Annotated in this window: 140 protein-coding genes and 1 pseudogene (1 of these 141 running past the window's edge); 30 read left to right on the plus strand and 111 right to left on the minus strand. The window is 36.4% G+C overall.

Going from position 1 to position 113,450, the window contains the following annotated elements; all coding sequences use genetic code 11:
* On the minus strand, positions 1-1,803 hold the 5' portion of the coding sequence (locus ABFY81_RS04550; protein WP_347913146.1) for an ExeM/NucH family extracellular endonuclease. The gene continues 636 nt to the left of window position 1, outside the view; 1,803 of the gene's 2,439 nt are visible here — the first part of the coding sequence; its start codon is at positions 1,801-1,803; its stop codon lies off the left edge, out of view.
* 145 nt (positions 1,804-1,948) lie between these two features.
* On the opposite strand from ABFY81_RS04550, the gene trmB reads away from it, so the two are divergent.
* A complete protein-coding gene (gene trmB, locus ABFY81_RS04555) occupies positions 1,949-2,665 on the plus strand; it encodes a tRNA (guanosine(46)-N7)-methyltransferase TrmB (RefSeq protein WP_100191880.1) in 717 nt (238 codons plus the stop codon).
* A 295-nt stretch (positions 2,666-2,960) separates the two neighbouring features.
* Here the strand turns inward: trmB and ABFY81_RS04560 are convergent, their stop codons facing one another.
* The 34 genes from ABFY81_RS04560 to ABFY81_RS04725 form a co-directional block, all read right to left on the minus strand.
* Entirely contained in the window at positions 2,961-3,326 is a 366-nt protein-coding gene (locus ABFY81_RS04560; protein ID WP_347913147.1) for a hypothetical protein, read from the minus strand.
* A gap of 359 nt (positions 3,327-3,685) precedes the next feature.
* Positions 3,686-4,024 (minus strand): hypothetical protein, encoded by a 339-nt coding sequence (locus ABFY81_RS04565; protein ID WP_347913148.1) that lies wholly within the window; start codon positions 4,022-4,024, stop codon positions 3,686-3,688.
* Between the two features lie 188 nt (positions 4,025-4,212).
* On the minus strand, positions 4,213-4,389 hold the full coding sequence (locus ABFY81_RS04570) for a hypothetical protein (RefSeq protein WP_347913149.1): 177 nt from the start codon (positions 4,387-4,389) through the stop codon (positions 4,213-4,215).
* A 454-nt stretch (positions 4,390-4,843) separates the two neighbouring features.
* Positions 4,844-5,248: a hypothetical protein gene (locus ABFY81_RS04575; RefSeq protein ID WP_017389079.1), complete on the minus strand. Its 405-nt coding sequence runs from the start codon at positions 5,246-5,248 to the stop codon at positions 4,844-4,846.
* 72 nt (positions 5,249-5,320) lie between these two features.
* Positions 5,321-5,617, minus strand: a complete 297-nt coding sequence (locus ABFY81_RS04580; protein ID WP_347913150.1) for a hypothetical protein — start codon at positions 5,615-5,617, stop codon at positions 5,321-5,323.
* 46 nt (positions 5,618-5,663) lie between these two features.
* Complete coding sequence (locus ABFY81_RS04585; RefSeq protein WP_347913151.1) at positions 5,664-5,978, minus strand: hypothetical protein; 315 nt, start codon at positions 5,976-5,978, stop codon at positions 5,664-5,666.
* Positions 5,979-6,074: 96 nt separating this feature from the next.
* Positions 6,075-6,389, minus strand: coding sequence for a hypothetical protein (locus ABFY81_RS04590; RefSeq protein ID WP_347913152.1), 315 nt, complete (start codon positions 6,387-6,389; stop codon positions 6,075-6,077).
* A 93-nt stretch (positions 6,390-6,482) separates the two neighbouring features.
* Positions 6,483-6,797, minus strand: coding sequence for a hypothetical protein (locus tag ABFY81_RS04595; protein WP_347913153.1), 315 nt, complete (start codon positions 6,795-6,797; stop codon positions 6,483-6,485).
* Between the two features lie 96 nt (positions 6,798-6,893).
* Positions 6,894-7,208 (minus strand): hypothetical protein, encoded by a 315-nt coding sequence (locus ABFY81_RS04600; protein WP_174742411.1) that lies wholly within the window; start codon positions 7,206-7,208, stop codon positions 6,894-6,896.
* A gap of 108 nt (positions 7,209-7,316) precedes the next feature.
* Positions 7,317-7,631 (minus strand): hypothetical protein, encoded by a 315-nt coding sequence (locus ABFY81_RS04605; RefSeq protein ID WP_347913154.1) that lies wholly within the window; start codon positions 7,629-7,631, stop codon positions 7,317-7,319.
* A 105-nt stretch (positions 7,632-7,736) separates the two neighbouring features.
* Positions 7,737-8,051 (minus strand): hypothetical protein, encoded by a 315-nt coding sequence (locus ABFY81_RS04610; RefSeq protein WP_174742615.1) that lies wholly within the window; start codon positions 8,049-8,051, stop codon positions 7,737-7,739.
* 386 nt (positions 8,052-8,437) lie between these two features.
* Complete coding sequence (locus tag ABFY81_RS04615) at positions 8,438-8,704, minus strand: hypothetical protein (RefSeq protein ID WP_347913155.1); 267 nt, start codon at positions 8,702-8,704, stop codon at positions 8,438-8,440.
* 94 nt (positions 8,705-8,798) lie between these two features.
* Positions 8,799-9,224 (minus strand): hypothetical protein, encoded by a 426-nt coding sequence (locus ABFY81_RS04620; RefSeq protein ID WP_347913156.1) that lies wholly within the window; start codon positions 9,222-9,224, stop codon positions 8,799-8,801.
* Between the two features lie 120 nt (positions 9,225-9,344).
* Entirely contained in the window at positions 9,345-9,779 is a 435-nt protein-coding gene (locus tag ABFY81_RS04625; RefSeq protein ID WP_347913157.1) for an SMI1/KNR4 family protein, read from the minus strand.
* Between the two features lie 38 nt (positions 9,780-9,817).
* Positions 9,818-10,348 (minus strand): SMI1/KNR4 family protein, encoded by a 531-nt coding sequence (locus tag ABFY81_RS04630; protein WP_347913158.1) that lies wholly within the window; start codon positions 10,346-10,348, stop codon positions 9,818-9,820.
* Positions 10,349-10,485: 137 nt separating this feature from the next.
* A complete protein-coding gene (locus ABFY81_RS04635; protein WP_347913159.1) occupies positions 10,486-10,890 on the minus strand; it encodes a hypothetical protein in 405 nt (134 codons plus the stop codon).
* A 128-nt stretch (positions 10,891-11,018) separates the two neighbouring features.
* The gene (locus ABFY81_RS04640) at positions 11,019-11,543 is read right to left on the minus strand and encodes an ankyrin repeat domain-containing protein (RefSeq protein WP_347913160.1); all 525 of its coding nucleotides are present in this window, start codon (positions 11,541-11,543) and stop codon (positions 11,019-11,021) included.
* A 69-nt stretch (positions 11,544-11,612) separates the two neighbouring features.
* On the minus strand, positions 11,613-12,050 hold the full coding sequence (locus ABFY81_RS04645; protein WP_347913161.1) for a hypothetical protein: 438 nt from the start codon (positions 12,048-12,050) through the stop codon (positions 11,613-11,615).
* Positions 12,051-12,184: 134 nt separating this feature from the next.
* Positions 12,185-12,559 carry an immunity 22 family protein gene (locus ABFY81_RS04650; protein ID WP_347913162.1) on the minus strand — a complete coding sequence of 125 codons (375 nt, stop codon included), beginning with the start codon at positions 12,557-12,559 and terminating at the stop codon, positions 12,185-12,187.
* Positions 12,560-12,599: 40 nt separating this feature from the next.
* Positions 12,600-13,034, minus strand: coding sequence for a hypothetical protein (locus tag ABFY81_RS04655; protein ID WP_347913163.1), 435 nt, complete (start codon positions 13,032-13,034; stop codon positions 12,600-12,602).
* A gap of 69 nt (positions 13,035-13,103) precedes the next feature.
* Positions 13,104-13,262, minus strand: coding sequence for a hypothetical protein (locus ABFY81_RS04660; RefSeq protein ID WP_347913164.1), 159 nt, complete (start codon positions 13,260-13,262; stop codon positions 13,104-13,106).
* Positions 13,262-13,621 carry an ankyrin repeat domain-containing protein gene (locus ABFY81_RS04665; protein WP_212749429.1) on the minus strand — a complete coding sequence of 120 codons (360 nt, stop codon included), beginning with the start codon at positions 13,619-13,621 and terminating at the stop codon, positions 13,262-13,264. Before ABFY81_RS04665 ends, ABFY81_RS04660 begins: the two co-directional genes overlap by 1 nt.
* Before the next feature lie 106 nt (positions 13,622-13,727).
* Positions 13,728-14,183 carry a hypothetical protein gene (locus ABFY81_RS04670; protein ID WP_347913165.1) on the minus strand — a complete coding sequence of 152 codons (456 nt, stop codon included), beginning with the start codon at positions 14,181-14,183 and terminating at the stop codon, positions 13,728-13,730.
* An 88-nt stretch (positions 14,184-14,271) separates the two neighbouring features.
* On the minus strand, positions 14,272-14,724 hold the full coding sequence (locus ABFY81_RS04675; RefSeq protein ID WP_347913166.1) for a hypothetical protein: 453 nt from the start codon (positions 14,722-14,724) through the stop codon (positions 14,272-14,274).
* A gap of 366 nt (positions 14,725-15,090) precedes the next feature.
* Complete coding sequence (locus ABFY81_RS04680; protein WP_347913167.1) at positions 15,091-15,465, minus strand: hypothetical protein; 375 nt, start codon at positions 15,463-15,465, stop codon at positions 15,091-15,093.
* 103 nt (positions 15,466-15,568) lie between these two features.
* Positions 15,569-16,027, minus strand: a complete 459-nt coding sequence (locus ABFY81_RS04685) for an immunity 22 family protein (protein ID WP_228142568.1) — start codon at positions 16,025-16,027, stop codon at positions 15,569-15,571.
* Between the two features lie 312 nt (positions 16,028-16,339).
* The gene (locus ABFY81_RS04690; protein ID WP_317809952.1) at positions 16,340-16,864 is read right to left on the minus strand and encodes a DUF4303 domain-containing protein; all 525 of its coding nucleotides are present in this window, start codon (positions 16,862-16,864) and stop codon (positions 16,340-16,342) included.
* A gap of 322 nt (positions 16,865-17,186) precedes the next feature.
* The gene (locus tag ABFY81_RS04695; protein WP_068611486.1) at positions 17,187-17,585 is read right to left on the minus strand and encodes a hypothetical protein; all 399 of its coding nucleotides are present in this window, start codon (positions 17,583-17,585) and stop codon (positions 17,187-17,189) included.
* A 256-nt stretch (positions 17,586-17,841) separates the two neighbouring features.
* Positions 17,842-18,681 carry an ADP-ribosylglycohydrolase family protein gene (locus tag ABFY81_RS04700; protein ID WP_068611487.1) on the minus strand — a complete coding sequence of 280 codons (840 nt, stop codon included), beginning with the start codon at positions 18,679-18,681 and terminating at the stop codon, positions 17,842-17,844.
* Positions 18,682-19,097: 416 nt separating this feature from the next.
* Entirely contained in the window at positions 19,098-19,463 is a 366-nt protein-coding gene (locus tag ABFY81_RS04705; protein WP_347913168.1) for a hypothetical protein, read from the minus strand.
* A 188-nt stretch (positions 19,464-19,651) separates the two neighbouring features.
* The gene (locus tag ABFY81_RS04710) at positions 19,652-20,203 is read right to left on the minus strand and encodes a DUF1629 domain-containing protein (RefSeq protein WP_347913169.1); all 552 of its coding nucleotides are present in this window, start codon (positions 20,201-20,203) and stop codon (positions 19,652-19,654) included.
* Positions 20,204-20,222: 19 nt separating this feature from the next.
* Positions 20,223-20,648, minus strand: a complete 426-nt coding sequence (locus ABFY81_RS04715; protein WP_227602354.1) for a tetratricopeptide repeat protein — start codon at positions 20,646-20,648, stop codon at positions 20,223-20,225.
* 240 nt (positions 20,649-20,888) lie between these two features.
* Positions 20,889-21,398 (minus strand): ankyrin repeat domain-containing protein, encoded by a 510-nt coding sequence (locus tag ABFY81_RS04720; protein WP_347913170.1) that lies wholly within the window; start codon positions 21,396-21,398, stop codon positions 20,889-20,891.
* An 82-nt stretch (positions 21,399-21,480) separates the two neighbouring features.
* Positions 21,481-22,089 carry a hypothetical protein gene (locus tag ABFY81_RS04725; RefSeq protein WP_347913171.1) on the minus strand — a complete coding sequence of 203 codons (609 nt, stop codon included), beginning with the start codon at positions 22,087-22,089 and terminating at the stop codon, positions 21,481-21,483.
* 278 nt (positions 22,090-22,367) lie between these two features.
* Between ABFY81_RS04725 and ABFY81_RS04730 the strand changes: the two genes are divergently transcribed.
* On the plus strand, positions 22,368-22,994 hold the full coding sequence (locus tag ABFY81_RS04730; RefSeq protein ID WP_347913172.1) for a glutathione S-transferase: 627 nt from the start codon (positions 22,368-22,370) through the stop codon (positions 22,992-22,994).
* Between the two features lie 13 nt (positions 22,995-23,007).
* Here the strand turns inward: ABFY81_RS04730 and ABFY81_RS04735 are convergent, their stop codons facing one another.
* The 5 genes from ABFY81_RS04735 to ABFY81_RS04755 form a co-directional block, all read right to left on the minus strand.
* Complete coding sequence (locus ABFY81_RS04735; RefSeq protein ID WP_347913173.1) at positions 23,008-23,787, minus strand: F420-dependent NADP oxidoreductase; 780 nt, start codon at positions 23,785-23,787, stop codon at positions 23,008-23,010.
* Between the two features lie 102 nt (positions 23,788-23,889).
* Entirely contained in the window at positions 23,890-25,308 is a 1,419-nt protein-coding gene (locus ABFY81_RS04740) for an OmpA family protein (RefSeq protein ID WP_347913174.1), read from the minus strand.
* A 213-nt stretch (positions 25,309-25,521) separates the two neighbouring features.
* A complete protein-coding gene (locus ABFY81_RS04745) occupies positions 25,522-26,757 on the minus strand; it encodes a dihydroorotase (protein WP_347913175.1) in 1,236 nt (411 codons plus the stop codon).
* 12 nt (positions 26,758-26,769) lie between these two features.
* The gene (locus tag ABFY81_RS04750) at positions 26,770-27,786 is read right to left on the minus strand and encodes an aspartate carbamoyltransferase catalytic subunit (protein WP_004702756.1); all 1,017 of its coding nucleotides are present in this window, start codon (positions 27,784-27,786) and stop codon (positions 26,770-26,772) included.
* 123 nt (positions 27,787-27,909) lie between these two features.
* Entirely contained in the window at positions 27,910-28,254 is a 345-nt protein-coding gene (locus ABFY81_RS04755) for a hypothetical protein (RefSeq protein WP_049066570.1), read from the minus strand.
* A gap of 228 nt (positions 28,255-28,482) precedes the next feature.
* Here ABFY81_RS04755 and rlmKL point away from each other — a divergent pair, with 228 nt between their 5' ends.
* Positions 28,483-30,687 (plus strand): bifunctional 23S rRNA (guanine(2069)-N(7))-methyltransferase RlmK/23S rRNA (guanine(2445)-N(2))-methyltransferase RlmL, encoded by a 2,205-nt coding sequence (gene rlmKL, locus ABFY81_RS04760; RefSeq protein ID WP_019458144.1) that lies wholly within the window; start codon positions 28,483-28,485, stop codon positions 30,685-30,687.
* Between the two features lie 24 nt (positions 30,688-30,711).
* On the opposite strand, the gene ABFY81_RS04765 is transcribed toward rlmKL, so the two are convergent.
* A complete protein-coding gene (locus ABFY81_RS04765; RefSeq protein ID WP_004702759.1) occupies positions 30,712-31,128 on the minus strand; it encodes a hypothetical protein in 417 nt (138 codons plus the stop codon).
* Positions 31,129-31,394: 266 nt separating this feature from the next.
* On the opposite strand from ABFY81_RS04765, the gene ABFY81_RS04770 reads away from it, so the two are divergent.
* Positions 31,395-31,883 carry a CinA family protein gene (locus tag ABFY81_RS04770; protein WP_198071399.1) on the plus strand — a complete coding sequence of 163 codons (489 nt, stop codon included), beginning with the start codon at positions 31,395-31,397 and terminating at the stop codon, positions 31,881-31,883.
* Positions 31,884-31,939: 56 nt separating this feature from the next.
* Here the strand turns inward: ABFY81_RS04770 and clpB are convergent, their stop codons facing one another.
* A complete protein-coding gene (gene clpB, locus ABFY81_RS04775) occupies positions 31,940-34,519 on the minus strand; it encodes an ATP-dependent chaperone ClpB (protein WP_347913176.1) in 2,580 nt (859 codons plus the stop codon).
* A gap of 322 nt (positions 34,520-34,841) precedes the next feature.
* Positions 34,842-38,750, minus strand: coding sequence for a Dyp-type peroxidase (locus ABFY81_RS04780; RefSeq protein WP_347913177.1), 3,909 nt, complete (start codon positions 38,748-38,750; stop codon positions 34,842-34,844).
* A 345-nt stretch (positions 38,751-39,095) separates the two neighbouring features.
* Here ABFY81_RS04780 and ABFY81_RS04785 point away from each other — a divergent pair, with 345 nt between their 5' ends.
* Positions 39,096-39,905: a peptidoglycan DD-metalloendopeptidase family protein gene (locus tag ABFY81_RS04785; RefSeq protein WP_077162588.1), complete on the plus strand. Its 810-nt coding sequence runs from the start codon at positions 39,096-39,098 to the stop codon at positions 39,903-39,905.
* Here ABFY81_RS04785 and ABFY81_RS04790 read toward each other — a convergent pair.
* Together ABFY81_RS04790 and ABFY81_RS04795 are read right to left on the minus strand one after the other, a co-directional pair.
* Positions 39,902-40,327 carry a GNAT family N-acetyltransferase gene (locus ABFY81_RS04790; protein ID WP_347913178.1) on the minus strand — a complete coding sequence of 142 codons (426 nt, stop codon included), beginning with the start codon at positions 40,325-40,327 and terminating at the stop codon, positions 39,902-39,904. The genes ABFY81_RS04785 and ABFY81_RS04790 overlap by 4 nt on opposite strands.
* A gap of 92 nt (positions 40,328-40,419) precedes the next feature.
* Positions 40,420-40,842, minus strand: a complete 423-nt coding sequence (locus tag ABFY81_RS04795; protein ID WP_347913179.1) for an OsmC family protein — start codon at positions 40,840-40,842, stop codon at positions 40,420-40,422.
* Positions 40,843-41,281: 439 nt separating this feature from the next.
* Between ABFY81_RS04795 and crp the strand changes: the two genes are divergently transcribed.
* Together crp and ABFY81_RS04805 are read left to right on the plus strand one after the other, a co-directional pair.
* Positions 41,282-41,989, plus strand: coding sequence for a cAMP-activated global transcriptional regulator CRP (crp, locus tag ABFY81_RS04800; RefSeq protein ID WP_004702771.1), 708 nt, complete (start codon positions 41,282-41,284; stop codon positions 41,987-41,989).
* 159 nt (positions 41,990-42,148) lie between these two features.
* Positions 42,149-43,198, plus strand: a complete 1,050-nt coding sequence (locus ABFY81_RS04805; RefSeq protein WP_347913180.1) for an NADP(H)-dependent aldo-keto reductase — start codon at positions 42,149-42,151, stop codon at positions 43,196-43,198.
* A gap of 55 nt (positions 43,199-43,253) precedes the next feature.
* On the opposite strand, the gene ABFY81_RS04810 is transcribed toward ABFY81_RS04805, so the two are convergent.
* From ABFY81_RS04810 to ABFY81_RS04835, 6 genes are all read right to left on the minus strand, one after another.
* The gene (locus ABFY81_RS04810; protein ID WP_031944517.1) at positions 43,254-44,033 is read right to left on the minus strand and encodes a M48 family metallopeptidase; all 780 of its coding nucleotides are present in this window, start codon (positions 44,031-44,033) and stop codon (positions 43,254-43,256) included.
* Between the two features lie 117 nt (positions 44,034-44,150).
* The gene (locus tag ABFY81_RS04815; RefSeq protein WP_004702777.1) at positions 44,151-44,468 is read right to left on the minus strand and encodes a hypothetical protein; all 318 of its coding nucleotides are present in this window, start codon (positions 44,466-44,468) and stop codon (positions 44,151-44,153) included.
* 126 nt (positions 44,469-44,594) lie between these two features.
* A complete protein-coding gene (locus ABFY81_RS04820) occupies positions 44,595-45,914 on the minus strand; it encodes an adenylosuccinate synthase (RefSeq protein WP_004702779.1) in 1,320 nt (439 codons plus the stop codon).
* Between the two features lie 60 nt (positions 45,915-45,974).
* Positions 45,975-47,141 carry an ATP phosphoribosyltransferase regulatory subunit gene (locus ABFY81_RS04825; protein ID WP_019458153.1) on the minus strand — a complete coding sequence of 389 codons (1,167 nt, stop codon included), beginning with the start codon at positions 47,139-47,141 and terminating at the stop codon, positions 45,975-45,977.
* A gap of 183 nt (positions 47,142-47,324) precedes the next feature.
* On the minus strand, positions 47,325-48,413 hold the full coding sequence (locus ABFY81_RS04830) for a hypothetical protein (protein ID WP_347913181.1): 1,089 nt from the start codon (positions 48,411-48,413) through the stop codon (positions 47,325-47,327).
* 172 nt (positions 48,414-48,585) lie between these two features.
* Positions 48,586-49,605: a type I glyceraldehyde-3-phosphate dehydrogenase gene (locus tag ABFY81_RS04835; protein WP_004702784.1), complete on the minus strand. Its 1,020-nt coding sequence runs from the start codon at positions 49,603-49,605 to the stop codon at positions 48,586-48,588.
* 269 nt (positions 49,606-49,874) lie between these two features.
* Here ABFY81_RS04835 and alaS point away from each other — a divergent pair, with 269 nt between their 5' ends.
* The 5 genes from alaS (at position 49,875) to ABFY81_RS04860 (ending at position 56,565) form a co-directional block, all read left to right on the plus strand.
* Positions 49,875-52,511 (plus strand): alanine--tRNA ligase, encoded by a 2,637-nt coding sequence (gene alaS / locus ABFY81_RS04840; RefSeq protein ID WP_025465194.1) that lies wholly within the window; start codon positions 49,875-49,877, stop codon positions 52,509-52,511.
* 286 nt (positions 52,512-52,797) lie between these two features.
* Entirely contained in the window at positions 52,798-54,000 is a 1,203-nt protein-coding gene (locus ABFY81_RS04845; protein ID WP_347913182.1) for a site-specific integrase, read from the plus strand.
* 248 nt (positions 54,001-54,248) lie between these two features.
* Positions 54,249-54,998, plus strand: a complete 750-nt coding sequence (locus tag ABFY81_RS04850) for a hypothetical protein (protein ID WP_347913183.1) — start codon at positions 54,249-54,251, stop codon at positions 54,996-54,998.
* Between the two features lie 27 nt (positions 54,999-55,025).
* Positions 55,026-55,883 carry a hypothetical protein gene (locus ABFY81_RS04855; RefSeq protein WP_347913184.1) on the plus strand — a complete coding sequence of 286 codons (858 nt, stop codon included), beginning with the start codon at positions 55,026-55,028 and terminating at the stop codon, positions 55,881-55,883.
* Between the two features lie 61 nt (positions 55,884-55,944).
* Positions 55,945-56,565, plus strand: a complete 621-nt coding sequence (locus tag ABFY81_RS04860) for an SOS response-associated peptidase family protein (RefSeq protein ID WP_347913185.1) — start codon at positions 55,945-55,947, stop codon at positions 56,563-56,565.
* A gap of 23 nt (positions 56,566-56,588) precedes the next feature.
* On the opposite strand, the gene ABFY81_RS04865 is transcribed toward ABFY81_RS04860, so the two are convergent.
* Both ABFY81_RS04865 and ABFY81_RS04870 read right to left on the minus strand, forming a co-directional pair.
* Positions 56,589-57,023, minus strand: a complete 435-nt coding sequence (locus ABFY81_RS04865) for a hypothetical protein (RefSeq protein ID WP_347913186.1) — start codon at positions 57,021-57,023, stop codon at positions 56,589-56,591.
* Positions 57,024-57,037: 14 nt separating this feature from the next.
* Entirely contained in the window at positions 57,038-57,364 is a 327-nt protein-coding gene (locus ABFY81_RS04870; RefSeq protein WP_347913187.1) for a hypothetical protein, read from the minus strand.
* Between the two features lie 230 nt (positions 57,365-57,594).
* Between ABFY81_RS04870 and umuD the strand changes: the two genes are divergently transcribed.
* The 5 genes from umuD to ABFY81_RS04895 all read left to right on the plus strand — a co-directional run bounded on the left by umuD (position 57,595) and on the right by ABFY81_RS04895 (position 61,261).
* A complete protein-coding gene (gene umuD, locus ABFY81_RS04875) occupies positions 57,595-58,095 on the plus strand; it encodes a translesion error-prone DNA polymerase V autoproteolytic subunit (protein WP_347913188.1) in 501 nt (166 codons plus the stop codon).
* On the plus strand, positions 58,092-59,390 hold the full coding sequence (locus ABFY81_RS04880) for a Y-family DNA polymerase (RefSeq protein WP_347913189.1): 1,299 nt from the start codon (positions 58,092-58,094) through the stop codon (positions 59,388-59,390). Before umuD ends, ABFY81_RS04880 begins: the two co-directional genes overlap by 4 nt.
* A gap of 117 nt (positions 59,391-59,507) precedes the next feature.
* Positions 59,508-60,035 carry a hypothetical protein gene (locus tag ABFY81_RS04885; protein ID WP_347913190.1) on the plus strand — a complete coding sequence of 176 codons (528 nt, stop codon included), beginning with the start codon at positions 59,508-59,510 and terminating at the stop codon, positions 60,033-60,035.
* 95 nt (positions 60,036-60,130) lie between these two features.
* The gene (locus ABFY81_RS04890; RefSeq protein WP_002027353.1) at positions 60,131-60,304 is read left to right on the plus strand and encodes a hypothetical protein; all 174 of its coding nucleotides are present in this window, start codon (positions 60,131-60,133) and stop codon (positions 60,302-60,304) included.
* A 54-nt stretch (positions 60,305-60,358) separates the two neighbouring features.
* A complete protein-coding gene (locus ABFY81_RS04895) occupies positions 60,359-61,261 on the plus strand; it encodes a tyrosine-type recombinase/integrase (protein WP_347913191.1) in 903 nt (300 codons plus the stop codon).
* 217 nt (positions 61,262-61,478) lie between these two features.
* Here ABFY81_RS04895 and ABFY81_RS04900 read toward each other — a convergent pair whose 3' ends face one another.
* From ABFY81_RS04900 to ABFY81_RS05150, 51 genes are all read right to left on the minus strand, one after another.
* On the minus strand, positions 61,479-62,024 hold the full coding sequence (locus tag ABFY81_RS04900) for a glycosyl hydrolase 108 family protein (RefSeq protein ID WP_347913192.1): 546 nt from the start codon (positions 62,022-62,024) through the stop codon (positions 61,479-61,481).
* Positions 62,025-62,080: 56 nt separating this feature from the next.
* On the minus strand, positions 62,081-62,302 hold the full coding sequence (locus tag ABFY81_RS04905; RefSeq protein WP_111849279.1) for a hypothetical protein: 222 nt from the start codon (positions 62,300-62,302) through the stop codon (positions 62,081-62,083).
* On the minus strand, positions 62,295-62,576 hold the full coding sequence (locus ABFY81_RS04910) for a phage holin (RefSeq protein WP_347913193.1): 282 nt from the start codon (positions 62,574-62,576) through the stop codon (positions 62,295-62,297). Before ABFY81_RS04910 ends, ABFY81_RS04905 begins: the two co-directional genes overlap by 8 nt.
* Before the next feature lie 71 nt (positions 62,577-62,647).
* A complete protein-coding gene (locus ABFY81_RS04915; protein ID WP_347913194.1) occupies positions 62,648-66,070 on the minus strand; it encodes a host specificity factor TipJ family phage tail protein in 3,423 nt (1,140 codons plus the stop codon).
* Positions 66,063-66,425 carry a hypothetical protein gene (locus ABFY81_RS04920; RefSeq protein ID WP_347913195.1) on the minus strand — a complete coding sequence of 121 codons (363 nt, stop codon included), beginning with the start codon at positions 66,423-66,425 and terminating at the stop codon, positions 66,063-66,065. Before ABFY81_RS04920 ends, ABFY81_RS04915 begins: the two co-directional genes overlap by 8 nt.
* A complete protein-coding gene (locus ABFY81_RS04925) occupies positions 66,422-66,928 on the minus strand; it encodes a DUF1833 family protein (RefSeq protein ID WP_347913196.1) in 507 nt (168 codons plus the stop codon). The genes ABFY81_RS04920 and ABFY81_RS04925 overlap by 4 nt, the downstream gene beginning before the upstream one ends.
* Entirely contained in the window at positions 66,928-67,326 is a 399-nt protein-coding gene (locus tag ABFY81_RS04930) for a hypothetical protein (RefSeq protein ID WP_347913197.1), read from the minus strand. The genes ABFY81_RS04925 and ABFY81_RS04930 overlap by 1 nt, the downstream gene beginning before the upstream one ends.
* Before the next feature lie 500 nt (positions 67,327-67,826).
* Positions 67,827-72,683: a tape measure protein gene (locus tag ABFY81_RS04935; RefSeq protein ID WP_347913198.1), complete on the minus strand. Its 4,857-nt coding sequence runs from the start codon at positions 72,681-72,683 to the stop codon at positions 67,827-67,829.
* Positions 72,684-72,857: 174 nt separating this feature from the next.
* Positions 72,858-73,217, minus strand: coding sequence for a hypothetical protein (locus ABFY81_RS04940; RefSeq protein ID WP_347913199.1), 360 nt, complete (start codon positions 73,215-73,217; stop codon positions 72,858-72,860).
* A gap of 31 nt (positions 73,218-73,248) precedes the next feature.
* Positions 73,249-73,572, minus strand: coding sequence for a DUF4236 domain-containing protein (locus tag ABFY81_RS04945; RefSeq protein WP_347913200.1), 324 nt, complete (start codon positions 73,570-73,572; stop codon positions 73,249-73,251).
* An 8-nt stretch (positions 73,573-73,580) separates the two neighbouring features.
* Positions 73,581-73,757 (minus strand): hypothetical protein, encoded by a 177-nt coding sequence (locus ABFY81_RS04950; protein ID WP_347913201.1) that lies wholly within the window; start codon positions 73,755-73,757, stop codon positions 73,581-73,583.
* Positions 73,758-73,866: 109 nt separating this feature from the next.
* On the minus strand, positions 73,867-74,310 hold the full coding sequence (locus tag ABFY81_RS04955; protein WP_347913202.1) for a surface-adhesin E family protein: 444 nt from the start codon (positions 74,308-74,310) through the stop codon (positions 73,867-73,869).
* A gap of 87 nt (positions 74,311-74,397) precedes the next feature.
* On the minus strand, positions 74,398-74,736 hold the full coding sequence (locus ABFY81_RS04960; RefSeq protein ID WP_347913203.1) for a hypothetical protein: 339 nt from the start codon (positions 74,734-74,736) through the stop codon (positions 74,398-74,400).
* A gap of 64 nt (positions 74,737-74,800) precedes the next feature.
* The gene (locus tag ABFY81_RS04965; protein ID WP_347913204.1) at positions 74,801-75,334 is read right to left on the minus strand and encodes a DUF4411 family protein; all 534 of its coding nucleotides are present in this window, start codon (positions 75,332-75,334) and stop codon (positions 74,801-74,803) included.
* Positions 75,335-75,337: 3 nt separating this feature from the next.
* Complete coding sequence (locus tag ABFY81_RS04970; RefSeq protein ID WP_347913205.1) at positions 75,338-76,468, minus strand: XRE family transcriptional regulator; 1,131 nt, start codon at positions 76,466-76,468, stop codon at positions 75,338-75,340.
* A gap of 176 nt (positions 76,469-76,644) precedes the next feature.
* A complete protein-coding gene (locus ABFY81_RS04975) occupies positions 76,645-76,932 on the minus strand; it encodes a hypothetical protein (protein ID WP_347913419.1) in 288 nt (95 codons plus the stop codon).
* Positions 76,911-77,420 (minus strand): hypothetical protein, encoded by a 510-nt coding sequence (locus ABFY81_RS04980; RefSeq protein WP_347913206.1) that lies wholly within the window; start codon positions 77,418-77,420, stop codon positions 76,911-76,913. The genes ABFY81_RS04975 and ABFY81_RS04980 overlap by 22 nt, the downstream gene beginning before the upstream one ends.
* Before the next feature lie 69 nt (positions 77,421-77,489).
* Positions 77,490-78,407, minus strand: coding sequence for a phage tail tube protein (locus ABFY81_RS04985; protein WP_347913207.1), 918 nt, complete (start codon positions 78,405-78,407; stop codon positions 77,490-77,492).
* A 96-nt stretch (positions 78,408-78,503) separates the two neighbouring features.
* Positions 78,504-79,646, minus strand: coding sequence for a phage tail protein (locus ABFY81_RS04990; protein ID WP_347913208.1), 1,143 nt, complete (start codon positions 79,644-79,646; stop codon positions 78,504-78,506).
* Positions 79,646-79,999: a hypothetical protein gene (locus ABFY81_RS04995; RefSeq protein WP_347913209.1), complete on the minus strand. Its 354-nt coding sequence runs from the start codon at positions 79,997-79,999 to the stop codon at positions 79,646-79,648. Before ABFY81_RS04995 ends, ABFY81_RS04990 begins: the two co-directional genes overlap by 1 nt.
* Positions 80,000-80,068: 69 nt before the next feature.
* Positions 80,069-80,467, minus strand: coding sequence for a hypothetical protein (locus ABFY81_RS05000; RefSeq protein WP_347913210.1), 399 nt, complete (start codon positions 80,465-80,467; stop codon positions 80,069-80,071).
* A gap of 1 nt (position 80,468) precedes the next feature.
* Positions 80,469-80,837 (minus strand): HK97 gp10 family phage protein, encoded by a 369-nt coding sequence (locus tag ABFY81_RS05005; protein ID WP_347913420.1) that lies wholly within the window; start codon positions 80,835-80,837, stop codon positions 80,469-80,471.
* Positions 80,809-81,213: a hypothetical protein gene (locus ABFY81_RS05010; protein ID WP_347913211.1), complete on the minus strand. Its 405-nt coding sequence runs from the start codon at positions 81,211-81,213 to the stop codon at positions 80,809-80,811. Before ABFY81_RS05010 ends, ABFY81_RS05005 begins: the two co-directional genes overlap by 29 nt.
* 51 nt (positions 81,214-81,264) lie before the next feature.
* Positions 81,265-81,558: a hypothetical protein gene (locus tag ABFY81_RS05015; RefSeq protein WP_347913212.1), complete on the minus strand. Its 294-nt coding sequence runs from the start codon at positions 81,556-81,558 to the stop codon at positions 81,265-81,267.
* A gap of 7 nt (positions 81,559-81,565) precedes the next feature.
* Complete coding sequence (locus ABFY81_RS05020) at positions 81,566-81,763, minus strand: hypothetical protein (protein WP_347913213.1); 198 nt, start codon at positions 81,761-81,763, stop codon at positions 81,566-81,568.
* Positions 81,764-81,831: 68 nt separating this feature from the next.
* Positions 81,832-82,200 (minus strand): glutamate 5-kinase, encoded by a 369-nt coding sequence (locus tag ABFY81_RS05025; protein WP_347913214.1) that lies wholly within the window; start codon positions 82,198-82,200, stop codon positions 81,832-81,834.
* A 3-nt stretch (positions 82,201-82,203) separates the two neighbouring features.
* A complete protein-coding gene (locus ABFY81_RS05030; RefSeq protein WP_312824969.1) occupies positions 82,204-82,593 on the minus strand; it encodes a hypothetical protein in 390 nt (129 codons plus the stop codon).
* 4 nt (positions 82,594-82,597) lie between these two features.
* A complete protein-coding gene (locus ABFY81_RS05035) occupies positions 82,598-83,263 on the minus strand; it encodes a stress-responsive nuclear envelope protein (protein ID WP_347913215.1) in 666 nt (221 codons plus the stop codon).
* 66 nt (positions 83,264-83,329) lie between these two features.
* Positions 83,330-84,283, minus strand: coding sequence for a major capsid protein (locus ABFY81_RS05040; protein WP_347913216.1), 954 nt, complete (start codon positions 84,281-84,283; stop codon positions 83,330-83,332).
* 27 nt (positions 84,284-84,310) lie between these two features.
* Complete coding sequence (locus tag ABFY81_RS05045; protein ID WP_347913217.1) at positions 84,311-85,078, minus strand: DUF6651 domain-containing protein; 768 nt, start codon at positions 85,076-85,078, stop codon at positions 84,311-84,313.
* Positions 85,079-85,193: 115 nt separating this feature from the next.
* Positions 85,194-85,517 carry a Gp49 family protein gene (locus ABFY81_RS05050; protein WP_347913421.1) on the minus strand — a complete coding sequence of 108 codons (324 nt, stop codon included), beginning with the start codon at positions 85,515-85,517 and terminating at the stop codon, positions 85,194-85,196.
* A gap of 236 nt (positions 85,518-85,753) precedes the next feature.
* On the minus strand, positions 85,754-86,857 hold the full coding sequence (locus ABFY81_RS05055) for a minor capsid protein (RefSeq protein WP_347913218.1): 1,104 nt from the start codon (positions 86,855-86,857) through the stop codon (positions 85,754-85,756).
* Positions 86,858-86,867: 10 nt separating this feature from the next.
* Entirely contained in the window at positions 86,868-88,310 is a 1,443-nt protein-coding gene (locus ABFY81_RS05060; RefSeq protein WP_347913219.1) for a DUF4055 domain-containing protein, read from the minus strand.
* A complete protein-coding gene (gene terL / locus ABFY81_RS05065) occupies positions 88,307-89,734 on the minus strand; it encodes a phage terminase large subunit (RefSeq protein ID WP_347913220.1) in 1,428 nt (475 codons plus the stop codon). The genes ABFY81_RS05060 and terL overlap by 4 nt, the downstream gene beginning before the upstream one ends.
* Positions 89,724-90,197: a DUF2280 domain-containing protein gene (locus ABFY81_RS05070; RefSeq protein WP_347913221.1), complete on the minus strand. Its 474-nt coding sequence runs from the start codon at positions 90,195-90,197 to the stop codon at positions 89,724-89,726. The genes terL and ABFY81_RS05070 overlap by 11 nt, the downstream gene beginning before the upstream one ends.
* A gap of 46 nt (positions 90,198-90,243) precedes the next feature.
* Positions 90,244-90,891 (minus strand): putative metallopeptidase, encoded by a 648-nt coding sequence (locus tag ABFY81_RS05075; protein ID WP_347913222.1) that lies wholly within the window; start codon positions 90,889-90,891, stop codon positions 90,244-90,246.
* A 57-nt stretch (positions 90,892-90,948) separates the two neighbouring features.
* Positions 90,949-91,308, minus strand: a complete 360-nt coding sequence (locus tag ABFY81_RS05080) for a hypothetical protein (RefSeq protein ID WP_347913223.1) — start codon at positions 91,306-91,308, stop codon at positions 90,949-90,951.
* 151 nt (positions 91,309-91,459) lie between these two features.
* Entirely contained in the window at positions 91,460-91,657 is a 198-nt protein-coding gene (locus ABFY81_RS05085) for a hypothetical protein (RefSeq protein ID WP_347913224.1), read from the minus strand.
* A 108-nt stretch (positions 91,658-91,765) separates the two neighbouring features.
* Positions 91,766-92,044, minus strand: a complete 279-nt coding sequence (locus ABFY81_RS05090) for a hypothetical protein (RefSeq protein ID WP_347913225.1) — start codon at positions 92,042-92,044, stop codon at positions 91,766-91,768.
* Between the two features lie 486 nt (positions 92,045-92,530).
* The gene (locus ABFY81_RS05095) at positions 92,531-93,241 is read right to left on the minus strand and encodes a hypothetical protein (protein ID WP_347913226.1); all 711 of its coding nucleotides are present in this window, start codon (positions 93,239-93,241) and stop codon (positions 92,531-92,533) included.
* A gap of 140 nt (positions 93,242-93,381) precedes the next feature.
* Positions 93,382-93,600, minus strand: a complete 219-nt coding sequence (locus ABFY81_RS05100) for a hypothetical protein (protein WP_347913227.1) — start codon at positions 93,598-93,600, stop codon at positions 93,382-93,384.
* A 77-nt stretch (positions 93,601-93,677) separates the two neighbouring features.
* Positions 93,678-93,932, minus strand: coding sequence for a hypothetical protein (locus ABFY81_RS05105; protein WP_347913228.1), 255 nt, complete (start codon positions 93,930-93,932; stop codon positions 93,678-93,680).
* 218 nt (positions 93,933-94,150) lie between these two features.
* Entirely contained in the window at positions 94,151-94,672 is a 522-nt protein-coding gene (locus tag ABFY81_RS05110) for a hypothetical protein (RefSeq protein WP_347913229.1), read from the minus strand.
* On the minus strand, positions 94,669-95,067 hold the full coding sequence (locus ABFY81_RS05115) for a DUF559 domain-containing protein (protein WP_347913230.1): 399 nt from the start codon (positions 95,065-95,067) through the stop codon (positions 94,669-94,671). The genes ABFY81_RS05110 and ABFY81_RS05115 overlap by 4 nt, the downstream gene beginning before the upstream one ends.
* Entirely contained in the window at positions 95,064-95,177 is a 114-nt protein-coding gene (locus ABFY81_RS05120; RefSeq protein ID WP_347913231.1) for a putative phage replication protein, read from the minus strand. The genes ABFY81_RS05115 and ABFY81_RS05120 overlap by 4 nt, the downstream gene beginning before the upstream one ends.
* Positions 95,174-95,923 (minus strand): hypothetical protein, encoded by a 750-nt coding sequence (locus ABFY81_RS05125; RefSeq protein ID WP_347913232.1) that lies wholly within the window; start codon positions 95,921-95,923, stop codon positions 95,174-95,176. The genes ABFY81_RS05120 and ABFY81_RS05125 overlap by 4 nt, the downstream gene beginning before the upstream one ends.
* Complete coding sequence (locus ABFY81_RS05130; RefSeq protein ID WP_347913233.1) at positions 95,916-96,866, minus strand: YdaU family protein; 951 nt, start codon at positions 96,864-96,866, stop codon at positions 95,916-95,918. The genes ABFY81_RS05125 and ABFY81_RS05130 overlap by 8 nt, the downstream gene beginning before the upstream one ends.
* Positions 96,863-97,555 (minus strand): DUF2786 domain-containing protein, encoded by a 693-nt coding sequence (locus ABFY81_RS05135; RefSeq protein ID WP_347913234.1) that lies wholly within the window; start codon positions 97,553-97,555, stop codon positions 96,863-96,865. Before ABFY81_RS05135 ends, ABFY81_RS05130 begins: the two co-directional genes overlap by 4 nt.
* Complete coding sequence (locus ABFY81_RS05140; protein ID WP_347913235.1) at positions 97,552-97,842, minus strand: hypothetical protein; 291 nt, start codon at positions 97,840-97,842, stop codon at positions 97,552-97,554. Before ABFY81_RS05140 ends, ABFY81_RS05135 begins: the two co-directional genes overlap by 4 nt.
* A gap of 60 nt (positions 97,843-97,902) precedes the next feature.
* Positions 97,903-98,259, minus strand: coding sequence for a transcriptional regulator (locus tag ABFY81_RS05145; RefSeq protein ID WP_083008319.1), 357 nt, complete (start codon positions 98,257-98,259; stop codon positions 97,903-97,905).
* 8 nt (positions 98,260-98,267) lie between these two features.
* A complete protein-coding gene (locus ABFY81_RS05150) occupies positions 98,268-98,489 on the minus strand; it encodes a hypothetical protein (RefSeq protein ID WP_017897202.1) in 222 nt (73 codons plus the stop codon).
* Positions 98,490-98,618: 129 nt separating this feature from the next.
* Here ABFY81_RS05150 and ABFY81_RS05155 point away from each other — a divergent pair, with 129 nt between their 5' ends.
* The 12 genes and pseudogenes from ABFY81_RS05155 to csrA all read left to right on the plus strand — a co-directional run bounded on the left by ABFY81_RS05155 (position 98,619) and on the right by csrA (position 105,763).
* The gene (locus ABFY81_RS05155; RefSeq protein ID WP_240060770.1) at positions 98,619-99,407 is read left to right on the plus strand and encodes a LexA family transcriptional regulator; all 789 of its coding nucleotides are present in this window, start codon (positions 98,619-98,621) and stop codon (positions 99,405-99,407) included.
* Between the two features lie 212 nt (positions 99,408-99,619).
* The gene (locus tag ABFY81_RS05160; protein ID WP_347913236.1) at positions 99,620-100,069 is read left to right on the plus strand and encodes a hypothetical protein; all 450 of its coding nucleotides are present in this window, start codon (positions 99,620-99,622) and stop codon (positions 100,067-100,069) included.
* Entirely contained in the window at positions 100,062-100,331 is a 270-nt protein-coding gene (locus ABFY81_RS05165) for a hypothetical protein (protein WP_347913237.1), read from the plus strand. Before ABFY81_RS05160 ends, ABFY81_RS05165 begins: the two co-directional genes overlap by 8 nt.
* On the plus strand, positions 100,324-100,650 hold the full coding sequence (locus ABFY81_RS05170; protein ID WP_347913238.1) for a hypothetical protein: 327 nt from the start codon (positions 100,324-100,326) through the stop codon (positions 100,648-100,650). The genes ABFY81_RS05165 and ABFY81_RS05170 overlap by 8 nt, the downstream gene beginning before the upstream one ends.
* An 11-nt stretch (positions 100,651-100,661) precedes the next feature.
* Positions 100,662-101,780 (plus strand): annotated as a pseudogene (locus tag ABFY81_RS05175) (ATP-binding protein); the annotation flags it as partial.
* A 263-nt stretch (positions 101,781-102,043) separates the two neighbouring features.
* Positions 102,044-102,340 (plus strand): hypothetical protein, encoded by a 297-nt coding sequence (locus ABFY81_RS05180; RefSeq protein WP_347913239.1) that lies wholly within the window; start codon positions 102,044-102,046, stop codon positions 102,338-102,340.
* Positions 102,341-102,736, plus strand: coding sequence for a hypothetical protein (locus ABFY81_RS05185; RefSeq protein WP_347913240.1), 396 nt, complete (start codon positions 102,341-102,343; stop codon positions 102,734-102,736).
* Positions 102,733-103,215: a hypothetical protein gene (locus tag ABFY81_RS05190; RefSeq protein WP_347913241.1), complete on the plus strand. Its 483-nt coding sequence runs from the start codon at positions 102,733-102,735 to the stop codon at positions 103,213-103,215. Before ABFY81_RS05185 ends, ABFY81_RS05190 begins: the two co-directional genes overlap by 4 nt.
* Entirely contained in the window at positions 103,212-103,565 is a 354-nt protein-coding gene (locus tag ABFY81_RS05195) for a hypothetical protein (RefSeq protein WP_347913242.1), read from the plus strand. The genes ABFY81_RS05190 and ABFY81_RS05195 overlap by 4 nt, the downstream gene beginning before the upstream one ends.
* Positions 103,558-103,773, plus strand: a complete 216-nt coding sequence (locus ABFY81_RS05200) for a hypothetical protein (RefSeq protein WP_240285971.1) — start codon at positions 103,558-103,560, stop codon at positions 103,771-103,773. Before ABFY81_RS05195 ends, ABFY81_RS05200 begins: the two co-directional genes overlap by 8 nt.
* Positions 103,774-103,982: 209 nt before the next feature.
* Positions 103,983-105,263, plus strand: coding sequence for an aspartate kinase (locus ABFY81_RS05205; protein WP_004702788.1), 1,281 nt, complete (start codon positions 103,983-103,985; stop codon positions 105,261-105,263).
* Positions 105,264-105,508: 245 nt separating this feature from the next.
* Positions 105,509-105,763, plus strand: coding sequence for a carbon storage regulator CsrA (gene csrA / locus ABFY81_RS05210; RefSeq protein WP_000906487.1), 255 nt, complete (start codon positions 105,509-105,511; stop codon positions 105,761-105,763).
* Between the two features lie 70 nt (positions 105,764-105,833).
* Here csrA and rnhB read toward each other — a convergent pair whose 3' ends face one another.
* Together rnhB and ABFY81_RS05220 are read right to left on the minus strand one after the other, a co-directional pair.
* Positions 105,834-106,400, minus strand: a complete 567-nt coding sequence (gene rnhB, locus ABFY81_RS05215) for a ribonuclease HII (RefSeq protein WP_004702791.1) — start codon at positions 106,398-106,400, stop codon at positions 105,834-105,836.
* A gap of 67 nt (positions 106,401-106,467) precedes the next feature.
* On the minus strand, positions 106,468-106,845 hold the full coding sequence (locus ABFY81_RS05220; protein ID WP_346790451.1) for a hypothetical protein: 378 nt from the start codon (positions 106,843-106,845) through the stop codon (positions 106,468-106,470).
* A gap of 238 nt (positions 106,846-107,083) precedes the next feature.
* Between ABFY81_RS05220 and ABFY81_RS05225 the strand changes: the two genes are divergently transcribed.
* Complete coding sequence (locus ABFY81_RS05225; protein ID WP_086496971.1) at positions 107,084-107,641, plus strand: cytochrome b; 558 nt, start codon at positions 107,084-107,086, stop codon at positions 107,639-107,641.
* Positions 107,642-107,685: 44 nt separating this feature from the next.
* Here ABFY81_RS05225 and ABFY81_RS05230 read toward each other — a convergent pair whose 3' ends face one another.
* The 5 genes from ABFY81_RS05230 to ABFY81_RS05250 all read right to left on the minus strand — a co-directional run bounded on the left by ABFY81_RS05230 (position 107,686) and on the right by ABFY81_RS05250 (position 113,439).
* On the minus strand, positions 107,686-108,684 hold the full coding sequence (locus ABFY81_RS05230; protein ID WP_077166137.1) for an adenosine deaminase: 999 nt from the start codon (positions 108,682-108,684) through the stop codon (positions 107,686-107,688).
* A gap of 112 nt (positions 108,685-108,796) precedes the next feature.
* Positions 108,797-110,116: an NCS2 family permease gene (locus tag ABFY81_RS05235; protein WP_347913243.1), complete on the minus strand. Its 1,320-nt coding sequence runs from the start codon at positions 110,114-110,116 to the stop codon at positions 108,797-108,799.
* Positions 110,117-110,439: 323 nt separating this feature from the next.
* Positions 110,440-110,667 carry a hypothetical protein gene (locus ABFY81_RS05240; RefSeq protein WP_004702801.1) on the minus strand — a complete coding sequence of 76 codons (228 nt, stop codon included), beginning with the start codon at positions 110,665-110,667 and terminating at the stop codon, positions 110,440-110,442.
* Positions 110,668-111,035: 368 nt separating this feature from the next.
* Complete coding sequence (locus ABFY81_RS05245; RefSeq protein WP_347913244.1) at positions 111,036-112,586, minus strand: NAD(P)/FAD-dependent oxidoreductase; 1,551 nt, start codon at positions 112,584-112,586, stop codon at positions 111,036-111,038.
* A 22-nt stretch (positions 112,587-112,608) separates the two neighbouring features.
* Positions 112,609-113,439 (minus strand): SDR family NAD(P)-dependent oxidoreductase, encoded by an 831-nt coding sequence (locus ABFY81_RS05250; RefSeq protein WP_004702805.1) that lies wholly within the window; start codon positions 113,437-113,439, stop codon positions 112,609-112,611.
* Positions 113,440-113,450: the final 11 nt, after the last annotated feature.

The raw sequence follows: 113,450 nt of genomic DNA on the forward strand, positions 1-113,450 counted from the left end.
AATAACAGTAAACGTCTTATTGCCACGAACAGCTTGGAAAGTTTGTGCTAAGGTCGTTCGGTTTTTATCGCCCAAATCCAGCACAACAGGTTTGTTTAAAGGTTTAACACGCTTACTGTTATAAATAATCGCAACAGCAATAACATCACCACCTAAACGATCTAAATTTTCAGGAACCACATATTTCCAGTCTGGACCTAATGCACTTGTTAAATGAGCAATTGCGCTGTTTGGACCATAACCATTGTTGGCAATTTCCATTAAACCGTATACGTCAGCATCAATCGCTTTTAATGCACTTAAAATTTTACGGTGTTGTTTATCAAACTCTGCTTGTGTGTTTGCACCACGCTCTGTTGGAAAACCTGTTGCGCCATTGTCATAGTTCAAAACGTTAAATGAAGCTACACGAATGTGATTAGCATTTTTTGTAAGGACACTTTGACGCGGGTTTGTTTGAGTAACAACTTCTGGTTGTGTCCGTCCAAGTACTGGCTGTACGCGCCAGCCATTAAAACGATACTCTAAAATTCCTCCAACGTTTTTAAGCTGATAACCTGAACGTAATGTATTGGCAGCACTAAAATTTGTTGGTAACCACGGAGTACGATTTTGGTTGTTATATCCATCATCAAAAATAATTTTCGATAATAAATTTTTCTGAGCTAAAGCTTTCGCTTCTGGCGACAAGGCAGGATATAAATTGGTTGGAATATATAAGCGGCCTAAACTTAAAGATAGTTCACCATAACGGCCATAGTTATAGTTTTCACTTATCGTCAAAGCTTGAGGTAATTTGACCAACATCCCTTGATAACGCTGAGGAGAATTTGTTGAACCGCCTGTTAAGTTAGTAAATGGTAACTCCAAGCTAATTGGCTGAACTTGATTTGCCATATTGCTATTACAGCTTTGAATATCTTGCTGTAATTGGTCTATTTGTAGCTGGTTTTGATAACTTGTTAAACGGCCTCGTAAAATAACTTCATCACCAACTTGGCCACCTTTTACCGTGCTGCTATTTGGAATATAAACAAAAATGGCATTACTTACATTTGCACGTGCTTTGGTGTCAGGTGTTTGAACATAAAAGCCTGAAAAACCATTGGCATAGCGATAGTCAGCAGTAATCACGCCACGTACTGTATAAGTCTGGTTTTGTGGTGATGTTGCTAAATCGGCAATTGGTGTATCTGAGCTTGAACAACTGACCGTTTGCACTGGCGGCTGAGTCGTAGAACCCGATAGATTTGAAAAATCATTTCGGTTTGCCCATGCTGTCCACGAGTGGTCCAAATCAAATGTTGCGGTTGGATCGATACTTAAAGCTGGGTTTTCTGTTTCAATACGCTTAAAACTATTTCCTAAACTTGAAACGGCTGTTCCCCAACCTGCCTCTGGCCGTTCACCAATACGCCCAAAACGATCGACAGGTGTGCCTTTATAAACGAGTACAACTGCATCATCACCATTAAAAGACAAAGCAGCTACTTGATTTACTTTACTACCAAGTTCAGTTTGTAGCTCTGAGCGGCCCACTAAAAACTTCTGCTTACTTGGAAGTGTACCCTGTAAACGGATAGTCACCGTTTTTGCAGTCCCACCATTATTAAACTGTTGAATCTCATAATCGGCTAAGTTAACTGTAGTTCCATCTGGGTTATAAATCTCTAACCCTTTTTTATTGCTACTACCATCAACATACTGGCTAAACATAAGCTGCGCTTGAGCAACTGAGCTATATGAAAATGCACCAAATGCACTTAAAAAAACTGAAAGTGTTCTTAATTGAAAAGTTTTCATGATTAAAAATGTTCATGTGAGTTTTAATTAGTCTCTTAGATTAAATATTGATCATGACATCTACATGAAGAAAAACACCGAAATATTTGACTTGACCACCTGAAGACTTAAAATACCGCATTTGAATTTCAATATTGCCAAGGTTATGTCGATCGATCAGTTAGAAACGCAAATTGCAGAATTAGACAATTTGCCTGAACACCGTGAAATTGTGACGTTTATGCGTCGTTCAGCACCACTTAATACGTCTCAACGTACGGCATTAGAACAACATCGCGATTTAATTTTGGAATATCCTGTTGGTGACTTACGTCAACACTTCGAACATCCAGAACGTCCTTTAACTGTTGAAATTGGTTTTGGTATGGGCCGTTCGTTAGTGCTTATGGCTAAAGCAAACCCTGAACGTAATTATGTGGGTATTGAAGTACACGTACCTGGTATTGCTCAATGTCTATATGAAGCAGGTATAGCGGAACTTAAAAACTTACGTGTACTCGATGCAGACGCGATTCAAGTTTTACGTGAAATGCCAGACAACAGTATTAACTGTGTACAACTTTACTTCCCAGACCCTTGGCAAAAGAAACGTCATTTCAAACGCCGTTTTGTTATTCATGAGCGTATGCAACTGGTTGAACAGAAACTTGAGCTTGGTGGTACTTTCCACGCAGCAACAGATTGGGAACCGTATGCAGAATGGATGCTTGATGTACTAGACAATCGTCCAGATCTTGAAAATTTGGCTGGTAAAGGCAACAGTTACCCTCGACCAGAATGGCGCCCAGTGACTAAGTTTGAACGCCGTGGTATTGAGTCAGGTCATAAGATTAATGACTTTATCTTTAAAAAGATTAAGTAAAACTTTTATTGTTTTTATTTAAAAATATGGCATTAAGTTTTAATGACTTAGTGCCATGTTTTTTTAAATAGAAATAGTTAATGAATTGAGTTAATGAGAAGTAAAATTTTATAGAACATTAAAATATTATTTATTTAAAAATACTTATTTTTTGCATATAAAAAAGCCTAAAATCTTTAAAAAAGATATTTAAACTAAATTTAATTAACTAAGATTTAAATCGCTCTTTCTTTTATCTAGCACCTCTGCACAATCATTAATAAAAAGAGGTATACTTTTACAGTAAAATAGAAAATTAAATCATTTCAGCTAAAGTATCCAATCTTGCTCTATATTCCTCATCTTTATTATCTAAAAGTGGTGTATCTTCATAATAAAAATGAGTTATATATTTACCATTTTGATTAATAACTACGCCAAAACCACTCCATATTTCTTTATTTTTTTCGGAGTCAATAAATAATTCATCTATCGCATCATCTAACTCAACAGATATACTTAAAGCTGGACCATTAGAAGCATCATAAAGTTTTTCATCCTGTCCTACCCAACATTTACTAATTGAAGCATCACGCAAGCCAATTTCTATATCACGTAATCGCTCTGTATAATATACAATCTTTGACCAATTGGCTGGAGCTACATAAATAATTTCATTCACAATGATATTAACCAACTCACCTTTTTTTAAAAAAATCCATTTTATCCCCCTGCTCTATTTTCAAATTGAACTCTAATCCACCTATCATCTGCTTTCTGATATTTAGTTACAAAACCTTCTGGACGAATTGGATTATTATCATAAATTACTTCAATCTTAACAGGATTTTTGGGCGCTTACTTAGATACTATTGATGAAGATAATGAACTTCATTAATTATGACGAATCATTAAAGAAAGAAGTCATTTTACTTCTTTCTTTAATTTAGAATTACATCGACCACTCGATTAATCTCAATATTTTGATATTTTTGAGATCAAATCCACTACCTCGGTAGAAATGATATTCCGAATGGCAGGTTAAGAGGCTGATTCAATCCCAACCAACAAAGCAGACATAAAAGCACGCTTATCAATCACCTCATTATCAAATGCCAGTTCAATTCGATCAAAAAGCATACTAAAATCCTCACTGGAATCCAAAATTGTCACACTGAGTAAAGCTATTAGTCGTTGTCGTGAGCCCTGAGGATATGTATTAAACTCTGGCAAAAGCAAAGTTCTAACAGCTTTAACTACATCTTCAGGCTGATTCACATTCAAACCATGCAGTTTCAAACAATCCTCATGGCTTACATAATTGACATCAAACACTTTAAGCACACTAAGTAAATCGAATATTTCCTGTTTTGCTTTCATTATTCACCCCAAATAGGAAAAGCCATGTTTATTTGGCCATTCTAGAACTAAACCAGTACAGAATATGACTTCCCGTAGGTTTGAGTAGCAAAATACTATTTATTTTCATAAAATAATTAAATTATGGAATATAAAGCAGCCTAAATATCTAAAAATTTTAAAAAGATATTTAGGCTAAATTTAATTAATTAAGATTTTAAATCATTAATTCTTTTATCTAATTCCTTTTCATTACCATCAAGAAGAGGTGTACCTTCATAATAAAACTTAGAGGAATATTTTCCTGTATTATTTATTTTTAGTAAAAATCCGGTCCAAATATCATTATCTTTTTCGCACACCAAATAAAGTTTATTAATTTCCATTAATAACTCACCACTTGTATCTAATGCATAATCCTTAGTATATAAAACTGGTTTTTCTCCGATCCAACATTCAACAGTTGTTTTTTTCTTAGACCAATTTCTTTATCTCTTAAACTTTCAGTATAAAAATAAATATAATTCCAATTGGCAGGAATTATAGTCTCAACTACTTCTTTAACTATTACATTAATAAGTTGAGATTTTTCAATAAAATTCATTCTATCCCCCAGCTTTATTTTCATATAAAGTTGTTAACTAATAGACATCTTTTTGGTATTCGACTTCAAAACACTATCAACCTACCATCAAAGCTATATATTAATTTCATTTAAAGTTGAAGATTTATCAATACACCTTCCTAAACATAGATATATCTCAACGATATCCTCATTAAATTAAATGTAAAAATTATTACTTAAATAAATATATAACTTAAAATAAATTAGACAAAAAATTAATTTTTCTTAAAAAAGAATTCACTAATCAACTTAAAATTACCATCTTTAAATTCATACCTTCTTGAATAGTTTAAAGCTTCAACCTCTGATCGATATAATAAAAAAACATTAGATTTAGCTTCATTTAACAATTTATTAAATATATTATCTATTTCACATATTCCATCTACCTCCAAAATCCATTCAACATGCTTATGATCTGGATAGTTCCACTCATCTTCACACGGATTAAAATTTTGAAAAAGCCTACATTCTGCCTTACCATCAATTTTTGCTAAAAAATAATCCCCCCAGAAAGAACTATCATGAGGTATAAATACAACTCCCAAAATTTCACTCAACTTTAAAATCATATTTTCTTCGTTATCATAACTCACGCCATAATAATCATATTTTTCCATAATGAAATCTTATCCCAAAATATAAATTTTCTGTACAACCATGAATATTAAATACCCTCTTATAAGAATTAATCATTTCAATTCAGTAATGCTATACATATGAGCTATTTCCCAAGCTATTTTTTTTGCTTTTAAGATGTCATCTTGATGAAATACATCAATCATTTCAATAGTTTTTCTTTCAATTTGTAATGCCTTTACAGTGTCTTTTTGAACTTCAAAAACTATTTCTTCCCACAATCTTTTTATTTCAACAAAAATACCTTCCCACTCATTCTTTTCACTTTCAGATAACTGATTATCTTGGGTATTGTTTGAGATTAAGGATAATTTATTTTCTATCCATTTTAATTTATCTTGTAATAACATTTACATATATCTCTCATTAAGTGAATTTACTTAGTAACTCTAAAACTTATTTCAATTTAGTAATATCATATAAATCGGCCAACTCTCTAGCAATTTTTTGCCCTTCGCTCTTATCGCCCTTATCAAAGGCATCCATCATTTCTTGAAGTTTAACTCCAACATAGTCAGCTTTCACTAGGTCTTTTTTAATTTTTAGTCTAATTTCAGACCATAGCTCTCTTACATCTTTAATTCGTTCTTCGTGAATAGCTTCTTGAGTAGGAAAGTATTTAAGAAGCCAATCATCATAATCATCTGGAGCACAATGTGCTACAGTAACAAGAGAATCTGTTAATTCACCTAATTTTTCTCTTAAAGACATTTTACTAACTATCTAGATTCATAAATATTGTACATATCATCTTTTTAGTGCTTTTAAAATATTATCTTCATTAAATACATCGAGCATCTTAAAATATTATTTCAATTTAGTAATATCGTATAAATCGGCAAGCTCTCCAGCAATTTTTTTTCCATCGTCCTTATCCCCCCTATTAAAAGCGTCCATCATTTCTTGAAGTTTAACTCCAACATAATCGGCTTTCACAAGATCTTTTTTTATTTTCGGTCTAATTTCAGACCATAACTGTCTTAAATCTTTCATCCGTTCTTCATGAATGGCTTCTTGAGTAGGAAAGTATTTAAGAAGCCATTCATCATAGTCATCTGGAGCACAGTACTCTACTGTGACTAATGAATCTTCTAATTCACCTAATTTTTCTTTTAAAGACATCTTATTAATTACCTTAATTCAGTAATACTATACATATGAGTTTTTTCTTTTTAAAATATCATCACGGTGGAATACATCAAATATCTAAAAAAATTATTTTAACTTGGTAATATCATATAAATCAGCAAGCTCTCCAGCAATTTTTTTTCCTTCAACCTTATCTCCCTTATCAAAAGCATCAAACATTTCTTGAAGTTTAACTCCAACATAATCGGCTTTCACTAGGTCTTTTTTAATTTTTGGTCTTATTTCAGTCCATAACGCTCTTAAATCTTTCATTTGTTCTTCATGAATGGCTTCTTGGGTTGGAAAGTACTCAAGAAGCCATTCATTATAGTTATCTGGAGCACAGTACTCTACTGTGACTAATGAGTCTTCTAATTCACCTAATTTTTCTTTTAAAGACATTTTACTAACTACCTAGATTCATAAATATTGTACATATCATCTTCTTTGTGCTTTTAAAATATTATCTTCATTAAATACATCGAGCATCTTAAAATATTATTTCAATTTAGTAATATCGTATAAATCGGCCAACTCTCTAGCAATTTTTTGCCCTTCGCTCTTATCGCCATTATCAAAAGCGTCCATCATTTCTTGAAGTTTGACTCCAACATAGTCAGCTTTCACTAGGTCTTTTTTAATTTTTGGTCTAATTTCCGACCATAGCTCTCTTAAATCTTTAATTCGTTCTTCATGAATGGCTTCTTGAGTAGGAAAGAATTCGAGATACCACTCATCATAATCATCTGGAGCACAATGTGCTACAGTAACAAGAGAATCTGTTAATTCACCTAATTTTTCTCTTAAAGACATCTTATTAATTACCTTAATTCAGTAATACTATACATATGAGCTATTTCCCAAGCTATTTTTGTGCTTTTAAAATGTTATCTTTATTAAATACATCGAGCATCTATAATATTATCTCAATTTATTAATATCATATAAATCTGCAAGCTCCCAAGCTATTTTTTTTCCTTCCACCTTATCTCCTTTATCATAAGCATCAAACATTTCTTGAAGTTTAACTCCAACATATTCGGCTTTAGCTAAATCTCTTTTAATTTGTGATCTAATCTCATTCCATAGCTCTTTTAAATCACTCATAGTATCTTCATGAATTGCAGCTTGAGTAGGAAAGTATTCAAGCTGCCACTCAGCATAGTCATCTGGAGCATGTAGTGCGACTGCTACTATCGCGTCATCAAATTCACTTAATTTTTCTTTTAAAGACATCTTATTAATTACCTTAATTAAATAATGGTATATATAATCTATTTCCCAAGCTACTTTCGATTGTAAAATATCATCTTAATAAAATGCATAGAGCATCTTAAAATATTATTTCAATTTAGTGAGATCGTACAAATCAGCCAGCTCTCTAGCAATTTTTCTCCCTTCAATCTTCTCACCCTTATCAAAAGCATCAATCATTTCTTGAAGTTTAATTTCAACATAATTGGCTTTCACTGGGTCTTTTTTAATTTTTGATCTAATTTCAGACCACAATTCTCTTAAGTCCTTTATTTCTTCTTCATGAATGGATTCTTGGGTAGGAAAGTACTCAAGTCGCCATTCGTTATAGTCATCTGGAGCACAATGCGCTAGTGTCATAAGGGAATCTTCTAATTCACCTAATTTTTCTTTTAACGTCATTTTTGTAATCCCCTAAGAATCTTTACTTAATTTATAAATTGAATTTACAATCATGAGATTAGTATAGTCTAAAATATTAGTAGGTATGCTAGAAGATTATTTAAATCCTACCGATGAAAATAATACACCTCTTTGTTAAAGAGGACGAGTTAGTATCATCAAGAATGAAGTGCGAATTACTATAATTCACTCCTAGTAATATTATCAATTTAAGTTATTATTATTCGATATGAGTAATAATCATATTATTTTATAAATGCGCGTTATAATTCAAAAAATTACCTACTACATGTTCTGGACCCATTGTACAAAAGCAATTACATCCATGAATAATTACATCAAAATTTCTATTTTTTCTAAATCAATAAGATCACCATTGATGATATTTAACTTAAATTCTGCCTTACTGCATGATTCCATATCTCATCAAACTCAGCTTTTGATATAGAAATTGCACTCTCATCAGCCTCTCCAAACTCTGGCTGATCTGTAAAATCATATTGTTCATGAAAATATTCTTTAGGAGTTGCCCAATAAAAAATTCCTTCAAAAACACTAACATGACGGATTATCAATCCTTTTTCCACTTCACAATAGAACGTTCCTTCTATTCCATCATGCGATTCTGTGTACGTCTTAAAATATTCATTCATGGTAATACTTTCCCACACCTAACAATACGTTAAAAAATAGCTAAAAAATCAAAAGAGCCCAGTACAAATGAAATATATTATAATTATCCCAAGCTTATAATATTTCGTTTGGTGGTAAAATTTTATATCCCGAATTAATTACTTCACTACCCCAGATCTCAAACATCAAACCATAAATACTCTTAAAAAAATCTCTAGGTTTTTCAATTTTCCAATTATAAGGAAAATAAAAGCATGTTTCATCATCAGAATCTAATAATTCAGCGAAGTTATAATTCTCAGTCAGTAAAGCTTTCTCTAATGAGAGCATAACTACTGCTTTATGATGAACATTATACTTTTTATTTTTTACTTTAAAAAAATACTCATTAAATAAGGGTTTCATTTGAGTAAAGTCATTTGGATCATATTCGGATAAGTAATTTTCCCATTCATCCCGATCATACACCTGAAAGGGAGTCAAAGCATGTGCTGGACTTGCTGAAAAATTAACAGTGCTATTCGGATACTTTAATGACATACTAAATATTTCTCTATTTTCTCGAAATTAAAGTTTTAATTACATCTACAACAATTTCAAATTTTATATTTATCTTAATATCAATCACAAAGGTAATTAAAACATTTATGAATATATCAATCACTCATGTAAAAGCTCCAAAAAATCTTTAAAATTATTTGAAATTGGATATATTTCCGACAAGAAGCTATCAAGTAAAATTATTTTAGGCGATGTTTTTGTTTCTCGATAATCAAAACAAATCAAGAAATCTCCAGCATCTCTTGCAAATGGTAAAATACCTTTAGGAATTATAGAATTATCAATTGCATACCATAAGAATGAACCATACTCATGTGATTGAGTTAGAGGAAAAAAATCACTTATACATGTTTCATCATCACCGTAATAAAAAGAACCAACCTCTATATATGCAGGGTTTGCATATTCAACTAAACTTTTATACAAGAAGGGAAATTCAATATTCAAAATAGATTCAATCTTTAAAATTTCATCTAAATTTAAATTTTTAGGTCCTCTTAAACCAAAATCAGACCAACTTTTAGATAAAGTCATAGTTTATTCTCCATCAATATATCGACTTATTATTTAGGTTAAATATCAACCAATCTACTTTTAAGATCATTAACCTCTTCAACATTATAATCAATCATTGCTAAAAAAAATTCATTAAAATTTTTAAAAATTTCAATTTCCTCTCCAGCATACCAAATTACTTCCCCAGCTATTGATGAATTAGGTTTACCTATTAAAAAAATATCTTTATCAATTAAAGTAGCTGCTATTGGCATCAAATCAGTTCTACGAATACCTTTTTTAGAAAGATATGTAATATCGATTATATTTAATAAATCCAATGCATATTGCTTTTTTTCTCCTTCCATTAAATCTGTCAGACCAAATAAATCCACATATTGATAAAAGCCTTTCCATCCATTTGCATATAAAAGAAAGCTCTTATAAAATTTATCAATTTCCTCACCCAATATAATTTCAGTTTTTATAATATCATCTATTGTTGCAGCTAATTCAGGTAAATAATAAGGCCAAATTTTACTAGTATCTGCCTCATACAAAGAATTTTTCACAAGAGCCAATCTTGCTATTTTCTGAGTCCAATCCATTACATTTCTCAACCAATTAAAATATAAAATTATTTCATTTAGAATATTAAAGTTAAGCTAGCAATAAAATATGAATAATAGAAAAAATCATAAAAATTATTTAGAGCTGATGTTTTTTTCAAATCAAAATAATAAAATTATTTTTTCTTATAAAAAACCTCATTGACCAACTTAAAATCACCATCTTTAAATTCATACTCTTTTATATAACTTAAAGCTTCTACCTCTGATCGATATAATAAAAAAATATTAGATTCAGCTTCATTTAACAATTTATTAAATATATTATCCATTTCAGGTATTCCATTTATTTCCATAATCCACTCAACATGCTTATGATCCGGGTAGTTCCAATCATCTTCACATGGATTAAAATTTTGAAAAAGCCTACACTTACCATTACCACCAATTTTTGCTAAAAAATAATCTCCCCAAAAGGAACTATCATGAGGTATAAATACAATTCCCAAAATTTTACTTAATTTTGAAACCATATCGTTTTCATTATCATAACTCACACCATAGTAATCAAATTTTTTCATAATAAAATTTTATCTAAAAATATAAAAACCATATATATTAAATATTATTATAAAGTAAGATACAATTAGATATTTTATTTTTATTCAAAACAAGTAAATTTAAAAAAATATAGAAAATTTACACTACATTATAATAGATGATCTTGTTTCTTCAAAGAGTGCAAATAGTTAGCTATTTCTCTTTCAGCTAGCTCTAAAGCAAATGCTTCAGCATCAAGGTTCTCTGCATAATCTCCAGTATATGCCACTCTATAATTTACACCATGCTTAATCAAAATTTTAACAATATCAAGATTTCCACGATAAATTGCAGTAAACAAAGGATTTTTTCTAGAATCTGATGTTATTATCTCCATATTTAAATTCAAAAAATATTGAATAATTTCAATATTTTCCTTATTAACTGCTTGACTTAGAGCATTACCACGGAGGGGTCCACCTTGTTCATTAATATCAACTCCTGCTGACACCAAGTATACAATAATATCTTTACGATTATGTAAAGCAGCGTCATGCAGCCAAGTACCGAAAGGAGTTTTAAAATTTAAAATTCCTAAATGCCTATGATCTTTTAATAACTTTATAGCTAACTCATTATTACCATCTCTAATTGCACTATGGATATTCTTAGCAATTATCTTTAATTCATCCATTTCTTAACTCTTTTATTAGCTGTCACATCTACTATTTTACATTTTAACTCTATTGCTTCCCAAATTATATTAAAGCACTATATCTTGCACTCCTACCTCAACAATTTTCTCATTTATAACTAAGACACCTATACCAAGCTCTGGATCAAATATAGAATCAAAAATAAATCCTAATTTTCTATCCTCCCCTATTTCAGTATGTATAATTTTCAAACCTTTTAAAATAACTATTTTTTTAATACTTTCCAATTCAGCAATCTGAAAGTTTTCATAACAATACTTTTTGATCTCTTTTTCAACATTATCCAAAATATTTTTTTTGTTTAACTCAAAATGAATAAAAGTATCTCTTTGATTTTGAGTGATATCACTACCATCATCTTCATATGTATAAACATTTAATTCAATTGGATATAATGTATGAAATATTTCTATTTCATATGGACGCAACCAAAGTAGCTCCTTATTATACAACTCTCCAAAAACTTTATCATTTAAAGTTCCCACTTTAAAACTCCATTTATATCCATTAACTAATATCTCAGCGCAAATACAAAAGTAACTTTTAATTACCACGCTATATCTATTTTTATTTTGAATTAATAAAACTTCAAAATATAGCATCTATATTAAATAAAAAATTACGGTTTTTTATAAGGCAATGTACCTAAAAATTGAACCTTCCCTACACTTTTTTGATTTAATTTATATGCAAAATTATAAATTAGAATTATACAATTAATGGGAAACAATAATTTTATATCTTTTAATTTTAGTTCTTCCAAAATTTGTTCATCGTAGGAAAACCCATTGAAAGCTAATTCTAAATTATTAGTAAAATCAAAGAAACTTTTCTCAACAAAATCCTCATCAATAAAATCAATCTGGAATTCATCTGTAAATAAAGATCCTACAAAATCACCATCTAATGAATATCGATTTAAGACATAGTTATCTAAGTCACAAGAAGAATCTAAATTCCCCACCCAAATAGATATATAATTATCTTGCTGCATTTAACAAATCCTGTCTAATTTAAATAGCATATAGAAAAAGTTAAAAATCATTTAAACAAGGCATATCAAAACCAGCTTCTTTAAGGTCATTTCCCCAATATTTATACGCCAACTGATAAACTTCTTCAAAATAGAATCTAGGTCGCTTGAATTCCCAAGTATATGGAAGAGAAAATGTATCATAAGGATCTTCATCATTTACTAATAATGCACCAAAGTTAAAGTTTTTATCATTTAAAGCATTAACAAGAACTTTTATCATTTCAATTTTATGATCAACTGTAAACCTCAAAACTCTACCGTCATTAAAAAAGTATTTCTCTAGCAAATCATCAAGTTCTTTTGGATTATTCGGATCAAATTGGTCTAAATAGGCCCCCCATGTTTCTTCACGATCATATATATCAAAGACACCTAAAAATGCTGCAGGTGTTACTACGAAATCTATATCAGTATCAAGATGCTTCAAATTCATATAAGTTATTTAACTCCCAAAGTTACACATAAGCTATCGAATACCATACTTATTAAAGTTATCAGACTTTCATTTCAAGGAATTTAAATAGTTTGCTATTTCTATTTCTCCACGCTCTAAAGAAAATGCTTCAGCATCCATATTATTCATATAATTGCCAGTATAAGACATTTTATAGTCAATACCGTGACAAATTAATTTTTCAGCGATCGGTAAACTTCCTTTCATTATGGCACCAAATAAAGGATTTTTTCTGGTTCTGTAGTATCCATTTCAACATTTAATGACAATAAGTATTCTACTATATCAATATGTCCACTTGATGCTGCTGTATTTAAACTATTTCCCCCAAAAGTTCCCCCTTTTTTATTAGGATCCAGCCCTTCAGAAATTAGATATTGAACTATTTCTAATGCTCCACTACTAACAGCTACATGAAGCCAGCTACCAAATGGTGTATCTATAAATATTAAACTAGGAAATTCGTTAAATATCTTTTTTAAATTAATTAAATTATGATTTTTAATAGCATTTCTAATTAAAATATTATTTTCTTGATTTTGTCGAATGATATTGGACTTATGCATATAACTTCACTTACGAATCATTGAAAAAGTGTTATGTAATTGAGAAAAACTGACTCATCTCAGCCGGTGCTTTTGCATTACAGATAAGACGCCAGAACCTCATCATTCAAATAAAATATTCTTGTACATTAATAGTTTTAACACATTTATCAACTATCAAGACGCCTATCCCCAGCTCTGGTTCGAAAGTTGCTTCAAACATAAAAACTATTTCACCATTAGGTAAAAAGTATAATTGATCCCAATCAAAGACTTTCCTCAAATCAGAAACCATTTGGATGTAAGGCACCATTCCATCATCAGGTAAATCTTGATATATTTTAGCTCTATTTAATTTATAATAATTAAATAGAGCTTCCTCTATTAACGTCATATAGACTAAAGAATTATCAATAAATTCATTGTAAGCTCGCTCTTGAGCATTTGTAATATCATTAGCTTCGTAACCAGCAAGAGTAAAAGTAATTTCTTTTGACTCTCTAAAAATTATATATTTTTTATGCTCGATTAAATTCAGATTAGAATCCATAAAACCAAATGGCTCTATACTTTGTAAACCCATTTTCTACACCCGCAATTATTTCAGTTTTTTAATCATACTTAAACCATAATATCGGCAAATAATTTTAGTAACTAGACCTGATTCAAAATTAAGGAAAATCAATCTCAATTTTAATACCAAGTAAATTTTCTTTTCCATGTTTAATTATTATATTTTCAAACTCTTCTACAACATTACATACTGTATTAAACTGCTCGAAATTAAAATATTGGGGTAATCCATCATCAATGGAATACTCTTGAATATTCTCATTTGATATACAAATCTCACTTTTATTTGCCAATGGTGGTCTCACCCAAATAAATTTATCATTAATTGACATATCCGGTAACTCTTGATCAACCGGCTGATATTTCCCCAAAATAAAACTACTTATTAGCTCTTTTAACTCCAAAAGAGGTCTACCACGCAATTCCCATATAGCATCACAAAGTGTCACGGTTATGGCCTCATTTTCACGTCCCGTTTCATCAATACAATAGACTCTTGGATATATAGATTTATTACTTAATAAAATTAATTCTGCTACTATTTTCTTCACTGTTATACTCTGAATAAACTTGATACAAAGTCATAGCTTCATGATTTAGTTTAAAAATTTGTCTGATAGTTTACTAGTCTCGCCTCCATAGATGTGATACCAGCTCTAAAACTTCCATTCACTTCTATCAGACTCATTGCACGTTAAGTATGAGCCTAGTGCCATGTAAAAGGGATTTTAAAAATATAAACAATTATTCACCTTTCGGAAAAATTAATATTAGCCAATGTGCTAAATCAATTTATTAAAGAGCTTGCTGATGAGTTTTTCTCAAACTTCACACAATAAAATGGAAACCAACATCGTCCGAAGCACCACCCTAACCAATTTCTTCTAGTTGATGCTAAAGGTAATATTTTTGCACAACTATATAATGCCTTCAGGTACTCCAGTCCCACCTGCTAATTTACTAATTTTCCAACGATTCATATCTTGGTATTCAAAATTAATTTCATAGTCAAATTTTGCATCTATCACCAGTAGAAATACTCCTTTAATTTTACCTAAGGCTGCTAGTAATTCTTGACCTTGCATATTCATAGGATGAAAGAAATCTTTATACTTCAAGACATCTATTATTTCTACGCCAGTTTCAGACACGAATGATGCTTTAAGTTCTGCGACTGAATTATTACAGGAAAATCTTAAGTATGCTTTTTCCCACTGTGGTTCAACACCCATCATGAGCGTTATAAATTTTTTTGCAATCTCAACAACTAGTGAACTTGCAACATTATTCATCATCATTTCATTCTTCTAATATAAATTTGCTGAGGAGCATTATTAAAGAGCCGGCTAAATGAATCACCACACCTTGTGTATATCTGATAGTAAAATTAACCAATCAACTCTCTACTGAATATTTAAAGCTACCTATAAAAATAGGATCTTTTGCAATACTTCTCCTAACTTTAGAAGGTTTATAAGAAAAATCATATTGTGCAATAACCCACCTACAATCTACTATCCCTTTTTCAAAAGCAGCACTGACTACCTCATTAATAAAAGATTTTGAATAAGATAAATCTTCAAGTAATTTATTTAAACTCACCATCTCAAAATTAAAATTATTAGTTTCCTGATCGTCAAGACGATAATACCCGACCCCGCATAAATCTTGCAAGATATCTAAATCTGTATCTACACCTTCACCAAATATTCCTGCCCAAATTGATACAGTTCCCTCTTTTTCAAATTCTTGACTGTAGTAATCATTTTCATCAGAATAATCATTTATACTCACTAAAATATCCCCTAAATAATAATGAAAGAAAGACTCAAAAAGCAGATGAATATCTATCATAATTGTATTTAATTATAATAAAATTTCCTACAATCAAATCTGTTATCATTTGAAACTTGACAATATAAAGTCTAAAAAATTCAGAGGTGCCTCATCAAAGTAACTCAGTTAATTCTAAAACAGGAATGATAGACCCTGCCGTTGAATTCCTAATTCGCTTTTCAATTTAGCATGTAATGGTTTTAGTGAATTGGGATACAGCCACTACACTAAGCTGTACAGAGTGTTCTTCTCAGCAATTGTAAAACTAACCTATTGTTCTGATAAAAAACACTATATTATTGGACAGTAGAATCGACGAAATAGATGTTGTTATTGTAACGTCTTTATCCACTCATTAAATTGCTGTGAAGCATCATTACTATTTAACAATTCTATCCATTCATGCTCGTTACTATTTATCGCATCAGAAATAGTAAAGACTATGACACCATTCCTATCCATATCACAAAAAAATCCCTCGTCTTTCAAACTCTTAAGTGCCAATATGCAGGATTGATATACATCGAACTTAAACTGATCATATTCATCTGAAGACTTAATTAATTTAGATTTAGCTCTTAAATATGTAGAAATCTCGTTAAAACTCTCACCCCCCTTAGATTCATGGCTCCACTCACTTGGACTCCATCTATAGTATTCTTTATCATCAGGATCATTTTCTATCATTTTATTTAAATGAATACAGCTATTTTGTGCTGGACAGATTGTGATTGCATCTGTATCAGAATATAAGCCATAAGCACAAAAATTTATATCAGGCTGCTCTTGTCTTACAGAGTTAAAAGCCTCTATTGCTGCTTCTTTAATTTTTTCTATAACAAATTTTTTATCCAATATATTCTCCAATATATAAAAGTTAGAATTCGATTGTTATAAAGAATATTAATAATACCACTTTTCAAGTATATTTTACTCTAGAAAAGAGCATCAATTAAATTCCAGCTAGAATCATGATTTATATCTGACTTAGCCAGTAAATAAATATTTAATATTTTAAAAATTCTAGCCTTGTGCTCCAATAAATGAGTTTAAACATCGTGATTTAAATCAGATTATAAAATTAAAGACCTTATCTTTAAAATAATTACTTTAACTCAGTAATACCTTTCAAATGAAATTTTACAGAAGAAAACTACATATTAAATTAGACAATAACTCAACCATAATTTAAAGGATTTAGGATAGCGATCACTGTTACAGGCTCCTCTTCGAAAATTCTACCAACAGACCAAGCACTCTCACGTATTTCCCAACGCAGCTGAGTCTTTTGTAAAGCTTCTAAGATTTCATTCTTTATATTAATCATGTGTAATGGTCGATTTGCCATCCCTCCCATAAGACAATAAATTGAAATCTCTACTGCCTCTATATCTTTAAAAGAAACAAAACCATCAGGCCCTTCTAAATAATTTTCGATAGAGATTGTTAACATTTGCCCCCATCTACCTTTCTCAACCGAAGAATCTTGCTTCCGAACTATATGGACCCAACAATCCAATTCTGCTCTTAGTCTGCATAGCGAAGACCAATATAATTCTGTTTTATCAATTGTCACTTCATTAACCTTTTTTCATTTAGATAAGTTAAGTATTCAACGTTTTGACCATAATTTACATTGGTCTTAACCAACAAACCCTACTTAATGTTTTAAAGAAAAGTCCATACTGGCGCCCTGTGACTAATTTTGAACGCCGCAGTCTGGATCAGATCATAAAATTAAAGATCTTATCTTCAAAAAATTAAGTAAAGAACGTATTTTTTGATTAAAGTTATAGCTTTAAATTTTAAAAATCAACAATATAACCTCATGATTATATTAAATTTTCTACAAAAAAATTTTTCTCTAAATCTTGTAAAAAAGATATTCCGTATTTATCTTCATTTAAATTATTATAAAGCTGAATAGGTAAATCTTTTCTGTATTCTGTAAAACATGTGGCTAAACCAACAGCTATCGCTGCAACGCTATCAGTGTCTCCACCAAGATTAATACATGACTTTAGAAGCCCACTTAAAGAACTATGATTTAATAAACACGTCATCGCTGCACTGACAGTGTCATATGCATTTAAAGATACTCTACCTTTCCAATTATAATCCCAATTTCCATATTGCTCTGACTCTAGAAAATTCCTTAACTCCCTAATAGAACCTTTTTGATGAACTCCAAAATGAGCAGCTAACGCGACAGCACAACTTGATTGAATTCCTATGGGTGAATCATGTGTAACTTGTGCTTGCAATTTTGCTAAGGTGATTACATCTTCTTTATTTTTTAGAAAGCCAATAGGAACTGAACGCATTGCAGCTCCATTTCTTTCACTTGTCGGAATTATTAATTCAAGTAATTCTTTGCTAGACTCCACTTTGCTTAATAAATTGAAGAAACCTTCTGAATACCCTAATCTCACATCTCTTTTAAAGCATTCTATAAATTTTGAAGCTATATTTTCTTTATTCCATTCTTGACCTGATAATATGAACTCTACTATCGCAATCGACATTTGAGTATCATCTGTATACTTGCCTAAAATATCGTATAGCTCATGCTTGCTATATAGTTCTAGATTATTCTGTGAAATAATTTTTTCTTCACTGCAAAACTCAAAGCCTGCACCGTAAGCATCCGCAATAGCAATTTCAGTCAACATAAGAATTAAGTCTCTTTAAATGAAAATAGTCTTTTATTAAATTATCGAAAACTACAGATTCTGGTTCATTTTTTGCACTTTCTTCAAGTATTAAAACTTCCAAGAGTGCTGCTTTGAACTCGTTGTCATGATAGAACGATTCAAATAATTTCTTAGATAGAAATACTTTCACTTATAATAACCTATCTTATGCATTAATCTGAAAATATTTTTAAGATATCGATCTTCATTTAATTCGTATTTATAAAAATTTGTATAAACAATTTCTTTAAGAGCTTAGTCAAAAATAATTAACAAAATAGGATTCCTAACTTAATCCTATTTTCTAAAGTATCAGAAAAATTCAACCAATTAATTTAATCAACCTTAAAAGATTATACGACCTTTACACCTATAATTAAAATCCATTATCATATTTAATTCAGCTCAGATAAAGCATCTAATTTTGCTCTATATTCATCCGTTTTATTATCTAGAAGTGGTGTATCTTTATAGTAGAATTGAGTTATATATTTACCATCCTTATTAACAACCACACTAAAACCAGTCCATATATCTTTATTTTTTTCAGAATCTATGAATAGTTCATCTACTGCATCATCTAACTCAACAGATATACTTAAAGCTGGACCATTAGAAGCATCATAAAGCTTTTCATCCTGTCCTACCCAACATCTACTAATCGAAGCATCACGCAAACCAATTTCCATATCAGGTAATCGTTCTGTATAATATACAATCTTTGACCAATTAGCTGGAGCTGAATAAATAATTTCATTCACAACAATATTGACCAATTCAGCTTTTTTTTAAAAATTCATATTTAGCCTATTATTGTCGAATATCACATCAATTCTACTTAATAAGAAGATATTTAAATTATCTCTTAATTCTAAGCTAACTACTCAATACTTTTTATAAATATGCATAGTAAGTACTGCACAGTTTCACACTGAGAGACTTTTCAATCCTACCATTTCCAATCATCAATCTTAATAAATCTCACCCCTGTACAACCTAAACTTTTTATTAAGTCACTTAATGAATCATGTACTAAGATTATGTTATTAAATGTTTTATCAACTCCAAATAAGACTTCATTTTTAGCCTTATCTACATCAACAACAAGTTTATAAATTTCATCAATATAGCCTTCTTCTTCTATATACTGTGAATGTTCTTTATTAATACAATCAATTTTTTTTAATAAGTTTACAAAAAAGTATTTAGTTTGTATAGGAATACCATTTGGTTTATATAGCTTTATTGGAAAGTATTCTGCACTTACCTGTTTTGTTTCTAAAATATCTTTTAGCTTACTAGAAACTATAAAAAGTGAACCTACATGAAAATAGTCTGCTGGTTCATATTCTTCGATTAAATCAATATTTATCTTGATATTTTTATCAGAGATTGGTTCACCCTTTGTAAGTTTAATTTCCTTTAATACACTAATATCTCTAATGGTTCCACGCGTATAATAAATTTCATTATCAAAATCTGCTTTCCAAACGCTATACATTTTTGACCTTAAGGTTATATTATATAACAATTTTTGTTTCTAAAAAGTCTAAATACTTAGGATCATCTTCCAAAAGTATACCTAACCCTCCTCCCATATAAGCTCGTGTTAATTCATCAGCTGATTCATCAAAGCTACCTTCTTCAAAATAAAGCTGTCCAAGACGAAGATGAATATAAGGATTTCCCAGCCCTTGTGGACACTGAACTGCATTGTAAAAGCACTTAAAGGCTTGTTCATAATTTTTAAGGTGAAAATACATATCTCCCATTGCAACATATATCCACGTTGCTGCTTCCCACTCTCTATGGTCGCTTGGAAGTAATTTTAAAGAATCAATATAATTTTTCTTTGCTTCCTCAACATTTCCGTGCTTAACAAGCTCATCGCCTCGTTTACATAAAAAGGTAATTTCTTCGTGAATTTCATTGGGTAACTGCTTCATAATTACTACTTGCTATCTTAACCACTAGGTTTATTTTAAAGAAAATTTCCTACTTAAGTTCTTCCACTTGCAAACACTGAATCTAAAATATTAACTGGGTTTTAATGAATTTTACTGATATCTATTTCAAAAAATAATAAACACATCTAATTTTATCACTTTAAGCTCAGTTGAAGATATATATACTTTAAATATATTACTATTGAATATGAGATACTTTTTAATTTATTGCATCTAATCTTACTGCTTCAAAAAATTCAAATAACTAGCTATTTCTTTTTCTCCACGTTCCAAGGCGAATGCTTCAGCATCCATATTATTCATATAATCACTCGTATAAGAAATTTTATAATCTATACCCCGAAATATTAAAATCTTAACTATAGTTAAATTTCCCACATAAATTGCCGTAAAGAGCGAATTATGTTCGGACTCATCGATTATCATTTCAACATTTAAGTCTAATAAATAATTAATAAGATCTATATGCTGACTTTTTACTGCTTCATTTAAAGCATTTCCTCCTAAAATCCCTCCTCTTTCATTTATATCAACTCCTTTATTAACCAAATACTCTACTAAAATTTGACGACCATGAGCAGAAGCATCATGCAACCATGTTCCAAAAGGGGTCTTGTAGCTAAGAATGCCTAGTTTTTCATTAACGTTTAATAGCTTTATAGCTAAATCAATATCATTACCTTTAATAGCATAATGTATTTCTCTAGCAATAGATTTCAAATCATTCACTTTTCGCTCTCTATGTTTCCTTTTCTACCCAACCGTCAGTTTACTTATATAAATTTTTTCACTGTAAATATTCGCTAATAATTCATAAAACAACTTCATTTTTTTCATTTATTACTTTTTCAATAGTATTCTTATCCACTAGAACTATAAATTCTGGTGGTAGTATCAGTACAGACATAATTTCAGGTCTTAAGTAAAGTAGTTGAAAAGCATATATTGCTTCATATTCAATGTTTTCGCTATCATCTTCAAGTGTATTAATGAACCATCCAGAATCACCTTTCTCTAAGTCTGGTTCTATACGCTCCATAAATAGTTTTTCTTTATCCAAACATCCTTTTACTAAAATAATTTTATCCTGAAATAACGTAGCTATAGGATCTACCCCGCAACGCTTTGCAAAACTATTTTGTAGTGCCTGAACTTCAAGTGTAAAATCAATACTATTTTTTTCTTCACTAAATGGATTACGTGAAAAATCTGGTTCACACAATATTAACTGATTATCATCAAAATTTCGAAATATCAAAAAAGACCAACCAAACTGTATTTTTACACCATCTTCAATAGATACACCCTTCCGACTCATATCTACAATCAGTTCTGCCAACCATTTTGCTTGCTCACTTAATCGAGAGGAATATCTCATTAGGATATTCCTCTCATTTAATTCAATAACTTTCTCTTCCATTAATAACCTTTTATTAATTAAATTATATAGACCAACTCATTTCCACACTTATTTTGAATAGTTTATCTCTTCAATTCTGGTTAAAAGTATTACTCCTATAATATCAAACAACACTCCTTAAAAATTCAAATATATTCTTATTAATCAAATTTTAGATTTTTATTTAGGATATATGTCCTAATAGATATATTTTTTTAACTATTGATTGCCAATCGAGCCAAATCTAGCTATTTATAGAAACTGGTACTTGCCATACTAAAAATTGCTAAGGACAACACATGTTAAAAATTTTAGGGCGCGATAACTCCATTAATGTTCGCAAAGTCTTATGGTTGTGTGAAGAACTAAATCTTGAATATGAAAGAGAAGACTGGGGACGAGGCTTTCGCTCTGCTCAATCACCTGAATATTTACAATTAAACCCCAATGGTCAAATTCCTGTTGTTTTAGATGGTGATTTAGTCCTTTGGCAGTCCAACAGTATTATCCGTTATTTAGCAAATGCTTACGATAAAGAGCATCAGCTTTATCCTAAGCAAGCGAAAGAAAGATTCTTTGTTGACCAGTGGATTGATTGGCAAGCAATCGAGCTGAATAACAGTTGGACTTATACGATTATGTCTCTCTTGAGAAACTCACCAGATCATCAAGATCCAAAGTTGTTAGAGCAAGGTATTGATGACTGGAATCATCATATGCAGATTCTTGATCAACAACTCGCAAAAACTCAGGCCTATGTTGCAGGCTCACAATTTAGCTTAGCCGATATTCCAATTGGTCTATCTGTACAGCGCTGGAAGGCCACTCCTTTTGACCATCCAACGCTTAAGCATGTCGACCAATATTTTGAACTGTTAAATCAACGTGCTGGCTTCTTAAAATGGGGAAATAACGGCGAACCTTAACTTTAAATCAGTTTTAGCCCGAGTGATGACGTTTCAAGATGCCATCACTTAAAAGTTGATAAACCTGTTTTAAATCATCTTGATTTGCTTGAGCCAATAAGTCTTGATGCATTGCCAAGATATTCTGATCTCCCCTTACCGCAGGCCCAGTTTGCATTTGTTTCGGATCATTTTCAGTCGCTTTTTTAGCTGTTTCCAAAATTAAAGGATAGAGCAAGCTAAAGTCCACTTGCTCTTTGTCTACAACCTGTTTTGCCATATCAAAACAGTAATTACTAAAATTACAAGCGAACACAGCCGCTAAGTGTAAAGTTAAACGTTGTTTGGAGGTGTATTGATATACTCGATTACTTAGGCTATTTGCTAAATTTGAAAGTAGTTCCTGATCGACATTTGTTACTGCTTCAACAAATAATGGCGTTGCAGACCAATCAACATCTCTTTCTAAGCTAAATGTTTGTAATGGATAAAACACCCCTGCTTTTTCATGTATATGACTGATGACTTCAATATCAGTACTACCCGAAGTATGGACAATGAGTGTGTCAGGAAAGAATTCATGAACTTGTTTTACAAGCTTTGCAATTGCACTATCTGAAACCGCTAGAATGATAAGATCAGTCGGTTGAAATTCGCGAAGTGTTTGGCATGCTTTTGCTTGAATTTTCTCTGCAAATTTTTGGGTTTTCTCAAAATCACGCGCGTAGACTTGAGTAATGTGATGCCCCTTAGCCAAAAGTGCCTTTGCCAAATGAAAAGAAACACGCCCACTTCCTAACAAACTGATTTTCATGTCAACTCAACAATATTGATCTCTATAAAAAAGCTTCTCAAAATGAGAAGCTTTTTTCAAATCAGAATTCAGTAAAATCAAGATTTCTTATGAATCTATTGATTATTGGGCTACTGAAAACTCAATACGACGGTTTTTAAAGCGACCTTCTTCAGTCTTGTTGTCAGCAACAGGGTTTTCTGAACCATGACCTTGGGCAACAAGTTTAGAAGCATCTACTCCTTTAGAAACTAAGTAATCTACTACAGCTTGAGCACGGCGTTGAGAAAGTGCTTTATTGGCAGCAGCATTACCTGTTGAGTCAGTATGACCACCTACGTTTAATTTCACGCTAGTCACTTTATTTAACAGTGTTGCAGCTTGATCAAGAATAGCTTTGTTATCTGCTGGAATTTCACTTGAACCACTCGCGAAGTTAATGATTTGCAAGTTAAGAGCTTTAACTAAAGCATTTACGTCTACATTGTTCGGATCAATTGAACCTAACGCTGTTTGCGAAGCCGTTAAACTATTACTCACAGATTGCTCAGCTGTTGTAGGTGCTGTACCAACAACCTCAGTATGTGGTACCAACGCTTTTACCTTGGTAGTTAAAGCTTCTAAAGCTGCGGCATCACCTGCTTTCAATGTAATTTTGTCACCTACCCATTCTAACGATGCATTTGGAACACCTTTCAATGCACCAAGTACACCTGCTAATGCATCCTTATCGGTAAATGCAGCGGCATGAGTTTGGCTAGTATCAACATCACAGTCTTTAGTCGCTGAAAGAACTTTCTTAACATGCATTTGCAAAGTTGCCAAGAAGCCCTGATCACCAATACCTGCCTGACATTGACTCACAGCACCTTTATCATCTGTACTTAAAGTTAAAGTAGCAGGTGCAGCTGCTGCGGTTGCCACACCACTTGCAGGTGAAGTCTCAGGTACAGGTGTAGCTTCTTTATGTTGGCAAGAGCGCCACAACCAAGCGATTAATAAACCAAGAATAATCAGTGCAATAATCGGTAAAATTCCGCGAGATTTCCCTGTTGTTTCGGTTGCCGCGGCAAGCGGTGGTGCAGTTGATGTCGTTACTGATGATAAACCTGCACCCAGACCTAATGGTGCCAATAGTCCAACTGCCCATCCTGGTAAATATGAACGAATCGTTTCTGCATGTTGACGTAAATAGTTCACAATACTTTGTTGATCACTTCCGGCAACTTCAGAAATTGTATTGAGACTAGGTTTGATCGCACTATTGAGTGTACTTTCAATTTCGGCAGATGGCGCAGTACCGCTTAAATGAGTCAGTACAGTATTTTTAATTTGATCATTATGAGAAAAAAGATCGGATAATGAGGGGGCTAAACTATTTTTTAATTGTCCAATAAGATCAGGTTTAGCAGCTAATAATGAAAGTAAAATTGGATAAAACTTAGAAAGCGCGTTAGTTTTTTCGCCTAGGAATCCATCCTGATTATCTAATATTGTTGAAGATACTTTTTCTTTAAGCAGTTCTATAGGGTTTATCGACATTGTTTATTCTCCCGAATCTTATACGTCGTAACCAGCAATTTTTTGGTTATTCAAATACTTCTGTTTGCTGATAGTTTTTTATTCTAATGCGCTCGAAATCTTTTGTTGTTTTTTAAATAATTTATATACAATTTTCCATCTAGTATTTACAAAACAGGCAGATCAAAAAGATCTGCCTGTTTATATTTTGAATAAGTTTTTAGCCGTCGGAAACTACACAGCAAAAGTTTGTAGCACTTTACCAGTAAGGTTTTGACCCAGTAGTGGCGTATTTTTCCCTTGCGATAAAATAGTGTCTTTGCTTAAGGTCCAGCTTAATTCAGGATCGACCAACACCCACCCTGCTTCGGCTTGCCAACGTGTAGTCATATTTGCTACCTGTGCAGGAGCACTTGTCACTTTGGTAACCCATTCAAGCGGCTCAAATAAGCCTTCATTAATGAGTTGGATACCTAAAGCTACATAAGTATCGAATGCTGTAATACCCGGTTGAGTTTCAGCAAATGGTGCCATTTTCGCTGAACTGCTTAATGGTTCGTGATGCGTACAAATTGCATCAATGACACCTTGTTTTAAACCTTGGCGTAAAAGTTCTTTATCTTGCTCAGAACGCAATGGTGGACGAACATGTGCAAGTGAGTTGAAGCCATCAGTTAATTGCTCAGTTAAATGTAACTGATGCATTGCTACATCGGCAGTCACAGGCAAGCCTTTTGCTTTTGCTGCACGAATTAATTCAACCGACGCACCGCAAGACAACAAACCAAAGTGAGCTTTAACACCTGTCGCTTCAATCATAAGCAAATATTTTGCAATCGCTACAGTTTCAGCAATTGCAGGAATCATCGGCAAACCTTGACGCGATGCGATAAAACCTTCATGAGCACATCCGTCTTTAGCAAGTTGCGGTTCTTCAGCATAGAACACGACTGTTAAACCAAGACCAGCCGCATACTCAAGCGTGCGAACAACAACATCATCATTTTCAAAAGCAGCATTCGCATTTGAAACAGCAGTACAACCACCCTTTTTAAGGCCAGCCATATTTGCTGGTTGTTTACCATTTAAGCCTTGAGTCTGCGCACCGATAATATGCATATGGATACCACCATCAAGCCAAGCTTTTTCAACTAAGCCATGAATGAGGGCGCCATTATCTTGAACAATTGGCTTTGAGTCTGGAGGGGTAATGACATGCAAAATACCATTAGCACGTGCAGCCTTCCCTTCAGACTTAAGTGTACCGTGTTGTTGTTGACCTGGTTCACGCAAACGTGCGCACAAATCAACCATAGTCGGCATTAACCATTTGCCTTGCCCATCAATGGTTTGTTCAACTTGGTCAACTGCTGCAACCAACTTACCATCTTGAATATATACAGTTTGTACGCCGTCTGTTTTTTGGATTGGGTCTAACACACGTACATTTTCAATTTTTACAATACTCATGTGATCCATTCCTTACAACGCAATCGCTTCAATTAAACCTTGTTCTTGCAGTTGCCCTTGCATAGACAACGCCAGTACAGCCATACGAACTGCAATACCGTTAGTAACCTGTTTTAAAATCACAGACTGGTCACCATCGGCAATACTCGAATCAATTTCTACACCGCGGTTCATTGGTCCCGGATGCATAACAATACAGTCTGGTTTAGCTAAACTTAAGCGTTCTTTGTTTAAGCCATACATTCTGTAAAATTCAGATTGCGAAGATAATGCTGGTGAATCAATACGTTCATTTTGAATACGTAGCGCAATAATCACATCACAACCAGTAACACCTTCATCCATGTTATTGAACAAACGAACATGGTCACCGTATTCTGAAAAACCAACTGGCAATAATGTATTCGGTGCAATCACACGAATGTCTTTACATCCAAGAGTTTGAAGTGCAGCCACATCTGAACGTGCTACGCGAGAGTGTTTAATGTCACCAATAATAGCAACACTCAACTCTTCAAATGGTTTTTTGGTTTCACGGCGAATGGTCAGCATATCAAGCATCGCTTGCGTTGGATGAGCATGACGTCCATCTCCAGCATTAATAATTGCGACTTTTGGACACACATCTTTAGCAATGAAATGTGCAGCACCCGAAGATGAATGGCGGACTACAAAAATATCGGCAGCCATTGCCTCAAGGTTCCAAAGCGTATCTCGTAAAGTTTCACCTTTAGATGTACTTGAACGAGCAATATCAATGTTCAGCACATTGGCAGACAACCGCTTTGCTGCTGCTTCAAAAGTAGTACGAGTACGGGTGGAGTTTTCAAAGAAAAGATTCATCACCGTCCGTCCTTCTAAAAGCGGGCGGTTGATTAAATTATTATTATCATCTAAAAAGCTTTGCGCGGTATCTAAAATCTTAGTGAGGTTTTCTTTTGAAAGGCCCTCAATCGTTAAAAAATGTTTTAAATTTCCGTCTTGATTGAGCTGAACCTGGCTCGGCTGATGCAACGCTGCAATATGCATAATGGATTCCTATGGGTCGAATCGCGAAAACGTGCATAGTGTAGCTGAATTCCAGCTTTTTCGCAGAAGAACTTTACAGAATAAGACCCTAAATTGACCAGAAAATTTAGGGTCGCGCAAAGATTACCTTAAAGCACCAATATAATGATGTGGAACTTGTGCCCGATAAATATCTTCAGCCGTGATTTCTGTTTCTTCGCTCAACTGAACATTGCTAGCGATTTGTTTTTGAGGAAGCTCGGGTATTGAGTCAGTCAATGAGTTTAATCGCTCAACAAAACGTTTTAATTCATCGTCATCTGTTTCCAAGGCAAGCGCTATTACATACTTTGCATAATCTTTATTTTGGACCACATACAATGCATCTATGACTCGTCCCGTGACTCTACGCATACGTACATATATTTGTGTAGAGATTGAAAAAGCTTCCGCATTGGTTACAAAACCATTCCCCATCATATCTTTCATTTATATTCCCCTATGCTTTCAAATCATAAAATTGGTTAAAAACCATTTAATAAATAAGCGTTACTCATAGAGGTTTAGCAAAATACATACCAGTTTATATATTTTAAGCTTTAAAAATCAGTTTATTGGTTGCCAAGTGATAGGTTGCAATAATTTAAAGACCTTTACACATCAAAATAAGTTAAACTTTGCATCGTTAATATTTATATGTTTTGGTCAATTGAGTTTATGAATACCTCTTTACGTTTAAACCACTATTGGATTACTTGTGCTGATGGTTTAGAAAGCCTCTTACAAGAAGAAATAGAACAGCTTGGCACCAAAGTGACAGAACGTAAAGCTGGACGTTTAATCATTGAAGGAACGCTTGAGCATGCTTATCGTATTTGCATGTGGTCACGTCTCGCTTCTCGTGTTTTACTTCCAATTCATACTTATGAACTTGAACACACACATGATGCACGTGACGTAGCAGAAGAGCTTTACGAAGGTGCAATGAGCTTTGACTGGTCACTTATTTTTGCACCACAAAGTACCTTTGCTATTCGCTTACATGCAGAGCGTGAAATTAAAGTTAATACCCAATTTGCAACGCTTAGAGCAAAAGATGGTGTCGTCGATTCCTTTATGGAAGCTGTAGGTCGTCGCCCAAGTATTGATACTAAACAACCAGAAATTACCTTATATGTGCTTGCTGGTAAGACCGAACATACTTACTGTCTAGATTTATCTGGTGACTCATTGCATAAACGCGGCTACCGTCGTTACATGACAGATGCACCGATTAAAGAGAACCTAGCTGCCGCAATTTTACAAAAAGCTAAGCTTAAAGAACGTAATCCAGAACTTGTACTCGACCCAATGTGTGGTTCAGGTACATTTATCATTGAAGCATTAATGATTTTAACTGACCGCGCACCTGGTCTTGTTCGTCGTTTTGGTTTTAATGGCTGGCATGGTCATGACCGTGAACTTTGGCTTTCGCTCAAAGCTGAAGCAGCAGAACGTCATGAGAAAGCGCTTGAATTACCTCTACCTAAATTTTATGCCTACGATGCTGACTGGGAAGCGGTAAAAGCAACACGTGAAAATATTATTGCAGCGGGCTTTGAAAAACTATTAAGCGAAATTCAAATTGAAGAACGTACTTTAGCTGACTGGCCAGATTTTGCCGCTGAAAAGAAAACAGCTTTTATTGTAACTAACCCGCCATATGGTGAACGTTTAGGTGATAAAGCATCAAACCGTTCTCTTTATTTAGGTCTATCTGCACTTTTACAAAAACATTTCCCAAATCAATATGCCGCTATTATTGCAGCTCAAATTGAACAAGCGGATGTATTAGCTTTTGAAGCGCCTGAAACTTTACGTTTAATGAATGGTAAGTTACCAATTTACATTCGCTTCGGTGCAATCAAACCAGAAAAAGTAACACAGCCATTTTTAGCAACTTGGCAAGCTCAACCCGTGGAAATAGAAGAAGCTCAAGACTTTGCTAACCGTTTGCAAAAAAATATGACTGCCTTGAAAAAATGGGCTACTAAAGAAAATATTTATTGCTTACGCTTATACGATGCCGACTTACCTGACTTTAACGTCGCTGTAGATTTATATGGTGATCGCTTACATGTTCAGGAATATGCTCCACCAAAAACGATCGATCCTGAAAAAGCAAAAAAACGTTTTAACTTAGCGCTTGCTGTAATTCGTGCTGTGACTGGTTTGAACCGCGATGCGATCTTTATTAAGACACGTGCTCGTCAAACAGGAACTAATCAATATACGAAACAAAGTACAGCTTCAAAACGTTTTATCGTTCAAGAAGGTAAAGCTAAAATTTTAGTGAACCTAACCGACTACCTCGATACAGGTTTATTCCTTGACCACCGTCAAATGCGTTTACGTATTGCTCAAGAAGCTCGTGGTAAACATTTCTTGAACTTATATAGTTATACCTCTACAGCAAGCTTACATGCTGCTTTGGGCGGTGCTGCTAGTACCACAAGTGTTGACTTATCGAATACTTACTTAGGCTGGTCAAAAGAAAACTTCGTTTTAAATGGTTTAACTGTAGATCATGCAGACGAACAACACATGTTCTTTGCAAGCGACTGTTTTGAATGGTTAAAAGAAGGTCACGAACAATATGATCTTATCTTTATTGACCCACCTACCTTCTCTAACTCTAAAAAGTTCTACGGTACTTTCGACGTACAACGCGACCACGTTTCTCTTATTAAACGTGCAATGAACCGTTTAACAAGTGAAGGTACACTTTACTTCTCGAATAACTATCGTGGCTTCGAGATGGATGAAGAGATTGAAGCACTATACGACGTTGAAGAAATTACGTCTGAAACGATCGGACTTGATTTTAAACGAAATCAAAAAATCCACCGTGCTTGGAAAATTCAGCATCTAGGTCTGAACTAATATAAATTTGGCGAGAAGTTATTATTACTTTACGGTAATGATAACTTCGCCACGTACATTTTTTGGCTCAAATTCATAACGTGTAAAACGATCTGCCCGATCTGGTAATGCAACCATTTCTAGTTCTTTCTTTTCTTTAATATCTATTACCTGATTTTGTTTTTGTTCCTGATAAGGTGATAAAACACTCGACCTTAATGAATTCCAGCGAACTTCTTGTAAATAGTTATCTCCTAATTCTTTTCGAGCTCGATGCTGTTCTTTTTCAGGCTTCTTGGCATCATCTTGGGCTTTAGCAATAATAACGGGCAAAGATGCGGTTATCGCTCCTGTCTGAGTCGAAAGCGCACTTTCACTCATGGGTTGAGCAGCCCAAGTATTTGATAATAATACAGACATACCGCTTAAAATTATTAGCGCACACCCTTGCTTATTATTCATTACCTACTTCCTAAAATTGTTATTGTTTGTTATATCGAATAAAACTAGCAACTTTTTAACCTTGTCGCAATGTTATAAAGAAACTTCCCGATAATTAGCATTGATCATTTTAAAATCAAAATATATCACAAGTATTTCATCACTATTCAATAGTTTTATAGATTGTTATCTCAGACTTGAAGGGTACCTTTAAATCACTTACTGTAATTTTATAATTCATTTGTATTTGATTTTATTTATAAATACACACCATACGAGGTGAAATAATGCTCCAGCAATGCTGCCAATTATTAGAAGATCTTCAACTTAAAGTTGCATTTATTGAAAGTGCCAGTTCAGGCTACTTAACCAGTCAGTTTTCGATTCATAAAAATAGTGGCGCTGATATTTTACTAGGCGGATTGGTGAGTTATGACCCTAGTATTAAAATTAGTATTTTAAAAGTTGATCCAAATTTAATTAATATGTACACAGCTGAATCGCCACAAGTGACAGAAGAAATGTGTAAGCAGGGTCAAATCTTATTTCAGCAAGCGGATATTATTGTAAGTTGTACGGGTTTACTCAAACATGGTGGAAGTGAAACCGCAGAAAAGCCTGTAGGTACTTTTTTTATCTGTATTTCTTACAAAAAGCGTATTTATCATTATCATTATTTTTTATCTGGCCATGCCGAACAAAAACTAAAAACTCTCACACAAAAAGTAGCAGACTCAATTATTACGCTTATATCATCTAATCAAAATAAAATTTAAATATAAAAAAAGAGAATATGTTTCCATATTCTCTTTTCGGTTTTAGCAGAAAGAGCTTAGCTCAGTTTCATCTTATCAAAAACTAAGTGGCCATGCTCGCCTTTAACTAAAATAGTGTCACCTGCGACAAAATCACCCGATAAGATTTTTTGAGCTAATGTGTTTTCAACCTGTTGTTGAATTGCACGTTTTAATGGACGCGCTCCGTACACAGGATCAAAACCAGCATCAATCAATAAATCAAATGCACTGTCATCAACATTCAAGCTCATATCACGATCAACCAGGCGTGAACGTAAGCGATCTAACTGAATATCCGCAATACCACGAATCTGCGCTTTCTTGAGTGAGTGGAAAACTACAAGCTCATCAATCCGGTTAATAAATTCCGGACGGAAATGCTGACTCACTGCATTCATCACGACTGTACGTACTTCGTCATCAGTTGCACCATCACCTAGCTCACGTACATCTTGTGAACCTAAGTTTGATGTCATCACAATAACCGTGTTTTTAAAGTCCACTACTCGACCTTGTGAGTCGGTTAAGCGACCGTCATCCAATACTTGTAGCAAGATATTGAAAACATCTGGATGCGCTTTTTCAACCTCATCAAACAACACCACACTATATGGTTTACGACGAACAGCTTCAGTTAAAACACCGCCTTCTTCGTAGCCAACATACCCTGGAGGCGCACCAACTAAACGGCTGACAGAATGTTTTTCCATGAATTCACTCATGTCGATACGAATCATGGCATCATCACTATCAAACAAGAAGTTAGCTAAAGCTTTAGTCAACTCAGTTTTACCTACACCCGTTGGCCCCAAGAACAAGAATGATCCGCTAGGACGATTCGGGTCAGATAAACCTGCACGTGAACGACGAACTGCATTCGATACAGCAACGACTGCTTCATCTTGTCCAACAACACGGTCATGTAAAAACTCTTCCATATGAAGAAGTTTTTCACGCTCGCCTTGCATCATTTTAGCAACCGGAATACCCGTTGCAGCACTAACCACTTCAGCAATTTCGTTTTCAGTCACTTTAGTACGAATGAGTTTTGGTTCTTCGTTTTCTTCAGCAACTTCGTCTTGCTCAAGTTGTTTTTGAAGCTCTGGAATTACACCATATTGCAAACGTGCCGCTTCAGCCAAATCACCTTCACGCTGAGCTTTTTCAAAAGCAATACGCGCTTTATCAAGTTCAACTTGAGCCTGTTTGGTACCTTCTACCAAAGTTTTTTCAGATTTCCATACTTCTTCCAGATCGTTGTATTCTTTCTGAACTTCAGCGATCTGTTTTTCAAGATGAGTAACTTCGGCTTTACTGCCTGCATCTTCATCTTTTTTCACCGCTTCCAATTGCATTTTTAACTGGATTAAACGGCGGTCAAGCTTATCAAGTGCTTCAGGTTTAGAGTCAATCTCCATTTTGATACGAGAAGCTGCTTCATCAATCAAATCAATTGCCTTGTCTGGTAATTGACGGTCTGTAATATAACGATGAGACATTTTCGCCGCAGCAATAATCGCTGAGTCTAAAATTTGCACACCATGGTGAGTAGCATATTTCTCTTTTAGACCACGTAAAATCGCAATGGTATCTTCTACACTTGGCTCATCAACCAATACTTTTTGGAAACGGCGCTCTAAAGCTGCATCTTTTTCAATGTATTGGCGGTATTCATCTAAGGTTGTTGCACCTACACAGCGCAATTCACCACGAGCCAACGCAGGTTTTAACATATTCCCTGCATCCATCGCACCATCGCCTTTACCTGCGCCTACAAGCGTATGTAGCTCATCAATAAACAGGATGATTTCGCCTTCGTGTTTTGCCAAATCTTTTAAAACTGCTTTTAAGCGTTCTTCAAACTCACCACGATACTTCGCACCAGCAAGTAATGAACCTAAGTCGAGGGATAAAACACGTTTATTCTTTAAACCCTCTGGCACTTCGCCATTCACAATACGCTGTGCTAAACCTTCAACAATAGCGGTTTTACCAACACCCGGCTCACCAATGAGTACAGGGTTATTTTTTGTACGACGTGACAAGACTTGAATGGTACGGCGAATCTCATCATCACGCCCAATAACCGGATCAAGTTTTCCAGATAAAGCCCGCTCAGTTAAATCAATCGTATATTTATTAAGTGAGTCACGTTGGTCTTCGTGATTATTACTCATGACTTTGTCACTACCTCGAATATGTTCAATTACTTTGCGTAAGCTGTCGGGAGTGACACCTACGGCACTTAAAATATTTTTTGTTTCGCCAGTTTCTGCCAAGCCCAATAAAACCCAGTCAGTTGACAAAAATTCATCACCTGCTTTCTGCGCATATCGATCTGCCAAGTTAAGCGCTTTAACTGCTTCTGGGTTTAAATTGACATCGCCTGTCGGGTTAGCAATAGTCGGAGCATCTTTTATAGCTTGCTCAAGCTTTTGTTTAAGTTCAGGTAATCGCGCACCTGCTTGTTGCAACAAGCTAATATTTGAAGGCTCTTCTAATAAGGTACTCAAAATATGAATACCTGCTATAGCGGTATGGTCTTTACCCATCGCTAAAGATTGAGCATCTGAAAGGGCTTGCTGCAAGCGGTTTGTAAATTTTTCAAAACGCATTCTTGTTATTCCTCACAACAAATTTGTACTTGTCTAATAGATGGGAACACTTTTTCGGATTTCAAATAAATTTTTATATATTTTTCATAATGTTATAAAAATAACAATAAGTAAAACTCCATTATAATATGGGTTTATGAGTGATCTATTTCAAGTATATTTTGTATAATTTTTAAGAGAAAACAAAAACCTGATATTTCATCTGAATTTTTATCATAAATGGTAATTTTAAAGCCGTAATATATTTAATAGTTAGCATAGTTAAATTTAAAAATATGGAAGGCAGTCCCTCACTTGAGAGACTGCCTTATAAAATGGCTAATCAATTATGCCATTGATGGAACGGACACTTAGCTTGCTCTGTTTTTTCTTTTGGAATATCTGGCGTCGAGATTGGACGACGCTGATGCTGTTCCTGAATGATAGGGAATACCGACGTAAAGAAGTTTGACCAACCACCGGTACGTACTCTTAATAAATTATATTGCTCAGGTGATGTTACCGCTTGAGTAAATGTTTCTGGGTTAGCGACCGTGATCGTTAAAATATTAGATGAACCACCTTGGCTGAATTGTCTCAATATCTTGATCAAATCTTTAACGCCAAAGTCTTCACGAATATTAAAGTCTGTAGGTGCACCATCGGCCATTAAATTTGTACCCGTACCGTCAAAACCTTTTAAAGCACGGCTAAATTCAGCCACTTGATGATCAACAACTAAATCTGCTGGACTTGGTGATGGACTTAAATCTGATGCTACTGTTGTACCTAAACGACGACCATCAGCGCTCGCTCCATTCCATGCCCCCATCTCTACATGATTTTCAAAAGTTCCCACACCAGGTTGAATCTGAATACCAAATGGATGCTCTTCTGAACCATAACGTTCAGCTAAACCTTTAAGACTTTGCGCAAATTGTGGCCATGGTTTTCTAAATGTTTCGACTGAAATTTCAGCAATCATTTGAACTATCTGATCGCCTAATTTATCGACTTCAGAGTTTCCTCGTCCATAACGTGGTTGTGCCAAAGCAATCTCTCGTAAACGCTTATAGCGATCAGCTTGTGCAGCAATACGAGCATGCCCAGCTAAATTACTAATAAAAGGCTCAGTCATTTTATAACCCCAGTCACAACACAAGCACTCTAAGAGTTCAGGTAATGTAGTTACCGCAGTTAATGGATCAAAAACCATTGCCTTAATGGCATATAGTGAATTAATGGTATTACTGAGCGAGATATAACACGGTCCATAAATATTATATTTAGCACCACCACTATAAAAATCCTGACCTTTAGCCAAACAGTCATCCATCAAAACATTTAGAATTGGAGATGGACAAATATCTGTATTGGCACCATAACCCAGAATTTGCCCATTAAATGCCTTGCGATTGAGCAATTCAAAATGCTGTTTGTATAGATCTAATAGTTCTTCAAAACTATCAATCTGATCGGCAGGTTTCGTATTTAGTGAAACAGTTTGCCCAAACAGATAGCTTTGCCCAGCACTTGAAATTGTTCTCCCCTGATTTAATGCACATTCCAAAGGCTGTAATGTCGAGAAACCACCTAATGAAAACCAGTTTTCGCCAGGGAACTGAGGTTCATAACAACCATCACAGGCATAATTTTGGGCTGAACGGATATCGACTTTAGAATTCCAATTTGGCAAATTAGAGAGCGCATCTCCCCCTACACCATTACCACTCTGATGAAGACTAGGAATGAGTTTTTCATCATTTAATAAAATTGGATGGGCACCGCCAGATAAAATTGCATGCGCAGCCACTTCTAAAATTTCTTCTGGAATATCTTTGCGAGTTCTTAAAGACAAACACGGTGCATTTAACGGTAAACGGCCTGACGCACAAATGAATAATTTTGTGACCTCATTATAAGCTGGTTTGGTTTTAGAAAAGTCTTCTTCACCATCAGCGACTGTACCACCAACTGTAATCTGTTGAATCCATTGGCCCAAAGATGCACCTTGAGGATAAGGTCCCGAACTACCACCCATTGCAAGATTACCAAAAGGTTGATGGTCTTCCATAAACATACGGTTCTGTTGTACTTTTTCGTCTAGCTTGATATAGAAGGCATCGATAATTTCCTGTGCTTCTTCAGGCGGAATCGCATCTTTGTCAAGGAAAGGTTGCAACAGCTGATCCATACGTCCAAATGCTGTTGGCTCACCATTTAAATGCAAACAACTATGCAATGTGAAAATAAATTGAACTGCTTCAATAAATGTGTCCGGTTTATCTTTCGATAACTTTTCCATTCGATGACCAATCGCAATTAAATTATCTCTTTCGAACTCTTGTCCTTTTTGCATCTGGTCTGCGACTTTAAATGCGAGCTTTGAGTAATTTAAGAAATATTCAGAAATACCAGTTAGTGCTAATCTCGAAGCTTCATAGAAGTCTTTTTTCTCTGGAGTCTGTGCAGTGCTTGCATGTCTAGCAATTTCTTGTTGTAGACCCGCTAAACCTAAATCTAGTGCTTTTTTATAATTTGGAATAACATGCCCAACACCCGATGCTTCACTTAAGTTTCGCAAAAAGCCCTGAAGACGTTCTTCTTCAGACAAATACTTCATGACATAACGACCTTCACCCAAGGTCAGATTCGGCATAGCTCCCACAATAATTTCATCTGGCATAATGCGATAAGTGTCCGATCCATAAATAACTTTACCTTCACATTCACGCCCAGTTGAATATGGAATGACTTCACCATTTTTTAATAAAATTTTCCGTCCGCGGAAACCATAGTTTTCTGATGAGAATAACTGCAAACTTAATCGGATAGCCCAACCTTTGCGCAGCATAATAGATAAACCCATAATATTTTCAGGCTTATCACTGATATCGAACTCATCAATATAATAATCTACCCCTTGTTCAATTTCTTCTTGTTTACGGTTGAAGTACCAGTTGTCTTGCCATAAAGAAAATGTATTTTCAAGTAAACTTAAAATACGATTAGAAGGTGGTTTAAAAAATTCACTATGGGGATTTAGCCCAGTTGCCATATTAAAAAGATAATTACTATGATTATAGTACATCAAACCATTATCTGAACTGTTCGTATAATGGCGATCAAATCGATTCCAATCCATACCTGGGAAAAAATTCCAGTTATCTTTATCTAATCGACTAAAATCATTTAAATATTCTGGTGCATCATCTAATGCTAAATCTTTTAAACTTGGAATATAAAATATTCCTCCCAAGTCTGAATGAAGGCTATTGAATAGACGGTCATTCATAAAGCCTTCTATTGCACCAATCTGACTTGCCATAACTTCTTCTAAAATGGCAGCAGTTTTTGCAAAACCAGCAAAATAAATTCCTGCTTCATCGGCTTTAGTTACCGATTTTGGCACTCTAAAACTTGAATTTGATTCAGCACGGCCAAACGGTAAACCTAGACGCAGAATAGGCGTGGTATTTCCATTTTCATCTTGTACACGAGAAGCTTTAATGTGCGAACGGCTATCACGGTCTGGAATAATTGTGTCGTCAGTTTTACGCCCAATCAAATCTTCAATTTGATCTTCTGACATCATGTTGATTTGATCCCAATTAATTAAAAACCTTTGAGATAAAACGTATGAGCCACCAAAATGATCAATATCTTCTGCACCAATTAAAGTATGTTTTGCCAGTGAAATTGGATCAGATGGATTATTTAAATTTTCAGAAAAACGACACCCTAAAACCTTACCATTGCGACCTGTTTTAGATTGTGAAGCAGTAACTTGACTAAATATTTCTTTAATATCTGAAGCTAAAAGATGCTCAATATATGTCTGTAATACTGTACACGCATCGGCATCATCGCTTTTTACATGCAACCAAATGTCACCATCCGAATTTTTAAAACTCCCATTCGAATCAGAGAAAACTTCTGAGACATTTGGGTTCTTTTCTTCTGGATAATGTAATTGCATTCCCTTTGGTCGTGACAACTTATCTTTTTCACAAATCAGATCCCAATTGTCAAAAGATACACCAATTGCCAAAGTTGTATTTTTACTAGAAAGTGCTGGATTCTTATTAACCTCTTGACGCACAGCTATCATTAATTGTCGTATTTTTTCCCGCGTAATTTCTTTATTTAGCCAAACTGTACTAAAAATGGCATGGGGTGAAGGATAAACCAACCCACGTTGCATATATTTCCATATTTCAGTAAAACGATCTTCATAAGATATATTTAACATTATATTAGTTCCTTTAAAATTTTTATATAATAATTAAAAGTATGATTATAAATTTAATTATAAAAGCATTATTCATAATAAAATTTCAAATAACAAGATATTTAAAATCAAACAAAAATAGTAAGAATTAATAAACACTCCCAATAAAAATTTAAGTTTAGAGAATTTAAAATATAAAACAGAAAAAAGTCACAAAAATAAAGCCAATCATACAAAACAAGTCATCAATTATTAATATAAAATAATAAATAAAATTAAAATAAAATCATTAAAAAAATTAAAACAACTTTTAAGTAAAGCTTACTGATATAATTTCTAGCATTCTTTTAGAAAATTATTGTCGCTATGTTGATAAAAAAACTTATTTCTACTTTGCTTTTTACATCAATACCTTTTTACTGCTTTGCCGAGCTTCCTCAAGACTCAAGAAGACCCGGTGGAATTGCAGTCGTTCCATTAACTGCCGATATTACTCAGGTCACTTTTCAACAGAAACCAGTTTTAATTAGTCAAGAAGGTCATCAACGTTATGCTGTCGTTGGTATTCCGTTGTCCACACCACTTGGCAGTGTTCAACTCAATACCAATAAAGCGCCTATTCCAATAGAAGTTAAGTCTTATCCTTATGCTGAGCAACGGATTAAAGTCAATAACCAAGACTATGTGAACCCTAATCAAAGTCAGTTAGATCGTTATGCTCAAGAAGCGAAAGAACAAAATGAAGTTTATAACTCTTTCACATCAAGTTCATGGCAAAGCTTACCCAAATTTATACGTCCCACTTCAGGGAAATTTACCAATTCTTTTGGAAGAAAACGCTTTTTTAATGGTGAAGAACGTGCACCTCACTCAGGTCTTGATATTCCAGCCCCTGTAGGTCAAAAAGTAATTGCACCAGCAGATGGCGTGGTCGTTCAGACAGGAAACTATTTCTTTAATGGACAAACTGTATTAATTGATCACGGCCAAGGCCTAGTCAGCATGTTTTGCCATTTAAGCTCAATCAAAGTAGAGAAAGGCCAACATATCCGCCAAGGAGAAACATTAGGTTTAGTGGGCAAAACAGGACGCGTGACAGGCCCTCATTTACATTGGGGCATGAGTCTTAATAATGCTCGAGTAGATCCGCAGCTTTTTCTAAATACACCTCGTTAATTTAAAGCCTTACGAAAATACTTTGGTGCTTCAACATAACCTTCTTTTAGATAAAATTGATGTGCCAAAGGTCTTTGTATTCCTGAATGCAATTCCATTCGATCACAACCACGCTGCTTAGCTAGACGCTCTGCTTGTTGCACAAGTAAATGCCCCACTCCTTTACGACGTATATTCTGATCAACACACAAATAGCAGATTTTGGCAAAATCTCCTTTTAAGGCAATTTGCGGAATAAAATAGAGGGACAAAACTCCATACACATGCGAATCATCGGCTGCGACCAATGTAATTGCATTGGGATCTTCACTTAACTTTTGAAATTGTTCCTGAACCAATCCTAAAGGCTGCGAATATCCCATTTGCTCCAGCAAGTGGCATATGGCCTCGGTATCTTGCGACTGTGCTAAACGAATATTCACCCAACATTCTCCTTAATATTTTTTGAATTATTCTTATCACAAAAAAAGCCAACATCACTGTTAGCTTTTCTTTTTCAGGCATTCATATGAAATTATGCAACTTCAATAATCTCAAAATCGTGAGTAATTTCTACACCACCATCAGAAAGCATTTTACTCGCTGAACAATATTTTTCAGCTGATAGCTCTACTGCTTTTGCAACCTGTTTTTCTTTGACAGCTTTACCTGTTACCACAAAGTGCAAATGAATTTTTGTGAAAACCGCTGGAATCGCATCGGCACGCTCAGCTTTAAGCTGACATACGACATTCGTCACATCTTGACGAGATTTCTTTAAAATCGTCACAATATCAAACGAAGCACACCCACCAAGTCCCATTAATAGCAATTCCATAGGACGTGGTCCACGGTTTTCACCACCATACTCAGGTGAGCCATCCATGATGACACTATGTCCACTATCCGATTTCGCTTCAAAAGCAACATTCTCTAGCCAATGTACACTTGTTTGCATTGCAACTACCCAAAAAAAATTATAAATTTAAGCAGGGTCTGTTGACATTTCATCTATGGATTGCGTAATAGCTAAAAATTAATTCAAATAAAAACGCAAAACACAGACAAGGGCAATCCTTTGTCCAGTTTTGTAATAAAATTTGTTAAATTTCAGCCAAAATCTGAGGTGTGATTTAAGCATCTGAGATGCAGCGCAAGACCAGATTTTTTGTGCGTTTCGTTGTTAAGCTCTATTTATTTAGAATGACTAAATTCCATAGTTCTTGCTTCGTAACGTCTAGAAAAATCGTCTTATGTCGCAACCATCTGTGAAATGTCAACAGGCCCTTGTTTTGTACACTAACATAAAATGAGTTGATAAGGAATTTCATCTCTTCTGTGTAATAGCTCATCTCGAGCCTGTGTGAATTGTTTACCCTATTCGGAACATATCAAGCATGACTTCAAATTTTTCACAACTCAGCACAGATGCTTTATCTCCGGGGCAACTACCTGAATCCGTTAAAGCATTGTTAAAGCGTGCTCACATCAACAGATATCCAAAACGAACCACAATTGTTGATGCCGGAACAGAGTCAAAATCTTTATATTTAATTTTAAAAGGCTCAGTTTCAATTATTTTGCGTGAAGACGACGAACGTGAAATTGTTGTGGCATATTTGAATCCTGGTGACTTCTTTGGGGAAATGGGGCTTTTCGAACCGAACCCTCAACGTACAGCTGAAGTCCGTACTCGTGATGTTTGTGAAATTGCAGAAATTTCATATGACAACTTCCACGAACTGAGCAAGCAGTATCCAGATCTTAGCTATGCTGTTTTTGCGCAACTTGTTCGTCGCTTAAAAAATACAACTCGCAAAATGACTGACCTTGCGTTCATTGACGTATCTGGTCGTATTGCTCGTTGCTTAATCGACTTATCTTCACAGCCAGAAGCAATGATCTTGCCGAATGGTCGTCAGATTCGTATCACTCGCCAAGAAATTGGACGTATTGTTGGATGTTCCCGCGAGATGGTTGGTCGTGTATTGAAGACTTTAGAAGATCAAGGCATGATCCAAACTGATGGTAAAGCCATTCTCATTTTTGATGCTTCATTAGAAGAGAATTCAGTCACTGATGAAGACTATGATGATGAAGAATAAGTAATTACAATGATTTAATAAAAAGCAAACTTCGGTTTGCTTTTTTTATATGCAACAATGAGTTAATACACAAAACTTACAAACTATTCTAATTTTATGATTTAAGTTGAATACATATTTGCGATTAGGCTAACTCAAATTTCTCAAGGATTTCGATATATGCAATTTAACTCGCTTGGACACACTGGCATTAACCTTCCAGAAATTTGCTTAGGTACCATGACATTTGGTGAGCAAAACACTCAGCAAGAGGCTTTCGAACAACTCAATTATGCTTTAGAACACGGTCTTTATTTTTGGGATACAGCAGAGATGTATTCTGTACCACCCAAACCAGAAACATATGGCGCTACTGAAACTATATTAGGTCATTGGTTTGCACAGCATGGTCAACGCGATAAAGTATTCCTTGCTTCAAAAATTGCAGGTCCCGGCTTTGGTGGAACTCATATTCGAGAAGGCCATACCAAGTTCAATAGTGACCATATCTCACAAGCTCTTGATGACTCACTCAAACGACTACAAACTGATTATATTGATCTTTATCAACTGCACTGGCCAGAACGTCATACCAACTTCTTTGGAACGCTCGCTTATGGCAATCAACAAGCACAAAATGATTATGACACGACACCCTTAGAAGAAACTTTACTTGCCCTTCAAAAAGAAATTAATCGTGGACGTATCCGTTATATTGGTTTGTCTAACGAAACACCTTGGGGCACCATGAAGTTTTTACAGCTCGCTGAAAATTTAGGAGTAAGTAAATTTGTAAGTGTACAAAATCCGTATAGCCTGCTTAATCGTACTTATGAAATAGGTATGTCTGAGATTGCTAAATATGAAGGTATAGGATTACTTGCTTACTCTCCTCTGGCTTTTGGTTATTTAACTGGAAAGTTTAGAAATGGGGCACGACCTGAGAATGCTCGCGTTACTCTATTTCCACGTTTCAGTCGCTATAGCAATGCACAAAGTGAATGGGCAACTGAACAATATGCACAACTCGCTGAAAAGCATGGTTTAAGTCTGACTCAATTGGCTCTAGCGTTTATTAAGCAGCAGTTCTTTGTGACAAGTACAATTATTGGAGCAACCAACCTAGATCAGCTCAAAGAAAATATTCAGGCTTTTGAAATCGAGCTTTCACCAGAAATTTTACAAGGTATTGAAGCTATTCATATACAACAGCCAAACCCCGCTCCTTAAAATAAAAAACGGATGCTTAAGCATCCGTTTTTATATGAACTGAAAGTTTTAAAACTTACTTACGACCATTGTAAATCGCTAATGCAGCAGGTAAGTTTTTACGCATATCATTAATACGCTGTGAGTTAGATGGGTGAGTCGATAAGAATGATGAACCACCAGCACCTTCAAGCTTGTTCATTTTTTCCCATAATGTAATAGCTGCATTTGGATTATACCCAGCACGGGCCATTAACATTAAGCCACCTTGGTCAGCACGGCTTTCTAAACTACGTGAATATGGTAAGCCTACACCCACTTGCGAGCCTAACTGAGCAGCAGCAGTACCAAGCTGCCCCACATTATTACCTGCATAGCTTAATCCAATGCCTAAAGCTAAATCAGTGAGAGCTTGAGCACCAATTTTACTTTTCGCATGTTCTTCTAAAGCATGCGTCATTTCATGGCCCATAACAGCTGCAATTTCGGCATCGGTCAGGTTCAATTTATTGACAATGCCTGTATAGAACACCACCTTACCACCTGGTGCAACGTAAGCGTTAACCGTATCTGATTTCAGTACAGCCAACTGCCAACTAAATGGCTGACCGGTTTGGTTCATTTGGTTCGCATAAGGTCTCAAACGGTTAAAAACAGCATTAATACGGCTATAGGTACTTGAACTTGTATCTAAAGTCCCTTTACCACGCGCTTCCTGCACCATTTGATTAAAACCTTGTGCAGATTGCGCATTTAGTGTTGCTGTATCTGCACCAGCCATGTCTGCTACTGTTGCACAACCAGAGATTGTTACCACACTCGCAGCACATAAACTTAACAAGAGTTTTTTATTCATCAACATGGATCACCTAAATCGTTAAAAAAACTGTTTATTCTTTTGCACTAATTATAAGAAATAGCACACAAGCTTTGAATGTCTCATTTCTTCACGATCATAGTATTTATGTAAAGATCACGTCGATAAAGTCATCAAATAAATCCAGAAAATTAAACAAATTATGTTTAAGCCCAAATATACATGACTTAAGGTCTTAACTTTTTCCTCAAGAGTAGGACTTTTCCTTTTCCACAGCAAATAGCTATTTTGTATGAGTACGACAGGAATGAGCACACATGCGAACAATACGGACAAGCTCATAAAGGCAGTCATAAAGAAATCTTGATTATAATTTTGCCCATAGATGACTAACATTGCTAATGTAGGCGAACCACCAATAGCAAACAAAAAAGAATAAAACATCGTTTTTGAAATAGCTGGCTGTAATTTCATTTGAGTTCATCATCCATGATATAACCTATGTCTATGTTGTAATCTGAATTAGACAAAACAGAAACTGCACTTTAGTCGGATATAAAAAAAGCCCCCTTTTCAGGAGGCTTTTATCATCTTTGCGAATTAAGCAGAGAACGGATGACGTAAAACAATTGTTTCTGCGCGGTCTGGACCAGTTGAAACGATATCAATCGGACATTCGATTAATTGTTCAATACGTTTCACATAAGCCAAAGCATTTGCAGGTAATTGGTCAATGCTAGTCAAACCAACAGTTGACTCGCTCCAACCTGGCATAGTTTCATAAATTGGTTTCAAGCATTCAAAAGAAACCGCATCAGAAGAGCCTACGCAACCTGAATCAGTATTTTCATAACCTACACAGATTTTTACTTCTTCTAAACCATCTAAAACGTCAAGTTTAGTTAAGCAAATACCTGAAAGTGAGTTAACGTCTACAGAACGACGTAGGATTTCGGCATCAAACCAACCACAACGACGTTGACGACCAGTAGAAGCACCAAATTCATGACCTACAGTACCGAGGTGTTTACCAATTGCATCACCAGAGTCAGTTGCAGCATCGTAAACCAATTCAGTTGGGAATGGTCCAGCACCTACACGTGTTGTATAAGCTTTAGTAATACCCAATACATAATCAAGATGTAAAGGACCCATACCAGAACCCGAGCTTACACCACCAGCCGTTGTATTTGAGCTAGTCACATACGGGTAAGTACCGTGGTCGATGTCTAGAAGTGAACCTTGAGCTCCTTCAAACATCACAGCTTTACCTTCTTTACGGTAGTCATGCAATACTTTAGTCACGTCAATCACTAATGGAGCAAGAACTTCACGCCATTGGTTGCAAAGAGCCAATACATCTTCAAATTTAACAGCTTCTACACCGTAGAACTGAGTTAACTGGAAGTTATGTAACTCAAGCATTTCTTGAAGTTTCTCTTCTAGCGCTGCACCACCACGAACAAGGTCAGCAACACGCACTGCACGGCGAGCTACTTTGTCTTCGTACGCAGGGCCGATACCACGACCTGTAGTACCAATTTTAGCGTTACCACGTTTCTTCTCACGAGCCTGATCAAGAGCAATGTGGTTAGGCAAAATAAGTGGACAGTTTGGAGAAATGCGTAGACGTTCCTTAACTGGAACACCTTCAGCTTCCAAAATTCCCATTTCTTCAATTAGTGCTGCTGGTGAAAGCACCACGCCATTACCAATTAAGCACAATACGTTTTCACGTAAAATGCCTGATGGAATGAGGTGCAATACAGTCTTTTTACCACCTACGACAAGAGTATGACCTGCGTTATGTCCGCCTTGATAACGTACTACCGCAGCCGCTTGATCTGTGAGCAGGTCGACGATTTTACCTTTACCTTCGTCGCCCCATTGGGTACCAAGTACCACAACATTTTTGCCCATAATAGCCTCATTACATCATGCTGTTAAAATTGGAAACCATCAGTAAAATACTGTTGGCGTTTAAATCTTTTCAATATTCCATTGTCCATTTTGCAACACCAATTGATGTGTGGCATATGGAATAGAAGTTAAATCATCATTACCTAACAATTGAACCACACGTAAGCCTTGTGAACGTGCATTTGCAATTGCTTTAAGCAAATCTGTATCTGTACCTTTAGGTGCAACTACTGTTTCAATCTCAGCGAATTGATTTGCACCTAATGCATATAAATCACAACTAAAACCAGTAGCAGGACGCGCACGACCAAAGTGCTCACCAATACCGTCATAGCGACCACCCTGTGCTAAAGGTGCAGCACGGTTTGGTGCATAAACTGCATACATCAAACCAGTGTGATAGTGGTAGCTACGAAGTTCAACGACGTCAATTCCGACGTTCAGTGCTGGCCAACGATTTTTAATTTGGTCAAGTGTTGTTTTAAGTGCGTCTAATGCTGCTTTAAATTCAGCATCTTGTAATATGTTTGCACTTAAATTTGCCTGTAGTGCATCTAAATCACTTGAATAGCGACCAAGCGCATAAAAATCAGAACCCATATTTAGGTTTTGAGTAAATTCTGCTAACTCTGGCAATGCTTTTCTTTGGTATAGATCAGACAGCTCATGTTCTTCATTTTTTGACAGACCAGCGTACTTTACTAGACTACGGAACAAACCTACATGGCCCAAATCTAGATGAGCGCCTTGTAAAGTATAAATGTTCTCAATTAGCCCGAGCATAACATCGACCATTTCGACGTCAGCTTCGATACTATCGTGGCCATATAGCTCTGCACCCAATTGTAAAGGTGCACGAGTCGCATTAAAATTTTGTGGTTTTGTATGTAATACAGTCCCTGCATAACAGTAACGTGCAACACCTTCAACGGGTCTTACATGTGCATCAATACGTGCAACTTGCGGTGTCATGTCAGCACGGATGCCAAGTAAACGGCCTGAAAGCTGGTCAATGACTTTAAAAGTTACTAAATCCAAGTCTTGATTTAATTCTGATAATGAAGACAACGATTCGATGTATTCGATAAATGGTGTATATACCAGTTGATAACCTCTTACTGCGAGGAAATCGATAGCTTCACGGCGAAGTTTTTCAATGACTTGCGCCTGTTCCGGCAATACATCTGCTACCCCGTCAGGCAGCAACCATGTCTCTGAAATGGTCATATTTCAAGCCTAAAATCTGATCAACGTGGAACGACCCCACATAAAAAAATCGGGAACACACCCGATTTCTCTTAGTGTAGCATGATACTTTGTGCCATGCACCTTACAATTTGCATAAATCTTTCTGAATAAACTCTAAAGTCAAAAAGAAGATTTAAACAATTAATAATAACATTCAATATCTTACTTCGCTTTGCTTAAATCATAATCAAAAGTTCTTCGACCAAAGAATGGGCCAATATCTGAACTATCGCCTTGTTTCCAATTAACCAAATTTAGCTTTTGAATAGCTTGAGCTGCTTGAGTATTAAAAGCAAAACAACCTTTTTCAAGACTTGCTATTTTTAACTTTTGTCTAAAAGCAATTAATGAATGCACTTCATTAAGCGGGTTATCATCGACAGAATACAGATGAGACTTCTCATAGGCCAAACTTCTATCAGCATCCCATAAACTGCTTGATACAAAATCCATAGAAGCAGACTGGTCATTATTATTTCCCAGCGCACTTTGAATATCGCCTGTTTCCAAGTTTTCTAAAACAGTTAAGTTATAGCCATACCACTGCGAGTTTAGAAGCCTAAAATACTTTTTATCTGTACCTAAGTTATTATATCTTTCGCCGATTGACTGTTTTGTCTGACTAAAAGAAGGATTTGAATTAAAACTAGATATATAAGAAATATAAGATTGATTCCATTGAGTTTCTTTTAAACGATAGCAATAGCTACCTTTTGGGAAGGTAACATTTTTATAATTTCGATAGAAGTCAATTAAACTTTTATCAAGCTGATTATGAAGTCCTGTATCTAAATTCTTATTTTCTTTATAGCCTGGCAATACTCGATCAAAGATTTTTTCGCCATCTATTTTAACAATTTCAAAATTTAAGTTTTGTTTTAAACTTGGTGTTAGCTCATAAGTCCAACTACTAGGTGTTAACCTTTTTACAATGTTTGTTTGTAGTGTTCCCTTATTTAAAACTTTCTGTTCTGTTAAAAGTTCTTTTTCTAGTGGTTGGTTATGTGACTTTGCAAAAAATATTTCATTATTTTGAATAGGATATTTAGCTATTTCAAAATAATCACTATAAATCTCAGAAGAGATATCCGAAGGTTGATAATACACTTGATAAATCGCGGTATCTTTTTCTAAATTACTGTCAGTTTGACCATTCGTATCTTGATCTGAACCTTCACCAGTACATGCAGTTAAAATAATAGTAGATGTGATAATTAAAAAATCACTTATTCTTTTTGAGTTAAATTTCATATGAACTCTATAGTTAAAATTTTAATGTTTGCGAATCATACAAATAGAAATAGTCACATACAACACCAAAACTAAATTTTTATTTTCGATTATTTCTATTAGAGATTTATATTAACCATTAAAAAAAGGATATTAAGTTAACTTAATATCCTTAAAATATTTAAATATATATTCAAAAAGAATTGCACAAATCTAATAATCGATTTGCATAACCCCATTCGTTATCGTACCAAGCAAATACTTTAGCTTGATGCCCCACAACCATAGTTTGAGTTAAATCAACAATAAGTGAATAAGGTGAATGATTAAAATCGCTTGAAACTAGTGGTTCATCAGTCACTGCCATAATTTCTGCGTAATCTGTTTGAGAAGCTTTAATCAGCAATTCATTAATATGATGAACAGTAATTGGTGATTGTGCGATAAACGTTAAATCAATTGCAGCCACATTAATGGTAGGAACTCGAATTGAGTAGCCATCAATACGGTCTTCCATTTTCGGCATCACGCGTTTTAATGCGCCAAGTGCACTAGACGTAGTGGGAATAATATTTTGCCCAGAAGCTCTAGCACGACGTAAATCACGATGTGCGTGATCAAGTACAGACTGGTCTGCTGTTACTGCATGAATTTCGGTCATGAGCGCAGTTTCAATACCAAATGCATCATCAATAATTTTTACTAATGGCACTAAAGCCTGCGTAGTACATGACACACTAGATATGATTTGATCAGTTGCTTTTACATCTGCATGGTTAACGCCATAGACAATTGCAGCATCGACATGGTCAAAAGGTGCTGCCCCAATAATGACCCGCTTCGCCCCTGCTTCTAGGTGGCGTGTTGCATCAGCATGAGAACGGAACAATCCAGTACATTCGAGTACAACATCAATTTGCAAGCTTGCCCACGGCAAAAGTTCTGGTTGTTTTTGCTGAAGAACTTCAACTTTTAGATTTCGCTGGTTTGATTGAATATTTAAATAAATCTTTTCATTTTCAATAGCTATATCAACTTTGCCATTAAAACGGCCATGGGTTGTATCATATTTGAATAAATGCACTAGTGTTTGTACATCTGCTATATCGTTAATCGCCACGATTTCAAAATGAAATTGTTTCGGGCTTTCAAACCAAGCACGTAAAACATTACGTCCAATCCGGCCAAACCCATTAATGGCGATACGTTGCATGACCTATCCTTATCTACAAAACCAGAAACGAAAGAAGGCATATAGTAAAACACGTGAAGGCTAATTGAATATAGATTTTTAGCCAAATCACAGTTTTGTAAGATATTCCCTCTAAAATCGTTGGTTCGGTGGGGTTTTTCCGTTACAATTTAGCGTTTTTTAAAAATAAGCCCCGTATCACATGCAAGATTTGTGAATAAACAAACTTGTAGTGATGCTTTTAGCCAAATTCGAAAATATGGAGTGACTTGGTTGTGAGTACTCGTTTAATGACATCTGCTGAAATTCGTGAAGCATTTTTGCGCTACTTTGAAACGCAAGGGCATACACGTGTCGCGTCGAGTTCTCTTGTTCCTGCCAACGACCCAACTTTATTATTTACAAATGCTGGGATGAACCAGTTTAAAGACTGTTTTTTAGGTCTTGAGAAACGTGACTATGTACGTGCCACAACATCACAAAAATGTGTACGTGCAGGCGGTAAACATAACGATTTAGATAACGTCGGCTATACAGCTCGTCACCATACATTCTTTGAAATGTTAGGTAACTTCTCATTTGGTGACTATTTCAAACGTGATGCGCTTAATTTTGCTTGGGAGTTTTTAACCAGCGAACAATGGCTTGCTTTACCGAAAGACCGCCTATATGTAACGGTTTATCACACCGATGACGAAGCTTACGACATCTGGAATAAAGAAATTGGTTTAGCGCCAGAGCGTATTATCCGTATTGGTGATAACAAAGGCGAAAAATACGCTTCAGATAACTTCTGGGCAATGGGTGATACTGGTCCATGTGGCCCATGTTCTGAAATTTTCTTTGACCACGGTGACCACATTTGGGGTGGTTTACCTGGTTCTCCTGAAGAAGATGGCGACCGTTTCATTGAAATCTGGAACAACGTTTTCATGCAGTTTAACCGTACTGCTGATGGCGTGCTTCACCCTCTTCCAGCTCCATCTGTTGATACAGGTATGGGCTTAGAGCGTATTTCTGCTGTATTGCAACATGTTAATTCAAACTATGACATTGACCTGTTCCAACACTTATTAAAAGCTGCTGCAAACATTATTGGTATTGAAGACGAAGGTCAGCCTTCTTTACGTGTTGTTGCAGACCATGCACGTTCTTGCTGTTTCTTGATTGCTGATGGTGTAAACCCAAGCAATGAAGGCCGTGGCTATGTACTTCGCCGTATTATCCGTCGTGCTGTTCGTCATGGTAACAAGCTTGGTGCAACTGGTACGTTCTTCTACAAAATGTTGCAACCTTTAATTGAAGTTATGGGTGATGCGTACCCAGAACTTGCAGCGCGCAAAGATGTTATTGAAGCAACTTTAATTCGTGAAGAAGAACAGTTTGCTAAAACACTTGAGCAAGGTTTAAAACTACTTGAAGGTGAACTTGCTCAGTTAAAAGACAAAACTATTCCTGGTGCGACAGTATTTAAACTTTACGACACTTACGGCTTCCCAACAGACTTAACGGCTGATATTGCACGTGAACGTGGCTTTATTATTGATGAAGCTGGTTTTGAAGTTGAAATGGCTGCACAGCGTCAACGTGCACGTGATGCTGGTAAGTTTGCAGTTGACTATAACAACATTGTAAAAGTTGAAGGTGAAACTCAATTTGATGGTTATATCAACACAACTGGTCAAGGTGAAATTGTAGCGATCTATAAAGATGGCGTACAAGTTGATGAAGTTTCTGAAGGTGACGAAGCTCTAATCGTTTTAAACCAAACTCCTTTCTATGCTGAAAGTGGTGGTCAGATTGGTGATACGGGTATCTTCAAAAACGAAACTGGTATTTTTGAAGTTCAAGACACCAAAAAGTCAGGCGGTGCTTTTGTTCATCAAGGTATTGTGACTGTTGGTAACCTCAAAGCAAATCAAAATGTAGAAGCGATTGTTAAAGCAGATATTCGTGAAGCTACTGCGCGCAACCACTCAGCAACTCACTTGTTACATGCTGCCCTTCGTCAAATCTTAGGTTCACATGTACAACAAAAAGGTTCTTTAGTTGCAAGCGACATCTTACGTTTTGACTTTGCAAATGACCAACCTGTTTCATTTGAACAATTACAACAAGTTGAACGTCTCGTAAATGCTGAAGTTATTGCCAACACTCCAGTAACGACTGAACTTCTCGACATTGAAGCCGCGAAAGCAAAAGGCGCAATGATGTTGTTCGGTGAAAAATATGGCGATGAAGTACGTGTACTCTCTATGGGTTCAGTCATTGATGAGAAAAACTTCTCAATCGAACTTTGTGGTGGTATTCACGTAAAACGTACAGGTGATATTGGTTTATTCAAAATCACTTCTGAAGGTGGTGTAGCTGCTGGTGTACGTCGTATTGAAGCAGTGACTGGCACTAAAGCGTTAGAAGTGGTACAAAAAGCTGACAACGATATTCAGCACATTAATAGCTTACTAAAAGCACAGAAAGACCAAACTGTTGAGCGTGTTCAAGCTAATGTGGAATTGGTTTCTGCATTACAAAAGCAGATTGAACAGCTCAACCAGAAATTGGCAAACTTCCAAGCGGCTGACTTGATTGATCAGGTACAAACGATTGCTGATCGTCAAACGCTTATCACTACTGTTCAAGGTGTTGATGCAAAAGCGCTTCGCAACTTGCATGACAGTGTGAAATCAAAATTAGAGAATGCAGTGATTGTGTTAGCAGGTGTAGAGGGTGACAAGGTCAGCCTGCTTGCATCAGTCGCGTCGCAATACACTGCAAATCTAAAAGCAGGTGACATCATCAAACATCTAGCAACTGAGTTAGGTGGTAAAGGTGGTGGTAAACCTGACTTAGCACAAGGTGGCGCGCCACTTAACGAGAAGTTTGGACAAGTTATTGCAGCATTGCCTGCTTGGCTTGAACAAAAATAAGACTTCACTTTTTGTGTAACTGACCCTGAAAAGCCTCTCAGGGTCATGGCTTATATGGAACAACTATGGCATTAATCGTTCAAAAGAATTAATGCCATTTAGCCACTCTAAGACACACTAAGACAAAAACAACAATAAAAGCCATATTTCTCAATATTTCCCTCGTTTTTAATATAGACATACTAAGACATTTTAGGACAGAATAAGTCTCATTAATTATGTACACATTGGTGTACATAATTGTACTTACCTCTCGCTCAACTAAAATTATGTACACAGGTGGACTATGGCTTTAACTGAAGTGTGGCTGAAAGCTAATAACGGCAAGTCACGTGATAAGGTTGAAGAAATAGCAGATCGAGACTCAATGAGTGTTCGAGTCTCACCTAAAGGTAAAATTGTTTTTCAGCTTAGATATCGTTTTGCAGGCAAAGCTGAACGTTTAGACCTTGGCACCTATCCTCATATTTCTCTCAAAGATGCACGTATAAAAGCTAGTGAAATGCGTTCACTATTAGACAAGGGAATGAATCCTAAAGTTGAGGTTCGGGTACAGCAGCAAAAATACATCGATGCAAGCACATTTGAAGATGTCTTTAATGACTGGTATGAAAGTTATTGTCTAAAGAAAAAGACTTCTGCGCAGCAAATTAAAAACACCTTTGAACAACATGTCATCCCTGAAATTGGTGATTTACCGGTTGACCGCATTACTCTGCAACAATGGTTAGCCTTACTTGAAGAATTAGCAGATGATGTACCTTCGATTGCAGATCGCGTATTAACGAATGCAAAACAGGTCCTAAAATGGGCTAAAAAAAGACAATTACTTGAGGTAAATGTTTTATCTGACATTTATGCCAAGGAAGATTTAGGCATTGAGCGAAATAGAGGAACCAGATTTCTTTCTGATGAAGAAATTAAAATGGTTTTGATAGCTATTGAAGAATCAAATATTTTACCCAAAAACAAAATTTTCTTAAAACTATGTTTAATGTTTGGTTGTAGAAATGGCGAACTCAGAAAAGCCAAAAAAACTGATTTCGATTTAAATAGAAAGGTCTGGATTGTTCCTGTAGTAAACAATAAGACCGGCAAGAAAACTGGTCGTGAAATCATTCGCCCTATTTTGCCTGAAATGGAGGCATTAATTGTCGAAGCTTTCGACTATAGCTCATGTGAGTATTTCTTAACGAATGATAGTGAAGAAACACCTATGAGTCATGGATCGTCTAATTCATTGCCTGGTTATTTAATGGAGCGGTTAAGAAGACATCATGACTATTTTATGAAGCATTGGTCCCTTCATGACCTACGAAGAACAGCACGAACTAACTTCAGTGCATTTACATCGCGTGATGTGGCTCAACTCATGATTGGCCATGTAATGTCTGGCGAACAAGGCACATATGATTATTATGAGTACCTACCCCAGCAAACTGAAGCATATGCAAAATGGTTAGAAAAAATTAAATTACTTACTAAATAATTGAGAATTAAGAAATGAAAGATTGGGTTTACTTTTATATCGAGCATACAATTAAGTATGGTGAACCATTCTATAAAGAGATCGGCTGGTCATTGGGTTTAAAGAATAGTTATATAGTAACGAGTGTGATACGAAGCTAAAGCAAAGATAATTCAATTATAGTCAGGCCATATTGATAATTGGTCTAATTTAAACTGAAGAATTAATAATATATTAATAATTTTATTTAACTTTTGGGTGATCAGCTTATGTCTGAAGAACTATTTGTATTCAGCTATGATGATGATAATGATGCTTTAAATACGCTAGCAACTTATTATCAAATCACAACTGAAAAAATTCATAGTAATATGGAGTTCTTACAAGAAAAATATGAAGAGTTTAAAGTTACAGATAATGCGATTATATTTTTATATGTGATACGTGAACTTTTAGATGCTGCTCCTTTAAAATCTGATAATGATAAATTCAAAATTTATTTTTATCATAGAACTGGTTCTGACTGCACAAAAGAGTGGTTTGCAAAAGGTTTATTAAATTCAAGAGAGGGTATTTCTAGCTTTGTTTCAAACGTTGAAAGGGTTTACCCAGATTTAAATATTAGTACCTATGAAGATGCAATGCTAGGTCATGACCTACCGAAACACCGATTTGAAGTAGTAGGTCCCTTTGCCTTTCTTCGTAAAATAGATGCTATAGAGAATACATTTCAAAGATCGTTTTTAAACCTGCCAGAAATATTTTTTGATGTTGCACACAATGATGATATTTATGAGATTCTGTTGGACTTATTACATCCTACATTAGTTAAATTTTGGGTTCATATAGATTCAGACTATTTTGAATCTTACATACTTGATTACTGGTGTTCATTATTAGGTAATTATGAAAAAGGTTTTGATGTTGGTCAGGGAAAAAATATACCTTATGAAAATATTGTTGAAATTATAAAGTTACCAAAATATATAGATACTCATAGTTTAGTACACGAAATCTAGAATCTAATATTTTGCTCATGGAGATTTATGTTTAGTTTAGAACCCAAAAAAAAGAAATCATTTTGGAAGGAGATGGATTTCTATAAAGAACATTGGAGTATCATTATTTTTATACCTGCTATACTAGGTGGTATATTACAAATTTTTAAACTTTATTCCATTGATCCATCTTTTGTACGTTTTTTTGCAGTCGAGCAAGTTATTCCTGATGGATTATTTATTTCTTTTATAGCTTCTTTTAGCTTCTTATTTTGTTTATTTGTTTATAAATTATACAAATTCGACATGAAAATTGAATATGGATGGAATTTTAAAAATATTATAAATAATTTAAGGACTCGCTTTGGAGTTTTATTCATCCTTGCTATTTTCATTATATATGTTTATTTAATAGAACCAATATTTAACGAACCCACTCCGTTTTTATTCACTACAATACAGTTTGTAGCTGAAATTTTCTCTATATATTACTTTTACGAAATAATTTCTATTATCACAATATTATATATATTAAGGAATTTTAGCGACAAGATAAAGCCAACAAAATCCGAGCGTGAAATAGCGATAGATAATTATTTCAAAAACTTAAATACTAATTATTTAGTTATACTCCCCCTTACCCTGCTATCAATTTTATTCATATTTTTTATTTTATTTAAGTCATATATTATTTATTCCAAGATAAATACTATCCCCCAAACAAAAAATGAAGAAATTTTTTTAAGTAAAATTAAAAAAACTTTCCAAATATCTCATGATCTGAAAATTGAGTATTACAATGGTAAATATATTTTTATTAAAATTACTGAAAAAGACCACAAAGAAGATTTCCTAATTTTGAAAGGTGAAAGCTTTGTAAATCTAATAGACAAAGATGAGAAATAATCTTATATATTGATTTAAAGAACTAATAATTTTTTATTTCAAGATTTTATTGAGATTCCTTATGTGCTCAAACTATGAACCGATTGCAAAAGATAGAATTCACTTACTGGATCTGTTTGAGCCAACATTTGAATATAAATCTCATATTTACCCAAACTATGAAGCTCCACTCTTATTCTCAAAAAAAGAGCAGATGGAATGGCGATTAGCTCGTTTTGGTCTAGTAGCCCCTTGGGTTAAAGATCTTAAAAAGGTTCACAATACTTACAATGCAAGAACAGAGACAGTTCACGAAAAGCCAAGCTTTCGCAATGCTTGGAAGAAAAACCAATTCTGCTTAATTCCTGCTGATGTAATATTTGAACCAAAGTACATAAACAATAAGCCGGAATGGTGGGGAATTTATCGAAAAGATGATATGCCTTTCACTATTGCCGGTATTTATGAATATGCAGTAGTGAACGGCGAAGAAATCAGATCCATGAGCATGCTTACCATTAATTCTGACCACCACCCTTTTATGAAGCAATTCCATGCACCTACAGATGAGAAGCGCTCTATTATTGTTATTCCTCCTGAACTAAGAAACGATTGGCTTCACTGTAAACATGAAGAAGCTAAAGATTTTTTCATAGATATGCCTTTGGATGAGTTCACTGCTCAACCTAGATCTGAGCTTTAAAGTGTGATGTACTTATTCTTTATTTAAAAATCGGGCTCACCTTTTGAATAATTATTTGAAAAATATGAAAGTGCCCTAGCAATTTTTTCACTATATCCATCACACATAAAATACACACCAGTTGCAGGCTTTAATTGTTCCCACTTTCCATAATAATTTGATCCATATTGTTTTACACAAGATCCCATATTGCATTGCATCATTGGGATAGATCCTACTCCATTTATACTTCCATTAAACTTCATTTCACTTAAATCAAACTCTTGATATTGTTCTGCCAATCCATATTTAAAATATATTCTAAAATTACTCCCACCCCGCTCAACACTCTCTACATCATTACAAGATTGAAAAGCAGATTCTAGAAATCCTAGGGTTTCCTCTTTTGAAGCGGCAAATAAGTTGCAACAGTTTATTGATAGGGCAAAAAAAACAGATATTTTGATTAATTTTTTCATTTTGAAAAACTCCTTTATCTGGCACCCACTTGCTGACTATTACCTGTACCACCTTCTTTTGATAAATTTAATGTTGGCTCTTTAGGCTCACTTAATTCATTTTGTTTTACTTTATCCCGTCTTTGGTCATTATTTTTTTGTTCATGCCTTAGACAATTATTAAGAGTTTTTGTGCCATCAAAACCACATCCACGTCCACCTCCATTGTCTTGACATACTCTTACAATCCTTTCAGCATTATCACTACACATTGCTAATTGTTCACTACTTAAATCATCATAAGCATATATGGGCATAGCTATAAAATTTATTAAGAAAAAAATACATATATTCTTATTCATTATTAGCCCCTTATTATATTTATTAATAATATACTCCTTTTAAAAGTGTTAATACAATTCAAGGTTGAACATCTCCCAAAAAACCACGTATAAATTCCGACCAAATGCACAATGAAACGCGACAAGTTGTGACTAGTCATTATTTATCCACAACTTTTTAAATTTGAAATTTAACTAAGCACTAGAATATCATTTTGAATATGTTACAAATTCAAGTTAGGGGATATTCTATGAGCGAAATTGCACCATCCATCATCCACATAAAACCATACCTCATACAAGGTATAGTTTTATGTGAAGTCTTATCTATCAAGCAAGTTATCCCTTCAACTCGCATGCTTGTCCCTTATGCTTTAGAGAAGATCAACGCAGGCTTTCCATCCCCTGCCCAAGATTACATAGACAAAGCGCTCGATATGAATGAGCACTTAATTAAGAATGAAACAGCAACATTTATCGTGAAAGTCGCATCCTTATCAATGCTTAACGCTGGCATTGATATTGATGACGAGCTAATTGTTGATCGTAGCTTGGATGCAAAACACGGCGATATTGTTGTTGCGCTAATCGATAATGAATTTACCGTAAAGCGATTAATGATCGATGAAACAGGCCAATGGCTGAAAGCAGAAAATCCAGATTATAAAGATATTCACCTTCTAGATGGTCAAGAGTTACTTATCTGGGGTGTTGTCACTTGCATTATTAAAATGACAAGAAGAACTTCATGAAGCATGAGAACAAGGTCTTTTTTCTTATAGACGTTAATAATATGTACGTCTCATGTGAAAGAGTCTTTGATCCAAGTTTGAATAATAAACCTGTCATTGTCTTATCAAATAACGATGGTTGTGCCGTTGCTCGCAGCAATGAATCCAAAGCATTAAGCATTAAAATGGGCGTTCCCCTATTCCAGATCAAAGACATAGTTCAAAAACATAACGTAATCGTTCTTTCAAGCAATTATGCAATGTATGCAGAAATGTCACGGCGCTTTCATACGATCCTTGCTTCGTATGTTACAGATGAAGAGGTTGAACCGTACTCGATTGATGAATGTTTTGTAGATTTCACAGCTTATGAGAAGAACTTTGATTTAGAAAAAGTTGGCCAGCAAATGCGTCAACAAATTTGGAAGTGGCTCGGTTTACCAGTTTGCGTGGGGATCGGCAGAAGTAAAACAGAAGCAAAGATTGCAAATCATATTGCCAAAAAGAATCATGGCTTTAACAGTGTGTGCGATCTGGTATCAATGGATCCGTGCAACAAAGAATATTATTTCTCATTAATTGAAGTTTCAGAAGTTTGGGGTGTTGGTCGTAAGCACTCCAAGAAGTTGCAAAGTATGGGAATTAATACGGTGCTCGATCTAGGTTGTGCAGAACCTAGAGAGATGCAAAAAAAGTTTTCAATCGTTATGGCTCGCACAATCTACGAGCTGCAAGGCATCTCATGCATTGAGATTGAACACACCCCTCCTTCAAAAAAGCAAATAGTTGCAAGCCGGTCTTTCGGTGGTCGCGTAACTGAACTAACGGATCTAAAAGAAGCTATTTCAATGTATGCTCAGGATGCGTGCAAAAGACTACGTGATGAAGGACTTTTATGCGGATGCATGATCGCTTTTGTTCAGTCAAATCCTTTTGATCCGAATGTTCCTTTTTATAACAAGTCGATTACTGGTTCATTTTCAGAGCCTACTGATTGTGCTGTAGATTTTGTTAAAGCAGCGACAAGGATGTTAAATGATATCTATAAAGAAGGAATTAAATATAAGAAGTGCGGAGTAATATTAACGAGTTTAGAGCCCAAGTCTGGCCATACTTATGACTTGCTTACTGACTTTAAACACATAGAGAAAAAAGAATCTTTAATGCAGGCTATGGATGGTATCCATAGTAAATTTGGAAAGAAAAAAATTGGAGTTGGACCATGTTTTGTTCCCAATCGAAACTGGTCGATGTCACGGGATAAATTGAGTAGAAATCCTTTTAGGTGGGATGAGCTATTAACAATAAAAGATTAAAAAAATAATTCACTTAAATATTGACCAATATATCGTAGTACGATATATTTTAATCATCGAGATAGAGATTGCGGCTCAATGACTCTTGATGAACTTAATCTAAGCGAGGAAATAAATATGAAAACTTTTGAACATAATGATTTCACTTTAGAACTAAAAACCAGCGAAATTGAAACCAATTTTTCAGGAAAAGATCTTGTTTTAAACGAGTCTATAGTGACTACAAAAGCAAGTGATTTTGTATTAAATAAAATTAGTTATGTCTATAAAGATTCAATGAAAAAGTTTGTTGTAGAAGTTGATTATAGAACTTTAAACAAGAATAAAGAGCCTATCACTAAAACTGCAACCTTCGATACTGAGTTAATAAATTTTCAATTCAAAAATGAAAATAATACTCACTGGTTAACCATGCCTTTAGGTACTGTAAAAAATGGAGAGCATAAAGGAGAACAATTTGTTGTTCGTTATGTCCTAATTAATAATCAAAAAGTTGTAATGTTCCATCCAGAAGATATGCTTAAAGCAGTTGAAGCAAATAAGGAAAGTGAACAACAAGCAATGTCACTTATCTTTGCGATACGTGGAGCGATCTACAGTATTTATGAAGAAGACTTAGATGTTTACGGGTTAGATATTAAATAAAATACTTAATAAAAAAGCGAAGCCCCGATTGCGGCGGGGCTTCCCATCTAAGCGATGGTCCATGTAAAAATATTCTCGATTCAAGGTGAAGTCAAGTGGATAACTCAGCAGCTGATAAAGCTAAAAAGAAATATGAAGCTAAACGGAAAAATAAATCTGTACCGTTCTTAATTGATAAGGAAGCTGATTTATTGGCTTTTGCTGATAATGTTGATGACTTTGCTAATTGGGTTAAAAACAAAATTAGAGAAGAACTCTCGAAAAAATAACCTGTGCTCGCCTTCACTATCGCTTAGATAGATTATTTTTTAGCGAGCATTAACATGAAAACCCTTAATGAAGTATTCAAGGATTTCTTTGAATACAATAAACCTCTTTGGAGCAATCGAACTCGTCTTTATAAAAAACAAGCTTATAGAGATCATGTAAAACCATACTTAGGGAAAATGAAAGTCAATGAAATCAAACCAATTGATATTTTGAAAGTTCTTAAGATTTTAGAAGATGAAGGCAAAACCAAAACAACAAAGTTTGTTCTGCAAATGCTAAGAAAGTGCTTTCATTTAGCCGTAGCAAGTGCCTACTGTGACTTTAATCCAGCAACATCACTCACTGATGCCCTAAAGCCTCACCAAACTAAAAACCATCCTTTTATTTCAGAATCAAGAATGCCTTTTCTTTTTAAAGCGTTAAAAGAAGACGGCCGTTTAGATTTGGAATTTAAAGTAGCATTTCTATTAGTTACTTATACAGCTGTAAGGGTGAATGAAGCATGTAAGGCTAGATGGCCAGAATTCAGCTTTAAACAGGAACGTTGGAGTATTCCAGCTTCACGAATGAAACGAAGAAGACCACACGTAGTTCCCCTTCCTAAGCAGGTAATTGAAATTCTACTTATGTGGAAGGATAAATGCCCGTCTAATGTTTTGGTATTTCCTGAGCTCAAAGATATTAATAAACCAATGTACTCAATCCGTCTTATAAATGCGATTAATAAAACATCATACAAGGGCAAACAAACAGTTCATGGATTGCGAGGAAGGTTTTCTACTTCAGCTTATGAGTCAGAATTGTGGCGGGATGATGCAATTGAAATGAGTCTGGCACATGCAGTACGGGGTACTAAAGGTATTTATAATAAGGCTACTTATTTCAGTGAGCGCCAGAAACTCATGCAATGGTATGCCAATAAAGTTGAGAAATGGTCAAAAGATTTTTTGATATAAATTGCCAACCATTTAAATTGTGCATTTTTTGCTCAAAAGTAATTAATTTTATTAAATATGAGCAAATATTTTCTCAATGAAAGCCCTCCTTAGAGGGCTTTTACACAAATAGCCAAATTCACATTACTATTAATCGTATGAGCAGTGCATCCTGACAATAGAATGCACACCAATGTAATTGTGAAAGCTATCTTTGAACGTCTGCAATGAAAGACTTTCATATAACAACCCGGTTGGCTATCCAGCCATAGAAAAACTGTTCCTGCTTTGGATTACGCTCACAGATTTCAATATAGCGTTGACCTTGCATAATATTGAGAACTCGCACGAGCACTTTCTCACCTTCTTTACCGCGTTTGGCCAAATAAGTTTTTAGAGCTCCTAAAGTATTAGATCCATAAACACCATCGACCTTTAAATCTTCATATCCAGCTTTGCCCTGATTATTCAGTAGGTTCAAAGAGCGCTGTAAAAGTGGTTTTGCAAAGTTGATACCACAGTTCACACCAGTATCTAAAAGTTCTTCAGCTACTGCTGAACTGATTGAATTCACTTGGTCAAAGCGCGGCTCTATCCAGTACTGTTTTCGATAAATCGATTTGGCCACATCCAAAAGCAAGTCTTTCATATTGCCTTTGAATCCATTTTCACGAGCAACAGCTTCAGTAATTCCGTACTTTGTAGCACCACCACGATCTGCGGGGTTATTTACATAACCACCTTCACGTTTAATAAGTTCTTCAAGATATTGTTCAATATTCATTTCAGTTTCCTTTAGATGTAAAAAACCGCCCGAAGGCGGCATTTAAAGTTGAATAGTTACTGTTGATTTGAATCTTCAGTTTCTTTCTTTTGTTTATTGGTAGATCCAAAATAGAAGGCAATCACAGCACTCGATAACCCAAGCAACGTGCCTAGAGACACGTTTAATAAATCACGGTTTTTGTCTGGATATTCAATAAAGAACAGGCCAAGAACACACAGGAATGACATAGCAATAACCATGTATGCCAAATATGTCCGGGTGTTTTCACTACTCATCACCACCTCCTTTTAAACGTTTTTTAGTAAGTTCATATTGCTTCGTTTGAAGCGCATGAATCTCGTCCTTACGCTTTTCATCTCGCTTTTTGAAATAGAGATTCGTTAGGTAGGTTGCTATACCGATTAAGATTGAAAAGACAACGGCCCAATCAATTTTACCTATTACACCGATCAAACTGCCTCCTACTACATACCCATACGTAAATTTTGTTGCAGTCGCGGCAGCCGTACTTGCAGCCGCTTCGACTACACTATTTGTTTGACCGTTCATACATGCCTTCCTCCAGATCATAGGCAATAAAAAAGCACCCGAAATAGGTGCTCTAAGTTCTTTCAAAGTTATTAAAGGGTTTGTAAGATTTTTCCTCCATTAATCAATTTAGTTGTAAGTGGAGCAACTCCCACAATTGCGGTACCACCTGCACCTGGTTGACCTTCAGTCGTACCATGATATTGCCAATTCCAAGTGCCGCTATTTGTAGACTTAGTACCACGTTGCCCCCAGCCACCTCCATCGCCAGACAATGGAGATCCATATCGATCATCTTGAAAGCGATAACCTTTACCGGGTGTTGAAGCTTCAGCATCAGTAACTTTAAAGACCAGCAAGTAACCGCCATCTAAATACCAGCGCCAGTCCTGAGTATCATTGTAAATCGGCTGACCAGTCATGACTCTTCCGAATGGTGCACCAGCTCCACCCGGTATTCCCTGAACTCCATACGTTAATCCGGTATAAATACCACTTGGCGTTGCTCCACCACCTGAACCTCCTCGAGCTAAAATCCCACCATCAATAATCAAATTCAGTTTGCTGTGTCGGTTTAATAAACCCGGTGCCCCTTGAAATCCATCACGTCGAGTTTTGGTGAAAGTGTAATTTGGATCAGTGCTCCAACCTCCATACGCAATATGAGGAAGCCCACCATCACCACCACGCCCAACCACCGAACCTTTGATCGTTAGATTGACTGTAAGACCAGAAGGAAATTCCCCTGTATCGATCGCTGGTAGTTCAGGTGCAGCAGGAACAACATACTCTTTAGTTTCTGAGTTATTCGTATGCTTATAAATCATTCGCGTTTCAGTTCTAAGCGAACTTGAACTTGAAACCAAAGCACCAGATTCAACCACAAAACTAATTTCTCCAGTTGTAGGCAATTCACCTCTTTGCATTTGGTATAAACGAGCAAGATTAATATCTAGCTGGTCATATCGAATGTAAATTGGTGAATCATCTACGGGTACATCAATAAAGTCTTTATCGTTGAGGTAATAGCGCACATCGTAATTAACTGCCGTAATCGTATTTGAGAACTTATCAACTGGATCTTTTTTAGCGACGAGGTATGGTAATGAGTCTTTTGTATCGTCATTAACAACCGTATAGATCGTATTAACAAAATCATCGGAACTTAACTTGAGAGCACCGTTAGGTAATCGGCCTAAAACTACCTTGTTCTTGGCAGATCCAGCAGAAATAGGAATAAGGTCCACTGTGCCATCGCCCATTTGCAGATAAATCACATAGCTCTTGCCAGCTATGAAATCGACATCATGACTCAATGTAAGAATTAAGCCCTCTTGCTGAATTACATCACCGCTTTGATGAATGCCATTGCGATAATCAGCAACTGCAATACGGTCACGTAAAACTAAAAGTTCGGATTCTGGAGCTGCATCAAATGTGATGGATTTGCGCTGAAAGCGGAGCTTGTTCCAAAGCCGGTACGCATTAAAGTGAGCTTGCCACTTGTTACGCACACCAACTGATTTAACCTCTTTGGGGTTCTTGGCTCCTTTATCCGGAAGATAAATATTGATACGGCTATCATCGGTCGGATCTGTGTATTCATAGATCAGTCCATCGTAGTCATCTATTACACCGAAAGTCAGATCATGCTTATAACTATCAGGGATGATATTCCTGAAGTTAAACAACAAAACTGAATTATCTGTTGGTCGCTCAAAGTAGATTTTAAGCTTGTTGTTCTGCCGATATGCCGTACAAAAGACTGCATCACAAAGATTAGTAACCAGCTCTTCAAAAGATAGGTTTGTATCATCAATTGTCGTACAGAATTCTGCCGCTAAGTGTGTCCCGAAGTAATCGACAATATCGTTATAAGTACGATAGATGTTTTCGATATCAATTTCGTCGATCGTACGGCGGCCTATCTTGTCATCGAGAGCCATGGATACCAAAGCATCAGCAAAGCTTGACGTTGGAAATAGCTCAGTTGTCATTGCTCCATTTTTATAAGTCGGTAACATTCGCTGAAGATCAAAATTGATCTTTCGGGATTTAACCGATAAAGCTCCAGTCGTTGCATAGGTACGTGCGCGGAAAACCGTTTCATACTCGTATTTCGTACTTTGAAGAGGATATGCACCATACAGGGCTTGCCATTTCACATCATCAACAACCGTTGTTACTCCAGGGGTTGGAGTTAAACGGCGTGCACGGACACTACAACGGCCCTGAAATGTGACCATATCTAACGTTGCGCCAACTGTTTGGCGTGACTTAGCCGAACCCTTGAGAATGATCTGCTTTAGCATTGGATTACCAATAGCTGCACCGGACTCATTTACTGGAGTAACTTCAACTTCAATCGTGACGTTTACAGCAGCCTGATTGCCCCCTGATGAAACGGTATAAAGTCCATTTGTAGCAACGAAGTTGCAAAGTACTCGACTACGTTCAATGTTGTCTAAAATAAATGGACCAATCCACTTTTCCCCTATCGATGAAAGCTTTGGAGAAGCGGCAGCTGTTTGCTGATTTGAAAGTTCTTTAAGCTTTAACCAGTTAGCATTAACAGCAGCTGGATTCGATAACGTCATACGGTCATCAGCAACAGATAGGACGTTGTAAGTACCGTTTAAATCGTATGTTTGCCCGTTATAAGTAAATGAAGCATTAGTGATTTCAATGCGATCATTGCTAACAAACTTAGTCGTTAAATCTGTATTGTTAGCAGCTGCCCGAAGTATTTCATTTGGATATGCAAAAACAAGGTAATTGGTCCCTTCTAAAGTTTGTGTATCAGCTGGTCTTAAGACTTGACCATTAACAGATGTTTGATGTTGAACGGTTAAAGGTGGTGTCGTAATTTCGGTACCAATCGAAAAGTAAGGTTCTCCCGAAACAATATCTACACCTGGTCGAAAGGCTTCTACCGATGCACCAGCAATATCGACAATGTTGGTTTCACCATCATAAGCTCCATTGATTTTATAGTGTCCACGGCCTATGCAGCCGACCATATGCTCAACTTCAATATTATTTTCATAAACCTTGTAAGGTACGGCAATTGAATCAGGCGTATCCCATGCAGCACCATAAATATCTGCAATTCGGCCATTCACCCGGATCTTGTTTTCGCGGTTTGAGAGTTCATTATTTGCGGATGAAGATTGATTAATATTCTGAGTTGTCTGCGCCATCGAAGGCGTAGGCATTAGAAACGCGATCGCAATACTAATTACGATTGAAACGATAGCAGCAACCCATTTGGGATTCTCAATTACAATGAAAGTACCAGGTAAGAAATCGAGCTGCTTTAAGTCAAATGCATTCTTGGGAGTTACTTCATTCGCTAAAGAGATTTCCGCATGGTCCATATTGCTTGTGGTATGAAAGATACGGATGTGCTCAGGCATATGTTCATATTTTGAAGTAAGCCATTGCCCTATGGTATGCGCATGTTCAATTGTCTTTTCTTCAGACAATGCATCTTGTTTATAAATAACCTTAATCATAATAACTGACTCGACTAAACCCCATTCCCATGACGACCTCTTCAGGTAAGTAAGTGACTCCGCTTTCCATCAGATGCAGAATCTTTTGCCCACGAAAAAGCCCCACATGCGGGGGCTTGTTTCTTTGTCTTGGATGGAAGGCGACAATGCATCCCTCCTTAGACATAGGCAGCGGATTTAAGAGTTTTAAACGTGATGTTAGGAAGGTAATTTTTCCTTTTGGTTGCATAAACAATTCAAGTGCCTCACCTCGATCTACTCCATAGAGATCCATTGCTGCTTCGTGAACAAAATGGACACAGTTGTAATGCTCTTCGTCGTATTGCTTATCAAGCAAATGATCATGACTTTTCATACTGCTCCCTTGAGACCGCTAAAACGATCAAGTGAGAAGATATCCCCTGTTTTATTTGTGTTTAGCCGCGGTGATTCAGCCTTAAATGTCACGGCTTTATGATTCATTGCAACACTAGCAAGCTGGAGTCCAAGCAAATGAAACATTGGGGAATTGAGGTTGTCTGAACTATAAAGTCTATAATTTACAGTTGGTTTAACGTTCGGATACTGCCCTTCAATGACTCTCTCAAATTCATCGGGCAATACATCCCCCAAACCTGAAACCGAGACTGTCAAAGTCTGGTCCAGATCCCCCAGCATTCCGGATCTTTGAATAGAAACAGGCAAATATTCATAAAAGACCTGACCAGTTCCAACCTTATGCTGCACATAGACACCTCGATCATCATTACGAACAAGTCGATATGTGTTTAGAAATGATGGATGTGATAGCTCAATACACTCCAATTGATAGATATCAACTTTGCGATTGAGAAAGAACTTGGCGTATTCGTTATCCATTAGACCTCCCAATCTTTAATCAATGCCGCATCCGCTGTAAGGTTTGGCTGGTTTTGCACAACCTCTAGTTGTGCGTTTACACGATATAAGTTGCCGTTCACTTCATTAGACTTGAATGAGTTAGGAATGAAGTTACATAGATATTGCTGGCGTGCTCCCTGATCAATTACCAGATCCGCATAAAATGAAGCTGGCTTGTTTTGGTATACACGCCAGAAAGCCATCATTTTATTGAAATCTGTTTTACTTAAGTTCCAGTTCACATCGACAATGTGGCTATTACGTTTTACATCGATGTAATAGCGCCCACGCCCTCCATCCATCTGCTGACGCTTTACATCATCACCTGGTGTTACGCCATAGCCATTTGTTTGAGGATTTAGCTTTAACTTGTACATAACTTTCCTTCAGGCAATAAAAAAACCGCCCGAGGGCGGTACTAAAAGATAAAACCTATCTATTGATCATCATCTTTATCTTTCCGAATAGCTTTAATTAATTCAGGTGATTTCCATGCAAGAATGCATAGAATTATTGCGAGTAAATAAAATATTGACGACCATACAGATAAACTTGATGTCATTTTGATCAATCCTGTAATTGCTATGATATAATCAGTCATATGTAGTTTCACCTCTTAGCTTTCATCGGTTGAGTTGAACTAAAAACCTCAGTGTTGGCGCACTGGGGTTTTTGCTTTTCTGATCATAGAAAAATTGGTTCGGGGTTTCCTCCGGCCCGGTTTCCATGAATTAAAAAGAGCCGCCCTTGGGCAGCTCATTAATTGTAAGTAGCATCTAAAGTTGAAAAAAGATAAGTAGGTGCTGTGGTGTCAACAGCTCCTCCTCCTAAAAGTGTAAGTTTAAATTTTTCTCTCCTTATACGTACCCTTTTAAAACTATCGGTTACGTCTTGCGGTCGTATTCTCAGTCAAAGATCGACTAATAGTTGAGTTTGGATTACCAATTTGATCACTTACAAGTTTTGGTACCGTTCTTGGAAGTTGCTTATCCATTTCTTCTATAACAATGATCCGGACTGTTTGCTCATCCAGTTGTTCTGCTTCAACAGTTGCCCCACTTACCTGATTTACAACTTCAATTTTGAAATTGATAGTCGGCGAAGATTGCTCAAGAGAAGGCATAAACTCAGCTTGAGGGCGCGGAGAATGACTTGAGGTAAAGTCCTGAATATCTTCAAGATTAGACCGATCCTGAACTAAACCATTTGAAGAGAAGTAGACTTTTCCGTCGTGGAATAGATCAGAACTAGCAGCAGAAGATGCAGTAGCTCGTGAACTTTGATTTGCCCGATTCATGGTATTTTCGAAAGAGGTGTTATTTTGAGCATAGTTAGAAATAAATGAATCAGGACTTGTAGCCTTCCTCAACTGTTCAACTTTCTCAACACCACCCCATTTTTTAATATCATCTTGTGACCAAACTATTTCACCTTTGTGCACAGCTCCGGCTAGATCATATTTCTTACCCTTACCTGTATAACCACCATCAGCAAAACCATTGCCTTTTAAGACAGAAACTTCCTTCAGCAATTCCTTCTGAGCATTCTGAGTAGTACTGTTTGAAACATTACTATTTAAAATTTTCGAATTAGAATAATTAGATAAGTTCGATTTATTGGCAGTAAAGGATTTACTACTTTGAATCGATTTATCAAGAACGTTGCTAAAGCTTGAGTTGTTCCCAGCATACTGGTTAGTAATACTTTGAACATCTCCCGATCTTGAAACTGCATCTTTGCTAGGCTTGAGAGCATTAAAGATAATCTGATTCTCTCGAGTAGGCTGATTAAAGATATTCGAGATCGTTTGATTGTCATTAAAAGCTTTTGAGCTTAGGAATGAACGATTAAAGACATTTTCTGCTGAAGTGTTGTTAATGGCATGGTTATTGATAAATGCTTCAGGGCTTGAGCTCTTACGCATATTTTCAACCAATCCAACACCACCCCAACGGCGAATATCTTCTTGTGACCAGACTACCTCTCCTTTATGGACAATACCCGCAGGTTCGTATTTACCACCAGATCCAGTGTAACCACCATCTGCAAAGCCCTGATCTTTGATTGCACGAATGTTACCGATAATGCTTGCACCCTGTGCTATTGCTGTTGCAATCAGTGGAATATTGGCTGGGAAACCCACCTTTGCTGCCTGTGCAATACTTTGCTGAATCGCAATGCCAGCTGAAGCAATAGCGAAAGCTTTATCTGCTGCAAACATAATTTTGTAGGCTTTGGATTGCTCACCAAACATGGAGCCGAACATTGAAGTTAATGAGCCAGTCATTTGCTGGCCGTACATTAACTGCGTGTTCAAACGATCTTGTTGATATTTGTCTTCAACCTCCTGAACATTCTGTGCATATTGAGCAGAAATTTGTTCTCGCTGTAATTGAGCAGCTTGAATAATCGCAGTTTTCTGATTTTCAAAATCCTGTTGACTTATAAGCTGCTGCTCAAATTGAGCATTTAGTGTATCAAGCGAGCTCTGTTCATTTAAGTCTGTAGCAGTAAGTTGACTATCGAAAAGATTGTAAGCACTACCCAACCGACTGGATCGCTCTTGATCTTGTCTAAAGAACTCACCCGTCCCGTTCATATCTGCTTGAATAGCACCCCAATTCTGAGCAGCATTATTCACTTTGTCACGTGTCTCTTTATTTTGAGATACTTTAGATAATGAAATTCTTGCTTGGCGCTCCTCAGGATCTTTAACAGTTTTTGCTATTTCCTCCCGCTCTAATCTATAGCGCTCCTGCATAGCTTGGGTTTCTGTCAATAGAGCTTGTTTAGCTTGAAATAAACGTTGTTCTTGAGCTAGTTTTAGTAAAGCTAACTCCTGCTGCAATTGCTGTGCTAAAAGATCTACTGCTATTTTTCGCTGATCTTTTGTAAACTCTAAATCATGTGCTGCTTCAAACTGACGTTTAGCGAAACTATCTTTTAAAAGCTGTTCTTCGCTTTTCGTAAAGTCACGAAATGAATCAAGCTTGGTTTTTGTTGCCTGCTCAGCAATTGCTATGTCATTCTCAGCCTGTGCTTGCAATTCCGATTTGATTTGAGCCTTACGTTCAGGGCTGAAATTGGCTTTATCAACGTCCTCAAGTTTTTTTGCTAATTCATTTCGAATCTTAGCTACTTGATCCGCAACATCATTTTCTAACTTAATCCGAAGATTAGCTTGTTCTTCAGCAAGTTTAGCATCGTCTTCAAGGCGTTTATCAAATTCCTTTGATGAGATGTCACCTGCTTTAAAACCATTTGCTCCAGCTGTATACGACTTTACGTTTGCTAGATATTTCTTAGTTTCTTTGTATCCATATGCCTTTCCGTTTTTTACATTATCTGGTCCAGCGTTGTACGCCATAATAGCCTTTTCAACATCTCCACCAAACTGCTTAAGAAGAGCTGAAACATACTTAATCATTCCATTTACACTAGACTCTTCACTTTTAACATCAACACCATATTGTTTGGCTGTGGCTGGCATAAATTGTGCCAAACCTTGAGCACCAGCTGGTGATGTTAATAATTTGCCTTTACGGTAAGTATCTCCTCTGCTTTCTTGCATAATCATGCCTTCAATTAGGCCTTTTGGAATTCCAGCAGCCGCAGCCTTTCCAGAAATATTGTATTTACTAGATAATGCCTGAACTTTTGCATTTACATTTAAAATCTTTTGATGCTTTTCAAGTTCTTGCGTTTGTTTTCTCTTAGCTTCAGTTAATTTATCCTCTCTATCTTGTTGAGCTTCTAGTATTTTCAGATTTCTAAGTGCACCTTCTATTTCATCTTTGGTCAGAATTGCACTCATACCTTTGGCTTTTTGTAACTCTAAAATGGCATTAGCTTGAGCAACTGAATACCCTTTATCTAGCCACCCAGATTTGTAGATTGAATCGATAACGCTATCTTTTTGCTTAGCTTGATAATCTTGTAAAGCCTTCGTTGCCTTTTCAGCTTCAGTAGCGGTATTCCCTAAAGCATTCGCTTGCTGTTGATGCTGTGCTGCTGCATTCTGAGCTTTATTACCAGTTAAAGTTACTTCAATACCGAAGATTTTTAATTTGTCAGCAGATTGACCTGCTTTAACTGAATTTTGATCGTATTGCGCAGCTTGCTTTTTAAGATTTTCATAAAGATCAGTAGGTAATTTAATTTTATTTAAACGCTCAATCGCTTCTGAATAACTGATAGTTCCAGTTCTTGCATCTTGAGAAATCTTTTCAACCTCTCTGTTTCCTCGTGCATAATTCTCGATATCAATTAATGCAGATCCTACGGCACGTGAAGATTTTTCCAAAGTTTCATTCTGAGCATTAAATGCAGCTGTTAGATCATTAACAGCTTTTGCCTTATCATTTCCTGATAATTTTTTTAAAGCTTCATCAGTTTTTTCTGCAACTTTTGCCTGCTCTTCAAGCTTTTGATTTGCTTTTTCTGCCTTATCTTGGAAATACATGTAACCAGCCGCTAAAGCAGTTATTCCAAGTGTAATGGCACCAATTGGCCCACCAACTAAACCTAAAGCTCGACTTCCAAGCGTAGCTACCCTATTCAAATTCCCTTGAGCAACTGTATATGCGGCAGTGGCTGCTGTAGCTTCTTTTAAAGCAATACTATGAGCGATTTCAGCAGTTGTCTTGCGTTGTACTGCTACTGCACGAGCATCTGCTGTAACAGCTGAGTTATATTCTGCTCTTGCTAATCCAATTTCTGTTAGAGCTAATGCCGCAGACTGTCTTGCTCTCATTGCTTCAATACCAAGTAACTGTACTTGTGATTGTGCTTCAGCCAAATTAGCAGCTCTTTGTTGTGCGGAAGCCACAATGCTTGCTTGAATTGCAATAGTTTTTGTTAAAACAGCCTTCGTCATCAAACCAATGCCAAGTACAAAAGCACTATCTACAATTAGATCGAGATTTGTAGCGAGTACTTGAATAGAACCAGCTAAAGACTGCGCAGCACCAGATCCTTGTCCAGTTTCACCAACAAACTTAGTAATGCCATTACTTAACATTTCTAAGGACTGAGCTATTGTTTTATCCGTTTTGCCATAAAGCTGTTCAACACTATCCCCAGCATTTAATAAGGCTTTAGTAATAACATCGCCAGTAAGTTTACCATCTAGCATCATCTGGCGGAGTTCACCACGAGTCACACCTAAACCTTTTGCCATAGCATTCAAGAGGCCACCAGCACCATCGACTAGGCTGTTAAACTCTTCGGCCCTTAAAACCCCGCCGTCTAATGCTTGTCCATATTGAAATAAAGCAGCTGCTGCTGATTCAGCATTAGATCCACTAATTGCTACAGCTTTTGAAGTAATTTCTGTAAGTTTTGCTGTTTGTTCTTGAGTTAAATTCAGTGTCTTTGCATTGGACATGTATTTTGAATACACATCATTGACAGCACTCCAAGATGAAGCTGAGCGTTGCGCAATTGCAAAAGTATCATCCATTGCCTGATTCAGTTCTTTCTGGTTGCTAGTAACTAACTTCAGTTTGTTATTAATGCCAGTGTAAAGATCCATCTTGCTAATTGCTGAACCAATTGTAACTACCCCAGCCATATATCCAGCTAATGAACGAGTCGCTATAGACAAACGATCCATAGACTTTGTTGCGAAGTCACCATTCTTCTCAATACTGTTAAGTTCATTACCTAGATTTCGTGCATTGCGTTCAGCATTTTGCGAATCAATTACAATGACCAAACGTGATTCTTGTGCCATTTCACTTTCCTCAGGGCAATAAAAAAGCCCACAAAAAGTGGGCTATAAATTTTGGACAATAAAAAACCCACTCGATGAGTGGGTTCTTTAATTAAACCTTATTAACGGTAAATATAGTCTACAGAAACTACAAGTGCTCCCATCAAAAAGCACTTTGGAAACTTTTTATCATGACTACTCTGGTTTCCAGTTCTTTCTATCACAATCAAATTCCATGGTTGATGAATCAATTGATTTACCACACTTATCAGCAGCTTTTAGATACTTATCTGGATTAAGAGATGATTTAAACGATTTACACTTTAAATCTTTCGCCTGCATTAAAAGTATATTTACTTGACCTTGTGAATTAGAAATTTTTTGATCAAAAGAATCAGCCTTAGCACTGTAACCAGCCTTTCGATATGAACTTGCTGTACTTTTAAATGCTGCGATATCCTTTAAGCCCTCTTCAACATCTCCGTATATTTGTTTGCAATCTGCAAATGCAAACATAGGCAAACAACAAAATAAGGTAAAGACAATCTTTTTCATATAAAACCAATCTAATATCAATATTTAAAAATCAGCTAATGATCCAAATAAAAATCATTAAAGCTATAAATAATATAATTCCACAAATAATCCATTCAGATTTAGGGTAGCCCCATACGTAATCAGGATTATTAAAATCAGGTTCTCTTCTGTGAGTTGTTTTCTTAGTATGACTAGAAAATTTAGAATAAGATAAACCAGTACCCGGTAACCCTACTGTTGTTCGAGTTCCCTTCTTACTAACATTTACTCGTGCCCCTTTTCCACCAACGGAAACACTTGAGACTCCTTTTTTACTTATATTTACTCGGACTCCCGGAGCAATTTTTATACTTTTTCTAAAATTTAATCCCATATCGCCACCTATCTAGTACAAATCTTTTTAGATGCGCTTATTGAGCCATCTTTACAAACAAATTTAGCTCCATCACAGTGACTAACACCTCCTTTACTACCTGAGCAAGGTTGTCTTCCTCGCCCCGCTTCAGCAAAACTTATAGAACCTAAAATTAGTAAGACACTTATAATAATTTGCTTCATGAGTTTTTAACCTTTTGTTATAAAGTGAACTAACTTTAACAAACTGGTTACTAAATGTCACATAAAGAAAAACCACCAAAAGGTGGTTTGAAAATCACAAAATAATTTATTAATAGCTGATTGAACTAGCATCACCAGTTTCAGATTGGTATTTAGAAAACCTAAAACCTTTCCCATTAGAATTACATGCAACCTTCCATATTCCTTCCGCAATTGTTTCTGGGAAAATCAAATTAAGATTTGCAGAAGGTGTATCCCTTGACTTTGTTACATTACCAGATTGAGCATATTCGACAAATGCAATACTTTTAAACTTCTTCATAGAGCAATAGTATTTATCTAATGATTTGGAACTAGTATAAAAACCACTTCCATCACTCTTTTTACCTACTGACTTACTCCATATTTCTACAGTCTTATTCTTAGCATCGTAATGGTAATAGTCCTTATCAACATAGTAGCTTTCATTAGAAGACGAAGTTACATAAACCCAATTTGCTGCAAAACAATTAATTGGACTAAGTAAACCTAATAATAAAAATATTTTTTTCATAAAGTATCTCCTTTGAAAGGAAGGATAACAGAATGTAGATTTCTAAACATTCGACAAATAGCTAAAAAAAATTCAGTCCACAAGCTTTTAAACTGAGTTAAAACATTTAATACCTAACTTTTCTTTGTAATAATCAGCCGCTGCTTTCAAATCATTTAAAAGCTTTGCTTGCGTATGATCTTTAGGTGCCAATGCCATTAAGGCTGGCATGTAATTTTGCTTGTACTCATTTGGATAAGTCTCACAAAGGATCTTTTCTTTAACCTTAGGTGGTGTCGAGGGTGAATCCAATTTATCTAAATAAGTACTAATGAGAGCATCAGATTTTTCAAACTTGGCTTTATAATCTATCTTTGAACCGACATCAGAATCTTTCTCACACCCCGGCATTACAGCCACAAGCAAAATTAGAAGTATATATTTCATAATTAAAAGAATATTTAATGTTATAGAAAAATATTATATAAAAAAACCACCCGAAGGTGGAATCTTAATGGGATATATCCAACTCATCAATTAGATTAATCCAGGAACCACACCTAACACCGAATCGTTCTGCGAGATTTGGAACCTTGATTCCTTTATGTGCTTTGGATTTGTTCCAATCGATATTCGGATTAATTTGTTCTGAGGTTAAAACATAACCCTCACCATTAAAATGCTTTCCTAGACTTACAATATCTAAATCAGCATAGTTGTCTTCTAAAACATGAGGAGATGCTATTGCAATTGGGCAAGTCAAAAGATCATTTTTGAAATCTGATGTTGCCTGTCCATGCGTATCCGGATTTACAATCAAAGGCCTAAAAGCATTCTTAAAGTTATCATATTTTTCTTCATCGTATCCAAATCTTGAAATTTGTTCTAAAACTTCATCCTCGACAGAAGCACAAATGAAAAAACCAATCGAACCAGAAGACTTACAAACTTGTAGTCCTTCCCAAATCCATGGAAATTTTTCACTTGGATAATAGCGGTAACATAAATCAAGTATTGCATTAGTGTCTATACAGATTCTTATCATCAATTAAAACACCTTCTCTTGAAGGTGTTTAAATGACTCTCGGCTAGTTGAATTTCTAAAACCAAGGATCGATTTCGCTGTACTTGATGATATTTGTTCTTGCCACATTGCGCTTAATACTTTTTCAACGTAGTTATGACCAAAATACCTTAATACGGTATTTTCCTTTTTGTTGTTTGGAATACCATCATTTTTTGGTGTGATGAATTCTAGATAATCGCTTAATTCATCATTTCCAATATAGCCCAGGGTTTTTAATTGGATTGCAATTGCTGCTTTGCTAGCTTTTGTATCCCTTCTTATTAATAGAATAATTTCATCCAGAGTTAAATCCTCAGTAAAATATTTTTCTATAATATCTTTAGGAGCAAGTACATATCCAGCAACACGATCACAGTATCGCTCAATTTCTTTTTGAGATTCAGTCATCTTCCCATCAAAAACACTTTGACCTAAACCTAGATGTACAATCTCATGAATTAAAGTAAAAAGTTTTCTAGAAGCATACTGTCCAGAACTAAAAATAGTAATAATAGGGAGAGTTTTATAAAACATACACATCCCATCTGAACCATATTTCTCAGTGCCTCTATCTAAAACAATAATATCCTTATCTTCAACTAGTTGTCTCCAAGAATTGTAATAATCATCATTATTTTTTACTTTTTTCTTAAATTCTCGAAAGCCAAAATATTCAACAAGTTTTTCAGCATCTTGTTCAGCATACTCAATGTTTCCAGACAATGACAAGTCAAAATCTAGTATTTCCTCATCCAATGCTTCCTTAATTGAAATATAGTTTTGCCTTACAAGCGAAAACTCTTCAATTAAAGACTGATACTTGTATTTATTTTCTGAAATATCTAATTTATTTCGATGTTCAATTAAATCTGGTGTGTCTCTTTTGAATACATGTTGCTCAGTGGTTAGATATACTGTAGGAACATAAAGAGCCTTCGCAATTTTTTCTAACTGGCTTAGTTTAAAAACTAATTCATCATCTAGTTCTAAAGCTTTAGTTAACTTGGATTCGGCAATTTTTGTTAGACGTGCTAACTCATCAGCAGATATGTTCATATCTACCATATAGCGTTTCAACGCTTTATTTGAGTGTCTAACTAATTGAACTTTCATGTTAACTACCGATAGCCTACATCGCATTTCTAGAGAAAATTGATCCAATTTTACTGCACATAATTAACACTTATGTGCAGTAGTAGTTTATCTAAAATATTAGTGTGCTCATACACTTTTAACAAAAGTTTTCTTTTCATTGTGAGTTAGAAAGTGCTCCTTCTCACACCCTTATGTTATCCCTTCTTTCTTTTATCGCTTTCTATCTGAGTCTTCTTATGCGATTCATCCAGAAACAAGTTATCCAAAGCAAAGATACAATCATTAAAGATATGAGCATCAACAGGTAAATCATTATGCTCAGCATAGACATTAATAGCCTGCTGATCTAACGATAGCGGTATACCTTGCTCATATCTCCTAGATCTGCAAATAGTGCTAAATGCTGAAAGAATGGACTGAGCCGCATAAGAATATTTTGGTGGCTCTGGAACAAGTCCACCTAAGAACTTGATTTGTTCGATTTCGTGCGGCGTTTTCGACGCGTAGGTTTTTTGGTATTTGTAGAGTTCGAGGACTTTCCCAAGATCGTCGCCTTGTCTTTATCAGCATTTTCTTGAATCTTTTGAGCTTGATCTTTGATAAATGTCCAAATCACAAGGCCAATATCACCAAGGTTTAGTAGCTTAGAGGCATTCTCTGGTGTGTATGGCTGCTCAGTTTCAACAGTCTTACCTTCAACCACTTCAGAGAAAACAACACCCTTCCAGTCTTCAATTAAATGTGCCCCTGCTGCATCCAATAAGAGCTCATGGTAAAGCTTACCGTTTTCATCTTTTGCCATTACATCATAGCCTTTTGATGAAATTTGATTACCTGCTTTCTCTAAAGCAACTTGGAAAGGTTTATAGCCAATACCACGAATTTTAAACTCTGCTTGTCCACCTGCAGTTTCAAAAGTACACCACTTCGATACTTCTGAACTTCGTACAATTCCGACTTTTAAAGCCATAACTACCTCGAATATTTAGGAATAGAAAAGCCCACGGGATCCCATGGGCTTAAGGTTTATTAACTTGAATTACAAAAGAGCTCGCACAATTGTCGGTGCTGTACGAACTTGGGCAAAGTTGATATCTAAAGTGATGATGTCATCACCGCCACCATCCGGATGATTGGCTTCCATGACTTCTAGCTGCGGGAAGTTGAACGAGTATTTACTGCCTTTGCTGTCTTTAATATCGAAAGTCAAAGTGAACACATCACGAGTTTTGATGGCATCAATCCAGCCTGCTGCTGTAGTTGAGAACATAAATGAAGCATTTGCTTCAATATCCATCATCTTTTCTAAGTAAAACTCTGGAGTGTATTTGCCTGAACCAATACAACGCACCGCTTCAAGGTTGTTATTGATCGAAAGCGTAAGTGACTGCATACACGCCTTACCTTGAATCGACTGGCCATTAACAAGCAAGTTTTCAACGTTTGGCATACTAACCAGTGGTCGTGTTGAAGCTGCAACAGGATTCACAACCGGGCTTGTAGTCTGGCGAGTGAATGAGTTACCTACTAAACCAAAGTTACCAGTGATTTTCCCAGTAGTTTGAATAGTGATTTCGCCAGTATTTACCTGCACACCACGGTAGATAAATACCTGTCCCACATCTTCAAAAACTTTAACTAACGTTAATGACTTACGGACGGTACCACCAATAGTTAAACTGTTTGTTGCCCAGTTGTTGAAAGCTAAAGCACTTAAGAATAGATCGAAGGTACCGAGAGATAACTCAAACTCTAACTGACCAGCTACTTCAGCTTCAGTTACTACACCACCTTGACGATAACGTGAATCAACAACTTCGCTACTTTCTTCAGTAGAGACGTTTTCTGATAAGCCATCAGTTACACGGCGAACGGTGTACCAAATTGGATTTGCTGGAGTTGTTCCTAAAACTGCTTCTTCACAAGCATATAATCGAATTTTCGCGCCTGAACTCATTTATAGTTCTCCAAAATTTAGGCATAAAAAAACCCGCTTCATGAGCGGGTCGGTAAAAATAGAGGGCGTAAAAAAACCCGCTAAATTAGCGGGTCATTACTTGGTTTCTTCTGAGAGTTCTGGCGGGGCTACGCCGACCATAGCAGCTGAAACTGCTTCTGATAAATTTGTAGGTTGAAAATTAAAAGGTATTTCTGATAAATGTTCTTCTTCAGGCTCCGGTTCGGGTTCTTCATGCAATCGAATATCAATCCAGCGTGCTTCAGGGATTTCAACAGGGTTATCTAGATCTGCAACTACAGCAGCAAGTTCAAAATCAAACTTACGTTTATAAGTTTTAATTGAAATATCGCCGTTTTCTAATGTGTCATACACCACCGCGACAATTGTGTTGCCGTTTGCGTCTTTGGGTACTTCGATATACCAACCTTCCTGAGCAAAGCCTAAAGAGCCCTTAAGCAGATATTCACCCACATCGACTTTCTTAAATTCAATAGGCTGCTTTTCTGCATCACTATTTAGTTCGATATGATCACTAAATAGCTTCACGACTGGTGAGGCTGATTTTAAAAATCCGTTTGCATCGACAGAAGTGTTAAAGCTTGTCTTTAAATGTCCCCAAGCAGTCCATGCGTCAGCACCAGCTCCATAACGATATGAAAGTTGTCCACCCAATACTGACTTAAAAATTTGCCAAGAATAAGTTCCGTATGAGTTTGAGCCTAAATATGAAAATAAAGAGCCATAGCGGGCAGGCATATTAAGTGGATTGTTTACATTCCCACCTTGCCAGTCTCCATTTGATAGGAAAGTAAACTTGTTATCACCCAATATCGCAACCCATTGTGGAACCGACACCTTGTCATAGAGCTCACTAATTTTACTTCCCGAAAAGCCTGGTGCTCCCATATCGCCTAACCCTAAAGATACTCGGGCTCCTGCAGCGGTGGAAGCACCTGTACCACCTTGGTCTATAGCAAGAGCAGTTGTTAAACCCTTAATTTGAGTAATATCACTATTCACGCCTTTTTCAGCAGCTCCAAGATTTGATCGAGCATCTGCTGAAGTTGTCGCCCCGGTACCACCTTGAGAGATAGCTGCTGTACCAACTACTTGAGAAAAGTTAGGTGCTAGATTGGGAATGCCCGAAGCGAATGGCAGCATGAATTGCCGCTTTCCCTGTAAAGCGTTATATGGGAAAGGCCGATGGTCCCAATTAAATTTAAATACAAGATTCATTAAGCTGTTACCCCATCAATAACTTGAAAGGTTAAGGTTTCGGTATGTTGTGTATTACCACTCACTACCGCTTTAATATCCATCTGACATAAACCTAAAGGCCATGCGGCTGTGCTAGCTCCAGATTTCACGTTAAGCCAACCCTTTTGTGTGCTTTGGCTTAAAGCTGCACAAGTCAAAGTTGCAACCACAGCTCCATCTGCCAACGATTTAACCTGCGATGTAAACACATAGCCTGTTAGATCAATCGCACGTCGAACATCATCGGGTGGATATTGCAAAGCTTCATCTGTATCAACGAGCTGCAAATTCAAGTTGAATGTGTCACCACGCTTAAAAACGAAATTGCTCATAAGTGATTCCTATAGACATAAAAAAACCACCGATGAGGTGGTAGTGAAAAAGTTGGATTGTTATATGTTTTAGTTAATGAGGTAGCTTATTGATACGTTGTATTGAATGAAGTCAGCATCTTTCCCCGCATCAATCGATTCGCCCTTCAAACACTCTAAATCATCAATTGAGAAATACTCAAAATGCGCCAGTAAAGCATCACTTAGAACTGTTAGTGCTTTTTCTCCAGTATGGAGTCGATCAAAGCATTGAATCATGATATTCCCTGTACGACGAGTACAAGGTTTATCGGCAACACCTGAAGTAAAGCTCGGACCACCTTCTATCTTTAAACGACACCACAAGCCTTCCTTTGGTACTGTAAAGCCTGGTGCATTTGGATACTGAATTCTGTTCTGGGCAATACCAGTAAAGCTTTGCATACGATCGATAATGGCTTGCCTAGTCTGTTCTAATGTCATTGCCATCTTAACCACCGTACTTCTGAGAAATATAAGTAAACGTGGTCTTATAAATACCTTGCGGCGCTTGATCAGACCAACCATTTTCTAAGCGTTCAGCATATGGCTGGTTATTCTGTATATAGATCAAATTACCCAGCTTAAACTTAACAGCTTGAATCGCTGCATCTTGCACAGCATTTGTAGAAGGCTCTCGCACCCCATAATCACCAGATCCAATAGAAACAATGTGAGAAGCACGATAAGCACCAGTATCAACGGGACTTGAAACGACCAAAGACTGAACAGCATCCATTGTAATTTTCTTTACCTTTTCCTCTGCCGTTTTAGCCACATCAAAACTAAATTCAGTTGGTTTTTTCCCCTTCCATCCCATCATTTACCTCACTTTCTTCATACATTTCAAAAAGGTCTTGAGCGATCGCTTGAATCGAATATGCTTCAAACTCTACGCTTGGCTCGCGCTCACCCATTCGCCGTTTTACTATTTGCCAAATATGAACAGCCTCGTGTAAAAGCAATCCATAAACTTGTATTTGGTCCTTATCCGCTGTATCTCCAATTTGGACAATTGCATATGCGCCATCTGAATAAGAACTAACCTGAGCATCCGCCCCCATATCTAAAAATTGATCAGCTTTGCCCATATCTTCAAATAACAAATCCATATGTATTTGATTTCGAGCAAGTGCATATTTGACATGTTGAAAAGGCGAGATATGCCATAAAGGAATGTAATCTGTACTTATCATCTAAACTCCAAAATTTCGCCCATTAAAAAACCCACCGATGTGGGTTTTAATTTATGCAACTGAGCACTTTTCTAGTTCTAAAGACCAATCATCTCCAAACCTTCGATTAAGATAATTCTTAATTTCTTCTTCGTATTTTGGAAATGAAGTCTCAGTAACTACCACAGCATTTCGACCACCTGTTACCCCATAGCGGTCAAAGCCATTTTCAGCATCTCTGGAAGTTGTATTATTTGAAAGATAAACTTTTGCCTTGCCATCTTTAATTAGATTAGATCTACCTCGAACATTTGGGCATTTCTTTTCTGGGATTTCAATGACGATTACATATGCTTGAGTTGCCATAATTTAATTAAACCTTCTCAATTATGAAATCAACACCAGTCGTCATACCGCCACTAAAACTATGCGCAGTTAACTCAGCAGACTCTTCGTCATCAATTTGACCAATTTCTACAGCTTTTTCTTTTGAATCTGTAGTGGTGAGCCAACCCTCATTGTCTGGAATTAAATATTTATCAGAATCGGTTAATTTAACGATATACCCCATAATTTCCCCAAGAAAATATTTTAAAAATAGGTATATAGCTTAAATTAACTAAATTAATCAATAAAAATTTAAACCTTCCTCAACTGACATTTCCAAATAGTTGCAGCTGGATCCTGTTTAATATGAATTACCCGGAATGAGCCTAAGTCCGTAATCCACTCATCATCAATTTTCGGGGCCATATTCACTTCATTTTGCAGCAAGGTGGCTTTCTTATCTGTAGCCAGCACTCCAAGCGTTTGTATTTCATATTGACTATATGAGCCAAACAGAACACCACGGCCAGAATAATTTTCTTTAACCTCTACATGAGTTTCAGTCTTAGGATCCCAATTTGTTATTGATATCCGTTCACACGTAAAGGTATGAACGGTGTCAGCCAAATCTTCATTAAATGCTTCAGCAATTTCCGCCTGTAGCTCATCTCTTAAGCCCATTATTTATGCCCTGTATAGTGGAATGCCGAAGCCATTAAAACTTGCATTAGGATCTTTCAAATCAAGCGAATCAATATAATCAATTGCTATCTGTTCAAAGCTAGAAATAGCCTCAGAACCTTCTTGAAATTCTTTTTCAGATTCGACTGAATCAGCTTTAACTTTCTTTCGTTTAAGCAGCTGCTCTTTGCCGTTATAAATTACTTTGGCCAGAATGCCTTTAATGATTTCACAAGCAGCATCTATAAGAAGTGAATCTATAGGATCCGGCACAAATCCAATTCGTTTTTTCATCCAAACATTTGCAAGTTGAACCAGACGAGCTTTATCACTGTCTGGTGCAAAATCGCTGCCCAAAATTGAATTTGCGTCATCTACAGTAATAAAGCTCATTGCATTATTCCTTCGGGATTAATTTAAGAAGTTCTGCTTTTGAAGCAGATGGTTTATAGCCAATGTTTTTACTAGCTAAATATTCTTTTATTTGATCATTAGACCAACTTTCAAAATCATTTGCCGACGTTTCTGTTGCTTGGTTTTGTGCCGCTTTTCCAGCTTCCAATTCATCAATACGCGCTTGCATAGCGGCAATATCATTTTTGAAAGCATCAAATTCTGCTTGAATGCTAACTACCTTTCCTTCAGCCGCTTTAGTAGCATTGTCAGCTTGGAGTACAGCATCTTTTAAACGTGAGTTTTCAGAAATTAGTTCTGAACTATCACCACTTGCCTGTTCCAAGATTTCGATTTTCTGTTTAAGTTGCCCGTTTTCCTCAACAACCTTTTCACACTCAGCTTTTGTATTATCAATTACCTCTTGCAACTCAGGGGTAATTCCCACTGCGACATTTACTGTAGCCAAAGTCGTTTTTGCAGGCTCTTCCAGTTTGCGAACTTCAACTGGAATACCCAAAGATTCATAATCATTCTGGATTTTTGGATAGTCACCATAAATGATTACTTCTTCAGCACTACGATTTGGATTTTCATAATAGTCAGGATTCGCAATAGTCCCAACTTCTAAAGCTGCTACTGCAGCAATACGTGTATAGATTAACTTCATGACACTTTTCTCTTAATAATAAAAAAGAGGGCTTAATAGCCCTCTGATAAATGAGATTTTTAAGAATTAACCGCTAGTTGCACCTGACAAATCAAGCAATGTACCAGCGGTCATTTTGTTGCTGGTTGCGTGTTTCTTCCAGTTAGCACTTGACCCAAGTAAAGTAAGATCTGGATTCTCACCTTTTGTTGTATCCCAGCTATAACCAAGAATGTCTAGGTTAAATGTACCTTCAGCACGCATACCAATAGCAAAGTTTTCTTCATCATTGATGTCGTATGCTCGGAAGCCTGGTACTTGTGACTCAGTTACAGTCACAGCACCATACTGCAAGCCAAATGCATCGTTATCGCCTACAGCGTCAGTAACAAGTACAGGTTTACCTAAAGTACCTGGTAAACCGCCATAAATAACGATTTCAGATTCACCATAAATCTGCTTGGTGATTGCATCATCTACGATATCGAAATAGGTATCTGAGTTCATTACCCACAAACCGATACGCCCAAACTTGTCACCAAATTTACGCATCCCACGTGTTAATGCTTTTCGACCGTCTACTGCAATACTTCCTTTTGCGACCATATCAGAATTGCTTGTAATCGCAGCTTTTAATGAAGCCAAGCTGTACTGTAAACGCCCTGCAACTAAAGCATCGGCCAGATCATAACCAAGAATCATTGCGAACTCTTCAGGTGTACGAGCACGGCGCTTAAAAGCTTCTTCAGTAGATGCATAAGGACCGTATTTAAACGGAATTTTTACACCGACAGATTCTCCAGCGGCAATTTTTTCATGGTTAACTTTAGCGTTTGAGTTCACATCACGGTGCTTGATGCTGCCACCAACACGATAAAATGATTCTTTATTAAAATCGCCTTCAATGATTTCATTTTTATAAAGAATCGCTCCAGCTGATGCCTCGTTAAAGACATTCAAATTGTCTTGCAAACGCTCTAAATAAGCAGTTTGTGCCAATTGGTTGTAGATGATCATGTCTGAATTAACTGTTGTAGTCATAACGACTTATCTCCAAATATTTAATGATTAGTTCGGTAGTTTTAGGAAGGATTCTTGGCCATGTTCTTTGATGTAATCAGCTCTTTGAGATACTGACATCTCACTACGCTTCATACCTGCAGGTGCTCCACCTTTGCCCCCGCTTTGGAAACCACCGCCATTTCCTTTACCACCTTTAAGGATTAAGTCTTTATGTTGGTATCCACCAACCAAGGACTCTAAAGCTTCATCAACATTTGCAAGTTCACCAGGTCGGACACGGGAATAAATCTTTTCGCCTTTTTGGTCGTAGGCAACCACTTTGCCTTCTTCGATTTTGAAGTGCTGGCCAAAGGTTGCTTGAACCATATCAACTGGAACTGCAATGTTGTCTTGAATGTACTTAGAACGAGCAAAACCACCGCCAATAAGCTCACCATGCAATTGAGCTTCTAGAGCATCACGTTGTTGAACGATTGGAGCATATTTGTCTTCAACAGCTTTAATAGCTTCAGCTTTGACTTTCTCAACTTCACCAGCATCCACCAGCTTTTTATCATCAAGATTTTGCATCGTCTGAATAGCTTTCTTAGCTGCTGCAGGATCATCGATTCCTTCAAAAGCTTTGAGGGCTTTTTCTGCCGCTTCTTTCGCTTCACGGTTCGTTTTTGCTTCATTGTTTAAACGTGCAATAGTTGCTACAGAGTGAGCGGCATCATGTGGCATCTCTTTACCATCATCATGAATATAGATAGGTTTATCACCTTCTACTTCCGCATATACCTTACCGTCGATCGTTACTGTTTTAAGTTTCATTGGTCATCCAACCTATATTTTCAAAATGGGCATCCACCCGGGTTCGCCGTCTGCATCCACTTTCGGCAGGCAATAAAAAAGCGCCCCTAAGGACGCTTTATTTCAATTAAATAATTTACAAGTTCGAAGCAAATAAACGGTAGCCTTCAAGTTCCCATAATTTGTTTTCTGCAATTTCAAGAACCTCTTCAGTGGAATATTTAATTCCTAGTTCTTCATTAAAATTTTCAGGATTAACTGATTTTGAGATTGCAGTCCCTAAATGAAATTTTCCATCAAGCCATGCTATAGCCATAACGTGAGGTGTAGGTTCATTGCATGTAGTTGTATGAACTTCAACACGCTCAAGCAAAACATCAATTTCAGCTGCGGTTACATGGGGCGCAACTGTTTTTTCAGCTTTTCCAGCTAATTCTTGCTCTGTTGTTTTTCCGCACATTTTAGACATTTTTGTACTCACAAAAAAACACCCGAAGGTGCTATGGTTAAAGTATATTGATTACTTTGCTTTCCAAAGCTCTTGTTTACATACTGGACAGGTCACAACTAAGCAGATTTCATTCCTATCATTCACTATGCGTGCTTCTTTTTCGTAAAACTCAAGTTCAGACTTGCAATGATTGCAGGTAATGTTGTGAATTTTATCCGCTGGCAATTCACCACGCTTCAGTACTTTCACAGTCCTAACTCCTTAAATGCCTGTTCATCCAACTTACGAAGTTGGTCCAATGTGTAAAGTCGCCCTTCAGGGTCAAAGAACTTTTCAAAATCAAATTTCCCATCTTTATAGAGCTTAAAGCGCTTTGGCCCCAACCATTCTTTTTGAAAGAAATCGTCAGTCTTGCCGAAGAACTCTTTAAATGTGGTGTTTGCGTCCAGTTGCCCGATTAACTGACTGCGCTCATCTTTAGGGATGTCTTTCACTGGTCGTTCGTCCATGACAAACGGACGCTCTCCAGCAAGGCGACCATCTTTATCAACTGGTACCAAAATGCTTCGGCAATGTGGATGTAACGGCGGTACACGTTTAGATGGGTCGTTAATTTCCCATATTGTTCCATCCAATGACGCACATAGCTTTGAGGTCCTACCATCCAAGACACTAACAAATCGAACATATTCAAAGCCAATTTTCTTATAGCTGTCTAGATAGGCTTGATTAGCCACATGGCTTCGTATAGTTCGAACAGTCCGGTCAATATCAGATTTAGTGCTGTTTAAAAGACCATCTTCGAAATTAAGGCGTTTGGTGCCGCGAATACGCTGAATAATTTCTTGGTTTGTTTTACCTGTGCTGATTCCATCACGAATCGCGTATTCAACTTTCTGGCGAGCACTTTCTGCAATTCTTGATAAAAGATCATCAACTAAAGCACCACCAGCCAAGGGAACTTTTTTTGCTACTGAAAACAGTTTTTCACCATCAGGCTTACTAATCTTTGCGCCGTATAACTTTGCTATGTAGTTAGCTTCATATACGGCCATCGCTGTAGCTGAAATGGCGAATGCTTCAGGTAAGCTTGTATTAACACTACTAAACCATTGGGAAATTAAATCTCTTATTTCCTTAAGGTTTGAAGTTGTATATTTCCCTCCAGCTAAAGCAATCTTTTCTGAATCACTAAGTTCATCCAATAAATCACGAAGCTTTGAAAGCATTGCATTCGTATCATCATTGAATAAACCTAATAATTCATATACTGATTGCGAAGAAGTACGATAAAGATAAGCCTGGTGTTGAGTGAGTACCTCCAAAAGATTTTTATTATCTTTAGCCATATCACCCTACCTATAGATTCACTGTTCCGTCTTTTTCGCCTTCGATGTTGTCCAGCTCTTCTTTATACTTTTGTTTTGGGAACATTCCAGTCTGGTTATATTCCCACCAAGATTTAAATGAAGAACGGCCTTGTAAAGCTGACTCATACAATTGACGAGCTAGTTCAGCTTGATAACCTTGTTTATTGAATTCCTGACTAATTTCGAACATCAGTCCGTCTTTAGTTAAAACATCCACATTTGGTATTACAAACTTGGCAGCCCATCGTAATGCAGCTGATAGCGCTTCATTCGTATTCACGACACATAATGAAAGGACTGAATGCTGCACGGCATCATCGCTATTTGATTCAGTAGCAGTCTTTTTCCCTGCTGAACCCTTTTCAATTAAACGCGCCCCCATCTCCTTCATCTGTTCCCATTTATCTTTTGCAGCTTCTCGGGCAAGAGTATTAGGACTTGCTTGTACTATCCCTAATCCACCATTTTCTGGTAAGGGTACAAGTACTTTTGCACCGATATAAATGCCACGTTTTTTGGCTTGGTCGAACCATTCCCAAGTAACGCCCTTCGCAAAGTATTGAGGTTGGCCCATATAAAAAACGGACTCTTGAAAGTCCGCACTGTCTCTATAATGAGCTAAGTTGAGGTTAGCCAAAGGGAGTAATGGTGGTTTTTTAATCTCTTCGGAGTTATCGAAAGCTCCGACAAAGGTGAATGGAATATATGACCAGAAATCTCCGTTATAATCCGTTGGGAACTTCTTCTCACCTTCAACCCAAGTACCTTTATCTCCTTTTTTATAAACCTGTACTGAATAGATATAATTTTCTTCTCTATCTGGCTCTAAACGAAGTACTCGGTACTGCTCTATCTCTGTTTTACTAAAGCCATCAGCTCCACGCACTGAAATAAACTCACGGATGACCACTAAGCAAAGCTTTTTTTGGTTATCAATGATCATTGAATCCCAATTAATCACATCAATGGCATTCAATAAATGAATCATCGGGAAAGCTTTTTGCTTTTTATACTCTGCAAGGTTTTGGGATGGTTTAACGTCTGGATAATCAACATATAGACCGAATCTATAATGCTTTAATAAGTGACGTATTCCAGTTTGAGCCAATTGATAGGAACTTAATCCTGCGCCGTTTGCATTACGTTCTAAATGGGCAAGTTCAGGAGGAAACTTAAAGCTTGGATCTGTGGCAAATGCTGCACCAACTAAGCTATTTGAAGTTGTACCTGTAACTTCATAAAACACAGCACGCATCAAATATGCTAAGTAAGCACTCTTGTTTGCTGGTGTTTTATCATGGGCATTAGGTTTCGGTAGGTACTTTTCGCCTTTAGCTTTAACAGCATCTTCGCCTTCACAAACATCATCCATTTTTTGCCAGTATGGCAAGTTTTTAACATACTCAGGATGTTTAAAAGTTACGTCACTCATCGAGCAAATCCCATATCAGCAAAGAAGACTTCAAAGCCTTCATGTAATTCATTAAAAGCATCAGAACCACCATCAACCTGGTCGTCATTTGTCCCGTTAGGGAAATTTCGAAGCTCTTCAATAAAGGCCTTATTCCAATCACCTTTAAGCATTCGCACATTTCCCACGTTAACTTGAGCTGCAAATGGTTGCGCTCTTGTCAATTTGTCGCCTGAAACTGGCTTAGCAATCACGCTATAACCTGCTAGAAGTTTCACAAAAGCACTAGCCTGTGATTTACCAGCTTGACCAGGGTCCTGAGGTATACGAACAGTGACATTTTTACCGTCTAGCTCAGTAGTTTGCTTTAACCGCTTATTAACATTGTCTGGACCAAGCTGCCCTCTCGTTACATCAACAATATATGTATAGCCATCTGCGCCTAAAGCCTCCCTTACACCTGCTGTAAAGTCACCTTCATTCTCAGTTGCACCAAAGTCCCACGCTCGCACCTGCTTCACTACATCCGCTGGCAAAGCATCTACAATTTCAATATTGTCAGGCTTAAAAAAACCGCCTGCTGGCGGTGATGGCATTTGACGGTATTGACCAGCAAATACATATGGAGCGGCTTGCTCCATTTGTTTCAACTTTTGAATATTATGTTTTGCAGGCCATAAAGCAGATCCATCTTCTTGAATAGCTGAAAGACAAAGATGTTCCCAAACTTCACCGTTACCACCAGCCACAGGAATGCCGTCTTTTCTATCGCCTAGCAACCATCCAGCCAAATCATCTTCATGAAGGCGCTGCATAATGACAATAATCGGTGTATCTGGTGAGTTAGTACGTGACTCGAGTGTGTTCTGGAACCAGTCAATCACACCTTCACGAATAGTTTTAGAGGATGCTTCATGTGCTTTGTGTGGGTCATCAATAATGATGCAACCACCGAAGTCGTCTCTTAGTTTTCCAGCTCCGAAACCTGTAATAGTACCGCCTGTACCAGTCGCATAGCAGACACCGCCTTCAGATGTGCGCCAGAAGTCTTTTGCCTTACTGTCATCTCTCAAAGCAAAGTTAGGAAAGACTTTCTTATAGGCTTCCTCTTGAACAAGGCCCCTAATTTGAAATGCATTATTAGCTGCCAGCATTGCCGAATAACTAATATGAATAAATTCAGAATCGGGCTTTTTACCGTAACACCATGCCATAAAATTAATTACGACAATTTCAGTTTTAGAATAACGAGGCGGCAAATTAATAACTAACCGCTTTGTTTCTCCGCGATAGACTTTCATTAAAGCCTCACAGAGTTCTAAATGGTGCCAGTTATGCATCCATTTATAACCACGGCGCTCCTTAAACATGTACCTTGTGAAGAAATATAAATCTTCTTGCGCCTCGATCTTAATGGCTTTATCCCGAGCCGCATCAGTACTCATCTAGGACCTCCCTCCGCGCTTTTAAATACTCTTCCATTGGAACTGGCACATCTGAATTAACAGTTTGAACTGGTCCGCCGTCTTTGCCTGTTATTTCTTGGCGGTTGGTAAATTGTCCACCCATTTCCTTTGCAGCTTGTTCAGCCCACTTAGGAATCAAAACTGGATTGTCAGGATGTTTTTCAACTAAGTCTTGAAGTAGCTGTAGACGATAACGTTTATTAGCAATAGGAATTGCTTCAAGTTCTAAATTGGCTATACGTCGATATTCAAAGAATTTATCTCTCAGTTCTTGACTTAAGTCGTATCCAGCTCTCTTTGTTGGATCATAACGTTCACATTGCTGTGGAGTTACTTCCAAACCAAATACTTCTTTAACTTGTTTTGCTGTATTAGTAGGTGTTTCGAACTCAGCAAGCACCCTAATAATGAATAGTTTTACCTTTTTATTAATGCGTGCCATTTCCACCATTCCATCAACGTACATCAACGTAGAATGGCAAAAAAATTTAAACCACTCTTAAATAACAAGTGCCACAAGCATAATGAATATCAGCTCGAGACATCTCAGGTCTTGTATTAGCAGCCTCAACCATTCTTTTAACATCTTCACTTGCGCCATATCGACGAACTACACCTGTGAATTCTTCAACATCATGACCTTGAATTGCTAACTTTGGCATGCCCGTCTCCATGTTATAGGCAGGTGTTCCGTACTGATCTTTCTTATGCGCAATGTGGTAAAGCTCATGCTCAACCAACGCACAAAAGTTCACGTCACTAGCAATCCGTGAATAAGAAGCATCAAAAGTAATTAGATATTCAGGAATAGAGTTAAACCACTGGATGTATTGCTCTTCTTGTCGTTCCTTCTTCCAGCCACCAGCATTGATCATTATTTTTTCTGTAGTACCAATAACCTGACGCCCTTGCTTTTTAAAACCAGATCTAGCCCACATCACAGTTATATCGGGATATCTAAATGATCGTAAATGCAGGTGGTCAGGGTTAAATAATTTAGATTTTGGATCTAGAAAAACCTTTCTTATCCATTCCCACATTTCTGGCGCCGGCACAAAATTAGGTGTACCCAATTCAAATATCCATTCCGGAGGCATTGGCCGAGTAGGAATATGAAAGCCAACTTTTTGATTCATAGCTGCTCCATAGTTATAAAAAAACCTGCGATAAGCAGGTTTAACTAAATATTTAATTTAAACGGGGTATTTCCCATCCCGAACATCATTCAAAATGATTAGTCCTTTAATACATTCTCTTAACTGATTTAGGAAATATGAGTTCACTTTTGCACCTTGAATATTTCCTTTGTCTGTTACTATTTCAATTCGAGTTTCATTTTTAGAGAATATTTTCATGAAATTATCTATAGAACCATATTTCTCGGGATTCGAGACATAATGTTCTGTTAATGTCATTACACAAAATGCTCTAATATCAGTTACTATTTCTAATTTTTCTAAATTAACCTCAAATAAATCTGTATTGATTATTAATAATTTCATTGTAACGGGATTTTCAATTTTTCCTTTTTTAGAAATTTTTATAGAAGACATTAATTAACTCGCAAATTTATCAAAAAATTAACCAATCTATTGTATTCAAAAAAATATTTCTGAATGGTTTACTTTCAAATTAGTGTTCATATGTAAAAATAGTAATAGTCTGAGCTATAAACCATTCCAAAAAAAACTGCTGCTTCCGCAATTAAATTCCTTTAAGAATCCTCTCCACGAAATCACTTAATTCATCTTCCGAGTCAAATCGAAGATTCAGATTATAGCCAGCACCACCCTCCTTCTCTTTGCCTTCAAAATATATGTGCAACCTTAAACCTGTATCATTTATTTTGATGTAATTGATTCGGTTAGTATTTATTAGAAACTCTTCATGTTGAATAAACATTATTTTTATCCTTGGAATAATTAAAAATAATATATATCAATTCACAATCTACACCAATAGAACAATATGACTTATAAAAAAATTAGTTATATAAATTTATCTTTTCTTTTAACTACAAACACAACTAACCCACTTGATAAAGTACGAACCATATCCCCAAAGAGCTGTTCCAAAAATCATGTAACATACTCCGAATATTTCATCTTTCTCAATTTCTCGAACTATTCTACGTTTTTCATCATCCGGGTCACTAGTAGCAAACACTCCACCTGAACGTGTAGCTAAAATATATTTACTTATCATATTTAAAGGTTGATTTTTACCATCTATCTTTTGTGTTAAGTGAAATATAGCTGTCATTTTTATATTTAAAAATAAACCAGCCACTGTAAACAAAGTACCCGATGAACTAAAAAAATTCTCTACTTGAAGGCACAGCTCTACCCATAAAGAAAAACACATAAATGAAATGCAAAATATCAAAGCATTATATCGATTAAAAAACATAAATCTTATTATGGATATAAGGATACTTCTTAACATAAAAACGCTCTAAATTCATTATCTTATAATTTTAAATCAAAAAATGATGAAATAGGGTAATTTTCTTGATCATTTAATCCTAATTTTCATAACATTACAGCATGTAAATTCTTTATTCTTTCTTTCAATCGAATCATAATTCGATCGATAGTTAATAGTTCATCTCGCGATAAGCCCGATCTTGATAAGTTTTGATTTTTTTAAGTTCTTCACAGCAGCAAACAAATGACTTTTTAGTCTGGACCTTGTAAGTCATAAACTCTCCAGAAATAAAAAGCCCCACTTGATCAACTAATCAAGTGGAGCTCAAATTCTACTTTTTAATTACTATTAAACAGCAGGAATCACTTTAATAAACGTTGGAATCACTTCATCGCTATTTTGGCAAACAAGAGTGAAGTTGAAATAAACGTCTTCTGTAAAAGCTGTAATTGTTTGGTTATAACGATGAATTTCAGTTAAACCATTAACTGAAGTAATAACATGCTCAATTTCTGTAGCAGAGACGTACTTCATTGAATACTTAACTGGCAAGGCTTGTGTATTGAACAACGTATCTAACAATGAAAAGAAATCATTGTTTGCATCATGTGTATTGTTATAGCCAATCTGTGAACCACCTAAATCGTAGCTATCGAATGTTGCTTGTAAACGAGCACCACTATGGAGATCACCTGTTGAACTTAAGAAGTTCTCCGCAATAACCTCAAGAGTTTCACCAATATTTGCTTTAACTGCTGCATGGTAACCGTACATGACCATTGGAGCCTCAGGAGTTCCAAAATTCAAAGGTTCACCTACTGGAGTTAAAACTCCATTTTCATATGTACAGTTATCTAAATGCCATGTAGAGGTTGGCTGATTTGGAAGACTTGTCACACCAATAACAGTAAAACCAGGTAATGCATTAATTGCTTCAACATTACTCAGCACTTGATCATAACTCGTGGTATCTGCAATCTTAACGATCACTGTGTGTCCAGCAGGCAAAGTTGTATCAGTTAAAGTTTCGATTGTTGCTTTTTTTGGAATAGTAACCATTAAGGTTTCCTCATAAAAAAAGCTCTATCACTATAAATTGATAGAGCTTGGGTGGTAGAAACTGGAAAATAAAAAGCCCCACCAATACTCGATATTTAGCGGGGCTTCCTGTGCCGTAACACGTCCGGCAAACGAAAAAACTAGTTTTTAGGTGCTCTAAGGATGTTTAGAACTTTCTCTGACATATCATGTAAGTCAGATCCAATAGGCAGCCAAAATTGATAATTAATGTTGTCGCGGTTGAAAATCTGTTTGTAGTACTCAGTTTTGAAAGATGGATCAATGTCAGAAGCCTTAAGTAATCTGCCTTCTTTCTCTATCTTTTGCCCATTTAATTCACCGCCAACGCAGATATTCATTTTATTTACCAGTTTTAATCAGACTGGACTATAGCACGAATGAAAACCGCCCGAAGACTGTCAATTTTAAGTCATTATTATATTGCATAAACATCAGTTTTAACTTCATCCCATAAATCAATGATCTGATCTCTACAATCTATGGGCTTCTTTCCATCAATTACGAAAAAAGTTTTGACAGTGCCATGAAAGCTAATTTGCAATTTTCGATAGTATTTTCTTTGCTGATCAAAAGCTTTTAACTTTTCACCGAAATCACAAATTTCACTTTTATGCATATCCTCAAAAGCCACTTGTTGACCACTCTTAGAGCCGCCAATGTAATAAGTCATCTCTACACCACTTGAAATGTTTAATATTTAAACACTTTAACAAGCAACTTTTAACTTTTCAATAAGTATTTATATTTCAAAAACTTATTCTCAATAGTGAATTATAATTGATTAAATTAACGCACAAAAAAAGCCCACCAAATGATGAGCTTTAATACTAGTGCTTTACTTACACTTCGAACACTATAGCACGAATATGCCACACCCCGTATTTACAGTCAAGAAGATTGATTTTCAACTACTACTGTTTTTATAAATTTATCAAATTGAAAATGCGGGTAACGTGATTTTATAAAAGCTAAACCGCATTTAATGTCCTGTTGGATTTGTGACCCATAAGTATTATTGCTCTTAGCAATATCACGAATCGACTCGCCCATTACATAGTGCCACCAGATTGCCCCAATCCATTCATGAACAATCTCATCCCCTATATCTTTAAGATCAAGAAGAAGTTTATGAATTGCACGTGCCTCATTATCGTTTAATTGACAGCATGTACCTTTACGGCGTGTACACAAGCGATCTTTAAAATTCTCATCCCCCATGTACATAGCCATTAAGTTTTCCTTTTGTTTTTGAGTGATGCGTTTAGTTGGCATCGTCTTAACTATTTTGACCATTGTTTCAGTATCGCCGTTAAGCCATGCCCCAAGCTGTCGGCACCATTCTTCAAAACTATATTTAGACCAATTGACCGCTTGTAAAATGTGTTGTTGCGCTGCCATATTCATAATCATCCCACCAATTGCTCAATTTTTTTTAATGCCAAACCTGACTTAACTTGCTCAGTACTGAACCGTAAAACCGTGTAACCCATCGCTGATGCTTCGTTGTATTTTTCCATGTCTCCTAAATAGCCTTTACCTCTAGTATGGCGGCCTCCGCTCCAGATGCCGCCTTCCACTTCAACCAAAATCTTTGTACCCGTTATTAAGAAATCAGCTCTCCACTTACGTGTTGGATGGAATTTGTATTCCTGTTCAAAACTGATCTTGTACGTTTTTAAGTGCTGTACAAGCGTTGCCTCGCCTTCACTCACAACTCGTTCTTTTTTTACTGAAGCACGGCGCTTAGGTTTGCTCCGTGGTTTTGCATAAAGACGTTTGTAATCGGCAAGGCTCATTGAACTCATTCTTCAAAGACCTCCATTCTTGCAAACCACCACAAAACCAGTGCTCCGCTAAGAGCTGCTGTAAAAAATGAAATGAGTAACCCCCATGCTAAAATTTCGAATTTATTCATACATTCGTCCCATCAATTAGCTGAAGTATATTTCTAGGGATTGGCATCCCTTCGCGGCGGCACATTTCCGCGTATTCATACGGATTGTCGAAAGGATCTGGTCCTAACTCTTGATTAAGCTCTGGCTCTTTTTCTTTTGCCTGAAGCTTTTGCACTGGCGCAGGTTTACGACCATTAATCTTTAAACGTTCCATCAATGATTGGAGATGTTTTTGCGCTTCGTCATTGCCCACAGGAACGTGTTTAGGTTCTTTGTGCTCAATTTCTAAAGGCGGAGCATAAAACTCTTGTTGACGGCCTTTTAACTGAGCTTGAGCAACCATTACGTTGTAAGTACCGAAGAAGTTATCTTGAGCAAGTCGCATTTGCCCGCCTTCGATCAAATACATAACCTCGTCTAATGCATATTTTGTAATTAGGGTAATAATCACCGTTCGATCAGTCGTAAACTTACATGCGCGCGACCAAGCTTCTTCTGGAGACATCCAACTTTCACCGATACACCAGGTGCGGAATTCAGCGAATGAAGGCATAAAACGTCCACCCGCTGTAAGCAATCGACCAAGTGCGTTGTTGAATTGATTTTGTTGAACACCTACAAGTGTTTTAAGAGCGATCTGTTCAACTACTGAAAGAGGAATTGCACTTTCACCAGCTACAGGAAATTGCTTATTGAACTGAGCAGCGTATACGGTGCGAAGAGATGCAATTAATTGACGCACTTCGTTCAAGGTAATCTCATGCATGACCTACCTCCTCACTCACTAAAAACTTTTTTGAAGGGGTTACATCCACGATTTGAGATTTGTTTTGTTCTTCAAAAAGATTTGCGAAGTAACCCGGTTCTTGTGGTTTTTGACCCGATGTAGAGATTTGCTGTTGCTTCTTGCGGTTAGCTGCAATCTGTCTCTCATTGTTTTGAACCCATGAAAACCACTTAACCAGCCAGATACTTGGTGTATTCAATGAGCTTAATTCGTTTGCAAAGTACCAGTCTCCAAAATTTTGAATCATGGTTCTTAAATCAACCTCAGCTACAGAAACAAATCTTTGTTGAGCAAATGAGATGAAATCATATTGAAACTCACTGTATTCAGAAATGAATTCACGCATTGAGTATCGCTTGTGATCATCGATCTGATACTGAGCAAATTGAATTGGAGTTAATTGCGAATTTTCTCCACGCGCATTACTACTACTATCAATAATTGGTTCTTGGTTTATGGTTACTGGTTTATGGTTATTGGTTGGTTGCACGTCCGTTTGTTCTTTGTTTAACGGGTTTTCAGCGATCGTTGAATTATCGTTAGACGATTGATCATCATTAGATGAACCACTGTTAGACGATCCTTTCTTTTTTGCTGCACGTTTTGCAGCAGACGCTTTACCAGCCTCACTCGCCTGTTTCTTTTTACCGTGGAATTCTGCAATTTCACGCTCACAACGATTATTACGATATACACTTTCTTCAAGAGTAAAAAACTCATCAAGAACGTATTTAAGAGCTTCTTTCTGGTCTTCAGTTGTACATTGCAAACGACGTGCTAGGCGATCAATGCTTGATGCATCAATCGCCTTTTCAGTGTCGTAATACATGTCTAATAAGTCGCGGTAAATCGCACGCTCAATTAAACTGAGGTGACGAGTCGCATTGTTAAAGTCACCAATATGGTGTTGGTAATAATTCATTCTGCACCACCTATTTGCACTTTTTCAGCATGTTCAGTAGCAACAAATAGATTTACTTCTTTGGCCTCCCTGTAACCTAGAAGCATTGCTGTTTGAGCTGTTGAGTCCTCTTCTTTGTACCTCTTGTTGCCTTCAAAAACTTTATCTGGATCCCAGTTATTAAATTGAGTTTGGTAATAAGCATTAATCTTATTTTTAACTTCAATATTTGGATTTAGATTCTTAACTTTTGAATAAACATTGCGAACCCAACCCATGCAGTAAGCATCTGCAAATTTTGTTTTGTTAGAACGCTTAAAACGAAACAGTTGAGTCTTGATGAAATCAGCTCGATTTTGTTTTAATTGTCTAAATAAGACTTCAAAGGCGTAAGCTGCTACTTCTGGAGCTGAACCTACACCGACAAAAACAAGATCTGCCTCCAACTCATCTCCGCCGCGAATGATTGACTCACAATCTAATGCTTGGCTTATAGTATTGTGTAATTGTAAAACCCAATCTGCAGGTTTCTTAACATTCAATTCAAAGAGATGTTCTTTTACATCAGCAGCTAAAATATGTTTTTCATTTAGGTTATGTTTTTGCATTAACACTTGCATTTGTTTAATCGCCAATGCTGCCTCATGCTCATTTGAACTTTTTGATAGTTCGAAACAACGCTTAATCTTTCTGAGGATCTGTTCATTCATTTTGAAGACTCCCCAATATTTAACTGAATATAAGTACTACCCAAGAAACGGATCTGACCAGCACGGCCAAGGCTTTTGATAATTTCCTCAGCTTGCATATAAGTCATACGATGTTGACGGACCAAAACGTCTTTGAAGTCATCACGCTTAACAGCCGCATTTTTCTTATCAGCCTTGATACGCTCTAAATTCACTTCACACTTTTTGATTAATGCTTTGAGAGTATTTAAAGCCGGGTCATACCAGCTCTGGATTATTTGCTGTTGATTTGATACATTAGTTTTCATATTCAGTTCCTCTAGCCAGTAATTGAATTAACTAAGCCTGATCCACGAAATCAGGCTTTTTTAATATCCAAGCTTTTCTTTTTGACCACTGATTTCGTCATGAAATAAGTCATCAACTGTTTCAATACGGTTCATCCAACTTTTAGACATGACTAAAAGTGCAGCAACCCGTTCTTTATCAATGCTTTGATAATCTTTAGGTACCACTTTCAAACCTAAGCAACTCAAGAGTTCGCAAAAGCTTTCAATTTCAGTTAAACCATTATTTTTCTTGTCGTTTTTCATGCGCGACAAAGTACTTGCGTCAACATTTAAATGCTCTGCAATTTCTACATTTTTATTTGTTGCAAGTGCCTGCAAAATTCGTGATACGTCATTTCTGGCACTTGCAGATAGATCGACTAATAATTTGCTCATGATGTTTCCTAAGCTGTTTTTGATGTACCTAAAAAGAAATCAAATAGGCTTTCGTGAGTTAATTTTTGATTGCTTGCGTCAACCATTTTTTGAATGGTTTCCATTCTTGGTTTTTTGCGGGCATGGATTAAATGGGTTTCCATGTATCCATATGAAACTTCTGCTTCTTTGCAGAACTTGAGACGGTCACTCTCACTTAATCCTCGCCAATAGCTATGAAGAGTAAGCATAAATACACCTCACTGGTAATTTTATTTAATAAATATACCCACAAGGTAAATAAAATACAACCTGTAAGGGTATTTATTTTTTTTACCTATTAGGTATTTTTGAGTTCAGCGCTAGAGGTGAATTGAAAAATGAGTGAATTAAAGACTATTCATGAAATTAGACTTGGTAATACAAGGAAATTAATGAAGGAATCAGGACTAACTCGTTCTGAATTCGCCGAAAAAATCGAAATGGCTTATGGGTTATTGAGTCAATACATTGGTAAAAATCCAACCAAGAATATTGGTGATGAAACAGCTTTAAAAATAGAAGAAGCTTTTAATAAGCCTCGTGGCTATTTAGATCAGTCTGATAATCAAAGTGAAAATGCACACCAATTAGATGGCACTCCTAGTTTTAAGCAACTGGACATAGAAGCCTTTAAGAAAAAATATAATATTCCTGACAGCGAAGATGCTGTTCTTTTCTCAAATGTTATCGAAAAACCATTAGTTATTTCAAAAAGATGGGTTCCAGTTAAGGCATACAGCAAGATGGGCATGGACGGTTATTTTACTGACATGGGGTATGATGGAAACGCTGGTGATGGGTACGTTCCAACTCACACTGCTGGTGATAGATCATATGCAATAAAAGGAACTGGCGACTCAATGTATCCCGCTATCCGTAACGGCTGGTATGTAGTATGTGACCCAGATGCAGAATTAACGCCGACTGAATTTGTGCAAGTTTGCTTAAAAGATGGTAGATGCACAATTAAAGAATTTATTGGTATTCATAATAATGTTTTAAATCTATTAGCTGTAAACGGCGGTGAACGCTTAACTTTTGATATGGATGAAGTTGAAAGCATCACTGCTATTACTGATATTGTGCCTCCTAGTCAACATAGACAACAGCATCCAAAAGCTTATTAATTAATTTAACAAACCATTCATTAAGCCCACCATTTGGTGGGTTTTTTATTTCTTTTACATTAAATACACCTAGCAAGTAAAAAATTAATCGAACAATTTCACCTCACAGGTATTTACTTTATTTTACCTTGTAGGTATATTTTTCTCACAGACAACAAAAAAGCACATCAGATTTCGACCCCCGATGTGCTTTTCCAAACTGCGAGATAAGTATGAACGTAAAAGCAAACCCTTTCAACTCATTTGCATTTGTCAGCATGGCTGCTCTTGCAATTTCTGGTGGTTCTTTAGTCGCTTGCCAGCTTCAACCAGCTATGCAAGAACAAGAGCAAGTTTCTTTCTTTACACCTAAAACACAGCCAAGTACTTACGGTGTACTAACAGCAAAAATCACAGGTAAGCATTCTGGTGTTGCCGTAGTCAAATTAGATAGCTTCCGAGTAAATGTAAGTTTTGATTTTGAAGCTCATCCAGATAGTTACGGCGTGCCTGGTTCTGAATTTACTGCTGTTGATATTACCCAACTAACAGTTAATGAAATCACAGATATAAATGGCAAGTCTTACGGTGATTTCACTGAATTTGAAGACATTCGCAATATCAATGCAACTCTAAAAGGCTTCATCGAGCGTAATAAGTTGGTGGAGGCTGATCATGTCTAATTCTTCTCTAAATCTTTCAGATCGCCAAAAGGCTGTATTAGAAACTGTTATCGAAATCAATAAAGAAGGTCAACAACCTTACACATGGCAAGTTGCTCGACGCATGGTATCTAAAGGCCACCAAATTACCGAAAAACAGTGTGGCTATGATCTAAGTGTGATTATTCGCACAAAAGGTACAGGCGTGTTTTCTGTCAATTTTGATAGAAATCCTAAAGTTTGGATCTATGAAGAACCAAAAGGAGGGCCTGAACATGTCTAACTTCAAAAAACATCCTGACGGCTACAAGTCTTTCTTAGGTCTTGACCGTTCAACAAGCCTCTACTCAGTTCGCATTGGTTGGCAAGTATATGCGTCAAATGCTAACGGCTCAGTTCTTTACAAAGTTAAAGACGAAGTTAAGACACCTTTAGATGTTGAAAAGTTCAAAACAGATTATCCAAAAGTTTGGAATGAAATTTCTCAAGAAATTGATTTTCAACGCAGAAAGCAACTCGCAATAAAACTGCGTGAAACCAACATCCCTACTTCTGACCGCAAAGCTTATAAAACTAAGCGCGGCTTCACTGGCTCAAGATAAGGATAAGAAAAATGGCTCTACCGATTATTACTGCTGACCAAACATTATTGGTTCAAGCAATCATTGTTTACCTATACGCCGATCCTGGTCTTGGTAAATCATCAATGGGTTTTACTGCGGAAAAAGCAATTTCTTTTGACTTTGACCGTGGTGCTCACCGTACTGGTGAATTACGGCGCGGTGCGGTTGTGCAAGTCCAGCAATGGAAAGATGTGACAAATTTAACACCTCAAGACTTGGCTCCTTATAAAACTGTAGTGATTGATACAGTAGGTGCAATGCTCGAATGCATTAAATCCCATCTATTAGGTATTACTGAAAACCGTCAAAAAGATGGAACCCTTAAATTAAAGGCTCAAGGTCTAGCAAACAATATGTTTAAAAGCTATGTACACATGCTCATAGCTTTAGGTAAGGATGTTGTTTTTATTGCCCATGCTGTTGAAAGTGAAAGTGGTGATCAAACAATTTATCGACCAGATCTAGGTGGTAAAAATCGTAATGAACTCTACCGAATTGCTGATGTCATGGGGTATCTAACAACTGTTCGTACTCAAGAGGGTAAATCAGCTCGGGTCATTAGTTTTAATCCTTCAAATAGTCATCACGCAAAGAACGCTGGTGCTTTAGGCAATGAGACTGGTGAAGTATGGGTACCAGATCTAAAAGCTAACCCTACTTTCTTGGCTGACCTCATCAATCAAGCCAAGGACCACATCAACACATTAACACCGTCACAACTTGCAGCAGCTAAAGCTCAAGAAGAGTTAGAGAACTGGAAACAAAGCTGTGAAGAAGCTGAGCATGCTGGTGATCTAAATCAATTAACAGAGTCGCTTGATAAAGAACACATGTATTACCAGAACATGCGCCAATCAATGCTCATGAAAGCGAAAGCCTTAAATTGCACATTCGATAAAGAACGCAACTATTGGATTAGCCCACCTGAATTTAACGGCATTTCAGACGAACAAAGAGATGAGCTACAAAACTTCATTGGTGAACGCGGCCTCGATGTAAAAACCGTATGTGAGCATTTCGGTATTGATGCCCTTATTCAAATTGAAGCGGCAAAGCTGCTTACAGTCAAACAAGACATTGAAACTTTGGCTAAAAATGAAATAACTGCGTTTGATATTAATGATCTTGAAAAAGAGTCCTCTAAAGATCCTGTTGAGCAAACTGAAATCTTGGATGAAGCATATCAAAAAACTCTAGATACCCTACTTCAACGAGTTAGTGAATCTAAAACCACGGTAGAAGTAAATGCTGTTTATCGCTATACCCGTGGCTGGTCTGAAGCACAAATGGAGCCTCTATTAAAGGCGATTAACTCTCGTTTAGCGTTACTGGAGAATACAAATCCTGAATGTTTGCTGGAGGAGAAATCTTAATGGCGAAACATACAACTCCAGAATTTCTATTCGAACCTAAGCTGCTACCCCAGCAGCTTTTCGAAAAGTTCGTAGTTTTCAATGTAAATGCTGGTTATCGCGGAAAAGGAACACCGCACGGCGTAAACCTCATTAAAGGTAACAAAGCCACCCTTACTGTGAATAACAAAGGTGTGATGAACAAAGCAGCTCAAGAGCGATACAAGTTAATGCTTTTGAAATATTTCAAAGAAGGTAAATCCGCAATGGATGAGCTGAATCATGAAGTTAAACGTATTTATAGAATGGTGGCGTGAATGGTTGATTTGAATAAAGAAAGAGAAGCTTTTCAAAGATTTCTTAAAACGAAAGGTGTAGTTAAAGTTGGCTGGAATAGTTTAGGTGTTTTAACAAATTTGGTTCGTGAAGCTGGCTGCATAATTAGTTATAACGACATTGAATTAATGCAGGAAGTCTGGATGGAAAAAGCGAAATTAACCACATGGCAACCTATCGAAACTGCGCCTAAAGACAGAACAATCTTACTCCGAAACGATGAAGGAATATTTCAGGGTCAATGGGACCAAGATGATAAAAAATTTCGTCCACTTTTTCTGGATTACCACGGCTGCGGATGTTGTGGTGGAGATAATCCGAAACCTGATCGCTGGATGGAATTACCACTAGTTGTTGAGTCTGGAGCTAATGAATGATTGATTTAAAAACTAAACAAGCATTTTGGGCAGAACAATTGCCAGCTTTTAAAGAGAATTACATTTGTTTGGCGCAACTTGATGCGGTTGTATTCAACAATGAAACAGGCAACTTTGATGCGTTGGATAAAGATGCAACTGGTTTTGATCGTGAAGATATACTTGAAGCCTATCACTCAGTAAATACTGGCTGGGCAATGTGGCTAAGAGCTATGAGTCAAGAAAAAGCCAAAGCTCAGGCGGTGCCAGAACACATCATCACCCTTCAACGAAATGGCGAAGTGTTTAAGTTTGATTTAATGGACTTACTACGCAGATCACTTAAAAGCTCAAAAGTATTGAAGACCCGTGAAAACTGGTCTCATGTTTCTAAGATGGTCGGTATTGGCTCTACAACAGCAACTCTTTTATGCAAAGAAATGAATGTAGATCCAGACGGAACGGTATTTGAAGCAAGCGAATCGGGAGCTGAGGGATGATTAATCAATTAAAACCTGCCGTAATTATCAGAGATGAAATGGGTTGTTGGGCACATCCTGAATATCTCAAATATCTTGATGATAACCATGCGGATCAAGAATGGTTAAGTCAAAGTGAATGGGATCAACTCAAGAAGCATTTCAATATTGTCACCGTTCGACTTTATTTAGAAGGAAGTGTTTCTGATGATCAATATTTGGAAATTATGGACTCATCGGACTTATCTAAATGGGATCCTGTGGCACCTCATGGCTTTTTCTTGATTGAGATTGGATTTACTGAAGAGGGTGCAGAAGCGTTGTTTGCAAAAGAAGTTAAAGCGGAAAGTAAGGAGGGACAAAGTGGATAAATATCTGACATCCAATAGTGTTTGTGAGATGTTTCATATTACTAAGCGCACTTTAAATCGCTGGGAAGAAAGAACCCCTTGGGGCATTCCTTTTCCTGCCCCTGCTTTTGGTTCAGAAGGCGGAACAATGAAACGATATCGCACTACAGATGTGATGGAATGGGAAGAAGAATGTCAAAAAAAGGAACAGTTAAGAAAATCTATATAAGCTGTATAGAAGCTAACAATCAGTAAACTTGATTAAATTAGTCCAGATCAATGATTGTTAGCATATTTCCCTTACTATATACTGTCCCCCGAATCACGGCTTGCTAGATAAACTCAGCAATTTCATTTATGTACATAATGGTGTACATATAATGAAACCAAGGAAGCAAGAATATACTTTTCCCGTTTAATTATAAGGGTTTAGGCAATATGGCATTAATCGTTCAAAAATATGGCGGTACTTCTATGGGTACCCCCGAGCGCATTTTAAATGTTGCTCGTCGTGTGAAGCGTTGGCATGATCACGGTCACAAGGTTGTTGTGGTCGTATCTGCAATGAGTGGTGAAACAAACCGCTTACTTGCCCTCGCTAAAGCCATTACCGAAACACCTGACCCACGTGAGTTAGACCAAATGGTTTCAACCGGTGAACAGGTGACGATTTCCATGTTAGCTATGGCACTTAATTCGATTGGTGTGGAAGCTAAATCCTATACCGGACGTCAAGTCGGTATTAAAACTGACAGTGCATTTACCAAGGCGCGTATCGAGTCTATTGATACAGATGTCATGACCAATGACCTAGATGCAGGCCGTGTTATTGTGGTTGCTGGTTTCCAAGGCTTTGATGCAAATGGAAATACCACAACACTAGGCCGAGGTGGTTCAGATACTTCTGGTGTTGCTCTTGCTGCTGCTTTAAAAGCTGACGAATGTCAGATCTATACCGATGTAGATGGCGTTTACACCACTGACCCTCGTGTTGCTCCTAAAGCCAAAAAAATCGACCGTATTTCTTTTGAAGAAATGCTAGAAATGGCATCATTAGGTTCTAAAGTTTTACAAATTCGCTCAGTAGAGTTTGCCGGGAAATATCAAGTTCCTTTACGTGTATTATCAAGCTTTGATAATGATAACGATGGCGTTTTTGACGACGAATTTAAAGAAAATGTAGGTACACTCATTACGACTGAGGCGGAAGACAATATGGAACAGCCAATCATTGCAGGTATTGCTTTTAACCGTGACGAAGCAAAATTAACGATTTTAGGTGTGCCTGATGAACCAGGTATTGCTTCTAAAATCTTATCACCAGTAAGTGATGCCAATATCGAAGTCGATATGATAGTGCAAAATGTTGAAGAAGATGGCACAACAGATTTCACTTTCACTGTAAACCGTGTTGATTTAGCGAAAGCTGAAAAAATCTTAAACGAAACTGCTAAAAATATTGGCGCGCGTGAAGTTTCAACACGTGATGATATCGTTAAAGTATCTATCGTTGGTGTTGGTATGCGTTCACACGCAGGTGTAGCGAGCAAAATGTTCACTGCCCTTGCTGATGAAGGCATTAACATCCTTATGATTTCAACTTCTGAAATTAAAGTTTCTGTCATTATTGATGAGAAATACCTTGAGCTTGCAGTTCGTTGCCTACATACCGCATTTGGTTTAGATCGCGAACATGGTGAAAGCAGCGCCCGCGCTTAATTTTACCAAACGGTCAAGAATTCATTAAAAAATGTTTACTTGTCCGACAATAATCAAAGAAAACACAGAGCCGCTATAGTTTTTTTTATAGCGGCTCTGTTATATTAAACGGAAAGTTTTTTGGCAGTGATTATCAAAATATGACTTTGTTCTCATATTTCTGTTAGAATCTGACTGAAAACTGAGGTTGAGCTTTTATTTGGGTACCAATATTGCAGTTTTAAGCGTTTAGCAAGGAGATAAACATGCTGATTCTGACCCGCCGTGTCGGGGAAACATTAATGATTGGGGATCAAGTCAGTGTTACTGTGCTTGGCGTCAAAGGAAACCAGGTTCGAATTGGTGTGAATGCGCCAAAAGAGGTTTCTGTTCATCGCGAAGAAATTTATCAACGTATTCAACATGAACGTGCAATGCATGAACACCTTCAACATCTTGATCAAGATTATCAAGTTTCATATGAAGATGATAATTATGCACAGAAAAACTTCAATCGTTAGTATGAAGTTATTCTCTCCCTAATTAAAGCGACTTTCTAGTCGCTTTAAATTTTTTTGGGAGTATATAAATTTATAGACCTAATGCACGTTTAACCGGTGCATAACTACGACGGTGTTGATCGATCACCCCGTGAGCTGCAATCGCTTCAAAGTGTGCTTTTGTTGGATAGCCTTTATGTTTGGCAAATCCAAATAATGGATACTGTTGATCTAATTCTGCCATTTGGCGATCACGTGTGACTTTTGCCAAGATACTGGCAGCACTAATTTCGGCGTGGCTCGCATCTCCACCAACAATTGCTTCACAAGGAATAATAATTCCTTTGGGAATTTGGTTGCCATCTACAATAACTTTTTCAGGCAGTGTTTTAAGGCCGTCCACTGCTCGCTTCATTGCTAGAAATGTTGCTTGTAGGATATTTAGCTCGTCAATTTCTGCATGCGTCGCTTCCGCAATTGACCATGCTAAAGCTTTTTCCTGAATTTCAATAAACAACTTTTCACGTTTTTTTTCAGTTAATTTTTTAGAATCGTTTAGTCCTAAAATCGGATTTTCCGGATCTAAAATAACAGCTGCGGCAACAACCGACCCCACTAATGGGCCTCGCCCCGCCTCATCTACGCCTGCAACGAACATGTATACTCCAATGAAAAAAAGAGGCTGATCAATATGAATCAGCCTTCTTTAAAACTTAAATTATTAATTACTTTTTTAAAGCTTCAGCCACGCAAGCATTTACAGTATTAGAAACGACTTGGGTTACTATTGTTGCACGTGCAGCTGGGTCAAGTGCAGCAGTAGCCAAATCAACTGCAGTAACACTGTTTGGTGCCTTTTCACTTACGCAGCCACAAACATTAGTTTGAATACTATCACGTTGTTCAGCCGTCATAAGCTTTGTTGCTGTTTTCCATGCAGGAACATTATTAATTTCTGTAATACATTTCGCATTTACAGCAACTTTCAATGCAGCCATACCTAACTGTTGAGTTGTAGTTTCTGCAGAACCTGCTCCAGGCGTGGTTGCACATGCAGTTAAAGCTAAAACAACTGGTGCCACAGCAAGCATCAATTTTTTCATCATTTTTCCTTTGATCGAACGTAAGCAGCGCGTATTTTGCCTAAACTCGTGCTTAGAAGAAACAAATAAATTGATGCATTTATGCAATCTAATTTTCCTACACTCCAGTTTGATTTAATCATGCACTTCAGCTAAATCGTTCTGTTTATAGTACGCTCCGTTACGAGAACAACATTTCTCAAAAATACTGCTTTACCATAAAATCTAGCGCTAAAATGACAAAAAATTAGGGTCTTTTATGCCTGCCTCATCCTCTCAATACTACACCCGCACTGCACAGATTTTGCATTGGGTTATGGCAATCATTTTCATTACGGCTTGGGTGATTGGTTTCTACAGTGGAAATTTTTTAAGTTATGATACTGATGGCAGCTTTAAAGGTGATGTCATTACACTACATAAAAACATCGCCACAACCATTATCTTTCTAGTGGTTATTCGCCTTTTCTGGCGTTACACCCATCCAGCCCCAAAGTTGCCTGATACCATGTCGCCAACAATGAAAACTTTGGCTCACATTGGACATTTATTACTCTATGTGATTTTAGTAGCGTTACCTATTACTGGTTGCTTATTTAGCTGGAGTGCTGGTCACCCTGCCCCAGTTTTATATTTATTTAATATTCCACGCTTAGTACAAGACAACCCTGAGTTATTAGCGATTGTTAAACCATTACATATTTATATTTCATGGTTTGCAGGCCTGCTTATTGTTGGACATGTTCTTGCAGCTTTAAAACATCACTTTGTGGATAAAGACAATGTTTTAAACAGCATGACCAAACAACCTAAATAAATTCAATGTTAAAAAAAACCGCCTATTAAAGGCGGTTTTTTTATTTAGATTTTTTGGATTTCTGAAATCCACTTTTGTTTTTCTTCATCTGAAATGAAAGAGGCTTCAAAAGAGTTAATTGCGAGTTGCTTCAACTCATCATTACTTAAATCTAAGGCTTGCTGAATAGCAATGAAGTTATCATTCATATATCCACCAAAATATGAAGGATCGTCCGAGTTAACAGTCACGTGTACGCCTTTTTGCAACAGACGACGGATATTGTGATCTTTCATATCCTTAACAACACATAGCTTTAAGTTACTTAAAGGGCAAACGGTTAATGGCATTTTTTCATTAATTAAACGAGCCATTAATTGTTCATCTTCTTCAGAACGTACGCCGTGGTCAATACGGTTTACTTTAAGCAAGTCCAAAGCTTCCCATACATATTCAGGTGGGCCTTCTTCGCCTGCATGAGCCACGATTAAGAAGCCTTCTTCACGTGCCTTAGCAAAAACACGTTCAAATTTAGCTGGTGGATGACCTACTTCACTTGAATCAAGCCCTACAGCAATAATGTCTTCTTTAAACGGTAAAGCTTGCTCAAGCGTTTCAAATGCAGCTTCTTCGCTTAAATGACGCAAGAAACACATAATGAGCTGAGAGCTAATACCAAATTTAGCTTTTGCATCAGCACATGCACGTTTAAGCCCATTGATTACTGTCGCAAAAGCAACACCACGGTCAGTATGGGTTTGCGGGTCAAAGAACATTTCTGTATGAACGACACGATCTTCTGCACATTTCTCAAAATATGCCCATGCTAAATCATAAAAATCTTGCTCATGAACAAGAACATTTGCACCAGCATAGTAAATATCTAGAAATGATTGAAGATTATGAAAGTTATAAGCTTGCTTTACTTCTTCAACAGATTTGTAAGGAATCTGAATCTGATTACGCTGTGCAATAGCAAACATTAATTCAGGTTCAAACGTCCCTTCAATATGCACATGCAACTCGGCTTTTGGTAAGGCCTGAATCAGCTCGACTTGATTCATATTAACTCCACATCTAAAGAAAAAAAGGGTGTGGTAACACACCCTTCAATAACTTCCTTCTTATATAACGATTACGAAATATAGTTCTAGAAGGAAATTATAAAAAATCGTATTAACCGCCAAAAGCGATAAATTTAAATACCCAAAGAGCAGCAATAATCCACACCATGTATGGAACAGTTTTTGCCTTACCTGTGAATAGTTTAACTAATGCATAGCTGATAAAGCCCATTGCAATACCATCTGCAATTGAATACGCAAATGGCATAAATACAATTGTTAAAAAGGCTGGAACAGCTTCTGTAATATCATCCCAATCAATGTGCGTGATCCCTTGGATCATAAGTACACCGATAAATAATAAAGCTGGGGCTGTTGCAAAACCTGGCACAGATTGAGCAAGAGGAGCTAAAAATAAACAGCAGATAAATAAAACAGCAACAACGACTGCAGTTAAACCAGTACGCCCACCTGCCGCTACACCTGAAGCTGATTCGATATATGGCGTAGTTGATGAAGTACCCAATGCAGCACCAGCAACAATAGCCGTAGAGTCAGCAAATAATGCTTTTTTCAAACGTGGTAATTTACCATCTTTTAAAAGCCCTGCACGGTGTGAAACGCCAACCAAAGTACCCGTACTGTCAAACAAGTCAACAATGAAGAATACGAAGATGACACCGATCATACTTGCAGTAAATAGGCCTTTAAAGTCCATTTGCATGAATGTTGGTGCAATTGAAGGGATTTGACCTACTACACCTTTAAATTCATTTAAACCTAAAGCAGTCGCAATTGCTGTAACGACTAATATACTAATAATGATGGCACCGCGAACTTTAAGCTGATGTAAAACTACAATCAGTAAAAATCCAAATAAAGCCAACAACACTGTAGGTTGTTTAATATCACCCAAACCTACCAATGTCGCTTGATTGGCAACAATAATGCCAGCATTTTTTAGCGCAATAAGTGCAAGGAATAAACCAATACCCCCGCCTATCGCAAATTTAAGCGACATTGGAATTGCATTGACAATCGCTTCACGAACTTTAAAAAAGCTAATAGCAAGAAAGACAATTCCTGAAACAAAAACAGCTGCTAAAGCCGTCTGCCATGGCACTCCCATGCCCATACATACCGAATAGGTAAAATAAGCGTTAAGCCCCATGCCTGGTGCCAATGCAATTGGATAATTGGCAATAATACCCATCACTAAACAACCGATTGCTGCCGCCAAACAGGTTGCAACGAATACGGCGCCATGATCCATGCCGGTTTCAGATAAAATGAGTGGATTGACAATGATGATGTAACACATTGTTAAAAACGTAGTTACACCAGCAAGAACTTCTGTTCGAAACGTGGTTTTATTGTCGCTTAACTTAAATAAACGCTCTAACCAGCCTGCCGAAGAATTGGGCGCCGCCATAAGTAGCCTCTATGCAAAATCTGAGCTGTGGAATATGTACTTCTATGTAGGTATCTGAGCAATCTTGTTTTTCTGATCAGATCTCTAAACAAAAACCTCAAATAGATGAAGCAACAAATATGCCACTCATTTGAATTTTGATTTCATACATAGAAAATAGACACAGCCCCTCTTGAAACACAAAAAAGCTGCATAACCCCTATGCAGCTTTTTTACTATACGTTAAATAAGTTTAACAGATTCAATCGCAACATGATCAAAATTTATGAAAAGATATGACCAATGACAGTCTTTTTTAAAGCAAATTACAACAACAGTTTTGACTAGAAAAAAACTTTTTTATCACTGAGATAGTTTTGCAAAGTATAAGAAGCTAAATTGCTATGACTAACACGATTAGGATTTCGCTCAATCGTTTGCAAGTTTTTTTCTGCTTCTTGAATAATTCGCATAAGTTCTTGGTGTTTTTTATTTTGGCTATCTAAATACGCCCAATATCCTAATACAAACACGATACTCACACACAACACTATTAATACTTTATTGATCATTATTATTATCTCTATGTTTTTAATGTTAATGATCTTAACAAAAAATAACCAGTTTGTGAATACTTTCACATTTATTTACAATAATTACCAATCACTCAAGCTATTGATATAAAAAATGTTTTCTAATTTACAATTTTAAAAAAGCTTAAAAAGGAAACTTTTCACTTAAAAATTCATTTTTAAAAATCACTATATTTTTTTATTAAAAACTTATATACACTGCTTTCCCTCTTTTATTTTTAAGTATATTTAAATTTATTTTTCAATTTAACTTCACTATATTATTGATTGAATTTTAATTTATTTATTCAATTCCCAGATAATAAAAAGCCCATTTCAATCAATCAAAATGGGCTTTTATAAATTAATTAACCGACAATTTCTTCAACTTTAGGTTTTGCCTTTATCAAATCAGCCTCATACACCACTTCATATTCCTCTAACTTTAAATGTTTTAAACGCTGTCTAAGTTTTTTCAAAGACCATGGCCATGCGGCAAAATTACGGCCATTAGCATCAAGGTAATAACTTTTACATCCGCCACTATTAAATACAGTGGTTTGCAGATGTTTTTGTACAAGCTCATTATGCTTTTTAATCACTTCTGATTTTACAGAAAGTTTAGCAATGCCCTTTGCCTTCATTTGTAGCAAACCATCAACAATATATTGCAATTGCGCTTCAGCAAGACCAATAAAGGAGTCGTAAACCAACACATTAGGTCCTAGCATAAGAAATGCATTCGGCACATTTTCAATATTGGTACCTAAGTAAGCTTCTGGTGAAGAGTCTTTCCAAAGATCAGCCAAACATTCCCCTTGCTCATTGTGTACGCGTTTACCAATTGGAGGATGAGATACCTCGAAACCAGTGCCCCAAATAATCACATCAACTTCGTGGCGTTCACCATTGGCAGCAACCACTGTATTGCCTTCAACTTTTACTAAACCATGAGGAATCAGAGTCGTGTTTGGTGCTTGTAGTGCAGGGTAGTAATTGTTAGCAAACAAAATACGTTTACAGCCAATATCAAAATTAGGTGTTACGTTTCGACGTAACACCGGATCTTTAATTTGCAACTTTAATAGTTGTTTCGCAGCAAAATTGACAGGCTTTAAAGCTTTTGGATTGCGTAAGCCAAAATTAATGACATTTAAAGTACCCGCCACAGTCTGTCGCCAAGTCGCTTGAATAGCTGGATACTTAGCAATGACGGATTTACTTAACTCACCCAAGTCGGTATCTGGTTTTGGCAGCACCCAAGGTGCTGTACGTTGGAACACAAACAGCTCTTTTGCTTTAGGTTGGATTTGTGGCACAAACTGGATGGCAGATGCACCAGTACCAATCACGGCAATGCGTTTACCAGTTAAATCATAATCATGGTTCCATTTCGCTGAATGGAACATTTCACCAGTAAAAGTATCTAAACCCTCAAGACGTGGTATCTGAGCTTCAGTAATTGGACCAGTAGCAAATAGGACTGTTTTAGCGATATATAAACCAGAGCTTGTCTCGAGTTTCCAGACATTTTCTAGACTGTTCCATTCTGCTTTTAATAGTTCAGTATTAAATTCAATTAAGGATTCAATATCAAACTCACGGCTTACATCTTCTAAGTAACTTAAGATTTCCGGTTGGCGTGCAAATAAGTGACTCCATTTTGCACTTGGCGCAAAGGAGTAAGAATAAAGCGATGATGGAACATCACAACCACAACCCGGATACGTGTTTTCACGCCAAGTACCACCGACGCGGCTCGCTTTTTCAATAATTTTAAAATTGGTTAAGCCTGCTTCATTTAGCTTAATTGCAGCAGCTAAGCCAGAAATACCTGCACCGACAATAAAAGTGTCATAAATATGTGCAACTTCTTGGGTTTTACGTGTACGCGTATTTGTTCTAGGTTTAGTGACCATAATTTTCTGCCTATACAAAATTTTATTTAAATAACTGATACGAAAGCCCAAGGAACTTTGCATATAGCGTTGGTGACGTTCTTTTCATAAGCCAGAATAATTTGGCGTCGATCTGTGGCGTGGTATAGAGCTGCCCTCGATCTAATCGGTTCAATGTTAATGTTGCAACTGCGTCACTGGTGGTCATGGCATAATTCATGAGTGCATGATCTGCAAGTTTTGAATAGCGCCCTGGAATACGACCATTTTTAATGATATTTGTCGGAACCAAAGTCGGGCACAGCACATTCACTTTAATATTGAATTTGCGAAGCTCAGCTGAAAGAGTTTCTGATAATGCCAATACACCCGCTTTCGTTACGTTATAGACACTCATTTCTGGTGCTGCAGTATAAGATGCGGCTGAAGCTACATTAATAATTGCGCCGTAACCTAATTTTTTGAGCTTTGGCACAAATGCATGACAACCATGAATAACACCCCATAGGTTTACATGCATACACCACTTCCAGTCTTCCAAGCTCATTTCATCAAATTTGCCGCCTAGACCTACGCCAGCATTATTAATAATCAGTGTTACCGGATGCTCTAATAATTGCTCTGCTTGATCAGCCAAAACCTGTACTTGTTCTGCTTGTCCAACATCGCACTTGACTGCAAAAGCTTTTTGTCCAAGCTGTTCAACTAACTTTACGGTTTCTTCAGCAGCTTCTAAATTAATATCCGCACATACCACGTTGCCACCGCGTTTTGCCAATTCAAGTGCAAAGCTACGGCCAATTCCACTCCCTGCCCCTGTCACAACAGCATATGCGTTTCGGCTAGGCTGGTCTTTCTTACCAAATAGAATCATAGTAAATCCTA

Source organism: Acinetobacter sp. WA-87 (assembly GCF_039938935.1).
GTDB classification, from domain to species: domain Bacteria; phylum Pseudomonadota; class Gammaproteobacteria; order Pseudomonadales; family Moraxellaceae; genus Acinetobacter; species Acinetobacter seifertii.

Excerpts from the sequence above, each read along its gene's own strand:
- ABFY81_RS04670 (WP_347913165.1), bottom strand. The coding sequence starts at position 14,183 with ATGGGTTTACAAAGTATAGAGCCATTTGGTTTTATGGATTCTAATCTG.
- ABFY81_RS05000 (WP_347913210.1), bottom strand. The coding sequence starts at position 80,467 with ATGGCAATGACATTAGAACAGACTAGGCAAGCCATTATCGATCGTATG.
- ABFY81_RS04900 (WP_347913192.1), bottom strand. The coding sequence starts at position 62,024 with ATGAATATTGAACAATATCTTGAAGAACTTATTAAACGTGAAGGTGGT.
- ABFY81_RS05095 (WP_347913226.1), bottom strand. The coding sequence starts at position 93,241 with ATGGTTACTATTCCAAAAAAAGCAACAATCGAAACTTTAACTGATACA.
- ABFY81_RS04785 (WP_077162588.1), top strand. The coding sequence starts at position 39,096 with ATGTTGATAAAAAAACTTATTTCTACTTTGCTTTTTACATCAATACCT.
- trmB (WP_100191880.1), top strand. The coding sequence starts at position 1,949 with ATGTCGATCGATCAGTTAGAAACGCAAATTGCAGAATTAGACAATTTG.
- ABFY81_RS04630 (WP_347913158.1), bottom strand. The coding sequence starts at position 10,348 with ATGGATTGGACTCAGAAAATAGCAAGATTGGCTCTTGTGAAAAATTCT.
- ABFY81_RS04845 (WP_347913182.1), top strand. The coding sequence starts at position 52,798 with ATGGCTTTAACTGAAGTGTGGCTGAAAGCTAATAACGGCAAGTCACGT.
- crp (WP_004702771.1), top strand. The coding sequence starts at position 41,282 with ATGACTTCAAATTTTTCACAACTCAGCACAGATGCTTTATCTCCGGGG.
- rlmKL (WP_019458144.1), top strand. The coding sequence starts at position 28,483 with ATGAATACCTCTTTACGTTTAAACCACTATTGGATTACTTGTGCTGAT.
- ABFY81_RS05225 (WP_086496971.1), top strand. The coding sequence starts at position 107,084 with ATGCCTGCCTCATCCTCTCAATACTACACCCGCACTGCACAGATTTTG.
- ABFY81_RS04805 (WP_347913180.1), top strand. The coding sequence starts at position 42,149 with ATGCAATTTAACTCGCTTGGACACACTGGCATTAACCTTCCAGAAATT.
- ABFY81_RS05075 (WP_347913222.1), bottom strand. The coding sequence starts at position 90,891 with ATGAATCAAAAAGTTGGCTTTCATATTCCTACTCGGCCAATGCCTCCG.
- ABFY81_RS05110 (WP_347913229.1), bottom strand. The coding sequence starts at position 94,672 with ATGATTATGAATATGGCAGCGCAACAACACATTTTACAAGCGGTCAAT.
- ABFY81_RS05030 (WP_312824969.1), bottom strand. The coding sequence starts at position 82,593 with ATGAGCTTTATTACTGTAGATGACGCAAATTCAATTTTGGGCAGCGAT.
- ABFY81_RS04970 (WP_347913205.1), bottom strand. The coding sequence starts at position 76,468 with ATGAAAGTTCAATTAGTTAGACACTCAAATAAAGCGTTGAAACGCTAT.
- ABFY81_RS05035 (WP_347913215.1), bottom strand. The coding sequence starts at position 83,263 with ATGAAGTTAATCTATACACGTATTGCTGCAGTAGCAGCTTTAGAAGTT.
- ABFY81_RS05150 (WP_017897202.1), bottom strand. The coding sequence starts at position 98,489 with ATGCTTACTCTTCATAGCTATTGGCGAGGATTAAGTGAGAGTGACCGT.
- ABFY81_RS04855 (WP_347913184.1), top strand. The coding sequence starts at position 55,026 with ATGTTTAGTTTAGAACCCAAAAAAAAGAAATCATTTTGGAAGGAGATG.
- ABFY81_RS04640 (WP_347913160.1), bottom strand. The coding sequence starts at position 11,543 with ATGGATGAATTAAAGATAATTGCTAAGAATATCCATAGTGCAATTAGA.
- ABFY81_RS04820 (WP_004702779.1), bottom strand. The coding sequence starts at position 45,914 with ATGGGCAAAAATGTTGTGGTACTTGGTACCCAATGGGGCGACGAAGGT.
- ABFY81_RS04780 (WP_347913177.1), bottom strand. The coding sequence starts at position 38,750 with ATGTTAAATATATCTTATGAAGATCGTTTTACTGAAATATGGAAATAT.
- ABFY81_RS04575 (WP_017389079.1), bottom strand. The coding sequence starts at position 5,248 with ATGGAAAAATATGATTATTATGGCGTGAGTTATGATAACGAAGAAAAT.
- ABFY81_RS04725 (WP_347913171.1), bottom strand. The coding sequence starts at position 22,089 with ATGGAAGAGAAAGTTATTGAATTAAATGAGAGGAATATCCTAATGAGA.
- ABFY81_RS05160 (WP_347913236.1), top strand. The coding sequence starts at position 99,620 with ATGAACGTAAAAGCAAACCCTTTCAACTCATTTGCATTTGTCAGCATG.
- ABFY81_RS05185 (WP_347913240.1), top strand. The coding sequence starts at position 102,341 with ATGGTTGATTTGAATAAAGAAAGAGAAGCTTTTCAAAGATTTCTTAAA.
- ABFY81_RS05170 (WP_347913238.1), top strand. The coding sequence starts at position 100,324 with ATGTCTAACTTCAAAAAACATCCTGACGGCTACAAGTCTTTCTTAGGT.
- ABFY81_RS04810 (WP_031944517.1), bottom strand. The coding sequence starts at position 44,033 with ATGAATAAAAAACTCTTGTTAAGTTTATGTGCTGCGAGTGTGGTAACA.
- clpB (WP_347913176.1), bottom strand. The coding sequence starts at position 34,519 with ATGCGTTTTGAAAAATTTACAAACCGCTTGCAGCAAGCCCTTTCAGAT.
- csrA (WP_000906487.1), top strand. The coding sequence starts at position 105,509 with ATGCTGATTCTGACCCGCCGTGTCGGGGAAACATTAATGATTGGGGAT.
- rnhB (WP_004702791.1), bottom strand. The coding sequence starts at position 106,400 with ATGTTCGTTGCAGGCGTAGATGAGGCGGGGCGAGGCCCATTAGTGGGG.
- ABFY81_RS05100 (WP_347913227.1), bottom strand. The coding sequence starts at position 93,600 with ATGAATATCTGCGTTGGCGGTGAATTAAATGGGCAAAAGATAGAGAAA.
- alaS (WP_025465194.1), top strand. The coding sequence starts at position 49,875 with ATGACATCTGCTGAAATTCGTGAAGCATTTTTGCGCTACTTTGAAACG.
- ABFY81_RS04860 (WP_347913185.1), top strand. The coding sequence starts at position 55,945 with ATGTGCTCAAACTATGAACCGATTGCAAAAGATAGAATTCACTTACTG.
- ABFY81_RS05015 (WP_347913212.1), bottom strand. The coding sequence starts at position 81,558 with ATGGCAACTCAAGCATATGTAATCGTCATTGAAATCCCAGAAAAGAAA.
- ABFY81_RS05040 (WP_347913216.1), bottom strand. The coding sequence starts at position 84,283 with ATGACTACAACAGTTAATTCAGACATGATCATCTACAACCAATTGGCA.
- ABFY81_RS04740 (WP_347913174.1), bottom strand. The coding sequence starts at position 25,308 with ATGTCGATAAACCCTATAGAACTGCTTAAAGAAAAAGTATCTTCAACA.
- ABFY81_RS04680 (WP_347913167.1), bottom strand. The coding sequence starts at position 15,465 with ATGAATAATGTTGCAAGTTCACTAGTTGTTGAGATTGCAAAAAAATTT.
- ABFY81_RS04710 (WP_347913169.1), bottom strand. The coding sequence starts at position 20,203 with ATGTATAGCGTTTGGAAAGCAGATTTTGATAATGAAATTTATTATACG.
- umuD (WP_347913188.1), top strand. The coding sequence starts at position 57,595 with ATGAGCGAAATTGCACCATCCATCATCCACATAAAACCATACCTCATA.
- ABFY81_RS05120 (WP_347913231.1), bottom strand. The coding sequence starts at position 95,177 with ATGAATAAATTCGAAATTTTAGCATGGGGGTTACTCATTTCATTTTTT.
- ABFY81_RS04700 (WP_068611487.1), bottom strand. The coding sequence starts at position 18,681 with ATGTTGACTGAAATTGCTATTGCGGATGCTTACGGTGCAGGCTTTGAG.
- ABFY81_RS05085 (WP_347913224.1), bottom strand. The coding sequence starts at position 91,657 with ATGTTTATTCAACATGAAGAGTTTCTAATAAATACTAACCGAATCAAT.
- ABFY81_RS04880 (WP_347913189.1), top strand. The coding sequence starts at position 58,092 with ATGAAGCATGAGAACAAGGTCTTTTTTCTTATAGACGTTAATAATATG.
- ABFY81_RS04580 (WP_347913150.1), bottom strand. The coding sequence starts at position 5,617 with ATGTTATTACAAGATAAATTAAAATGGATAGAAAATAAATTATCCTTA.
- ABFY81_RS04980 (WP_347913206.1), bottom strand. The coding sequence starts at position 77,420 with ATGGCTTTAAAAGTCGGAATTGTACGAAGTTCAGAAGTATCGAAGTGG.
- ABFY81_RS05070 (WP_347913221.1), bottom strand. The coding sequence starts at position 90,197 with ATGGCACGCATTAATAAAAAGGTAAAACTATTCATTATTAGGGTGCTT.
- ABFY81_RS04730 (WP_347913172.1), top strand. The coding sequence starts at position 22,368 with ATGTTAAAAATTTTAGGGCGCGATAACTCCATTAATGTTCGCAAAGTC.
- ABFY81_RS05130 (WP_347913233.1), bottom strand. The coding sequence starts at position 96,866 with ATGAATTATTACCAACACCATATTGGTGACTTTAACAATGCGACTCGT.
- ABFY81_RS04665 (WP_212749429.1), bottom strand. The coding sequence starts at position 13,621 with ATGCATAAGTCCAATATCATTCGACAAAATCAAGAAAATAATATTTTA.
- ABFY81_RS04650 (WP_347913162.1), bottom strand. The coding sequence starts at position 12,559 with ATGCAGCAAGATAATTATATATCTATTTGGGTGGGGAATTTAGATTCT.
- ABFY81_RS05005 (WP_347913420.1), bottom strand. The coding sequence starts at position 80,837 with ATGGGATGGAAGGGGAAAAAACCAACTGAATTTAGTTTTGATGTGGCT.
- ABFY81_RS04570 (WP_347913149.1), bottom strand. The coding sequence starts at position 4,389 with ATGGAAATTAATAAACTTTATTTGGTGTGCGAAAAAGATAATGATATT.
- ABFY81_RS05050 (WP_347913421.1), bottom strand. The coding sequence starts at position 85,517 with ATGTGCGGAAAAACAACAGAGCAAGAATTAGCTGGAAAAGCTGAAAAA.
- ABFY81_RS04685 (WP_228142568.1), bottom strand. The coding sequence starts at position 16,027 with ATGATAGATATTCATCTGCTTTTTGAGTCTTTCTTTCATTATTATTTA.
- ABFY81_RS04905 (WP_111849279.1), bottom strand. The coding sequence starts at position 62,302 with ATGAGTAGTGAAAACACCCGGACATATTTGGCATACATGGTTATTGCT.
- ABFY81_RS05245 (WP_347913244.1), bottom strand. The coding sequence starts at position 112,586 with ATGGTCACTAAACCTAGAACAAATACGCGTACACGTAAAACCCAAGAA.
- ABFY81_RS04895 (WP_347913191.1), top strand. The coding sequence starts at position 60,359 with ATGAAAACCCTTAATGAAGTATTCAAGGATTTCTTTGAATACAATAAA.
- ABFY81_RS05135 (WP_347913234.1), bottom strand. The coding sequence starts at position 97,555 with ATGAATGAACAGATCCTCAGAAAGATTAAGCGTTGTTTCGAACTATCA.
- ABFY81_RS04755 (WP_049066570.1), bottom strand. The coding sequence starts at position 28,254 with ATGAAAGATATGATGGGGAATGGTTTTGTAACCAATGCGGAAGCTTTT.
- ABFY81_RS04795 (WP_347913179.1), bottom strand. The coding sequence starts at position 40,842 with ATGCAAACAAGTGTACATTGGCTAGAGAATGTTGCTTTTGAAGCGAAA.
- ABFY81_RS04885 (WP_347913190.1), top strand. The coding sequence starts at position 59,508 with ATGAAAACTTTTGAACATAATGATTTCACTTTAGAACTAAAAACCAGC.
- ABFY81_RS04735 (WP_347913173.1), bottom strand. The coding sequence starts at position 23,787 with ATGAAAATCAGTTTGTTAGGAAGTGGGCGTGTTTCTTTTCATTTGGCA.
- ABFY81_RS04635 (WP_347913159.1), bottom strand. The coding sequence starts at position 10,890 with ATGAAAAAATTTGATTACTATGGTGTGAGTTATGATAATGAAAACGAT.
- ABFY81_RS05010 (WP_347913211.1), bottom strand. The coding sequence starts at position 81,213 with ATGATAAGTACAGATTACATTCCTTTATGGCATATCTCGCCTTTTCAA.
- ABFY81_RS04870 (WP_347913187.1), bottom strand. The coding sequence starts at position 57,364 with ATGAATAAGAATATATGTATTTTTTTCTTAATAAATTTTATAGCTATG.
- ABFY81_RS05220 (WP_346790451.1), bottom strand. The coding sequence starts at position 106,845 with ATGAAAAAATTGATGCTTGCTGTGGCACCAGTTGTTTTAGCTTTAACT.
- ABFY81_RS04585 (WP_347913151.1), bottom strand. The coding sequence starts at position 5,978 with ATGTCTTTAAGAGAAAAATTAGGTGAATTAACAGATTCTCTTGTTACT.
- ABFY81_RS04945 (WP_347913200.1), bottom strand. The coding sequence starts at position 73,572 with ATGGGATTAAATTTTAGAAAAAGTATAAAAATTGCTCCGGGAGTCCGA.
- ABFY81_RS04925 (WP_347913196.1), bottom strand. The coding sequence starts at position 66,928 with ATGGATAACGAATACGCCAAGTTCTTTCTCAATCGCAAAGTTGATATC.
- ABFY81_RS05180 (WP_347913239.1), top strand. The coding sequence starts at position 102,044 with ATGGCGAAACATACAACTCCAGAATTTCTATTCGAACCTAAGCTGCTA.
- ABFY81_RS04600 (WP_174742411.1), bottom strand. The coding sequence starts at position 7,208 with ATGTCTTTAAGAGAAAAATTAGGTGAATTAACAGATTCTCTTGTTACT.
- ABFY81_RS04660 (WP_347913164.1), bottom strand. The coding sequence starts at position 13,262 with ATGAAAGGAAGTTTACCGATCGCTGAAAAATTAATTTGTCACGGTATT.
- ABFY81_RS04765 (WP_004702759.1), bottom strand. The coding sequence starts at position 31,128 with ATGAATAATAAGCAAGGGTGTGCGCTAATAATTTTAAGCGGTATGTCT.
- ABFY81_RS04815 (WP_004702777.1), bottom strand. The coding sequence starts at position 44,468 with ATGAAATTACAGCCAGCTATTTCAAAAACGATGTTTTATTCTTTTTTG.
- ABFY81_RS04940 (WP_347913199.1), bottom strand. The coding sequence starts at position 73,217 with ATGAAAAAGATTGTCTTTACCTTATTTTGTTGTTTGCCTATGTTTGCA.
- ABFY81_RS05240 (WP_004702801.1), bottom strand. The coding sequence starts at position 110,667 with ATGATCAATAAAGTATTAATAGTGTTGTGTGTGAGTATCGTGTTTGTA.
- ABFY81_RS04610 (WP_174742615.1), bottom strand. The coding sequence starts at position 8,051 with ATGACGTTAAAAGAAAAATTAGGTGAATTAGAAGATTCCCTTATGACA.
- ABFY81_RS05165 (WP_347913237.1), top strand. The coding sequence starts at position 100,062 with ATGTCTAATTCTTCTCTAAATCTTTCAGATCGCCAAAAGGCTGTATTA.
- ABFY81_RS04920 (WP_347913195.1), bottom strand. The coding sequence starts at position 66,425 with ATGAAAAGTCATGATCATTTGCTTGATAAGCAATACGACGAAGAGCAT.
- ABFY81_RS05060 (WP_347913219.1), bottom strand. The coding sequence starts at position 88,310 with ATGAGTGACGTAACTTTTAAACATCCTGAGTATGTTAAAAACTTGCCA.
- ABFY81_RS04990 (WP_347913208.1), bottom strand. The coding sequence starts at position 79,646 with ATGAATCTTGTATTTAAATTTAATTGGGACCATCGGCCTTTCCCATAT.
- ABFY81_RS04590 (WP_347913152.1), bottom strand. The coding sequence starts at position 6,389 with ATGTCTTTAAAAGAAAAATTAGGTGAATTAGAAGATTCATTAGTCACA.
- ABFY81_RS04605 (WP_347913154.1), bottom strand. The coding sequence starts at position 7,631 with ATGTCTTTAAAAGAAAAATTAAGTGAATTTGATGACGCGATAGTAGCA.
- ABFY81_RS04950 (WP_347913201.1), bottom strand. The coding sequence starts at position 73,757 with ATGAAGCAAATTATTATAAGTGTCTTACTAATTTTAGGTTCTATAAGT.
- ABFY81_RS05205 (WP_004702788.1), top strand. The coding sequence starts at position 103,983 with ATGGCATTAATCGTTCAAAAATATGGCGGTACTTCTATGGGTACCCCC.
- ABFY81_RS04595 (WP_347913153.1), bottom strand. The coding sequence starts at position 6,797 with ATGTCTTTAAAAGAAAAATTAGGTGAATTAGAAGACTCATTAGTCACA.
- ABFY81_RS04825 (WP_019458153.1), bottom strand. The coding sequence starts at position 47,141 with ATGACCATTTCAGAGACATGGTTGCTGCCTGACGGGGTAGCAGATGTA.
- ABFY81_RS04620 (WP_347913156.1), bottom strand. The coding sequence starts at position 9,224 with ATGTCATTAAAGTATCCGAATAGCACTGTTAATTTTTCAGCAAGTCCA.
- ABFY81_RS04565 (WP_347913148.1), bottom strand. The coding sequence starts at position 4,024 with ATGAAAGCAAAACAGGAAATATTCGATTTACTTAGTGTGCTTAAAGTG.
- ABFY81_RS04930 (WP_347913197.1), bottom strand. The coding sequence starts at position 67,326 with ATGTACAAGTTAAAGCTAAATCCTCAAACAAATGGCTATGGCGTAACA.
- ABFY81_RS04985 (WP_347913207.1), bottom strand. The coding sequence starts at position 78,407 with ATGAGTTCAGGCGCGAAAATTCGATTATATGCTTGTGAAGAAGCAGTT.
- ABFY81_RS05025 (WP_347913214.1), bottom strand. The coding sequence starts at position 82,200 with ATGGGCTTAAGAGATGAGCTACAGGCGGAAATTGCTGAAGCATTTAAT.
- ABFY81_RS05115 (WP_347913230.1), bottom strand. The coding sequence starts at position 95,067 with ATGAGTTCAATGAGCCTTGCCGATTACAAACGTCTTTATGCAAAACCA.
- ABFY81_RS04745 (WP_347913175.1), bottom strand. The coding sequence starts at position 26,757 with ATGAGTATTGTAAAAATTGAAAATGTACGTGTGTTAGACCCAATCCAA.
- ABFY81_RS05190 (WP_347913241.1), top strand. The coding sequence starts at position 102,733 with ATGATTGATTTAAAAACTAAACAAGCATTTTGGGCAGAACAATTGCCA.
- ABFY81_RS04750 (WP_004702756.1), bottom strand. The coding sequence starts at position 27,786 with ATGCATATTGCAGCGTTGCATCAGCCGAGCCAGGTTCAGCTCAATCAA.
- ABFY81_RS04955 (WP_347913202.1), bottom strand. The coding sequence starts at position 74,310 with ATGAAAAAAATATTTTTATTATTAGGTTTACTTAGTCCAATTAATTGT.
- ABFY81_RS05020 (WP_347913213.1), bottom strand. The coding sequence starts at position 81,763 with ATGGGGTATATCGTTAAATTAACCGATTCTGATAAATATTTAATTCCA.
- ABFY81_RS04715 (WP_227602354.1), bottom strand. The coding sequence starts at position 20,648 with ATGAAGCAGTTACCCAATGAAATTCACGAAGAAATTACCTTTTTATGT.
- ABFY81_RS04865 (WP_347913186.1), bottom strand. The coding sequence starts at position 57,023 with ATGAAAAAATTAATCAAAATATCTGTTTTTTTTGCCCTATCAATAAAC.
- ABFY81_RS04835 (WP_004702784.1), bottom strand. The coding sequence starts at position 49,605 with ATGCAACGTATCGCCATTAATGGGTTTGGCCGGATTGGACGTAATGTT.
- ABFY81_RS05055 (WP_347913218.1), bottom strand. The coding sequence starts at position 86,857 with ATGGCTAAAGATAATAAAAATCTTTTGGAGGTACTCACTCAACACCAG.
- ABFY81_RS04655 (WP_347913163.1), bottom strand. The coding sequence starts at position 13,034 with ATGAATTTGAAGCATCTTGATACTGATATAGATTTCGTAGTAACACCT.
- ABFY81_RS04770 (WP_198071399.1), top strand. The coding sequence starts at position 31,395 with ATGCTCCAGCAATGCTGCCAATTATTAGAAGATCTTCAACTTAAAGTT.
- ABFY81_RS04995 (WP_347913209.1), bottom strand. The coding sequence starts at position 79,999 with ATGAGCAATTTCGTTTTTAAGCGTGGTGACACATTCAACTTGAATTTG.
- ABFY81_RS05140 (WP_347913235.1), bottom strand. The coding sequence starts at position 97,842 with ATGAAAACTAATGTATCAAATCAACAGCAAATAATCCAGAGCTGGTAT.
- ABFY81_RS05045 (WP_347913217.1), bottom strand. The coding sequence starts at position 85,078 with ATGAAACTTAAAACAGTAACGATCGACGGTAAGGTATATGCGGAAGTA.
- ABFY81_RS04965 (WP_347913204.1), bottom strand. The coding sequence starts at position 75,334 with ATGATAAGAATCTGTATAGACACTAATGCAATACTTGATTTATGTTAC.
- ABFY81_RS04625 (WP_347913157.1), bottom strand. The coding sequence starts at position 9,779 with ATGACTTTATCTAAAAGTTGGTCTGATTTTGGTTTAAGAGGACCTAAA.
- ABFY81_RS04960 (WP_347913203.1), bottom strand. The coding sequence starts at position 74,736 with ATGAAATATATACTTCTAATTTTGCTTGTGGCTGTAATGCCGGGGTGT.
- ABFY81_RS05080 (WP_347913223.1), bottom strand. The coding sequence starts at position 91,308 with ATGTCTTCTATAAAAATTTCTAAAAAAGGAAAAATTGAAAATCCCGTT.
- ABFY81_RS05230 (WP_077166137.1), bottom strand. The coding sequence starts at position 108,684 with ATGAATCAAGTCGAGCTGATTCAGGCCTTACCAAAAGCCGAGTTGCAT.
- ABFY81_RS05250 (WP_004702805.1), bottom strand. The coding sequence starts at position 113,439 with ATGATTCTATTTGGTAAGAAAGACCAGCCTAGCCGAAACGCATATGCT.
- ABFY81_RS04830 (WP_347913181.1), bottom strand. The coding sequence starts at position 48,413 with ATGAAATTTAACTCAAAAAGAATAAGTGATTTTTTAATTATCACATCT.
- ABFY81_RS04915 (WP_347913194.1), bottom strand. The coding sequence starts at position 66,070 with ATGATTAAGGTTATTTATAAACAAGATGCATTGTCTGAAGAAAAGACA.
- ABFY81_RS05235 (WP_347913243.1), bottom strand. The coding sequence starts at position 110,116 with ATGGCGGCGCCCAATTCTTCGGCAGGCTGGTTAGAGCGTTTATTTAAG.
- ABFY81_RS05145 (WP_083008319.1), bottom strand. The coding sequence starts at position 98,259 with ATGAGCAAATTATTAGTCGATCTATCTGCAAGTGCCAGAAATGACGTA.
- ABFY81_RS05105 (WP_347913228.1), bottom strand. The coding sequence starts at position 93,932 with ATGACTTATTACATTGGCGGCTCTAAGAGTGGTCAACAAGTGGCTTTT.
- ABFY81_RS04850 (WP_347913183.1), top strand. The coding sequence starts at position 54,249 with ATGTCTGAAGAACTATTTGTATTCAGCTATGATGATGATAATGATGCT.
- ABFY81_RS05195 (WP_347913242.1), top strand. The coding sequence starts at position 103,212 with ATGATTAATCAATTAAAACCTGCCGTAATTATCAGAGATGAAATGGGT.
- ABFY81_RS04935 (WP_347913198.1), bottom strand. The coding sequence starts at position 72,683 with ATGGCACAAGAATCACGTTTGGTCATTGTAATTGATTCGCAAAATGCT.
- terL (WP_347913220.1), bottom strand. The coding sequence starts at position 89,734 with ATGAGTACTGATGCGGCTCGGGATAAAGCCATTAAGATCGAGGCGCAA.
- ABFY81_RS05155 (WP_240060770.1), top strand. The coding sequence starts at position 98,619 with ATGAGTGAATTAAAGACTATTCATGAAATTAGACTTGGTAATACAAGG.
- ABFY81_RS04615 (WP_347913155.1), bottom strand. The coding sequence starts at position 8,704 with ATGAATGAATATTTTAAGACGTACACAGAATCGCATGATGGAATAGAA.
- ABFY81_RS05125 (WP_347913232.1), bottom strand. The coding sequence starts at position 95,923 with ATGCATGAGATTACCTTGAACGAAGTGCGTCAATTAATTGCATCTCTT.
- ABFY81_RS04910 (WP_347913193.1), bottom strand. The coding sequence starts at position 62,576 with ATGAACGGTCAAACAAATAGTGTAGTCGAAGCGGCTGCAAGTACGGCT.